The organism is Candidatus Edwardsbacteria bacterium RifOxyA12_full_54_48 (assembly GCA_001777915.1).
In the GTDB taxonomy this organism is placed as follows: Bacteria; Edwardsbacteria; AC1; order AC1; family EtOH8; genus UBA2226.
Genome location: MFFN01000004.1, coordinates 57,672 through 173,014 on the forward strand (window position 1 = coordinate 57,672; position 115,343 = coordinate 173,014).

99 protein-coding genes and 1 pseudogene (2 of these 100 cut by a window edge) are annotated in these 115,343 nt (G+C 56.1%); 26 read left to right on the forward strand and 74 right to left on the reverse strand.

What is annotated here, in order from left to right; translation table 11 throughout:
- A protein-coding gene (locus A2273_01900; protein ID OGF07249.1) for a hypothetical protein crosses the window boundary here: on the reverse strand, positions 1-52 show its start. The gene continues 131 nt to the left of window position 1, outside the view; 52 of the gene's 183 nt are visible here — the first part of the coding sequence; it begins with the start codon at positions 50-52; its stop codon lies beyond the left edge, outside the window.
- On the opposite strand from A2273_01900, the gene A2273_01905 reads away from it, so the two are divergent.
- The 5 genes from A2273_01905 to A2273_01925 all read left to right on the forward strand — a co-directional run bounded on the left by A2273_01905 (position 51) and on the right by A2273_01925 (position 8,981).
- Positions 51-1,337 (forward strand): glutamate dehydrogenase, encoded by a 1,287-nt coding sequence (locus A2273_01905; GenBank protein ID OGF07250.1) that lies wholly within the window; start codon positions 51-53, stop codon positions 1,335-1,337. The genes A2273_01900 and A2273_01905 overlap by 2 nt on opposite strands.
- Positions 1,338-1,736: 399 nt before the next feature.
- Positions 1,737-4,673, forward strand: coding sequence for a hypothetical protein (locus A2273_01910; protein ID OGF07993.1), 2,937 nt, complete (start codon positions 1,737-1,739; stop codon positions 4,671-4,673).
- Between the two features lie 21 nt (positions 4,674-4,694).
- Positions 4,695-6,089: a hypothetical protein gene (locus A2273_01915; GenBank protein ID OGF07251.1), complete on the forward strand. Its 1,395-nt coding sequence runs from the start codon at positions 4,695-4,697 to the stop codon at positions 6,087-6,089.
- A 71-nt stretch (positions 6,090-6,160) separates the two neighbouring features.
- The gene (locus tag A2273_01920; GenBank protein ID OGF07252.1) at positions 6,161-8,461 is read left to right on the forward strand and encodes a hypothetical protein; all 2,301 of its coding nucleotides are present in this window, start codon (positions 6,161-6,163) and stop codon (positions 8,459-8,461) included.
- Between the two features lie 94 nt (positions 8,462-8,555).
- Positions 8,556-8,981, forward strand: coding sequence for a hypothetical protein (locus A2273_01925; protein OGF07253.1), 426 nt, complete (start codon positions 8,556-8,558; stop codon positions 8,979-8,981).
- Positions 8,982-9,299: 318 nt separating this feature from the next.
- Here A2273_01925 and A2273_01930 read toward each other — a convergent pair whose 3' ends face one another.
- The 14 genes from A2273_01930 to A2273_01995 all read right to left on the reverse strand — a co-directional run bounded on the left by A2273_01930 (position 9,300) and on the right by A2273_01995 (position 28,294).
- Positions 9,300-9,857 (reverse strand): hypothetical protein, encoded by a 558-nt coding sequence (locus tag A2273_01930; GenBank protein ID OGF07254.1) that lies wholly within the window; start codon positions 9,855-9,857, stop codon positions 9,300-9,302.
- Positions 9,858-10,307: 450 nt separating this feature from the next.
- Entirely contained in the window at positions 10,308-11,666 is a 1,359-nt protein-coding gene (locus tag A2273_01935) for a glutamate dehydrogenase (protein OGF07255.1), read from the reverse strand.
- A gap of 134 nt (positions 11,667-11,800) precedes the next feature.
- Positions 11,801-13,213, reverse strand: coding sequence for a glutamate synthase (NADPH), homotetrameric (locus A2273_01940; GenBank protein ID OGF07994.1), 1,413 nt, complete (start codon positions 13,211-13,213; stop codon positions 11,801-11,803).
- A gap of 418 nt (positions 13,214-13,631) precedes the next feature.
- Positions 13,632-14,468, reverse strand: coding sequence for a ferredoxin-NADP reductase (locus A2273_01945; protein ID OGF07256.1), 837 nt, complete (start codon positions 14,466-14,468; stop codon positions 13,632-13,634).
- 1 nt (position 14,469) lies between these two features.
- The gene (locus A2273_01950) at positions 14,470-15,333 is read right to left on the reverse strand and encodes a hypothetical protein (GenBank protein ID OGF07257.1); all 864 of its coding nucleotides are present in this window, start codon (positions 15,331-15,333) and stop codon (positions 14,470-14,472) included.
- Positions 15,334-15,513: 180 nt separating this feature from the next.
- Positions 15,514-17,154 (reverse strand): NAD+ synthase, encoded by a 1,641-nt coding sequence (locus A2273_01955; GenBank protein OGF07258.1) that lies wholly within the window; start codon positions 17,152-17,154, stop codon positions 15,514-15,516.
- 185 nt (positions 17,155-17,339) lie between these two features.
- On the reverse strand, positions 17,340-19,229 hold the full coding sequence (locus A2273_01960) for a hypothetical protein (GenBank protein ID OGF07259.1): 1,890 nt from the start codon (positions 19,227-19,229) through the stop codon (positions 17,340-17,342).
- Between the two features lie 148 nt (positions 19,230-19,377).
- Positions 19,378-19,956, reverse strand: a complete 579-nt coding sequence (locus tag A2273_01965; GenBank protein OGF07260.1) for a nitroreductase — start codon at positions 19,954-19,956, stop codon at positions 19,378-19,380.
- 85 nt (positions 19,957-20,041) lie between these two features.
- A complete protein-coding gene (locus A2273_01970; GenBank protein OGF07261.1) occupies positions 20,042-21,250 on the reverse strand; it encodes a hypothetical protein in 1,209 nt (402 codons plus the stop codon).
- Positions 21,251-21,269: 19 nt separating this feature from the next.
- A complete protein-coding gene (locus A2273_01975) occupies positions 21,270-21,818 on the reverse strand; it encodes a hypothetical protein (protein OGF07262.1) in 549 nt (182 codons plus the stop codon).
- A 159-nt stretch (positions 21,819-21,977) separates the two neighbouring features.
- On the reverse strand, positions 21,978-25,481 hold the full coding sequence (locus A2273_01980; GenBank protein ID OGF07263.1) for a hypothetical protein: 3,504 nt from the start codon (positions 25,479-25,481) through the stop codon (positions 21,978-21,980).
- Positions 25,482-25,483: 2 nt separating this feature from the next.
- A complete protein-coding gene (locus tag A2273_01985) occupies positions 25,484-27,244 on the reverse strand; it encodes an NADH dehydrogenase (GenBank protein OGF07995.1) in 1,761 nt (586 codons plus the stop codon).
- Positions 27,245-27,531: 287 nt separating this feature from the next.
- Positions 27,532-28,014, reverse strand: a complete 483-nt coding sequence (locus tag A2273_01990; GenBank protein OGF07264.1) for an NADH dehydrogenase — start codon at positions 28,012-28,014, stop codon at positions 27,532-27,534.
- Positions 28,015-28,078: 64 nt separating this feature from the next.
- On the reverse strand, positions 28,079-28,294 hold the full coding sequence (locus tag A2273_01995) for a hypothetical protein (protein OGF07265.1): 216 nt from the start codon (positions 28,292-28,294) through the stop codon (positions 28,079-28,081).
- A 91-nt stretch (positions 28,295-28,385) separates the two neighbouring features.
- On the opposite strand from A2273_01995, the gene A2273_02000 reads away from it, so the two are divergent.
- Positions 28,386-29,477: a hypothetical protein gene (locus A2273_02000; protein OGF07266.1), complete on the forward strand. Its 1,092-nt coding sequence runs from the start codon at positions 28,386-28,388 to the stop codon at positions 29,475-29,477.
- A 416-nt stretch (positions 29,478-29,893) separates the two neighbouring features.
- A complete protein-coding gene (locus tag A2273_02005) occupies positions 29,894-30,913 on the forward strand; it encodes a glucanase (protein ID OGF07267.1) in 1,020 nt (339 codons plus the stop codon).
- Between the two features lie 271 nt (positions 30,914-31,184).
- On the opposite strand, the gene A2273_02010 is transcribed toward A2273_02005, so the two are convergent.
- Positions 31,185-31,511 carry a hypothetical protein gene (locus A2273_02010; GenBank protein ID OGF07268.1) on the reverse strand — a complete coding sequence of 109 codons (327 nt, stop codon included), beginning with the start codon at positions 31,509-31,511 and terminating at the stop codon, positions 31,185-31,187.
- A gap of 147 nt (positions 31,512-31,658) precedes the next feature.
- Here A2273_02010 and A2273_02015 point away from each other — a divergent pair, with 147 nt between their 5' ends.
- From A2273_02015 to A2273_02040, 6 genes are all read left to right on the forward strand, one after another.
- Entirely contained in the window at positions 31,659-32,039 is a 381-nt protein-coding gene (locus A2273_02015; protein ID OGF07269.1) for a hypothetical protein, read from the forward strand.
- 888 nt (positions 32,040-32,927) lie between these two features.
- Complete coding sequence (locus tag A2273_02020) at positions 32,928-34,484, forward strand: methylmalonyl-CoA carboxyltransferase (protein OGF07270.1); 1,557 nt, start codon at positions 32,928-32,930, stop codon at positions 34,482-34,484.
- A gap of 61 nt (positions 34,485-34,545) precedes the next feature.
- Positions 34,546-34,779 carry a hypothetical protein gene (locus tag A2273_02025; GenBank protein OGF07271.1) on the forward strand — a complete coding sequence of 78 codons (234 nt, stop codon included), beginning with the start codon at positions 34,546-34,548 and terminating at the stop codon, positions 34,777-34,779.
- 121 nt (positions 34,780-34,900) lie between these two features.
- A complete protein-coding gene (locus A2273_02030) occupies positions 34,901-35,296 on the forward strand; it encodes a hypothetical protein (protein OGF07272.1) in 396 nt (131 codons plus the stop codon).
- Between the two features lie 36 nt (positions 35,297-35,332).
- The gene (locus A2273_02035) at positions 35,333-36,850 is read left to right on the forward strand and encodes a hypothetical protein (protein OGF07273.1); all 1,518 of its coding nucleotides are present in this window, start codon (positions 35,333-35,335) and stop codon (positions 36,848-36,850) included.
- 81 nt (positions 36,851-36,931) lie between these two features.
- Entirely contained in the window at positions 36,932-37,294 is a 363-nt protein-coding gene (locus A2273_02040) for a hypothetical protein (GenBank protein OGF07274.1), read from the forward strand.
- A 4-nt stretch (positions 37,295-37,298) separates the two neighbouring features.
- Here A2273_02040 and A2273_02045 read toward each other — a convergent pair whose 3' ends face one another.
- Both A2273_02045 and A2273_02050 read right to left on the reverse strand, forming a co-directional pair.
- Positions 37,299-37,526 carry a hypothetical protein gene (locus A2273_02045; protein OGF07275.1) on the reverse strand — a complete coding sequence of 76 codons (228 nt, stop codon included), beginning with the start codon at positions 37,524-37,526 and terminating at the stop codon, positions 37,299-37,301.
- Between the two features lie 59 nt (positions 37,527-37,585).
- A complete protein-coding gene (locus A2273_02050; GenBank protein ID OGF07276.1) occupies positions 37,586-38,461 on the reverse strand; it encodes a hypothetical protein in 876 nt (291 codons plus the stop codon).
- Between the two features lie 358 nt (positions 38,462-38,819).
- Between A2273_02050 and A2273_02055 the strand changes: the two genes are divergently transcribed.
- From A2273_02055 to A2273_02070, 4 genes are all read left to right on the forward strand, one after another.
- Positions 38,820-39,272 carry a hypothetical protein gene (locus tag A2273_02055; GenBank protein ID OGF07277.1) on the forward strand — a complete coding sequence of 151 codons (453 nt, stop codon included), beginning with the start codon at positions 38,820-38,822 and terminating at the stop codon, positions 39,270-39,272.
- Positions 39,273-39,376: 104 nt separating this feature from the next.
- On the forward strand, positions 39,377-39,682 hold the full coding sequence (locus A2273_02060; protein ID OGF07278.1) for a hypothetical protein: 306 nt from the start codon (positions 39,377-39,379) through the stop codon (positions 39,680-39,682).
- 29 nt (positions 39,683-39,711) lie between these two features.
- Positions 39,712-41,202 carry a hypothetical protein gene (locus tag A2273_02065; protein ID OGF07279.1) on the forward strand — a complete coding sequence of 497 codons (1,491 nt, stop codon included), beginning with the start codon at positions 39,712-39,714 and terminating at the stop codon, positions 41,200-41,202.
- Between the two features lie 28 nt (positions 41,203-41,230).
- On the forward strand, positions 41,231-42,091 hold the full coding sequence (locus A2273_02070; GenBank protein OGF07280.1) for a hypothetical protein: 861 nt from the start codon (positions 41,231-41,233) through the stop codon (positions 42,089-42,091).
- A gap of 78 nt (positions 42,092-42,169) precedes the next feature.
- Here A2273_02070 and A2273_02075 read toward each other — a convergent pair whose 3' ends face one another.
- Entirely contained in the window at positions 42,170-42,775 is a 606-nt protein-coding gene (locus tag A2273_02075) for a hypothetical protein (GenBank protein ID OGF07281.1), read from the reverse strand.
- Positions 42,776-43,013: 238 nt separating this feature from the next.
- Entirely contained in the window at positions 43,014-46,862 is a 3,849-nt protein-coding gene (locus A2273_02080; GenBank protein OGF07282.1) for a hypothetical protein, read from the reverse strand.
- Between the two features lie 213 nt (positions 46,863-47,075).
- Here A2273_02080 and A2273_02085 point away from each other — a divergent pair, with 213 nt between their 5' ends.
- The 4 genes from A2273_02085 to A2273_02100 all read left to right on the forward strand — a co-directional run bounded on the left by A2273_02085 (position 47,076) and on the right by A2273_02100 (position 50,070).
- Entirely contained in the window at positions 47,076-48,059 is a 984-nt protein-coding gene (locus tag A2273_02085) for an AAA family ATPase (protein ID OGF07283.1), read from the forward strand.
- Positions 48,060-48,138: 79 nt separating this feature from the next.
- Positions 48,139-48,537: a hypothetical protein gene (locus tag A2273_02090; protein OGF07284.1), complete on the forward strand. Its 399-nt coding sequence runs from the start codon at positions 48,139-48,141 to the stop codon at positions 48,535-48,537.
- A 207-nt stretch (positions 48,538-48,744) separates the two neighbouring features.
- A complete protein-coding gene (locus A2273_02095; GenBank protein ID OGF07285.1) occupies positions 48,745-49,383 on the forward strand; it encodes a hypothetical protein in 639 nt (212 codons plus the stop codon).
- A 345-nt stretch (positions 49,384-49,728) separates the two neighbouring features.
- Positions 49,729-50,070 (forward strand): hypothetical protein, encoded by a 342-nt coding sequence (locus A2273_02100; protein ID OGF07286.1) that lies wholly within the window; start codon positions 49,729-49,731, stop codon positions 50,068-50,070.
- A gap of 354 nt (positions 50,071-50,424) precedes the next feature.
- Here the strand turns inward: A2273_02100 and A2273_02105 are convergent, their stop codons facing one another.
- The 8 genes from A2273_02105 to A2273_02140 form a co-directional block, all read right to left on the reverse strand.
- On the reverse strand, positions 50,425-51,342 hold the full coding sequence (locus tag A2273_02105) for a hypothetical protein (GenBank protein OGF07287.1): 918 nt from the start codon (positions 51,340-51,342) through the stop codon (positions 50,425-50,427).
- Positions 51,339-52,226: a hypothetical protein gene (locus A2273_02110; GenBank protein OGF07288.1), complete on the reverse strand. Its 888-nt coding sequence runs from the start codon at positions 52,224-52,226 to the stop codon at positions 51,339-51,341. Before A2273_02110 ends, A2273_02105 begins: the two co-directional genes overlap by 4 nt.
- Complete coding sequence (locus A2273_02115; protein OGF07289.1) at positions 52,223-52,804, reverse strand: hypothetical protein; 582 nt, start codon at positions 52,802-52,804, stop codon at positions 52,223-52,225. Before A2273_02115 ends, A2273_02110 begins: the two co-directional genes overlap by 4 nt.
- A gap of 215 nt (positions 52,805-53,019) precedes the next feature.
- The gene (locus tag A2273_02120) at positions 53,020-53,424 is read right to left on the reverse strand and encodes a methylmalonyl-CoA epimerase (GenBank protein OGF07290.1); all 405 of its coding nucleotides are present in this window, start codon (positions 53,422-53,424) and stop codon (positions 53,020-53,022) included.
- A 30-nt stretch (positions 53,425-53,454) separates the two neighbouring features.
- On the reverse strand, positions 53,455-54,510 hold the full coding sequence (locus tag A2273_02125; GenBank protein OGF07291.1) for a mechanosensitive ion channel protein MscS: 1,056 nt from the start codon (positions 54,508-54,510) through the stop codon (positions 53,455-53,457).
- A gap of 81 nt (positions 54,511-54,591) precedes the next feature.
- Positions 54,592-55,581: a hypothetical protein gene (locus A2273_02130; GenBank protein ID OGF07292.1), complete on the reverse strand. Its 990-nt coding sequence runs from the start codon at positions 55,579-55,581 to the stop codon at positions 54,592-54,594.
- Between the two features lie 105 nt (positions 55,582-55,686).
- Positions 55,687-56,076 (reverse strand): methylmalonyl-CoA mutase, encoded by a 390-nt coding sequence (locus A2273_02135; GenBank protein OGF07293.1) that lies wholly within the window; start codon positions 56,074-56,076, stop codon positions 55,687-55,689.
- 74 nt (positions 56,077-56,150) lie between these two features.
- Complete coding sequence (locus A2273_02140) at positions 56,151-57,827, reverse strand: methylmalonyl-CoA mutase (GenBank protein ID OGF07996.1); 1,677 nt, start codon at positions 57,825-57,827, stop codon at positions 56,151-56,153.
- 256 nt (positions 57,828-58,083) lie between these two features.
- Between A2273_02140 and A2273_02145 the strand changes: the two genes are divergently transcribed.
- Together A2273_02145 and A2273_02150 are read left to right on the forward strand one after the other, a co-directional pair.
- A complete protein-coding gene (locus tag A2273_02145) occupies positions 58,084-58,596 on the forward strand; it encodes a hypothetical protein (protein ID OGF07294.1) in 513 nt (170 codons plus the stop codon).
- Positions 58,593-58,970, forward strand: coding sequence for a hypothetical protein (locus A2273_02150; GenBank protein OGF07295.1), 378 nt, complete (start codon positions 58,593-58,595; stop codon positions 58,968-58,970). The genes A2273_02145 and A2273_02150 overlap by 4 nt, the downstream gene beginning before the upstream one ends.
- A 114-nt stretch (positions 58,971-59,084) precedes the next feature.
- Here the strand turns inward: A2273_02150 and A2273_02155 are convergent, their stop codons facing one another.
- From A2273_02155 to A2273_02330, 36 genes and pseudogenes are all read right to left on the reverse strand, one after another.
- The gene (locus A2273_02155; protein OGF07296.1) at positions 59,085-59,339 is read right to left on the reverse strand and encodes a hypothetical protein; all 255 of its coding nucleotides are present in this window, start codon (positions 59,337-59,339) and stop codon (positions 59,085-59,087) included.
- 279 nt (positions 59,340-59,618) lie between these two features.
- Positions 59,619-62,750: a hypothetical protein gene (locus A2273_02160; protein ID OGF07297.1), complete on the reverse strand. Its 3,132-nt coding sequence runs from the start codon at positions 62,748-62,750 to the stop codon at positions 59,619-59,621.
- An 11-nt stretch (positions 62,751-62,761) separates the two neighbouring features.
- Positions 62,762-63,550, reverse strand: coding sequence for a hypothetical protein (locus A2273_02165; GenBank protein OGF07298.1), 789 nt, complete (start codon positions 63,548-63,550; stop codon positions 62,762-62,764).
- The gene (locus A2273_02170; protein OGF07299.1) at positions 63,551-65,527 is read right to left on the reverse strand and encodes a hypothetical protein; all 1,977 of its coding nucleotides are present in this window, start codon (positions 65,525-65,527) and stop codon (positions 63,551-63,553) included.
- A gap of 50 nt (positions 65,528-65,577) precedes the next feature.
- The gene (locus A2273_02175; protein ID OGF07300.1) at positions 65,578-67,011 is read right to left on the reverse strand and encodes an aldehyde dehydrogenase; all 1,434 of its coding nucleotides are present in this window, start codon (positions 67,009-67,011) and stop codon (positions 65,578-65,580) included.
- Between the two features lie 18 nt (positions 67,012-67,029).
- Positions 67,030-67,695, reverse strand: a complete 666-nt coding sequence (locus A2273_02180; protein OGF07301.1) for a hypothetical protein — start codon at positions 67,693-67,695, stop codon at positions 67,030-67,032.
- Between the two features lie 82 nt (positions 67,696-67,777).
- Complete coding sequence (locus tag A2273_02185) at positions 67,778-68,398, reverse strand: hypothetical protein (protein ID OGF07302.1); 621 nt, start codon at positions 68,396-68,398, stop codon at positions 67,778-67,780.
- Positions 68,399-68,445: 47 nt separating this feature from the next.
- A pseudogene (locus A2273_02190) lies at positions 68,446-68,814 on the reverse strand (succinate--CoA ligase subunit alpha).
- Positions 68,815-69,367: 553 nt separating this feature from the next.
- The gene (locus tag A2273_02195) at positions 69,368-69,829 is read right to left on the reverse strand and encodes a hypothetical protein (GenBank protein ID OGF07303.1); all 462 of its coding nucleotides are present in this window, start codon (positions 69,827-69,829) and stop codon (positions 69,368-69,370) included.
- 3 nt (positions 69,830-69,832) lie between these two features.
- Positions 69,833-71,293 (reverse strand): F420-nonreducing hydrogenase, encoded by a 1,461-nt coding sequence (locus A2273_02200; protein OGF07304.1) that lies wholly within the window; start codon positions 71,291-71,293, stop codon positions 69,833-69,835.
- Positions 71,290-72,261 carry an oxidoreductase gene (locus A2273_02205; protein ID OGF07305.1) on the reverse strand — a complete coding sequence of 324 codons (972 nt, stop codon included), beginning with the start codon at positions 72,259-72,261 and terminating at the stop codon, positions 71,290-71,292. The genes A2273_02200 and A2273_02205 overlap by 4 nt, the downstream gene beginning before the upstream one ends.
- 1 nt (position 72,262) lies before the next feature.
- Positions 72,263-72,664 carry a methyl-viologen-reducing hydrogenase subunit delta gene (locus A2273_02210; protein ID OGF07306.1) on the reverse strand — a complete coding sequence of 134 codons (402 nt, stop codon included), beginning with the start codon at positions 72,662-72,664 and terminating at the stop codon, positions 72,263-72,265.
- A complete protein-coding gene (locus A2273_02215; protein OGF07307.1) occupies positions 72,657-74,621 on the reverse strand; it encodes a disulfide reductase in 1,965 nt (654 codons plus the stop codon). The genes A2273_02210 and A2273_02215 overlap by 8 nt, the downstream gene beginning before the upstream one ends.
- A 69-nt stretch (positions 74,622-74,690) precedes the next feature.
- On the reverse strand, positions 74,691-76,361 hold the full coding sequence (locus tag A2273_02220; GenBank protein OGF07308.1) for a fumarate reductase: 1,671 nt from the start codon (positions 76,359-76,361) through the stop codon (positions 74,691-74,693).
- An 11-nt stretch (positions 76,362-76,372) separates the two neighbouring features.
- Entirely contained in the window at positions 76,373-77,101 is a 729-nt protein-coding gene (locus tag A2273_02225; GenBank protein ID OGF07309.1) for a 4Fe-4S ferredoxin, read from the reverse strand.
- Between the two features lie 40 nt (positions 77,102-77,141).
- On the reverse strand, positions 77,142-78,023 hold the full coding sequence (locus A2273_02230) for a heterodisulfide reductase, subunit B (protein ID OGF07310.1): 882 nt from the start codon (positions 78,021-78,023) through the stop codon (positions 77,142-77,144).
- Between the two features lie 56 nt (positions 78,024-78,079).
- On the reverse strand, positions 78,080-78,454 hold the full coding sequence (locus A2273_02235) for a GxxExxY protein (protein ID OGF07311.1): 375 nt from the start codon (positions 78,452-78,454) through the stop codon (positions 78,080-78,082).
- Positions 78,455-78,497: 43 nt separating this feature from the next.
- Positions 78,498-78,899: a heterodisulfide reductase gene (locus tag A2273_02240; protein OGF07997.1), complete on the reverse strand. Its 402-nt coding sequence runs from the start codon at positions 78,897-78,899 to the stop codon at positions 78,498-78,500.
- Positions 78,900-79,134: 235 nt separating this feature from the next.
- Positions 79,135-80,001, reverse strand: coding sequence for a succinate--CoA ligase subunit alpha (locus A2273_02245; protein OGF07312.1), 867 nt, complete (start codon positions 79,999-80,001; stop codon positions 79,135-79,137).
- A complete protein-coding gene (locus A2273_02250) occupies positions 79,985-81,163 on the reverse strand; it encodes a succinate--CoA ligase subunit beta (GenBank protein ID OGF07313.1) in 1,179 nt (392 codons plus the stop codon). The genes A2273_02245 and A2273_02250 overlap by 17 nt, the downstream gene beginning before the upstream one ends.
- 256 nt (positions 81,164-81,419) lie before the next feature.
- Positions 81,420-81,980, reverse strand: a complete 561-nt coding sequence (locus A2273_02255) for a fumarate hydratase (GenBank protein OGF07314.1) — start codon at positions 81,978-81,980, stop codon at positions 81,420-81,422.
- A gap of 12 nt (positions 81,981-81,992) precedes the next feature.
- The gene (locus tag A2273_02260; protein OGF07315.1) at positions 81,993-82,838 is read right to left on the reverse strand and encodes a fumarate hydratase; all 846 of its coding nucleotides are present in this window, start codon (positions 82,836-82,838) and stop codon (positions 81,993-81,995) included.
- A 145-nt stretch (positions 82,839-82,983) separates the two neighbouring features.
- Positions 82,984-84,438 carry a malate dehydrogenase gene (locus A2273_02265; protein OGF07316.1) on the reverse strand — a complete coding sequence of 485 codons (1,455 nt, stop codon included), beginning with the start codon at positions 84,436-84,438 and terminating at the stop codon, positions 82,984-82,986.
- Positions 84,439-85,188: 750 nt separating this feature from the next.
- Positions 85,189-86,151 (reverse strand): hypothetical protein, encoded by a 963-nt coding sequence (locus A2273_02270; GenBank protein OGF07317.1) that lies wholly within the window; start codon positions 86,149-86,151, stop codon positions 85,189-85,191.
- A 130-nt stretch (positions 86,152-86,281) separates the two neighbouring features.
- On the reverse strand, positions 86,282-87,298 hold the full coding sequence (locus tag A2273_02275; protein OGF07318.1) for a hypothetical protein: 1,017 nt from the start codon (positions 87,296-87,298) through the stop codon (positions 86,282-86,284).
- 69 nt (positions 87,299-87,367) lie between these two features.
- Positions 87,368-88,960: a hypothetical protein gene (locus tag A2273_02280; GenBank protein OGF07319.1), complete on the reverse strand. Its 1,593-nt coding sequence runs from the start codon at positions 88,958-88,960 to the stop codon at positions 87,368-87,370.
- Positions 88,961-88,962: 2 nt separating this feature from the next.
- On the reverse strand, positions 88,963-89,217 hold the full coding sequence (locus A2273_02285) for a membrane protein insertion efficiency factor YidD (protein ID OGF07320.1): 255 nt from the start codon (positions 89,215-89,217) through the stop codon (positions 88,963-88,965).
- Positions 89,218-89,220: 3 nt separating this feature from the next.
- On the reverse strand, positions 89,221-89,571 hold the full coding sequence (locus A2273_02290; protein ID OGF07321.1) for a ribonuclease P protein component: 351 nt from the start codon (positions 89,569-89,571) through the stop codon (positions 89,221-89,223).
- Between the two features lie 26 nt (positions 89,572-89,597).
- A complete protein-coding gene (locus A2273_02295) occupies positions 89,598-89,765 on the reverse strand; it encodes a 50S ribosomal protein L34 (GenBank protein ID OGF07322.1) in 168 nt (55 codons plus the stop codon).
- A gap of 176 nt (positions 89,766-89,941) precedes the next feature.
- On the reverse strand, positions 89,942-92,962 hold the full coding sequence (locus A2273_02300; protein OGF07323.1) for a hypothetical protein: 3,021 nt from the start codon (positions 92,960-92,962) through the stop codon (positions 89,942-89,944).
- A 197-nt stretch (positions 92,963-93,159) separates the two neighbouring features.
- Positions 93,160-94,482 carry a guanine permease gene (locus A2273_02305; protein OGF07324.1) on the reverse strand — a complete coding sequence of 441 codons (1,323 nt, stop codon included), beginning with the start codon at positions 94,480-94,482 and terminating at the stop codon, positions 93,160-93,162.
- Positions 94,483-94,497: 15 nt separating this feature from the next.
- Positions 94,498-94,740: a hypothetical protein gene (locus A2273_02310; protein OGF07998.1), complete on the reverse strand. Its 243-nt coding sequence runs from the start codon at positions 94,738-94,740 to the stop codon at positions 94,498-94,500.
- A 106-nt stretch (positions 94,741-94,846) separates the two neighbouring features.
- Positions 94,847-95,299, reverse strand: a complete 453-nt coding sequence (locus A2273_02315) for a hypothetical protein (protein ID OGF07325.1) — start codon at positions 95,297-95,299, stop codon at positions 94,847-94,849.
- 159 nt (positions 95,300-95,458) lie between these two features.
- Positions 95,459-96,487, reverse strand: coding sequence for a threonine aldolase (locus A2273_02320; GenBank protein ID OGF07326.1), 1,029 nt, complete (start codon positions 96,485-96,487; stop codon positions 95,459-95,461).
- Between the two features lie 44 nt (positions 96,488-96,531).
- On the reverse strand, positions 96,532-97,104 hold the full coding sequence (locus tag A2273_02325; protein OGF07327.1) for a hypothetical protein: 573 nt from the start codon (positions 97,102-97,104) through the stop codon (positions 96,532-96,534).
- 45 nt (positions 97,105-97,149) lie between these two features.
- Positions 97,150-98,301 carry a lipid-A-disaccharide synthase gene (locus A2273_02330; GenBank protein ID OGF07328.1) on the reverse strand — a complete coding sequence of 384 codons (1,152 nt, stop codon included), beginning with the start codon at positions 98,299-98,301 and terminating at the stop codon, positions 97,150-97,152.
- A gap of 128 nt (positions 98,302-98,429) precedes the next feature.
- Here A2273_02330 and A2273_02335 point away from each other — a divergent pair, with 128 nt between their 5' ends.
- Positions 98,430-99,341, forward strand: a complete 912-nt coding sequence (locus A2273_02335; protein ID OGF07329.1) for a tellurium resistance protein TerC — start codon at positions 98,430-98,432, stop codon at positions 99,339-99,341.
- Positions 99,342-99,397: 56 nt separating this feature from the next.
- Here the strand turns inward: A2273_02335 and A2273_02340 are convergent, their stop codons facing one another.
- Together A2273_02340 and A2273_02345 are read right to left on the reverse strand one after the other, a co-directional pair.
- A complete protein-coding gene (locus A2273_02340; GenBank protein ID OGF07330.1) occupies positions 99,398-100,285 on the reverse strand; it encodes a hypothetical protein in 888 nt (295 codons plus the stop codon).
- Between the two features lie 24 nt (positions 100,286-100,309).
- Positions 100,310-102,502 carry a hypothetical protein gene (locus A2273_02345; GenBank protein OGF07999.1) on the reverse strand — a complete coding sequence of 731 codons (2,193 nt, stop codon included), beginning with the start codon at positions 102,500-102,502 and terminating at the stop codon, positions 100,310-100,312.
- A gap of 138 nt (positions 102,503-102,640) precedes the next feature.
- Here A2273_02345 and A2273_02350 point away from each other — a divergent pair, with 138 nt between their 5' ends.
- Together A2273_02350 and A2273_02355 are read left to right on the forward strand one after the other, a co-directional pair.
- Positions 102,641-104,638 carry a DNA ligase (NAD(+)) LigA gene (locus tag A2273_02350; GenBank protein ID OGF07331.1) on the forward strand — a complete coding sequence of 666 codons (1,998 nt, stop codon included), beginning with the start codon at positions 102,641-102,643 and terminating at the stop codon, positions 104,636-104,638.
- Positions 104,635-105,900, forward strand: a complete 1,266-nt coding sequence (locus A2273_02355) for a hypothetical protein (GenBank protein OGF07332.1) — start codon at positions 104,635-104,637, stop codon at positions 105,898-105,900. The genes A2273_02350 and A2273_02355 overlap by 4 nt, the downstream gene beginning before the upstream one ends.
- A gap of 69 nt (positions 105,901-105,969) precedes the next feature.
- On the opposite strand, the gene A2273_02360 is transcribed toward A2273_02355, so the two are convergent.
- The 8 genes from A2273_02360 to A2273_02395 all read right to left on the reverse strand — a co-directional run.
- Complete coding sequence (locus A2273_02360) at positions 105,970-106,593, reverse strand: hypothetical protein (protein ID OGF07333.1); 624 nt, start codon at positions 106,591-106,593, stop codon at positions 105,970-105,972.
- Between the two features lie 245 nt (positions 106,594-106,838).
- Positions 106,839-107,474, reverse strand: a complete 636-nt coding sequence (locus A2273_02365) for a hypothetical protein (GenBank protein OGF07334.1) — start codon at positions 107,472-107,474, stop codon at positions 106,839-106,841.
- 15 nt (positions 107,475-107,489) lie between these two features.
- A complete protein-coding gene (locus A2273_02370; GenBank protein OGF07335.1) occupies positions 107,490-109,589 on the reverse strand; it encodes a hypothetical protein in 2,100 nt (699 codons plus the stop codon).
- A gap of 30 nt (positions 109,590-109,619) precedes the next feature.
- On the reverse strand, positions 109,620-110,159 hold the full coding sequence (locus A2273_02375) for a peptidylprolyl isomerase (GenBank protein ID OGF07336.1): 540 nt from the start codon (positions 110,157-110,159) through the stop codon (positions 109,620-109,622).
- A gap of 75 nt (positions 110,160-110,234) precedes the next feature.
- On the reverse strand, positions 110,235-111,983 hold the full coding sequence (locus tag A2273_02380; protein ID OGF07337.1) for a hypothetical protein: 1,749 nt from the start codon (positions 111,981-111,983) through the stop codon (positions 110,235-110,237).
- A 772-nt stretch (positions 111,984-112,755) separates the two neighbouring features.
- Positions 112,756-113,670 (reverse strand): hypothetical protein, encoded by a 915-nt coding sequence (locus tag A2273_02385; protein OGF07338.1) that lies wholly within the window; start codon positions 113,668-113,670, stop codon positions 112,756-112,758.
- Positions 113,671-114,103: 433 nt separating this feature from the next.
- Complete coding sequence (locus A2273_02390; protein ID OGF07339.1) at positions 114,104-114,973, reverse strand: hypothetical protein; 870 nt, start codon at positions 114,971-114,973, stop codon at positions 114,104-114,106.
- Positions 114,970-115,343: the 3' end of a ribosomal RNA small subunit methyltransferase A gene (locus tag A2273_02395; protein ID OGF07340.1), read on the reverse strand. It continues 451 nt past the right edge of the window; only the last 374 of its 825 coding nucleotides appear in the window; its start codon lies off the right edge, out of view — the gene reads right to left on this strand; it ends in the stop codon at positions 114,970-114,972. Before A2273_02395 ends, A2273_02390 begins: the two co-directional genes overlap by 4 nt.

Below are 115,343 nucleotides of genomic sequence, written 5' to 3' on the forward strand. Positions count from 1 at the left end.
TCTGCAGGGGCTTCACATATATTAAATACTCATAAAAGGAGCTGATTCTCATGGCTGACAAATCCTTTAATGCCTTTGAGATGGCCCAAAAGCAGTTCGATGGCGTAGCCGAAAAACTGGGGCTCGATCAGGCAACCCGTGACCTCCTGCGCAACCCCATGCGGGAGTATCACTTCAACATCCCGGTCCGGATGGACGACGGCACCGTCAAGGTGTTTAAGGGCTTCAGGGTCCAACACAACGATGCCCGGGGCCCCGGCAAGGGCGGCATCCGCTTTCACCCCCAGGAAACAGTGGACACCGTAAGAGCCCTGGCCACCTGGATGACCTGGAAGTGTTCGGTGGTGGACATCCCCCTGGGCGGCGGCAAGGGAGGGGTCATCTGCGACCCGCATCATCTTTCGGAGCGCGAACAGGAGGGCATCTGCCGCGGCTGGGTGCGCCAGATCGCCTACAACATCGGGCCCTTACAGGATGTGCCGGCCCCGGACGTGATGACCAACGGCCAGCACATGATCTGGATGATGGATGAATATGAGCGTATCCATAACGGCCGCTATCCCGGCGTCATCACCGGCAAACCGCTGGGGGTGGGCGGCAGCTTGGGCCGCACCGAGGCCACCGGCTACGGCTGTGTCTATGTGATGCGGGAGGCCCTGCGCGAGATGGGCATCGACATCAAGAAGACCCGGGCCGCCTTCCAGGGATTCGGCAACGTCTCCCAGTACGCCGTCAAGCTGTACAAGGAATACGGCGGAACCCCGGTCTGCGTATCCTGTTGGGACCAGGCCGACCAGAAATCGTACACCTTCCTCAAGAAGACCGGCATCGACGCCGACGAGCTTTTAAAGATCACCGACCGCTTCGGCGGCATCAACAAGGAAAAGGCCAAGGCCGCCGGCTACCAGGTGCTGGACGGCGACGCCTGGATCGAGCAGGACGTCGAGATCCTGGTTCCGGCCGCCCTGGAGAACCAGGTCACCAAGGATAACGCCCCCAAGATGGCCAAGAACGTCAAGCTGATCGTGGAGGGCGCCAACGGCCCCACCACCCCCGAGGCCGACGAGATCATCAAGCAGCGCGGCATATTCATGATCCCGGACTTTTTGGCCAACGCCGGCGGGGTCACCTGCAGCTACTTCGAGCAGGTGCAGTGCAACATGAACTACTTCTGGACCAAGGACGAGGTGCTCTCCAAGCTGGACACCAAGATGACCGACGCCTTCCTGAAGGTCTCCGCCCTGGCCCGCGACAAGAAGGTCTACATGCGCGATGCGGCCTACATGATCGCCATTCAGCGGGTGGCCGAGGCTTGCAAACTGAGGGGCTGGGTGTAAATTAGTTACTAGTTGCTAGATTCTAGTATTTAGCAGGCGCAGGAAAATTTCCTGCGCCTTTTTATTTAAAAACGCTGTCACCCTGAGATCAACCCAACGATCGACAAGCTGAATGGGTGACCATTATTCACCCCTCAACCGGTATTGTGTTGGAATCCCCACGGGATGACAATGTCCCTGTCACCCTGAGATCAACCCAACCCTCGACAAGCTGAATGGGTGACCATTATTCATCCCTCAACCGGTATTGCGTTGTAGCCCCCTCGGGATGACAATGCGATTATCATTGCAAATAATCATTGATTTTACCCCACTGCTTGGCATATACTAATGTTTTATAATTCAAAATTGCTTATGCCGTTATCAAATCAAAACCCGCCCGATCGGGAGCTGCTGGCCCTGGACGATTTCTATTCCTCCAAGCTGCAGCGGCTGATGTCCTACCGGGTGCGCCGGGTCCTGCTGGTGGCCAGTTTATACGACTCCTTCATCCTGGAGGAGGAGGGCCGGCTGGCCGACCTGCTGGGCCAGATCTACAAGCAGCGCGATCTGGGCTATGTCCCGGCCATCACCCGGGCTACCGGCGGCCAGGCCGCCCTGAAGGCGCTGGATGCAGAGACCTTCGACCTGGTGGTCACCATCCAGCGGCTGGGGGACATGGACCCCTTCACCTTCGGCCGGACGGTAAAGGAAAAGCACCCCGGCCTGCCGGTGGTGGTGCTGGCCTACAACACCCCGGAGCTGCAGCGCCTGGTGGAGGCCGACGACGGCCGTTCGGTGGACAAGATCTTCGCCTGGCAGGGCGACGGCAAGATAATGGCCGGCATCATCCAGTACATCGAGGACGTCAAGAACTCCGAGCACGACACCGGTCTGGTGGGGGTCCCCAACCTGCTGGTGCTGGAGGACTCGGTCCAGTTCTATTCCTCCTACATCTACCTGATATACGAGGAACTGTGGAACCAGACCAGCCGGCTGCTGGACGAGAACCTGCCCTTCACCCAGAGGGTGCTCAGGCAGAACGGCCGGCCCCAGGTCCACCTGGCCGGCAGCTACGAGCAGGCGGTGGCCATCTACCAAAAGTACCGGGACAGCATGCTGGGCATCTTCAGCGACATCCGCTGTCCGCGCAACGGAAAGCTCGACGACCGGGCCGGGATCGATTTCGTCAGGATGGTAAGGTCCCAGCAGCCGTTTCTGCCGATAATGTTCCAGTCCAGCCAGGAGAACACCCGGCAGGTCGCCCGGGAGCTCAACGCCGCCCACCTGCTGAAGAACAGCCCCACCTTGATAGGCGACTTTCACCAGATCCTGACCGACCATTTCGATTTCGGCGACCTGGTGTTCCGGGACGAAGACCGGAACGAGGTGGCCCGGGTGGCCAATATCGAAGCCTTCCTGTCGGTGGTGGAAAGCCTGCCGCCCGACCTGCTGTCGACCTATTACCGCCATGAAGACCTGAAGCGCTGGCTGCTGGTCCGCACCGAGTTCCAGCTGGCCGAAAAGATCTACCAGCCAGGGATCGCCGGGCAGGCCGACCCCCTGTTGCTGCGCCGAGCCATCAAGGAGGCTTTCCTGGAGCATTATAACGGCATGCACCGGGGTGGCGTTTTTTATTATTCCCGACAGTTCAATCTCAACCAGTGGCATTTCTACCGGATGGGCGGCGGCTCCATGGGCGGCAAGGCCCGGGGCCTGGCCTTCATCGACAAGGTGCTTACCGCCAACCTTAAGGACGGTGATTTTCCGGAGGTCAGGATCTCCATCCCCCGCACCCTGGTGCTGGGCACCGACCTGTTCGACGAGTTCGTCCGCCATAACGATCTTTTCAGCATGGCCCTGCAGGAGAAGTCGGACATCCGGATCGCCAATGCCTTCCTTCATGCCGAACTGCCGGCCACCATCGTGGGCGACCTGCTGGATTTCATCCGGCAATTGAAGGCCCCGCTGGCGGTAAGGTCCTCCAGCCTGCTGGAGGATGCCCTCTACCAGCCATTCGCCGGGATCTACGTCACCAAGATGATCCCCAACAACGAACCGAACCTGGACGCCCGTTTCCTGAGTCTGACCAACGCCATCAAGCTGGTGTGGGCCTCCACCTTCTTCCAGCAGGCCAAGGCCTATATCGAATCCACCAACCACCGGGTGGAGGAGGAGAAGATGGCGGTGGTCATTCAGGAGGTGGTGGGCCAGAGGCGGAACGGCAGCTTCTATCCCGATCTCTCCGGGGTGGCCCGCTCCTACAACTTCTATCCGGTGGGCAGCGCCACCCCCGAGGACGGCGTGGTCAACGTGGCCCTGGGGCTGGGCAAGACGGTGGTGGACGGCGGGGCCACCTTAAGATTCACCCCGGCCTATCCCCGCATCCTGCCGCAGTTCGGCACCACCAAGGAGATGCTCAACAACTCCCAGCGCGAATTCTACGCCATCAACATGCGGCCCCTGGCCACCACCGCCTTTGCCGATGAGGACCAGTACCTGCTTAAGGCCGGACTGGATCAGGCCGAACGGGACGGCACCCTGGGCAACCTGGCCTCCACCTATTCCCCCCAGAACGATCAGTTCTACGACGGCATCAACCAGCCCGGGCCCCGCAGCGTCACCTTTGCCAACATTCTGAAAAATGATGTCTTCCCCCTGGCCGGCATCCTGGAGCGGCTGCTGAAGCTCTCCCGGGAGGCCATGGGATGTCCCATCGAGATGGAGTTCGCGGTCAACCTGGACCCCAGTAGCGTGCTTCCGGCCGAGTTCGGCTTTCTGCAGGTGCGCCCCCTGGTGGTGGGCGACGAGCTGGTCAAGGTGGACCTCAGGGAGAACAATTTCAGTGACGCCCTGTGCTACAGCCATCAGGTGCTGGGCAACGGGGTCAACCAGGAGATGGCCGATATTGTCTACGTCAAACCCGACACCTTCAACGCCGCCAACAGCCAGAGGATAGCCAACGAGATAGAGAAATTCAACGCCCGGCTCAAGGAGGAGGGCCGCAACTATATTCTGATCGGCCCCGGCCGCTGGGGATCCTCCGATCCCTGGCTGGGCATCCCGATCAAATGGAACCAGATCAGCCGGGCCAAGACCATGGTCGAGGTCAGCCTGCCCAATATGAACGTGGATCCCTCACAGGGCTCGCACTTCTTCCAGAACATGACCTCGCTGAGGATCGGCTATTTCACCGTGCCACTGGACCCGGAGCACGGCGGTATGGACTGGAGCCGGCTGGAGCACGGGCCGCTGGTCGGCGAATCGGAGAATGTCCGCCACCTGCGGTTTGCCAAGCCGCTGACAGTGATGATCGACGGACGCACCGGCCACGGAGTGATCCTTGATCCTCAGTAAGCTATCGAGCCTTAAAATATAATGAAGAATGTCTGTAGATTCAATAACCTCTGGCGGGAGAACCCCGGGGCCCGGCCCGTATTCTATCCCCATCAGCTATTGGACCGGAAGGCCTCGGTGCTTGAGGTGGTGGGCAGATGGAACGAGGCCGAAGCGATCTTCCGGGCCAATCTGGAATGGGTCCAGGCAAGCAATGATCCGGAGACGATCGCCTGTGACCAGAACGGGTTGGGCAATATTTTACGGCTGAAGGGTCTTTATCCCCAGGCGCTGGCGCTTTTTGAAGAAGCCTACAGGATCTCGTCCGTCTCGGAGGACAAGCCGGGGGTCTGGAAATCACTCATCAACATGGGCATGGTCTATTTCAACCAGGGCATATACCCAAAGGCCATGGAATGCTACCGGACCAACTTCGGCATTGCCGAGGCCCTGGGGGACGCACCCAAAACCGGCCGAACCTACCTGATGATGGGAAATGTTCATCTGTATCAGGGGGAGTATTCAAGCGCCCTGGACTGTTATCAAAGATCCCTGGCGATACTCACCGAGGCCGATGACCGGCAGAACATCAGCTCGCTTATGAACAATATGGGGCTGATCCACATGGAACAGGGGGATTATCCCCGGGCCCTGGAATTGTACCAAAAGGGGCTGGCCCTTCACCGCAGCCTGGGCAACAAGAAGGGGATCAGCAACGCCATCGGCAACATGGGCCTTCTTTATATGCAGCAGGGCGACTATGCCAGATCCCTGGAATGCTATCACCAGCAGATGGCTATCTCCCAGGAGCTGGGGGACAGGAGGAATCTGGGGATATCGGCCGGCAATATGGGCATTGTCTACATGGATCAGGGAGATTACGCCAAAGCCTTGGAATCATACCGGCAAAGCCTGGACATTGCCCAAGAGCTGAATGATCAGGAAAGCATCGGAATAACCATGGGCTCGCTGGGGGAGCTTTATAACAAGCTGCAGGATCCCCGCCAGGCCGGGCAGCATTATGATCAGGCCATTGCCATTGCCCGACAATTGCAGCTCAAATTCTACCTGTGCAGTTACCTCCATTCCAAGGCCGATCTGCTTTTCACCCAGCAGAAGGTCCCCCAAGCCGAGACCCTGAACGCCGAAGCCCTGCAGATCGCCCAAGAGATAATGGTCCCGGACATTGTTTTCAGCTGCCGGATCCTGCAGGCGGACATCCTGGGCCTGACCCAAAAGGGCCGGGCCCGGCAGCTGCTGGAAAATATGCTGACGGAAGCAACGGACGACCGGCAGCTGGCAGACCTGAATCACCACCTGTATAAAATCACCGGCGTTAACGAGCATCGGACCGAAGCCCTGGGACTGTATCGTGCTTTGCACCAAAAAACTCCCAAGGCCCAGTATCGGGACTGGATCGCCGAATTGGATAGTTGAGCCGTGACGCTGAGACCTTGGCCCGTCAAGCATATCATCCCAGATTGAATAACAGCCATCAAGGAGCCCACATGAACAGCCACAAACCCGAATGGCAGGTGATAGTTGACCTGCTGCGAGACACCAATCCCATCCTGCTCAACCGGATCGGCCGCAAAATGATGAACTATCTCTACAAGCGCAACATCTCCCGGATCGAGGAACTGATGAAGCGCCTGGACTCCACCTCCACCGACTGGGAGTACAGCGAGAACCAGCCCATGCCCCGCCTGAACCAGGTATTGCTGCAGGAGATCATGGACGAGGTGTTCACCATCGCCGCCCAGGAGGTCAACGCCGAGGAGATCTCCCGGATGATCAGCCTGTGGGTCAAGCATGAGCAGGCCCGCTTCCTGGCCATGGCCGCTGAAAAAAGGGACGTCTCCCTGGCCGAGATAACGGAGGCCGTCACCCGCTTCAGCCTGATGCCCGACGCCCAGAAGAGCCTGTCGCCCGAGGAACGCATCGGGGTCAGGGTGGCCCTGATCCGGCGCTTCTTCAGCGAGGACCTGGATTATATCAACACCACCAAGCGATATGTGACGGTGTTCGATTTCGCCCCGGTGCTATCCCGCACCATCGGCCCGGCCATCGGCAATGGCAAGCTGGGCGGCAAGGCGGCCGGCCTGTTCCGGGCCGAGAAGATCCTGCTGGCCGCCAAGAAGAACACTATCGCCCTGCGCAACCTGACCATCCCCAAGACCTGGTATGTCACCTCCGACGGCATCCTGGACTTCCTGCATTTCAACGCCCTGGAGGAGATGCCCACCATCAAGTACCGCGATCCGGTGGAGATCCGCCAGGAGTACCCCTACATCGAGCAGATCTTCAAGAACTCCTCCATGTCGCCGGAGATCATCGCCGGCCTGAGCCTGGCCCTGGACGATTTCGGCGACCGTCCGCTGGTGGTGCGCTCCTCCAGCCTGCTGGAGGACACCCTGGGCTCCTCCTTTGCCGGAAAATACAAGAGCCTGTTCGTGGCCAACCAGGGCACCAAGCGCGAAAAGCTGGAGGCCCTGATCGACGCCATCGAGGAGGTGTACGCCAGCGTCTTTGGGCCGGACCCCATCGAGTACCGCCGGGAGCGGGGCCTGCTGGACTTCAACGAGGAGATGGCCATCGTCATCCAGGAGGTGGTGGGGCAGCGGGTGGGCCGTTATTTCTTTCCGGCCTATGCCGGGGTGGCCTTCAGCTCCAACGAGTTCCGCTGGTCGCCCCGCATCAGGCGGGAGGACGGCATCATCCGTCTGGTGGCCGGGCTGGGCACCCGGGCGGTGGACCGGATGGGCGACGACTATCCGGCCCTGGTCTGTCCCGGCCAGCCCGGCTTGAGGGTGAACGTCAGTCCCGAGGAGATTATGTGGTATTCCCAGAAGAACATCGACGTCATCAACCTGACCACCCGCCGCTTCGAGACCATCAACTTCGAGAAGCTGGTGCAGGAGTTCGGCCAGGAGTATCCGGCCCTGCCCCAGATCATCTCCATCTACCAGGACGGGCAGCTGTCCACCCCGGTGGGCACCATGATAGATTACGACAAGGGGGCCCCGGTGGTCACCTTCTCCAAACTGCTGACCCACGGCCCCTTCATCCCCCAGATCAGGGCCATACTGGAGATCCTCAGCAAGGAGCTGGGCTGGCCGGTGGACATAGAGTTCGCCTGCGACGGTGACATCCACAAGCTGTACCTGCTGCAGTGCCGGCCCCAGAGCCAATCGGGCGGGGTGCACAACATCCCGGTGCCCAAGGATGTGCCCCGGGACGATATTCTATTCACCGCCGACAAGTTCGTCACCACCGCCCAGGTGGAGGACATCGAATACCTGGTCTACGTTGACCCGGCGGAATATGATTCCCTGCCCACCATGGAGGAATTGATCCAGGTGGGACGGACCATCGGTGAGCTGAACAATAAGCTTCCGCGCCAGAAGTTCATTCTGATGGGGCCGGGCCGCTGGGGCAGCCGGGGAGACATCAAGCTGGGGGTGCGGGTGGGCTATTCGGACATCAACAACACCGCCATGCTGATCGAGGTGGCCAAGAAGAAGAAGGATTACGTGCCGGAGGTCTCATTCGGCACCCATTTCTTCCAGGACCTGGTGGAGGCCAGGATCCGCTATCTGCCGCTGTATCCCGACGAGAAGAACATGGTGTTCAACGAGAAGTTCTTCCAAGACGCGCCGAACCTGCTGAAGAGGATACTGCCGGAATTCAAGAAGCTGGAAAAGGTCATCAAGGTGATCAATGTCTCCAAGATGATGGCCGACGCCACCGTCTCGGTGATCATGGACGGCGACAACGACCAGGCGCTGGGGTTCATAAAAAGAAAATAGAGATTTTTAGTAGACGTATAACACAGGGTGGCTTCTTTGTTAACCCATGCAGGGCAAAGTGGAAACTAGGGATAAACGGATAAATAGTTAACAGATGTTAAAGGCTAGTATTATGAGATATATTTATATTCTGTTTTGTATGTGTCTTTCCCTTTTTAGTTGTGCATCACCTCAAAACAAAACTCATATTACATACAAGCATATAAAAGAACATGGAGTAAAAAAACAAAGGGGCGTTATAAAGGGCAAAGTCTATGGATATTACAAATATTATCATGAACACAAAGGTACTAATCAACCTTTGCCAGGTGCTGCCGTAAAGGTGCAAAACACAAATCTAGGTGCGGCTACAACACTTAACGGCACATACGTTATTGATAGCCTTGATTATGGCACTTACTCTATAACAGCATCAATGATGGGTTTTACAACGGAGACAATAAATAATGTAAAAGTATTTCCTGATAAAATTACTTATATCGAAATTTATTTAATGGAAATTCCGGGCATTATATATTAGTAGACATTTTTAACTTACAGGAAAGGTAAAACACACGGTTTGATAAATCCTCTGTTTTATTGATTCTAAATCATATTGTCAGGAAACCTGTCATTCCTGACAATCTTATAACTGAATTCACCTTTCCCGTCGGCTACCATGAATTCCATTCAAAACAACTCTTAAACTTCCAGATTAACCGTCCGTACTCCTTTGGGTATGCCAGATACTAAGATCTGCTGTGCTGCCTATCAACAAGATCAACTCCGAACACAAACAAGAACACACAAAGCCCCCGCTTTTGGCGGGGGCTTTATTAATTTTCGTTATTATTGCCCGTCAGATCTTCCACTCCACCCTATAGCGGCACACCGCGCCGCCGGTGGCCCGGCATTCCTCCTCGATTATTTTTATATCCCTGGCCCCACACATCTTCAGGGCCTCCTTGTACCAGCCCACCACCGTCAGGCAGTCGGGGATGGAATAGGTCTCGGCCTTATGGGTGGTGATCACCCCGGAATTGGGCCCGGTGGCCTGGTAATCCCGGTAGCCGGTGTCGTAATAGAACTTGTAGATAGAGCCGGTCTTCTTCATGAAAGACTGCGGATCGCCCGGCGCCAGGAAGGTCCGGTGTTCCTTGGCCAGGCTCTTCTGGGCCGACTTGGCCCCCAGCTGCTCGAACACCAGGTTGTCGCCCTTGCCCAGCACCTTGACGATGGCCTTGTCGATATGGTCGCCTATCTCGAAGGGATACCACTGGCTGGAGAGGATGGATTCGCCTATCAGCTGCCGGTCCTCCTGGGCCAGGCCGTTGAGCACCTTTTCCCAGGCCCCCTGGCCGAAGTTTTCGTTCACGAATTCCTTGCGGGCGGCTATGATCATGCCCTTGATCTTCATGGCCTCCGTTCTCTGCAATGTTCAAGTGTGATTATAGAGGACCTCGCTTCTAAAGTCAATGGTATCGATATAGCTAGTTGACAGCCAAAGCCCCCGCTTTCAGCGGGGGCTTTGATATTTCCGTGATTGGAATTGCTTACTGGCCGGATCCAGTTTTTTACTTGCCCGCTTTTTTAGCCTTCTTGGCCAACCGTTTTTCCATCAGGGATTTCCCGGCTTTCTTTTTACCGTCCTTTTTAATGTCCTGATCTTTAGCCATGGTCCTTCTCCGCTTTTAAAATTATATTTTGTCCCGGCCTTTAATGAGGCAATTGTATATCCCCGCTTGTTTTTTGTCAACATATTTTTTATGTTCAAATAGCTGTGCTTCAAACAAACCAAAGCCCCCGCTTACAGCGGGGGCTTTTAGGTAAGTCCCTCTCCCACAGGGGGAGGGATTTAGGGTGGGGTCTATACCACGCCCTGGGCCACCATGGCCTTGGCCACTTTGACGAACCCGGCGATGTTGGCGCCCGCCAGATAATCGCCCTTGGTGGCGTAGGTCTCGGAGGCGTCCAGGCACTGCTGGTGGATGGCCTGCATGATCCGCTGCAGCTTCTGGTCCACTTCCTCCCGGTTCCAGTACCAGCGGGAGCTCTGCTGGGCCATCTCTAAGCCCGAGGTGGCCACGCCGCCGGCGTTGGCCGCCTTGGCCGGTCCGTACAGCACGTTGTTGTCCTGGTAGATCTTGATGGCCGCCAGGTCGGAGGGCATGTTGGCGCCTTCGGAGACCAGGAAGCAGCCGTTCTTGACCATGGCCTGGGCATGCTCGGCATTGATCTCGTTCTGGGTGGCCGAGGGGAAGGCGCAGTCGAACTTGATGCCCTGTTCCTTGACCACGTCCCAGACGCTCTTGCCCTCGTAATACTTGGCGCTCTTGTACTTGTCGGCGTATTCCTTGGCCCGGCCGCGCTTGACCTCGGCCAGCTCCATGACGTATTTCAGCTTCTCGGCGCTGATGCCCTCCTCGTCGATGATGGTGCCGCTGGAGTCGGAGATCGACAGGGCCTTGCCGCCCAGCTGGTTGATCTTCTCGATGGTGTACTGGGTGACGTTGCCCTTGCCGGAAACTATGCAGCGCAGGCCCTTGTAATCCTTCTTGCGGGTGGCCAGCATCTCGGCCCCGAAATACACCGACCCGTAGCCGGTGGCCTCGGGCCGGATCAGCGATCCGCCGTACTCCCGGGCCCGGCCGGTCAGCACGCCGGTGAACTCGTTGCGGATCTTTTTATAATATCCGTACAGGTAGCCTATCTCCCGGCCGCCCACTCCGATGTCTCCGGCCGGCACGTCCACGTCGGCTCCGATGTGGCGGAACAATTCGCGCATGAAGGACTGGGTGAACTTCATCACCTCCAGGTCGCTCTTGCCCTTGGGATCAAAATCCGAGCCGCCCTTGCCGCCGCCCATGGCCAGGGTGGTCAGGCTGTTCTTGAATATCTGCTCGAAGCCCAGGAACTTGATGATCCCCAGGTTGACCGAGGGATGGAAGCGCAGGCCACCCTTGTAGGGCCCGATGGCGTTGTTGAACTGGACCCGGAATCCCTTGTTGACCTGGACCTCGCCCTTGTCGTCCACCCAGGGCACCCGGAACATGATCACCCGGTCCGGCTCGCAGATCCGCTCGTAGATCTTCCATTTGACGAACTCGGGGTGCTTGGCTACGGTGGGCTCCAGGGTCTTCATGACCTCCTCTACCGCTTGGTGGAACTCCGGCTCTCCCGGATTCTTGGCCTTGACCTTGGCGATCACGTCGGTGATGTGGGACATTGGCATCTCCTTAAAAGTTAATGGTTAAAAGGGGCATTGTTATAAAATAACATTTGGGGCTCGTTAAACTTTGTATTATATATCCTTAATTTCAAAGTGTCAAGACAAATATAACCGGTTTTTGGGGCTCTCTTTTAGCGCCAGGCGCCCTGTTTCTCTTTCAGATAACCGTGCATATCATCGGCCGCCAGCCGGGCCATGCCCATGGCCGAAATGACGGTGGCCGAGCCGGTGACGATGTCCCCTCCGGCCCAGACCCCCGGCAGGTTGGTGCGGCCCGCAGGCGTCAGCGGTTTGATGTATCCCATCTGGTTCCTCTCGATGTCGGGGAACCCGGAAAAGACCACCGGATTCGGTCCGGCACCCACCGCCACGATCACCAGGTCGGTGTCTATCAAAAAATTCGATCCGGCGATGGGTATCGGCCTGGGGCGGCCCGAGGAATCCGGCTCGCCCAGCTTCATCTGGACGCATTCTATCTGTCGCACCCAGCGCTGATCATCGCCGATGAACCGCACCGGATTGGTCATCAGCCGGAATCTTATGCCCTCCTCCTCGGCATGATGGATCTCCTCCAGCCGGGCCGGCATCTCGCTCCGGGAGCGGCGGTAGACGATGGTGGCCTCCCGGCTTCCCATCCGCAGGGCGGTCCGGGCACAGTCCATGGCCACGTTTCCGGCGCCCACCACCACCACCTGGCGGCCCTTGGGGGCCGGAGTGTCGTAATCCGGAAAGGCATAGGCCTTCATCAGGTTCAGCCGGGTGAGATATTCGTTGGCCGAATAGATGTTGCACAGGTTCTCACCGGGGATGCTCATGAACACCGGAAGACCGGCCCCCACCGCCAGATAGACGGCCCGGTAGCCCATCTCTCGAAGGTCGTTCAGGTCGAACAGGCGGCCGATCAGGGAATTGAGTTCGATCTTGACCCCCATCCGGCGCAGGTAGTTGATCTCGGCCTCCACGATGGCCTTGGGCAGGCGGAATTCGGGAATGCCGTAGACCAGCACCCCTCCAGGCTTGTGCAGCGCCTCGTACAGGGTGACGCTGTAACCCTTGCCCACCATGTCGGCGGCCAGGGTCAGGCCGGCCGGCCCGCTTCCCACCACTGCGATTTTGATTTCGTTGGCCTGAGCCTTTCTGGGGATCACCACCGACTGTGTCTCCCGCTCCATATCGGCCGCAAAACGCTCCAGGCTGCCGATGGCCACCGGGGTCTCCTTCAGGGCCAGGATGCAGTTTTTCTCGCACTGGTCCTCCTGGGGGCAGACTCGTCCGCAGATGGCCGGCAGGGCGTTCTTCTCCTTGATCTTCTGGGCGGCCTCGGCGAATTTCTCCTGCTTGATCAAGCCGATGAACCCGGGAATGTCTATGTCCACCGGGCACCCTACGCGGCACTTGGGATCCTTGCAGTTCAGGCAGCGGTGGGCCTCGATCAGGGCCGTCTCCCTGGTGAACCCGTAGGGCACCTCCTGGAAATTGCGGATCCTCAGGAGCGCATCCTGTTCCGGCACCCTCTGCCGGGCCACCTTGGGTTTGATCCTCAGCTGGTCGGCCCGGGATATCCCGTGCCAGTGGCAGCCGACCTTGGTGCAGATATAGAACGGTATCAGCCGGGAATGGACGGTGATCATTATCTTGGCGGCCGGAGAATCGCATTCCCCGCAGTGGGCCCCGGGCTCTATCAGCGAAGCCTGGCACAGGGGGCAGGACAGATCCTCCATCACCTGGCCCTCGGCCAGCTCCAGTCCGGACCGCTGTTCAAACTCGTCCACCTTGGGGCTTAAAAACAGCTCATCCTTCCGCCCCCCGGAAGTGATATTCAGGCGGAACCAGGTCTTATTGGACTTCGGCTCGTAAAGGTTCAGCCCCTGGTGGCAGTGCGGACAGTAGATGGTGAACTCGGTGCCGGGGGCGATCTTGTCGAGCTGGTCTTTCTTCAATTCTGACATGAGCGGCTCATTATCATTTGGCTCTGATTGAGAACAGGAGCGAGGTCTTCTCGTCCCTGCCATAGGTGTTGTTGCGCTGGATCAGTTCGTCGAAATCCACCTGATGCCCGTCAAAGTGCGGCCCCTCGACGCAGGCGAACCTGGTCTTGCCCTCCACCGACACCCGGCAGGCCCCGCACATTCCGGTGGCGTCCACCATCACCGGGTTCAGGCTGACCAGGGTCTTGATGTTGTACAGCTTGGTCTGCTGGCACACCGCTCGCATCATCACCAGCGGACCCACCGCGATCACCAGGTCGATCGGCTCGGGATCGTCACGCTCCACCAGGGTCTTCAGGGCGTCGGTCACCAGACCGTGCATCCCGTAGCTGCCGTCGTCGGTGACGACGATCAGCTGCTGGCAGAGGTTTTTCATCTCATCCTCCAGGATCAGAAGGTCCCGCTCCCGGGCGCCGATGATGCCCACCAGCTTGTTGCCGGCAGCCCCATAGCCCTGCAGCAGGTGATGCAGCACCGCAATGCCCGAGCCGCCGCCTATGCCGACGACTGTCCCCAGTTTGGTGAACTCCTCGGTGACGCCCAGCGGGCCCACCAGGTCCTTGATGGCGTCGCCCACCTTGAGCGAACCCAGCAGGGCGGTGGATTTCCCGATCACCATGAAGATGATGGTGATGGTGCCGTGCGACAGGTCCTTGTAGGCCACGGTCAGGGGGATCCTCTCGCCGGTCTCGTTGATCCTCAGCACTACGAATTGCCCGGGCTTGATCTTTCGGGCGATCTGGGGGGCCTCCACCGTGATCAGCACCATGTTGCCCTTGGCCAGTTCCTGGCGGTCTATTATCGGATACATCTTACCACTCCTGGCTGTCTTCCAGCATTATCATTTTGGTGTCCTCCCCCGAGATCCCGTGCCAGGTGCAGCCCTTGCGGAGGCAGATGAAGAAGGTGATAAGTTTGTGCATGGCTCCCACCGTGACCTTGGCTATCCGCGATCCGCACCGGTCGCATTTCTTAAGCTTCTCCAGCAGGGAGTGGTCGCAGTGCGGGCACCGCAGGTCCCTGACCTCCTCCCCGTGGGGTATCTCGATGGTCGAGCTGTTGGTGAACACATTAAGATAGGGCGATAGCAGCAACATCCCTTCTTCCCCGCCCCGGCCCACCACCGTAAAGGTCAGCGAGCAGTGATTTATCAAGGTATGCTTGCAATGCGGGCAATAGGACTGCAGAAAGCTGCCGCTGGCCATGATCTCTTTTGCGTCTGGCTCCTCGACTGCCGGCCCTTTCCTGCCTGGCAGGACTTGCTGCCGATCCCCGCCCAGGGCATAGGTGTCGTAGAACTTGGTCAGGGCCTTGTTCAAATCCTCGAACTCCAGGAAGTGTTTCTTGCACCCCTTGCGGGAACAGATGAAGACCTTGCCCCCCTCCTCCAGCATCAGCGGCACCATCGGGGCGCCGCAGACCTCGCACTGGTTGGAGCTCTTCAATGCCGCCTGGCAATGGGGGCATGATATCCTGACCAGGGCATCCTGGGCGATGGGAAACTCGCTTTCCACCTTGTAGCTGCCATAGACCGGCGAGAGCCTCAGCCAGCCTTTCTTTCCCCGGATATCAACCCTCAAGCCGATGGCGGGCTGGCCGTCGACCTTGTGCGCCTTATCCATCAGGCTTTTGCGGCAGGACGGGCACTTTACTTTCAATGCTACCTGAGAAGCCATGCTTTCGCCTCCTTCTTCTGAATTTAGCCGGTCCTTAACTATTTATTACACTACAATACTTTCCCTGAAGACACAATAAGGGATATCCTGATTTCTGGCTTCGAAATACCTTAGCTGCCGAATATCGAATATTTTATGCATCCGGACTAAATTTTCGGACCAAACCATTGTTTCCTATTTTCAGTACTTGGCCGCGATCGGCATCCGGCGGCCGCCGCCGAAGGCCTTGCCGGTGACCTTGATCCCCGGGGCCGACTGCCGGCGCTTGTATTCGTTCTGCCGGACGGTTCTTGCCACCCACTCCACCGTATCCCTGTCCAGCCCCTGGCCAACCAGCTGGTCGACCGACAGATCGTCTTCCAAATACCCCTCCAGTATCCTGTCGAGGATCTCATATGGCGGCAGGGTGTCCTGGTCCTTCTGGCCGGCCCTCAGCTCGGCCGAGGGGGGCTTGGTGATCACGGCCCGGGGAATGATCTCCCGGTCCCGGTTGATGTGTTCGGCCAGCCGGTAGACGGTGGTCTTGGGGACATCCGATATCACCGCCAGCCCGCCGCTCATGTCGCCGTAAAGCGTGCAGTAGCCCACCGCCAGCTCGCTCTTGTTGCCGGTGGTCAGCACCAGGCGGCCGAACTTGTTGGAGAAGGCCATCAGGATGTTGCCCCTTATCCGGGCCTGGATGTTCTCCTCGGCGATGTCCGGCGCCCGGCCCTCGAAATGCGGCTCCAGTATCTCCAGATATTTTTCATAGACCTCGGTGATGGATATCTCCTTGAGCGCGATGCCCAGCTTGTCTGCCAGCTTGCGGGAATCATCCACGCTTCCCTGCGACGAGAAGGGCGAGGGCATGGTGATGCCCAGCACGTTGTCCGGCCCCAGGGCCTGGGCGGCGAGGGCCGCCACCACCGCCGAATCGATCCCTCCGGAAAGCCCCACCACCGCCTGGTTAAAGCCGCATTTGCGGAAATAATCCCGCACCCCCAGTTTCAAGGCTGAATATATCGATCCGATCTCATCCTGAACCGGAGGTTCGACAAATTTGCCCGGCAGGGAACTGTCGATGATCACCACCTCCTCCTGGAATGCCGGCAGCCACCAGGCCATTTGCCCGTTTTTGTCCACCCCGAAGCTCCGGCCGTCGAACACCAGCTCGTCGTTTCCGCCGACCTGGTTGATATAGATGAACGGCAGACCGTGTTTTTTGGCGTGCCGTCCGATCAGCTCGAACCTGGTCCTTTCCTTGCCGGCTTCGAAGGGCGAGGCCGAGATGTTTATCAGCAGGCTGGCCCCCATCTTGGCCAGGTCGGCCACCGGGTCGTAATCGTAAGGCTTGCGCTTGGGCCACAGCTCGGGATGGTTCCAGGCGTCCTCGCAGATGGTAATGCCCAGCTTTTCGCCCTTGAAATCGACCAGCCCCGCCGAATCCGCCGGGTCGAAATACCTGGCCTCGTCGAAGACGTCATAGCTGGGCAGCAGGGTTTTATGGCGGCAGGTGCATTTACCGTCGTGGATGAGAACCGCCGAGTTGAAAAGTCCTTGGCCGGTATCCCGGCCGGCGGCGGTGGGAGCACCGAAGATAAACCCTGTCTCCGGGTGATCCAAGGAAGCCTCCGTCAGGTCCTTGATGGCGGCGGCGCAACGCTGTATGAACCAGGGCTTCTCCAGCAGGTCCCGTGGCGGGTAGCCGGTCAGGAACAGCTCGGGAAAAATTATCAGGTCGGGCCTCTGGGCCCTGGTCTGGGCCAGGATGCCGGTGATCTTCTTGGCATTTCCCTCAATATCGCCCACCAGTGGGTTAAGCTGACAGATGGTTATCTTCAATTTTCAATTCCCTAAAATAATTTAAGCCAGGGTTTATATATACTTTGTGAACTTTGCGTCTTTGCGGTAAAAAACCCTCCTGTCCTGAACATTAAGATACCTGAATTCAAAATCAATGTCAAGCAGGATTTTCTAAACAAAAAGCCGTGGCTTATGTAAGCCACGGCTTGAAATGAATTTGATGGTCAATCCTGCTTCACCGCCAGCTGGCTGGCGGCCTCCACCAGCTTGATGAACTCGGCCCGGTACCCCTCGGTGTCATTCCCCCGGGAATTTCTGGCCAGCTCCAGCACCTGCCTATAGCTGGCCTTTCCCTTGTGCTCCGAATCCCTCAGCAGCAGGCCGAACTCGGCCACCGCCGAGGCGAAGCGCAGGTCCTCGGGAAGCATGGCCAGATCCGCCCCGCCGTCACGGACCGGTTTGGATATCAGCTGGCTGGTCTGCCCGTCGGGGTCCTTGTAGCGCAGTTTAACCGTCATCAGTTCTCCGGAGAAGCTGCCGCTGGGCTTTGCCTCGACCTTCTGATATTTGAGGTCGTCTACCTTGGATATTCTTTCCTTCGACCCGGCCGGCACCAGCTCGTAGAGCGCGGTGACGGTATGGCCCACCCCCAGCTCCCCGGCGTCCTTCTTGTCGTCGTTGAAATCCTCCTTGTTGAGCATCCGGTTCTCGTATCCGATCAGCTTGTAGGCCTTGACCCGGGCCGGGTTGAACTCCACCTGGATCTTGACGTCCTTGGCGATGGTGAACAGGGTCCCGGCCATCTGGTTGACCAGCACCTTTTTGGCCTCGGTGATGTTGTCGATGTAGGCGTAATTGCCGTTGCCCTTGTCGGCCAGCTGTTCCATCCGGGAATCCTTCAGGTTGCCGCTGCCGAAGCCCAGCACCGAAAGATAGATGCCCTCCTCCCGCTTCTGCTCGATCATCCTGATCAGCTCGGAGGTGCTGGAGACCCCCACGTTGAAATCGCCGTCGGTGGCCAGTATCACCCGGTTGTTGCCGCCCTTGATGAAGTTCTCCTTGGCCGTCCGGTAGGCCAGCTGGATCCCGGCCGCGCCGGCGGTGCATCCCCCGGCCTCCAGCTTATCGAGGATGTCCAGTATGGCCTTCTTGTCTTTCCCCGAGGTGGACGGCAGGACCAGGCCCTCGGAGCTGGCGTAGACCGCAATGGCGATGCGGTCGTTGGGGCGGAGCTGATTGACCAGCATCTTGAAGGCCGACTTCAACAGGGGCAGTTTGTCGGGGCTCTGCATGGATCCGGAGACGTCTATCAGGAAGACCAGGTTGCTGGGGGGCAGTTTATCGCGGGATATCTCCCGGCCCTTGATCCCTATCCTCACCATCCGGTGTCCGTTGTTCCAGGGGCAGGGGCCGGCATCGGCTATGATGGAGAAGGGACGGCCGTCGTCCGGCAGGGGATAATTATAATCGAAGTAATTGATCAGCTCCTCTATGCGTACCGCATCCTTGGGAGGCAGCTGGCCGTAGTTGAGAAAGCGGCGGACGTTGGCATAGGAGGCCGGGTCGACGTCGATGGAGAAGGTGGACAGCGGGTTCTGGGTGACCTCCAGAAAGCGGTTCTCGTAGATCCGGGAATATTCCTCGGTGTTGTAGTCCGGCGGAAGATAATAACCGCCGGTTTGGTCGCAGACTGAAGGCGCCATTTCGCAACAGGCGATCTTGGAAGAGCGCGAAGCCGGAAATTTTGCCTCATCCTTGACCAGCCCCAGGTTCTGCAAAAGTGTTTTGCCCTGTTTCTTCAACTTGAATTCCACCTTTACCGTGGAGTTGGTCTTCACCTTGACCTTTTGGGTCTGGCTTTGATAGCCGGCCAGGCTGGCCTCCACCTTGTAACTTCCTTCCGGCAGCCCGGTGAACTGGTAATGTCCGATCTTATCGCAAACCGCAATATAACCGGTGCCGGGTATTGTTACCGTGGCTCCTGACAATAATTTGGAACTGGCATTATCCCTTACCGTACAATCGATAATGCCTGTCCCGGCGGCGCCGATAAGGCTGGCCGAGATCAAGGCCAGCCCCGCGGCTGCGATCAGGGGGGAGATCCTGCTTTTCATCTTCGTTTCTCCGGTTTATGGGTTGATTATTAAGTTGACTGCCCTATATACGCCCTGCCGGAGAAAAATATTCCCAACATTTTATTTTTCTTGGATACAATACGGAAAGCCCCGGTTTCCCGGGGCTTTGGTAAATTATTGATACTATTTAATATTCCTTTATGATCATCTCGCTGAGCGATCTTTTCGGTACATGGTGCGCCTGCTTGTCGTCCCGCCAGTATTTTATGCTTCCGTTGACCGCCACATCGTCGATCACCACCGTCTCAGCCGGTTTGCCCAGGGCTATCACCAGCGGTATCTCGTATTGTTCGTCGATCTCAAGCGCCTTTCTCAACCCCTCCCGGTCCACCGATGCCAGCAGGCAGCCGCCCAAACCCTTCTCCACCGCGCCTAAAAGGATGCTCTGGGCGCAGATCCCGGCATCGTAATGCAATTTGCTGGGGCAGACGGAGGTGTCCCACAACATGATCATATAGGCCGAAGGCCGCTGGCCCTGGGCCGGACCGTTCCAGTCCTTCAGGTATTTGGCCCAGGCCATGAACGGAAATATCTTTTCATTGGTATCGATATTGGAGACCAGTATATATTTCAGCGGCTGAAGATTCCCGGCCGAACCGGACAGCCTGGCCAGTTCCGCCAGTTCCCGCAGGGTAGGCAGATCGATCCTGTGATCCTGGTCGAACCTCCGATAGCTCCGGTTCTTTAGGATAATGTCTTTTAACATGATTTTATCTATTTTTCGGATTCATTCAACTGTAGGGGATGGTTTCAAACCACCCCCTACAGGATATCATGCCATGAATAAAAGGTTATTTCTTCCCCTTAAAAACAAACCTCCCACCCTTGTTGATATACCCCCACACCCCCCCGGTGACGCTGCCCTTGGGGTTCATCTCCCCGCCGATGTTCACCAGAGCCAGCCCGTCTTTAAAATCCCAGGCGAAATCGAATTTATTATCGATGACCATCCGGCCCTTCCGGTCTATGAAGCCCCACCTGCCGCCGGCCACCATGCCGTTCTCGTTCATCTTTCCCCCTTTGTTGACCAGGGCCAGCCCCTCGGAAAAATCCATGGCCCCGTCGTACTGGGGCACGATCACCACTTCACCGGTCCGGTTGATATAGCCCCGCTTGCCGCCCACCCTGACCGCCGCCAGGCCTTCATGAAAATCGGAGCCGGCATCGAAATGCGGAGCGATGGCCAGCGCTCCGGAAGTGTCAATATAGCCCCATTTCTGGCCGCTTTTGACCGAGGCCAGCCCTTCCGAAAAGGCGTTGGCATCCTCGAAGTATAATTGGCTGATCTTGTTGCCGGACCTGTCTATGAACCAGATCTTGTCATCCAGCCGCACCACCGCCCGGCCCTGGGAGAAATTGGAGGCGTAGACGTATTGAGGCTCAATGACCATTTTCCCGGTTTGATCTATATACCCGTATTTGTCATTCTCCCTCACCGGGGCCAAGCCCTCGGAGAAGTTCCGGGCGTCATTGTATCTTATTTCTACGGCGGCCTTGCCCTGCTGGTCTATGTATCCATACCTATCGTTCAGCCGGACCAGGGCCAGTCCCTGGGAAAAACTGCGGGCATCGTCGTACTGCGGTTCGACCACCATCTTGCCCTGGCGGTCGATGTACCCCCGTTTGCCGTCCGACAACAGCCCCAGCTCGTTGACCTTCCCGCCGATATTGACCAGCGCCAGCCCCTGGGAGAAATCCTTGGCGTCATCGAACTGCGGATTGATGACGATCCTGCCCTTGGGTTCTATGTAGCCCCATTTGCCGCCGATCACATAGCCCATCTCGTTCTTGCTGCCGCCGATGTTGACCAGGGCCAGCCCTTCCGAAAAATCGAAGGCCCAGTCGAACTCCGGCTTGATGGTCATCCTGCCCCGGGCGTTGATATAACCGAATTTCCCGGCAGACATGACTGGAAAAAGCTTGACCTGCTCATCGGCCCCGATGGCCAGCGGCCCGGCCATTACGATCAGGCCCGCTAAAATGACAACCACCTTTTTCATCTTACCCTCCGTCAGTGTGTTACTTATCCTCGCAGCCCCCGCAGCAGCTCCCTTGTTCGTGATCGTGGTCATGGTCGTGTCCGCAGTCGCCGTGCCCGCCGCCGCAGCCCCCGCAGCCTTTATGATAGCCCTCCGGCACCTCTCCGGCTTCGATCAGTTTGAGGTCGAAGGTCAGGTCCTTGCCGGCCAGGGGATGGTTGGCGTCCAGGGTGGCGTGGGTCTGGCTTAGGGCGGTGATGGTCACCGGGACCTGCTGGCCATCCTCCATGCTCAAATGGACCCGCTTGCCCAGCTCCGGTTTGGCATTGGGGCCGAACTTGTCCAGTTCCACCTCCACCACCATTTTGGCATGATGCGGACCGTAGGCCTGATCGGCCGGAATGGTCACCTTCTTGCTCTGGTTCAGCTTCATGCCCTCGATGGCCTGGTCGAATCCCGGGATCACCTGGCCCGAGCCCAGAATAAATTCCAACGGATCGCCGCCTTCGGAGGTATCGAATACCGTTCCGTCGCCAAAGGTCCCGGTGTAGTGCACTTTTACCAGATCGCCTGATTTTGCCTGAATCATCTGTTCTTCCTTGTTATCATTGAAATTTCTCTCGCCTTTAGAATAAGGGAGTTTTGCTGTTTTTAAGGATAATCTATTTGCCGTGGTATGTCAATTGATATTTTCAAACAAGTAAACGGCCCAGACATAATGTCTGGGCCGTTGTTTACAGGATTCAAATTACCGGATCAGTCCCTCTTTCTTCTTCAGCTCGGCCGCCTTCTTCTCCATCACATCCGAAGCGAACCCGGCAGCGATGGCCTTGCCCTTCTTCAAAGTGGGCAGGCCGAATTGCTTTTGGCCGGCCTTTCCCTGGGGCAGGTTTGGCAGGGCTGAGCCTCCCAGCTCTATCAGCACCTGCTTGGTGGTCTTCCCTGAAGCCGGCTTGATGCCGGCCTTGAGGTGCTGCAGCCTCCCCTCGCTGTTGACGAAACTGCCGTCGCTCTCGGCCCAGGCTGAGACCGGCAGGACAATGTCGGCCAGCTTGGCGGTCTCGGTCAGGAACAGGTCGCAGACAATGAGCTTTTCCAGCTTGGCCAGAGCGGTCTTGATCTTGTCCCCGTTCTCCAGGCTGCCTGCCGGGTCCTCGTTGAGCAGCACCGCTGCCTTTATCTTGCCCTTCAGTATCCCGGAAACATCGATGTTGACAAAGCGGTCCACCCCGTTGGCGTTGGCCTTGGCCCGCAGGGCGATGAAATTCTCCGGAACATCCATCAGCAGAAGGATGTTGGCAATGGCCTTGATGGTTTCGGGATCCACTGCATCGGCGTTGAATGCCAATATTGAATTCTGGTCTTCCAACAGCAGTTTGGCCAGGCTCTCGATATCGGCCTTCTTCCATCCGCTGTTGGTTGTCACCGCGGCGGCGCTGAGCTTGCCCAGGACCTTGGCCAGTTCCTTGTATCCGGGATATTTGGACCGGCACTTGGCCAGCAGGGCTTTGAGCAGGCCGTTCAGGGCGAAGGACAACCCGCCTTTTTTAATGACCAGTTCCTGTGCGGCGATCTCGCCCAGCTTGGTGGCCTTCTCCTGCAGGGAGTAAACCTTGGATCCTTGTTTGACCGCCTTTCTGATCATCTGGGAGAACACCGGATGCTCGGCATAGGCATCGGACCCGATCAGGAAAATGGTCTTGGCCTCGGACAGCGACTGGTAACCCCTGCCGTTGGCCTTGCCCAAAATATTCTCCATGGCATTCATCAGCCGGCCGTTATCGACGCCGGCAAAGCTGCCGAACTGTTTGACGCCCTTCTTCTCGGCCCAGGAGCGCAGGCCCTCGGCCTCTTCGAGGCTGGTCCGGCCGGAGGCGAATACCGCCACCGAATCCGGCCCGTATTTTTTTACCATGGCGTCTATATCCTGGTTGACCTTGCTTACGGCCTCGGGCCAGGCGATCTTCTGGTGCTTGGCTCCGGCCTTGGCCAGCGGTTCGGCCAGACGCTCCGGACTATGAAGCAGTTCGAACCCGAACTTGCCCTTGAAGCACAGCGAGCCTTTATTGACCGGGCTGTCCTCGTTGCCGGTGACCCGGACCACCTTGTTGTCCATTATATTCAGGTCCAGGCCGCAGCCCACTCCGCAGAAGGTGCACACCGAGGGGATCTTATCCATCTTCCAGGGCGAGGGCTTGATGTGCCGCACCCTTTCGGTCAGCGCCCCCACCGGGCAGGTCTCGATGCAGGCTCCGCAGGACACGCAGGGCGACTCGGGATAGGGCTTCTCCATGGTGGGCGCCACGATGGCGTTGAATCCGCGGTAGACGAAGCCCAAAGCCGCCGCCCCCACCACCTCCAGGCACATCCTGACGCAGCGGCCGCACATCACGCACTTGCTCTGATCGCGCACCAGGAAGGGATGGCTGTGGTCGATGGGATGCTGCTTGACCTCGCCCATGAAGCGCTGGACCATCACGTCGTAGACCGTGGCGTAGTCACGCAGCTTGCACTCCTGCATGTCGGCGCAGCCGCACCCCAGGCATCGCTTGGCCTCCTCGATGGCGGTGATACGGGAGAAGCCCTTCTCCACCTCGTCGAAATTCCTTCTTTGGGAGGGCTCCAGCATCGGCATCTTGGCCTTGGCCTTTTTGGGCTCATCGGCGAACAGCTCCTTGGGCACCTGGTTGATCTTGCCCTTGGTGATGTTGTATTGTTTTGCTTTCTTCTCGGTCTTGTCGTATCTCAGGTATTTGTCGATCGCCAGGGCCGCCTTGCGGGCCCCTCCGATGGCCTCCACCACGGTGGCCGCCCCGGTGGCCATGTCTCCGGCGGCAAATATCTTGGGATCGGCAGTGGCCCCGGTCTCGGGGTCGGTCTCTAGGGTGGTCCAGCGGGTCACTTTCAGATTGTGATTCTCGCCCAATCCGGACAGGTCGGGGCTCTGCCCGATGCAGGAGATGATCAGGTCGGCCTCGATATGGAAATCTGAATTTTGGACCGGCACCGGACGGCGGCGGCCCGAAGCGTCCGGCTCGCCCAGCTCCATCTTCTGGCAGGAGATGGCCCCGTTCTGGTCGTGGGTGCAGGCGATCACCCGGGTGGGGGCGGTCAGGAACTGGAACCTGACCCCCTCGTGCTTGGCCTCCTCGATCTCGAAGGGATTGGCTGGCATCTCCTTTTCCGAACGGCGGTAGACGATGAACACCTCCTCGGCCCCCAGCCGCAGGGAGGTCCGGGCGGCGTCGATGGCGGTGTTGCCGCCGCCGATCACCGCCACCTTCTTCCCCACGTTGAACTTCTCGCCCATGGTCAGGCGCTTCAGAAAATCTATCCCGGCCACCACTCCGCGGTCCTCCTCGTTCTCCACCCCCATCCTGGAGGAGGCGTGGGCCCCCATGCCCAGGAATACCGCGTCATACTGGTCTTTCAGGCCCTCCAGGTCGATATCCTGGCCTAATCTTTGGTTGTATTTTATCTCCACCCCCAGGTCGGTGATGGTCTTGACCTCCTGGTCCAGCACCTCCTTGGGCAGGCGGTACTGCGGAATGCCGTAGCGCAGCCATCCGCCGGACTTGGGCAGGGCCTCGTAGATGGTGACCTGATGGCCCTTCTGGCGCAGGTAATAGGCGGCGGTCAGCCCGGCCGGGCCGGCCCCCACCACCGCCACCTTCTTGCCGCTGTTGGGCGCCACCGGGGGCAGGTACGGCTGGCCGGAGTTGAGGTCAAGATCGGCCGCATGCCGCTTGAGGTAGCATATGGACACCGGCTCCTCCACCAGGTTGCGGCGGCACTCGGTCTCGCAGGGATGCGGGCACACCCGGCCCAAGCTGGCCGGAAGAGGCAGGGTCTCCTTGATCAGCTTGATGGCCTCGGCCTCCATGCCGTTGGCTATCAGCGCGGTGTAGCCCTGGACGTCGCAGCCGGCCGGGCAGGTGTCCACGCAGGGCCCGATGCAGTCGCCGGAGTGGTTGGACAGCAGCAGTCCCAGCGCCATCTGGCGGGCGGCCCTCACCCGGTCGTTGTCGGTCTCCACCACCATCCCGTCCATCACCTTGGTGGCGCAGGCCGGCACGAAGCCCCGGGCGTTCTTGACCTCCACCAGGCACACCCAGCAGGAGCCGTAGGGCTCCAGCTTGCTGTCGTGGCACAGGGTGGGGATGAAAGTTCCCTGGTCCCTGGCCACCTCGACTATGGTCTGATTGGAATCGCAGGCGATCTGTTTGCCGTTGAATGTGATGTTTATCTGCATTTCTACCTCACCTTTATGGCGTCGAATTTACATTTGGTCACGCAATTGCCGCACTTGATGCAGGCCTCCTGGTCTATCACGTGGGGTTTCTTCACCTGTCCCGAGATGGCCGTCACCGGACAGACCCTGGCGCAGGCGGTGCAGCCCACGCATTTCTCGGGTACGACCTCGTACTTCAGCAGTTCCTTGCAGGAATGGGCCGGACACCTCTTCTCCTTGATGTGGGCTTCGTACTCGTCACGGAAATATTTGACGGTGGTCAGCACCGGATTGGGCGCGGTCTGTCCCAGCCCGCACAGCGAAGAGATCTTTATCTTCTCGGCCAGTTCCAGCAGCAGCTCGATGTCGCCCTCTTTGCCCTGTCCCTTGGTGATCCGTTCCAGGGTCTCCAGCATCCGCTTGGTGCCCACCCGGCAGAAGGTGCACTTGCCGCAGGATTCCTTCTGGGTGAAATCCAAAAAGAACCGGGCGATGTCCACCATGCAGGTGGTGTCGTCCATCACCACCATGCCGCCCGAGCCCATGATGGCCCCGGTCTGGCCCACCGAATCGTAGTCCACGATGGTGTTGCCCAGGGCCGCTGGGATGCAGCCGCCCGAGGGGCCGCCCATCTGCACCGCCTTGAAGCTGCGGCCGTCCTTGATGCCGCCGCCCACCTCGTGGATGATCTCGTTGATGGTGATGCCCATCGGCACCTCCACCAGACCGCCCCGGGCGATCTTGCCGGCCAAAGCGAATACTTTTGAGCCCTTGCTCTTCTCGGTGCCCAGCGAGGCGAAGGCCGCCGCCCCGTTGAGGATGATCCAGGGCACGTTGGCGAAGGTCTCCACGTTGTTGATGTTGGTGGGCTTGCCCCACAGGCCGGACACCGCCGGGAAGGGCGGCCTCAGACGGGGCATCCCCCGCTGGCCCTCGATGGATGCCATCAGGGCCGTCTCCTCCCCGCAGACGAAGGCCCCGGCCCCCTCCTTGATCTTCATCTCGAAGCAGAACTTGGTGCCCATGATGTTCTGGCCCAAAAAGCCTTTCTTCTTGGCCTGCCCGATGGCCAGCTTCAGCCGCTCCACCGCCAGGGGATATTCGGCCCGGACGTAGAAATAGCCCTCGTCGGCCCCGATGGCGTATCCGGCGATCAGCATCCCCTCCATCACGTTGTGGGGGTCGCCCTCCAGCACCGAGCGGTCCATGAAGGCCCCGGGGTCGCCCTCGTCGCCGTTGCAGACGATGTATTTCTTGCCGCCCTGGGAGCCCCGGGCGAACTGCCATTTGCGCCCGGTGGGGAAGCCGGCCCCGCCCCGGCCCCTTAAGCCCGAATCCAGCACCTCCTTGATGACCTGGTCGGGCGACATCTTCCTGAGGGCCTTCTCCAGGGCCTGGTACCCGCCGTGGGCCATGTAATCCTCTATCTTCTCGGGATCCATCTGGCCGCAGTTGCGCAGCACGATCCTCTTCTGCTTGGCATAAAAGCTGTCGTCCGGCAGGGCCCGGTCGCTGGCCCTCACCAGCCATTCGGCCACCGGCTGGCCCTGGGTCAGATGCTGGTCGACGAAGCGCGGCATCCTGTCCGGGGTCATGTTGCCGTAGGTGTAGACCTGGCCGTTCTTGTGGTGGACATCCAGCAGTACTTCGCTGTAGCACATGCCCACGCAGCCGGTGTCGGAGACCTGGACCTTGAGCCCGGCTTTTTTGAGATTCTCCATCAGGGCGGCCTTGACCTTGTGGCCGCCGGCCGCAATGCCGCAGCTGCCCAGGCCCACCACTATCCGGAAGTCCGGCGCTGACGGCTTTTTTACGGCCTTCTTTTTGGGAAGGGTTTTGGCTTTAGAGGTCGCTTTTTTCAAGACAGGATCCTCCTTGTATATGAAGTAATTTTACAATCCATGGGCCTCTCTCCGTTGCGGGGAGAGGTTGGAGAGGGGTCAGAACCGGATTCCCGGTTTCTCGGGAATGACACGACAGTAATAAAATTCTGCAATGATCCGTGTTTATCCGTGTCCCATTTCTTAATAACATCCCTCTCCTAATGCTTTAGGGGAGGGTTAGGGTGGGGTCAGTACTCCTTTACCGCCTTGATGGCGCTCTCCGGGGTCAGCCGGCCGAAGGTGTCGTTGTCCACCATCATCACCGGGGCAAGACTGCAGCAGCCCAGGCAGGCCACCGATTCCACCGTGAACTTGCCGTCGGCGGTGGTCTCCCCGTCCCTGACGGTGAGGCCGGCCTCGATGGCCGCGCTGACCTTCTCGGCCCCCCCCACGTGGCAGGCCGTCCCGTGGCACACCCGCACCAGATGCTTCCCTATGGGCTTCAGGCGGAACTGGGTGTAAAAAGTGGCCACCCCGTATATCTGGCTCAGCGGTATCGCCAAACCCTCGGAGATGGCCCTCAAGCTGTCCTGCGACAGGAAACCCAGCGCCACCTGCACCTCCTGCAGCACCGGGATCAGCGCCCCCTTGTTGCCCCGGTATTTGGCCAGGACCCGGTTGATCTTCCCGATATCGGGATTGGTCTTGGTCTTTCCAGCAGCCTTCTTCATATATCTCTCGCATTTTTATGTTGTTTAACATGGAAAGGCATTTTAACATATAGCCTGCCGCAGTTCAAGACAATTTTATATGCGACATTTCCTTTGACTCCACGTTAATGTTTATCGTATAATTTCCCCTGTTGCCAAGCAAGGCAATAACCTTTTCAACATCAACAGCCCTCCCCTTGATCCCCTCCTTGATCAAGGAGGGGACGGGGGGTGGTCTATGGGTTTTACACAATAAGCCCTTAAAACTAGGGTCGCTTAATTTATGAACCAGAGACTTCAACTCAACCCCTCTCCCTCTTCTCTTTAAAAGAGAAGGGGATAAATGGGGATGAGTTTGTATGAAATCAATTATATTTACAATGATACCATAGATGACCTCCCAGATACCAAAACCCTCCCCCCGCCTGCTGCATATCGACTGGGTCCGCGGCCTAGCCGTGCTGTGGATGATCCGGGGCCATGTGATGGACGCCTTTCTGTCGCCGGCCTTCCGGCCGTCCCGGGCCTTCGACATATGGCAGATGCTGGGCGCCTACACCGCCCCGGCCTTTCTTTTTTTGGCCGGGTTGTCGGTGGGCCTGAGCTATGCCAAGATAGACCAGATGGACATCCCTTTCGGCAAAAGGCTGTGGTTCTCCACCCGCCGTGGTTTGGAGATACTGGGCATAGCCTACCTGTTCCGGCTGGAGGAATACCTGCAGTGGGTGCCGTACTCGAAGTGGCGGGACCTCCTGAGGTTCGATATCCTCAACAACATCGGGGTGTCGCTGGTCCTACTGGGACTGCTTTTCGCGGTGATACAAACCAACCGCCAGAGATACTGGGCCCTGGCGCTGACAACGGTGCTGGTGGCCCTGGCCTCCCCGGCGGTCTGGAGCTCCCCGGCCATAAACTCGCTGCCCTGGTTCATAGGAAATTTCTTCAACTCGGCCGTGGAGTACGGGCACTTCCCTGTCTTCCCGTATTTTGTTTTTGTGCCGGCCGGGGCCATGGTGGGCCTGCTGACCAGGCGATTCCGGGGCGACAAATTGAAGCTGATCCTCCTGCACTACGGGCTGATCGCCGCCGGGATGCTGCTGATGCTGGGCGGGATCTGGGCCGCCGTCAGCATCCCCCATTCCCATGGCTGGATATTGTTCTACAACAGTCCGGAATATTCCTTTATCCGGATAGGGATGCAGGCCGTGCTGCTGTCGGGATGTTTCTTCCTGTGCCTGTTGTTCAAAGCGGAGAGCTTCTCCTTCATGCGGCTGATGGGCCGCCACTCGCTGATGGTCTACTGGGTGCACATCGCCCTGGTCTACGGCCGGCTGACCTCCGGCCTGCAGAGAAATTTGGATTGGCCTCAGGCCATATTGGCCCTGGTCCTGACCGTGGCCCTGATGATCCTGCTGGCCTGGACGGTGGAGAATTGGGCCAGGATAAGACCCCGCCTGCCCTTTCCCGCGAAATACACGAAATAATGATTATGACTGTAGGGGCGGGTTTAAAACCCGCCCCTACATAACATGAAAATATCCTGTATAACGTGGGGACATGGCGCGCCATGTCCCTATGCGTTTCCCTCTCCCATCGGGGGAGGGGCAGGGGAGGGGTCAGACGTCGAAAATGATCTCCGCCGTATAACCATCTTTCGTCCTTTCTGCTCTCAATCCGTGGACGGCACTGTCACCCATTCGGCTTGTCAGGCAAGCTGGCCATCTCAGGGTGACAGTGCCGCAAGATGCAGGCAGCCGGACACGCCTGCCTGCACTGCAAAGGAACTTATCCCAAATTTCGTCCCCTGTCAATTTATTTTTGCTATTGGTTGACTCTGCCCCAAAAGTGCTTTATAATTTATTGTACATTCAGCTGACAAACAACAAATCTAAGGAGCATCATGGAGCGCATCGTCGAGATCCTGAGGGACATGGAGGCCATTCACTCTCCTTCCGGATTCACCAATCAGATCATGGGATACATTGAGGTGCTGGCCCAGGGCGCCGGGGTAAGCACCAAACGGACCAATAAGGGCGGCCTGGTGGCCGGAAACCATCCCCACCCCCGGCTGGTGGTGGCCGGGCATGTGGACACCCTGGGGGCCATGGTCAGCGGCATAAACTCCGACGGCAATCTTTCCCTCACCAAGATCGGCGGGCCCATCCTGCCGTCGTTCGAGGGCGAGTATGTCACCATCCGGACCGTCTCCGGACGCGAGTTCCGTGGGACCCTGCTGCTGAACAACCCCGCCGCCCATGTCAACGACGAGGCCGAGAAGACCGTCCGCAAGGCCGAGAACATGCACATCCGGCTGGACGCCGAGGTGGCCAAGAAGGAGCAGACCGAGGCTTTGGGCATCCGGATCGGCGATTTCATCTTCTTCGACCCCCGCTTCGAGTACACCGAGACCGGCTACATCAAATCCCGCTTTCTGGACGACAAGGCCGGCTCGGCCGCCATGCTGGACGCCATGCTGACCCTGGGGGCCGAGAAGCTCAAAGCCATCCCGGTGGCCTTCTTCTTCTCCAATTACGAGGAGGTGGGGCACGGAGCCGCCTCCGGCCTGCCGGAGACCGCGGTGGAGATGCTGGTAACAGATATGGGGGTGGTGGGCGAAAAGGTGGAGGGCGATGAGAGCTCGGTGTCCATCTGCGTAAAGGATTCCACCGGGCCGTATGATTACGGCATCCGCTGCAAGCTGACCGAACTGGCCGAGAAGAACAAGATACCGCACAAGCTGGACGTGTTCCCCCACTACGGTTCGGACGGCTCGATTGCCTTGATAGCCGGGTACGATATCCGGGTGGGGCTGATCGGCCCCGGGGTCTCGGCCAGCCACGGCATGGAGCGGACCCATTTGAAGGGCCTGAACGCCACCCGGGACCTGATGCTGGCGTATATACGGGAGACCCTGGGATAACCATCCCTAATTCTCAGACTGTCACCCTGAGAAAACCAACCTGCCCGGCAAGTTGAATGGGTGAGGGGTGGTCTATTTTGCCCCTTCCCGAAGCGGGAAGGGGTTTCTTATTACCCCCTCCGCATCGGAGGGGGCAGGGGGCGTGCATTGCGAGAATACTGCGTAGCTTTTCTTATGAAGCAATCCACACGACCGTTTTGTCATTCTCGCGCAGGCGGGAATCCAGTAATAATAAAAAAGGGGCGCTAACAGCGCCCCTTTTGCTTTTATATTATTCACAAATTTCTTTTACAACCCGATTTACTAAATCCAGTTTTTCTATACTTTGTTTGGATAATTTATCAGTTATTTCAATTATTATTTTCTTCTTCCGCTCAGGTCCTTCGGAAATATTGAAAATATCAGCGATAGTTACATTTAAAGCATTTGCTATTCTTGAAATTGTTTCTATGGTTGTGTTTATTTCTCCCCTTTCTATCTGTCCGATATATTTTTCATGAATGGATGCCTTCACTGCAAGCTTATCTTGAGTAAAACCGGCATCTTTACGTAGCTTTTTTATTCTCTGTCCAATCAATTTTAAATCTTTATCAGCCATACAATGCTCCTATTTCTTGCACTTATAGTAGCATTAAAGCCGATTATATTTATACCATATTATATCTATACTTTTCTCTTGACAAGTATAGTTTAATAGTGATATTATTTCTAAAATGACATTAATAACTAATGAAAGGATCCAAATATGTTTCACAAAAGACTTTTAACCTTGGCGTTTATATTTGGTTTAGGAATTATTGGCTGCGCCACAACACATATGACAAAAATGGATAGCGAAACTCGGCAACCCACAACTAATGTTGATATCTATACGGATAAAGCAAGCGTTAAAGTACCTTATAAAGAAATCGCTATTCTTAATGCTGAAGGCGGCGCTTATGCTTCCCCAGAAAAGGTTATGAATTCGTTAATTAAAAAAGCTAAAAAAATTGGTGCCAATGCAATTATATATGGTGGTCAGGGGAGTAAGACCAATATGTCCACGTTAGGTGGTGGTTTGTCTGCAAATACGGTCAACACTGCCGCTGCAATTGCAATTGTTTATTTAAATGAAACCCCAAAATAAAAGGCTTTAAACCATTAACTAAATTTAAGGAGAACCCAAGTGAAAAAAATATTGGCTTCCTTACTAATCGTAGCCTTCTGTATTTCAATGATAGGATGCGCTACCATTAAAGTGTCCGGCAATGCACAATTAGCCCCAAACACTTCTGTTGGCGAAAAGATTGCATCCAAGCGTGTATGGTATCTTTTCTGGGGCTTAGTACCATTAAACAACAATTCAACAGATAGCGTAATTCCACCGAATTCTAAGGTTAGAGTTGAAACAAAATATACACCTCTGGATTTTATCTTTAATATCTTTACTAGTGCCTTAACTATCAATTCCTTTACAGCAGAAGTTTACGAAGTAAAATAGATTACTATAATATCTTAAAGAAAAAGGGGCGTTATAAACGCCCCTTTTTGTATTTCCATTTTCTCCTTGAAATCCCCCACCTTTTCATATATAATAAGATTTTATGCGGCAACCGGTATCATGCTTTGCCGCAATACGGAGAAGCAGGATCGCTTCACTTCGAAAGTAGCATAATTTGCCAACCTCAGTGCAGGCTGCAGTCAGGCATTACGCCGCCTGGCAATTACCGTGCTTCCCTAAAGGGCAAAAGACAAGAACGCTAGTGTCGCCTTTGCTCTGCCGCTGGTCTAAGGCGGCCGTTAAGAATTTGCCGCTGTCTGAGCGCAGCGAGTCCGGTAAATTCAGGCCGACGGCCTGGGGCCGCCAAGCAGAGCAACAGCGACGAGCTTTGGTCTTTTTGGTTCTTTTTCTGTTTTGTCGACACAAAAGAGAAAAAGAACGTTGGTACTTTCGGTAGTGGATCCCCGGTCAAGCCGGGGATGACATGCGGATTCGGGGTCAAAACAAACTTTTAATATAAAAAGGTTTACCAAAATGTCTGAAAAGACCATTGAACAGATAATCAAGGCCCTGGAGGACCAAAAGGCGGTCATCTGCGACGCCGACGGCAAGCGGGCCGCCAAACAGCACGACAAGGGCAAGCTCTCGGCCCGGGAGCGCCTGGACCTTCTGCTGGACCCCCAGAGCTTCGTGGAATTCGACGCCTTCGTCAAGCACCGCTGCGACAACTTCGGCATGGACAAGGTGGAGATCCCGGCCGACGGCGTGGTCACCGGCTACGGCACCATCGAGGGCCGCCCGGTGTTCGTCTTCTCCCAGGATTTCACCGTAACCGGCGGTTCTTTGGGCGAGGCCCATGCTTTAAAGATCGTCAAGATGCAGGACATGGCCCTTAAGATGGGCGTCCCGGTCATCGGCATCAACGATTCCGGCGGAGCCCGCATCCAGGAGGGGGTGGATTCCCTGCGGGGCTACGGCATGATCTTCTTCCGCAACACCCGGGCCTCGGGGGTGATACCGCAGATCTCGGTGATACTGGGACCCTGCGCCGGCGGCGCGGTCTATTCCCCGGCCATCACCGATTTCGTGTTCATGGTGGACAAGGTCTCCAACATGTACATCACCGGCCCCCAGGTCATCAAGGCGGTGATGGGCGAGGACGTGGGGCTGGAGGAACTGGGCGGGGCCCAGGCCCACAACGCCGTCTCCGGCAACGGCCATTTCATCTATTCCTCGGAGGAGGACTGCTTCGCCGGGGTCCGCCAGCTGATCACCCTGCTGCCGGCCAACAATCTGGAGGATCCGCCGGTGGTGGAGACCGATAACGGGCCCGCCGGCCCGGACCTGGCGATGCGCGATATAGTCCCGGTCAATCCCAAGATGCCCTACGACGTCAAAGACATCATCGCCCGGGTGGTGGACAACGGGGACTTCCTGGAGGTGCACCAGCTTTACGCCCTCAACATCGTGGTGGGGCTGGGCCGCATCGCCGGGCAGACGGTGGGCATCGTGGCCAACCAGCCGCAGGTCCTGGCCGGCTGTCTGGACATCAACTCGTCCGACAAGGCCGCCCGCTTCATCCGCTTCTGCGACGCCTTCAACATCCCGTTGGTGACCTTCGTGGACTGCCCCGGCTACCTGCCCGGCAAACAGCAGGAGCACGGCGGCATCATCCGCCACGGCGCCAAGATATTGTTCGCCTACTCCGAGGCCACCGTGCCCAAGATCACCGTCACCCTGCGCAAATCCTACGGCGGGGCCCACATCGCAATGTGCAACAAGGACCTGGGCAGTGATCTGATGCTGGCCTGGCCCCAGAGCGAGATCGCGGTGATGGGCGCCTCCGGCGCGGTCAATGTGATCTTCCGCAAGCAGATCGACGCCGCCGGTGACAAGGAGAAGCGCCGCCTGGAGCTGATAGAGGAATACGAGACCATGTTCTCCAACCCCTACGAGGCCGCCAAGCGGGGCTACGTGGACGCGGTGATCCCGCCCGAGGACACCCGGGCAAGGATCGTCTCGGCCCTGGCCATACTCAAGACCAAGCGCGAGCAATCCCCGGCCAAGAAGCACGGAAATATTCCGCTGTAATTCCCTTCCGGGTACTGTTAACCTCCCCCGTCCCCTCCTTGTTCAAGGAGGGGATCAAGGGGTGGTCAAAGAAAATGTAAGCATTATAAAAACCAAACCGGATATGTTGATGCAGAAAAAATCACAGATCCCCCCCGAGGTCCAGACCGCCATCGCCGCCGCGCTGGGGCAGTATCTTAAGGATGACAAACTGGGCTACCACATAGTTTCCATGAAGCCGGTCCAGCAGAACCGGATCAGCCTGTGGGCCCTGACCGGCCGCCAGGAGATCATGACCGGATACCGGAAAAAGTAGGATATAAACCTGATCCACTGACCATCCAAGACAGCAAAGCTTAAAGATTATCTTGTCATTCCTGCGGAAGCAGGAATCCAGCAGAAATCAAAACATTTCAAATAAAAACAATGAGGATGCTATGTCTCGCAAGTATATCGTCAAGGTCAACAACAAGGCTTATGAGGTTGAGGTTGAAGAGGTCGGCAAAAGGTCCGCCCCCCCGGCACTGCCGGTACAGGCCGCTCCCCGGACCGTGATGGTGGCGCCGCCACCCGCCCCCGGCGCCCCGGCCAAGGCCGCCCCGGCGGCCGTGGCCGCCGGACAGAAGGCGGTCCAGGCCCCCATGACCGGCACCGTAATCAAGATACTGTGCCAGGTGGGCCAGGAGGTCAAGGATGGCGACGTCCTGCTGAAACTGGAGGCCATGAAGATGGAGACCTCCATATCCTCCCACCTGGCCGGCAAGGTCTCGGAGATCAGGGTGGCGGAAAGGCAGTCTGTGAGCTCCGGCGAAGTATTGGTGGTGCTGGCCTGATCTGCTGCAATCCTGTAATTTCAAGAGGTAGTCAAGATGTCTAAGAAGCCGGAAACCAGATCCGATATAAAAAAGGGCGGCCCGGAAGAACATATCGTCAATATCACCGAGACCGCCTTCCGGGACGCCCACCAGAGCCTGATCGCCACCCGGATGCGCACCCAGGACATGATCCCCATGATCGAGAAGATGGACCAGGTGGGCTACTGGTCCTTCGAGATGTGGGGCGGCGCCACCTTCGACACCATGCTGCGCTTTCTGGACGAGAATCCCTGGGACCGGATCAGGATATTCAAGAAGCACGCCAAGAAGACCAGGCTCCAGATGCTGCTGCGGGGGCAGAACCTGGTGGGCTACAAGCATTATGCCGACGATATCCTGGAGCATTTCATAAAGAAGGCCGCCGAGCTGGGGATCGATGTCTTCCGGGTGTTCGACGCCCTGAACGACATCCGCAACATGGAGAAGGCCATCGTCACCGCCAAAAAGACCGGGGCCACCGTTCAGGGGGCCATCAGCTACACCCTGAGCCCGGTTCACTCCATAGACGGCTTTGTGAAATTCGCCCGGGAGCTCAAGGAACTGGGCTGCGACATCATCACCATCAAGGACATGGCCGGGCTGATCTCCCCAGCCTCGGCCCGGGAACTGGTGGGCAAGCTGAAAAGCGAGGTGGGATTGCCGGTATGCCTGCACTCCCACTGCACCACCGGAATGGCCCCCACCTCCTACTTTGCCGCCGCCCAGGCCGGGGCCGATATACTGGACTGCGCCATATCCCCCTTCGGCTCCGGCACCAGCCAGCCGCCCACCGAGACCATGGCGGAGATGCTGGACAACAGCGGGTTCGGCCTGAAGCTGGACCGATCGCATTTTCTGGAGATCGCCGAGTATTTCCAGGAGATCAAGGACAGCGCCTACCAGCACCTGATCACCCCGGTGGCCGAGCGGGTGGACGTTCGGGCCCTGGTCTACCAGGTGCCGGGCGGGATGCTGACCAACATGGTATCCCAGCTGGAGAAGCAGAATGCCTCGGACAAGTTCGAGGCGGTGCTCAAGGAGATCCCCAGGGTCCGGGCCGAGCTGGGCTACGTTCCGCTGGTGACCCCCACCTCGCAGATCGTGGGCACCCAGGCCACCTTCAACGTCCTGGGCGGGGAAAGATATAAGATCATCATCCAGGAGGTCAAGGACCTCTGCAAGGGGTTATACGGCAAAACCCCGGCCCCCATCGACCCGCTGGTGATGAAAAAGGCCATCGGCGACGAAAAGCCCATCACCGACCGGCCGGCCGACCATATTGCCCCGGAATGGGATAAATGCAAAAAGGAGATGGCTGGCATCTCCGATAAGGAGGAGGATATCCTGTCCTACGCCCTGTACCCGGCGGTGGCCAAGGAATATTTTGCCGTCCAGCAGGACCCCCTGAAGAAGAAGGCCCGCCAGGAGTCACTTAAGGGCGGGGTGCCCGCTCCCGACGGCCATCCCCAGCGCCGTTTCGTGATGCGGGTCAACGGCGAGGATTACGACGTGGGCATAACCGAGATAGAATAAACCCAGGGTGCTTATGCCGTGCCCTGATAGATAATGTAAGGGTTTGATTAATCAAACCCCAACAAAAAGGAAACAAGATCGATGGATAAGAAAGTAGAGATCGGCGGAGGGCCGCTCAGCACCACCCTGGCCAAGGACACCAAGTGGAACGGAACATTGAAGGCCGAATCCGGGATACGGATCGACGGGGAGTTCGAGGGCCACCTGGAGACCAGCGGGACCCTGGTGGTAGGCAAGGGCGGCCTGGTGAAGGCCGAGATCAAGGTCAAGGATGCCATCATCGGAGGGAAAGTGGAGGGAAACATAACAGCCGCCAGCAAGGTTGAATTGCAAAGCGGCTCGGTCATGATGGGGGACATCAAAAGCCGGGGGATCATAATCGACAATGACGTGTTCTTCGACGGCCTGTCCAAGATGGCCGGCCAGAACGAACCCGGAAAATGATCTTTTAGCCCACCCCGATGAATTTCACATGGCCCTCGCCCAACAGCCTCTTATTGAACAAATTGAGGTTTTGGCGGGGGCCTGATATTTTGTAATCCAGCCGCTGGCACATCAGGGTCATTTGTTTTCCGGTTATCTGGATCTGAAGATCATGCTTGCCGGCCAGTTCCTGCAGCTTTTTTGCCAGATTGACCCAGCTGGGACCGACGATCCATTCTGCTTCGTACACCATTACCTCATTCATATGATGATATTTCTTTCTGGTTGGCCGGGGCTTTTTGGTCCCGGTTATTATTTTGGCAGACTGTCGTTATTGGTCACAATATAAGGCAGGGTCCAGATGCCGGCCGAGTATTCGGCAGTGCTGTCACCGAACAGGCTGGAGCCCAGGAGCACATCGATCGCCGCATGCCGCACCACCGGAGCAGTGATCACATCCAGCTTCCAGCAGAGGCTGAATTCAAACCGGCCCTGCCTCAGCATCGGCGCCCTCAGGTGATCCACCACCCCGTTCTCCAGGACCCTCCGGTGCATAAAAGCCCAGCAGGAATCGGAAGCCTGTTCCAGGCTGGCCCAGACCGTCAGGGTGACCTCCGCCCCCTGGTAGAATATAGGCATCTCCTCCCGCCTCAGCACCTGCCCGAACTCCTGCTGTTTGAACATCACCCTGGTCCGCAAACCCAGGTCACCCTCGATCCGGATGCTGTCTATTAAAACTTTATTGGCCGGATCGGCCGTCTGCACCACCATCGGCGAGGCCCCGTACACCCGCCAGCGGTCATTCCATTTCCTGAACCACACATACCGCAGTCCCCGGTCATCTATCGGCCTGGAGAAGGTGTCGCACACCCCGTTCTGATTGTTATCTATCACCAGGCGCCCGATAAAATCGGTGGTTATCAGGGCCGTGGCAAAGGTGCGGCTGGAGTCATAACTGATGCTGATATAATGCGATCCGTTTTCTATGCGCCGGCGGAAATAGATATCGGATGGAAAACTGTCGCTTTGGGGAGACGGTCCGCTGAAATCGGCCAGGCCGTCGTCGGCGTAATTTGAGTAATCGGCGTAGCCCGAAGAGGAAATAAGCAGATTGATGGCTTCGTCATCGCTGAGCTCGGGAGAGGCCGGATTTGACCTCCCGCATCCCGATTGTACGATAATTGCCAAAGATATGAAAATTAGGGGGCAAATATGCCTTTTCATCGCGTTTTCTCGGTTAATATACTGTCATTAGAGGCATTAAGCTATATATAGGTTTCCAAAAAGTTGCCCTTTCCACAATTACTGATCCAGCCGGATTAAACCTACAACTACTCCCCTATGTCAAATCTTGGGCTAAACAGTAGGTTATTATTCCATATTTTATCATTATGAATTACAATAAGTTACAGCTAATAAAATTTTCATTGTCAAACCACTTGACAATAAGACACTCAAGTGTTATATTATACCAATCAGCAAGCAATATTTGATCCCTGGCTTAAATAATTTCAGGAATAAAATATTATTTTCAAGGAGGTATGATATGAGACATGACCTGAACAAATGGGAGCCGGTGTCCGATATCGTTTCCCTTCAGGATGAGATGAACCGCCTTTTCCTGGACTTCTTCGGGCGGACCCCGGGAAGGCGTCTGGTGGGCGACAGCCTGTGGGCCCCGGTTATGGACATCGAGGAGACCCAGGACGATATCATCGTCAAGGCCGAGATCCCGGGCATGACCAAAGAGGACGTCAAGATCCAGGTCACCGGCGACATCATCACCATCTCCGGAGAGCGCAAGCGGGAGGAGGAGAACAGGGACAAGACCTACCACCGGATAGAGCGCAGCTACGGCCAGTTCCAGCGGATGATCACCCTGCCCGGCGAGGTCCAGTCGGCCAAGGCCAAAGCTTCCTACGAGAACGGGGTGTTGACCATCAAGCTGCCCAAATCCGAGGAGGTCAAGCCCAAGGAGATCTCAATTGACATTAAATGACCACTCAAAAGACGCTTAGGATATCCGCTCCGGCTGAAAATATCGGCCGGAGCTGTCTTGGTATTTATGATGCTGCAATTTTTTTATTAAAAGGCTGACGATCTATGCCCGAACTTCACCCCCAGACCCCCCTGTATTCCATCAGCGTGGCCGCCCGGCTGGTGGGCCTGCATCAGCAGACCTTAAGGATGTATGAGCGCCTGGGGCTGGTCTCCCCGGCCCGGATCAGCGGCCGCATCAGGCTTTACTCCCAGGCGGACATCGAGGAGATCGAGTACATAGTATACCTGGTCAGGGTGAAGCGGGTGAATCTGGCCGGGGTCCGCCTGATCCTGGAGATGGTCGAGGATCCCCGGCAGACCATCGATAATCTGCGGAAGGAACACCAAGCTCCGATAGATGCCGAATGATCTTATTATAATTTATAAGGAGACCTGAAATGTCTGGCAGATCGAGAAAATTTCCCGCCTTTGAGCAGAGGACGGTCATGGCCGGGATCATCGGGCTGATAGCCGGCTTGATACTGTCCTCCGGGCTTAACTGGACCGCCTGTTCCCGGGCGGAGAACCCCAACCCGGCGGTGAATGCCGAATATAAGAGCCCCTTTGTGGCGGTGGCCAAAATGGTCGGACCGGCGGTGGTCAACATCCAGTCCAGGAAATACATCGAGCGGCCCGGCTACAGTTTCCAGGGGCCGTTCGAGGATCTCTTCCGGGAATTCTTCGGCGAGATCCCCCAGCGCGAACCACAGAAACAGAAGGTGGAGGGCCAGGGCTCCGGCTTCATCATCGATAAAAAGGGGCTGATCCTGACCAACAACCATGTGGTGGCCGGGGGCGGCGAGTTGACGGTGAAGCTCTCCGACAGCCGGGAATTCCGGGCCGAGGTGGTGGGCACCGACCCCCGCACCGACGTCGCGGTCATCCGGCTGAAGGGTCTCAAGACCGACCTGCCGGATGCCGAAGTGGCCCTTCTGGGCAACTCCGACGATATCGAGGTGGGCGATTATGCCATTGCCATCGGCAACCCCTTCGGACTGGAGCGCACCGTAACCCAGGGGATCGTCTCCTTCAAGGGGCGCAGCGGCCTGCCCATCGCCGGCGGGGGGCCGCTGTACCAGGACTTCATCCAGACCGACGCCTCCATCAACTTCGGGAATTCCGGAGGTCCGTTGACCGATATCAGGGGGCAGGTCATCGGCATCAATACTGCCATCAACCCGGCCGGCCAGGGGATCGGCTTTGCCATCCCCATCAACCTGGCCAAGAATGTGGCCGACCAGCTGATCTCCACCGGCAGGGTGGTGCGGGGCTACCTGGGAGTGCTGCCCCAGGAGCTGACGGCCGATCTGGCCGAAGGTTTGGGCCTGAAGAGCGCCAGCGGTGTGTTGGTAGCCAAGGTGGAGGACGGCACCCCGGCCGACAAGGCCGGGCTGAAGGACCAGGATGTGATAGTAAGATTCAACGACCAGGAGACCCCCAACGTGGCCAAATTCCGCCAGGTGGTGGCCGATGCTAAAGTGGGAGCCCGGGTCAAGATGGTGATCTTCCGCAATAAAAAGGAAAAGACCATCACCGCACAGATCGGCGAGATGCCCGGCGAGGAGGTGGCCCAGGCCGGCCAGGAGAAGCCGGATAAACCATGGTTGGGGATCAAGGAAGTTATCTCGATTTCATCCGAAGAGGCAAAGGCTGCCGGCATCAAAGACAAGGAGGGCGTGGTTGTCAAAAGCATCGAAAGCGGCTCGGCGGCTGATGCTGCCGGTCTGCGGGCCGGGGACATCATCAAAAAGATCGACGGACAGACGGTAAAGACTGTCGCGGATTATTCTCAGGCCCTGGGTAGCAAGCGCCAGGAAAGCCGTCCAGTGGTATTTTTGATCAAGCGCGGAGAGGCTTTGCGATTTTTTGCCGTCAGGCCGGGAAAATAGCTGTTTTTTTAAGAAAGCGAATTGATATATGAGTTATCGGGAAATTGCCTATAATGACGATCCGTCGCTGGATATCTACCTCAAGGAGATCAGCCGGGTCCCCCTGCTGTCGCCGGACCAGGAGCTGGCCCTGGCCCAGCAGGCCAAGGCGGGCATCAAGGCCGCCATCGACCGGCTGACCGAGAGCAATCTGCGCTTCGTGGTGTCCACCGCCAAGGAATTCCAGGGCCGGGGGCTTTCCCTGGCCGACCTCATCAACGAAGGCAATGTGGGGCTGATGAAGGCGGTCCAGCGGTTCGAGCCGTCCCGGGGATATCGTTTCAACACCTATGCCGTGTGGTGGATCAGGCAGGCCATGCTGAAGGCCATCGCCGAACAGACCCGGACCATCCGGCTGCCCATGAACCGCATTGAGAAGCTGACCCGGCTGAACCGGGCCATCGAGGAGATAAAGAGCGACCCCGGCTACAACGGCGCCCCGCCCACCGTCAAGCAGATATCCAAAAAGGCCAGGATCCCGGTGGAGGAGATCCGCGATCTGCTGGGTTACAGCGCCAACCAGGTCTCCCTGGATGCCCCGTTGTCGGAGGACGGCGAGACCAGTCTTTCGGAGATAGTGGAGCATCCCCGCTTCAGATCACCCGAGGAAACGTTGAAGAGCAAGACCATGGACAGCGACATCAAGCAGGCCTTTTCGGTGCTGACCCCGCGGGAGGTCAGGGTGCTGAAGCTTTATTACGGACTGGACGATAACGACCATGGAACGCTGGACTCCATTGGGCAGAAGATGAACATCTCCCGGGAACGGGTGCGGCAATTGAGGGATCGGGCACTACGGAAGATCAAACTGGCCACCGAGGGCGGCCGGCTGAAGGCCTATCTGAGCTGAATTCAGGCAATGATAAAAGGGGGCGTCGTTTGACGCCCCCTTTTTACTGTCCCAGGATATTTCCGTCTGAAGTTCTTTTTATCCGAAAAGCCTGACCATATAAATTATGATTATCACCAGCAGCACCATGCAGGTGGTCTGGATGCTGCGGCGGTCGGAGCGGAAACCGGCTTTGAAATCACCCCTCTCCGGGTAAGGTTTGGGATAAGGGGTCAGACGGGGCAGCCAGCGGGGCACCGCTTTATAATATTCATCATAGACCTCCCCCAGGCTCCGGCGGATGGTGTCCTCCTCCACCGCCACGATGAAGCCATATTGTAGGGCGAAGGCTATTATGAATACAGGCAGGAGCCAGGGGATGGCGACGGCCTCCGAGATCATCAGGGACCACTTGGACGGCCAGGCCGCCAGGCAGACCCCCAGGCTCAGCAGGAGATTGCCGACATAGAGCGGATTGCGGACATAAGAGAACGGGCCGCCGGTGATCAGATTGCCCACCCCCGGCTCCAGGGTCCGGGTGGCCCCTCCGGCGTAGGACACCGCCCAGATGCGGGTCAGCTCTCCGGCCAGGGCCACCAGTAGGCCCAAAGAGATGGACCATAAGGTCGGCTTGGCCAGGACCAAAGTTGCCAGCAGCAGCGGTATCGGGGTGTAGCTGCGCCATTTGAAGAACAGGTTGCCCAAGGTTGTTTTCACTTTAGGTCTCCGATTTTTAATTATTACTTCGGCAAATAAATAGCGCAATGTGTCATTCTCGCGAATGCGGGAATCCAGGCCTGGATGCCCGTTTTCACGGGCATGACAACAAGGATGTTCAAAAACGGGTAAGGATTATTAATCTATTTAATTGCCAGAGTAATATTATATAAACACCCCTGCCTGTCCTGGCGAGCATGTTTTATCAGATCCTATTTCCAGGGTTTCAGAGGCTGGCCTCCAGCACCGCCCCCCGATGTTCCAACTCCTTCATCACCGCCTTTTCGGCGCACCATTCCAGGCGGTTCCTGACATCCCGGAAATCGGTCTGGTCCATGTAGATATTGCGGTAGGCGGCCACCGCCCCGCCATAATTGCCGAGGGACTCGTAGCACTGTCCCAGCAGGTAACAAACCTCCATCTGGTAACGGCTGTAGGGATGCCCCTCCAGGGGAACCTGCCTCAGCAGTTCCATGGCCGTGACCGCTTCCCGGCGTCCCCAGAAGGCCCTGGCCAGGGTAAGCACCCGGCGGTTGGCCAGCTCTTCGTCCAGCGGTTTGAAATTGAGCAGGTTTATGGCGGCATCGAATTTCTGGATGATTATCAGCTTGTTGGCCAGGTCCAGTTTTCGGAACTGGTCGTCCGGCGCCTCCTGCAGCGCCTGGTAGGATTTATCGATCTCCACCTGCAGGCGGCGGGAGGCAAAGCGACGCAGGGCGCTGAAGACCTCGTTGGCGTCGGACATCATCCCCCGGACCTGGTCCATGGCCTCATCGGCCTTGGCCTCATCCCTCAGGGCCAGATGGGTCTCGGCCAGGAAGAAAAGGATCCTCATCCGGCGTTCGGGATCGGTCATCCTTCCGGAGGCCTGGGATAGCATGTCGCGGGCTTGGATGAATTTGCCCAGCTCAAAATAGATGGTCCCCAGCGCTTCGTAGATCTCCGGCAGCTGGGGATTGGCCGGCAGCATCTTCTCTATCTCCGCCGCCGCGGTGGGCCGGAAGGCATTGTCCAGCTCGCAGGCCCTCATATACCCGGCCACCGCCTCGGGCAGCCGTCCCTGGTCGGCCAGGATCCGGGAGCTCAAAATGACCGCCAGCACCAGGCCGGGATCGAGGGAGACCATCTCCTCCAGCTGGGCTAATATCTTGGCCCGCTCATTTCCATCGGCCTTATATATCGCTTGGTATTCCCGGACCTCGGCCTCGGGCTGGTTATTTTTGCGGTGAAGTTCGGCCAGCAGATATCTGGCCTCCAGCAGATCCGGCTTTTCCGCGATGATGGCCTGCAGCTCATGGCCCACCGCCTCCGCCAGGCTCTGGTCCCCGGCCAGGGCGCTTTTTAGAAGCTCAATGCTCTGCTGATAATTGGCCCGCAGGCGGTATATCCTGGCCAGCAGGACCTGATTGGACAGGTTCCGGGGATCCTTCTCCTGGGATATGCGCAGCAGGCTGATGGCCTGTTCATAAAGATCGGGGTCGGCACTTACCGCCGATTCTATCAGCTGGCCGGCCTGGTCGATATCCCCGTTGACGATGTAGGCCCGGGCCAAGGCCAGGCTGATCCGGAAGTTTTCCGGGTTGGCCGACAGCAATTTTCGGTAAAGCGCCTCGGCCCCGGCAAAATTATCCGGGGCGATGTCCATCAGCTGGCTTAGCGCGGCCAGCGAGGCATCGGTATTCTTCAGGACGATATCCATCCGGGCCTCGGCCAGCAGGGCTTTGGCATTGGCCGGCTCCAGCTTCTGGATGCTTCTGAGGTCGGCGGCGATGTTCTCGGCCAGCCGGGGATCCTTCTCGCCCGCCAGCATCAATTCATCGATGGCCGGGTCGAATATCCGCTGATGCATCAGGACCCTGGCCAGAGCGTAATGCCCGGCCAGGCTGGTGACATCTATCTCCAGCAGGCGTTTCAATGATCCGGCCGCCTCGACCGACAGGGCGCCATCCAGCTCCGAGGCCTTCATCAGGCTGCCGGCCGCCTTGGTCAGTTCGCCCCTTTCCAGGGATATCTGCCCCAGCCGCAGGTATGCCCCGGCTCCGCTTTGGTCCGGCCAGCGAGAGACTATCTGCTCGGCTTTTTGGAAGGCCCGGTCCAGCAGTTTCTCCTGATATAGCAGTTCCAGCTGCAGCATCTGCAATTCGACATTGTCGGGGCTCTTCGCCAGCAGCTGGTTTAATTTTTCGGTGACCTTGGCCACCATGGTCTTGTCGTAGCGGATGGCCGACAGCAGGGCCGAGGCCATGTCCTCCATTTTCCCGTCGTCCTGATAGCTTTCGGCCAGGGCCAGCTGCAGGTGAGCCGCCTGGGGATGTTTCCGGGAGATCTCCTCCAAGGCTTTTTTGGCCGGCCGGGAAGTCCTCTCGTCCCTGGCCAGTTGTAACAGCAACTCGGCCGACCTTTGATGCTGTCCGGCCTCGGCCAGGGCCGCCGCTTTCACAAAATCTATGGCCGGGTGGGATTGTCCCGATCCCTCCAGTTGGGAGCAGATGTCGATCAAGGCGGAATTAAAATCCTGGCCGTCCAGGTAGGAGGCTCTTTCCAGGATGGGCAGATATTCGGCCCAGCTGTCCGGATGGCGCTTGGCCAGCTCCGCTCCGAACAGGGCGCTTTCCTTGAAGCGCGTTCCTTTCACCAGAATATCCAGCAAGGCGATCATTGGTGCCATATCCGAGGGATCCTGGGCCACCATCTTCTGCAGGCCGGCCAGGGCCTTTTCCTGGGGCTCCTTTCCCAGCCCGGCCAGATAGCGGTAGACCGGTATGGCTTTGGCCCGGTCCTGCCGTATCAGGTAGCATTCCGCCAGGTAATTCAGGGCCTCTGGCTGGTCAAGGCCGGATTTCAGGATGGCGTCCAGTTTTTCCAGTGCCAGGTCCACCAGAGAGATGTCCTGGTCGACTATTTCATGTATGGCGCTAATGGCCTGGCCGTTCTGTTTGGCCGATATATAGGCATCGATGATCTTGGTGGCCGCCTCGAAATTTCCGGGGGACCTCTCCATGATCTTCCTATAGCGGCCCAGTATCTCCTCCAGCCGCTGGGGTTCCAGCTCGGCCACCCTGGCATACCCGGCCATGGCCAGATCCAGTTTGTCTGAATCGAGCGACAGGTCCCCCAACAGCATATGGGCTCCGGCCATTCCGGGATCCAGTTTGACGATCTCCCGCAGGGTGTTTATCCAGTTATCGACGTGCTGGCGGTCCAATGAAGCCAGTTTGCTGATCTGGGCAAAGGCTTTGGCGGCGTCCTGCTTTTGAAGATGGAGCCGGAGCGACAGGGACAGCATCTCGATATTGTCGGGATCTTGCTGGGAGAAACCCTCCAGCTTGTCGATCACCCGGTCGGCCGCCCCGCTTTTGGCCGCTTCGACATACAACTCCAATGCCCGTTCCTTCTTGTCCAGCGACAGCAGGATGTCCCCGTGCTTGAGCATGGTATCGGTGTCCCCGGGATGATAGGAGGCCAGCTTGGCCGCCGCGGCCATCACGTTGTTCCCCTCGTCCTGGGATCGGACCAGAATATTCTCCAGGATCTCCATGGCCTGGGATATCTGGCCCCGGCGCTCGGTAAGCAGGGCGGTCCCGTAATAGGTGGTCATTTCGCGGGCCACCGTCCCGGCCGGCTTGGCCGGCCCCTGATAATGATCCAATGATTCCTTCAGCTTGTTGTATCGGGCGTACATCACGTCCACATCGTGGCTGCCCAATTCCTTGACCAGCTTCACCGCTGCATCGAAATTCCTTTTCCCCAGGTTCATCTCGAAGGCCAGATCGCCCATCTCCGGCAGCTGGCCGTCGGAGAAGAAGAACCTCTCGGCCAGCTCCATGATCTCCCCGCTGCGGCTGGGCACCAGGGTCACCGCATTCTTCAGGGCCATCACCGCATCCCGGCCCTTTTTGTCGGCCAGCTGGGCGGAGGCCAGGGCCAGCAGCAGTTCGTAATCCTCGGCGCTGTTCTTCAGGCCCGAAGCCAACAGTTCGGCGGCCTTGGAATGCTTGCCCTCGCTCCTCAGCTTCTCGGATTTCTGCAGGATCTGGTCCTTGGTAAGTAGGAAAAAATCGGCTAATGGGGACATCTCGTGCTCCTTGGGTTTTATGTATCCGCAATAGAAACGATCGCCATAAAAGACCGCCTTAATTTGTAAAATTAACATATCGGGAAAGGGATGTCAAGAAACAAATATCATTGCCAACGATATTCCCCGGCCCCCTGCCCGGCAAAATTTCCGTTGACTTATCCCTCCCCCATTTGTTAGACTAATAGCCAATGATTTTAAGGAGCGCACCCATTGAAAGAGAACCAGAACGACCGGCAGACGATCGAAAAACTGAACCTGGCCCGGCGGGACCTGAAAAAGGAACTGGCCAAGGTGATCATTGGGCAGGAGACAGTGCTGGACCAGCTGCTGACCGCCCTGCTGACCAACGGCCACGTCCTGCTGGTGGGCGTCCCCGGCCTGGCCAAGACCCTGATAATAAACACCCTGGCCCAATGCCTGAACTTAAGCTTCAACCGGGTGCAGTTCACCCCGGACCTGATGCCCTCGGATATCACCGGCACCGACATCATCGAGGAAGAACCCGGCAGCCGCCAGAGATCTTTCAAGTTCATCAAAGGCCCCATCTTTGCCAACGTGGTGCTGGCCGATGAGATCAACCGCACCCCGCCCAAGACCCAGGCCGCCCTGCTGCAGGCCATGCAGGAGCGCAAGGTGACCGCCGGCGGAAACACCTACAAGCTGGACGAGCCGTTCTTCGTACTGGCCACCCAGAACCCCATCGAGCAGGAGGGCACCTATCCCCTGCCCGAGGCACAGCTGGACCGCTTCATGTTCAATGTATTGGTGGATTATCCCTCCCTGGCCGAGGAGATGGAGATCGTCAAGACCACCACCTCGGCCTACCAGGCCGACATCCGGCCGGTATTGAGCGGCCGGCAGATCATCGAGCTGCAGCAGCTGGTGCGGCGGGTGCCGGTGGCCGACCAGGTAATAGAATATGCCGTAGGGCTGGTCCAGAAAAGCCGTCCCAAAAGCGAAACAGCCCCGGAATACGTAAAAGAATACGTCTCCTGGGGGGCCGGTCCCAGGGCCTCGCAGTATCTGATACTGGGAGCCAAGGCCCTGGCCATCATGGACGGGCGGTTGGCCCCGTCGATCGATGACGTCCGGACCCTGGCCCTGCCGGTCCTGCGGCACCGGATAATCACCAATTTCAACGCCGAGGCGGCCGGGGTGGATTCGGTGGAGGTGATCAAACGGCTGGTATCGTAGCAGAAGCTGATTTATCTCGCAAAGACACAAAGGACACAAAGATTCAAATACCGATACTGCAACTCCAAAATTTACCGCTATGGATTCTTTTCAAATCTCCACCGCTTACCGCAGCCAGTTTATTGACATCACCAGCCAGGTGCAGAGGCTGGTCTCCGATATTAAGATCACCGAAGGACGGTGTCACATCTGGGTGCCGCATACCACCGCCGGGCTGACCGTCAACGAGAATGCCGACCCTTCGGTGGTCGAGGATATACTAAGACAGCTGGACCGGATGGTTCCCTGGGAGAACCACTACCGGCACGGCGAGGGCAACTCGGCCGCCCACATCAAATCCAGCCTGCTGGGCTGCCAGCTGACGGTCATGATCAAAGGCGGCCATCTGCAGCTGGGCACCTGGCAGGGCATCTATTTCTGCGAATTCGACGGCCCGCGCCAAAGGCAGGTGTGGGTGGAGATTTGTCCTAAAAGTTGAGATGACAATGGCACACGGATCTGCACGGATAGATTCTTTTGGAAAAGACACATAATTGTTATAATGAACTGCCTAAATCTGCGGGAATCGTCCGGCGCCACAGTCTGCCACAATATAAGACGGCTATGGACGACGGCGTCCGTGTCCCAAAAACATCCCTAAATATTTCTTGACAATGCTATTCACTTATCATATACTATTTCTACTATGAGCAGTTACAAAGTGTTAGTGGCCGATGACGAGCCGAATATCGTTAAGATCATGGAGTTCGAGCTCAAGAAGAGCGGCTACCAGGTGACTACCGCCTTTGACGGACAGGAAGCCCTGGAGCTCATTAAAAACAATCCTCCGGATCTGATCCTGTCGGACATCATGATGCCCAATATGGACGGCTACGAGCTGTGCCGCGAGGTCAAAAAGGACCCCAACTTGCGGGGCATCCCGTTCATTTTCCTGACCGCCAAGACCGGCTTGGAGAACCGCATTCAGGGCTACGTGTTGGGCGCCACCAAGTACATAACCAAGCCCTGCGCCCGGCAGGAACTGCTGAAGACCATAGACATGCGCCTGCGGCTGGCCGAGGAGGCCAAGAAGCTTTTTGAGCAGAAGGCCAGGACCTTCCAGGGAGACCTCTCCATCATCTCGGTGTTCAGCCTGATTGACATGTTCTCCATCGGAGGATGGAGCGGATCTATAGAGATGACCAGCCCGGACGGCAAGAAAGGCCGGATAGACATAACCGATGCCATGCTCACCAAATACACTTTGGAGGGGCAGTCCGGTGATGAGATATTGCCCCTGTTGCTGTCCTGGACCCAGGGAAAATTTACCGCCGAGAGATTTTAAAAACCCGCCGAACCGGCGGGTTTTATATTAAGTAGGCACCGGTTCATTTCAGCCCCAAGACCACCGAAATATATACCCATGTGTCGAAGCAAAGCCTTGGCAAAATAATCAGCCCGTTACAGACTGAAAATAAAGAAAAAATGATTGACTTGCACTTTTTCAAAAGCTATAATTGACTAGGTGCGTTAAGCTAACCACTGGTTGGGGGTATACGCACCTTCTAAAGGCATCCAAAACCAAAAATACACGCACTTTGCAAAGCCAATAGTTAGCGGTGATTATAAAAAAGCCAAGAATACTTTATGGAATTTAATAGACAAATGCATCCTTTAAATGGAAAACAAAATGAAAAAACTAACAGTTGCAATATTGTTTCTTGTGTGCTTCACATTGACTGGATGTTCACAAAAAGAAACAACAGAAAAAGAAATTAATACAGTAAACAAAACTGTGCAAGACACAATTAGTGTGGGATGGCCTAATGATATTAACGGACTAATCGACCATTTAAACACTTGGTATAAAGATGAGTTAGACGCTTATGAACGTCCTAATGCTTATCCCAATCTTGCAACTAGCGGTGAAACCAATGGATGGGTTGAGGAGCATAAAAGGATGCTCAAAGAATTAGGAGCAAACGTTTTTTGGAATAAAGAAAAGAAGCGATACGAATTAGTGAAGAAATAACTACCGCTAACACGGCATCAGAAAAAACGCTGGTGCATTGCGTATTTATACAAAATCACTGTCTTTAAACTTCATTAATGGCGGATAATGAAACGCGGCAAAAACCCGTGCTATTTCTATGCCAAACACGTTAGCAGCCATTAACGGGAATATGCGTTTTATAGCCAACCCAAATAAATAACACCGCCACCATTTTCTATCTGGATTCCCAATCAAGTCGGGAATGACAATATAGCCGTAATGCGCCTATGGAGAGGAATGATCCGCCTACGCTAAAGCTGCGGCGGACAAGCACTCAAACTGAAACGACCATACGGGTGCAAGGATATTTGCCCTGCATGAAGAAGCCCCCGCCTAAGCGGGGGCTTTCTCGTATTCCGGCATTCTGGCCGTGAATTTTCTCACCATCTGCCCGCAGTTGCTGCCGATGAAATTTTCCTCCATGTTGCCCACCGATTCTATCACCTCATATCCCAATTTTACAAACTCACCGGCTTTTCCTTTCACCATTCCGTGAGCCTCATTTGATTCCTCAAGGCATTGCAGTTTGTTGCTGTTGGCCGTGGCCGTGGGATTAAGCGGCGTAAGCTTAATGGCAAATATTTCCGGATCGAAATAATTGGTTATCCGATCTGCTTCCACCGGGATCCCCGGCGATAGGGCGAAATTTAAGGACGGCTTGCGGCTGCCGGGACGGTAAAACCTTCTTCCGAAAGCGGCCATTTGCGGCCAGCTCATTTTGGGATAGGGTATCAGTTTATCCCGCATTTCCAAGTCGGTGGTGTTCATGGAGAACTGCAGTTGCATATCAGAGAACCTCTGCGAGACATTCAATAATGATTCGAACCACTTATCCCGGCCGGCCGGAGCCATGGTGGCAATGCAAGGCATGGCAGCAGGATGGTTATCGGCCAGCCAATGGATGACGTCTATCACCGCATCGTTTAAAGCCGGTTCGCCCATCCGGGCAAACTGTATTTTCAGTTTTTGGCACCTTTGGGGATCCAGATCCCGGTTCTCCGATAACACGTGCTCTATCTGGCTTCTGATCTCGGGCAGCGATAGATTTCCCATGAAATCGCCCCCGGCATCGCACATCAGGCATCCCACCGGACAGCCGAACTGGCTGGAGACCACTATCACCCATTTTTTGTCCCGTCCCACGGCCGCCGGTTCGCACGAATCAACGAACTCGAGCATCCGACCGTTTTCCGACTCGGCCAAATAGACCACCGCCAGGTCCTTTCTTCCGTTCCTCCCCAGTATCTTCATCTGTCCTTCCTTATATATTCATATGCTTCTATTGTCATTTTTATGCCGTCGCCGAAGGCGATGGCCGCCTGCTTTATTTTTGGGTGTGCTGCATCCCCGGCCAGAAAAAGACCGGCGTTCAGATATTGCCGGGCGCTGGGGGTTAAATCAGGAAGATTTCTTATACTGCCGATAGCCGTCAGACAATGATTGAATATCTCATGAACAGCCTGGCCGGACACTGATAGAGTCGCTTCTATCCCGCCCCTGCCATCGGCCAACTTTAGAATTTCCGTTTCGTATTTAACCCGTATCCCCAATTTCACGGCTTCCCCCCGCAGGGAATCGAAAACCCTGTCGGTTTTCGCCCTGATGGCCATGGTGACCTCAAAACCTTTCTCTGCCAGACTGCAGGCCTGGTCGAAGGCCACCTCGCCGCCGCCGATCACCAATACCTTTTCTTTTCGCTTTCCCAGTGGGATATCCGTCCACCGGTAAAATATTTTTTTGCCCTCTAATTCCTGAGGCGCTATTTTCCTGCCGAGTTTTTTGGGCATCAGTCCGGTGGCCAATATTACCGCCCTGGTCTGATATCGCTTTTTACCGGCGTCAACTATAAAGACCCTCCGGTTAATTTCAATTGAAGAAACCAAGCCGGGAATTCTATTGACCCCGCTTTGCCGGGACTGAGCAATCAGCGAACGATACAGCTCGGGCCCTGACTGACCGCCAGCACCGGCCAGGGGGAAATTCTCCACCCTTCGGGCCAACAGCAATCGGCTTTGCGGCTCTTTCCTTTCGATGATCGCATGCTCCATCCCCAAATGCGCCGCCTGGATCCCGGCGCCCAGGCCCGCTGACCCTGCCCCGATGATGAGTAAGTCGTATGTTTTTTTATTTCTCATGGATTCCCGACTCCTCGGGAATGACATTCCTTTTTCTCCAATGATTTGCGAAATTCCTGAAAATTACACGTCCGACAAAAGCCATGCTTTAATGCGAGAAGCGCAGCCCGGTGATATTCTTTGCTCTTGGAACAGCAGGCATCTGTTATTATCGTTGCCCGGTAGCCCAGCATGAAACCGTGTCGCACGGTGGTATCCACGCACAGATGGGTCATCACCCCGCAGATCACCAGATGGGTGATCTTTTCTTTTTTAAGCAGGGCGTCAAGTTTGGTCCTGAAGAAAGCCGAGAAATGTTCTTTTCTTATTTTCACTGCGCCCGGGACGACATCGATCCGGTCAAAATATTCGCTTTCCCATCCCGACGGCAGATGCTCCCAACGTTCGGCCATCAGGTTGCCGGGCTTTATTGGCGCAGTATGACTGGTATAGATGACCGGCCATTTATTCTTCCGGGCTGTTTCTATCAGCAGGTTGATCTTGGGCAGGATCTTTTTGCTGTCCGGCAGATAGGCCGGGGAGGTCTTATCAAAGAAGTAATTCTGACAGTCTATGACCAATAGTGCATATTTATTCATAAAATCTTCCTTTATCAGACGTATTCAACGCCTGTCATTCCCGCGAAGGCGGGAATCCAAGAAGCATCCGGCCAAACAAAAAAACCCAGGCCGCAGATGCGGTCTGGGTGGCTTGAAAAGCCTAGTGCATGACCGAAATTTAAATCATTTTATTCCGACGCCAATTGGCCCTTTGATCTGGATTCCCGCCTTCGCGGGAATGACCCTCTGGTTGATTAATGGCCTTCGGAAAGCTCCAGCAGAACCCCCTTGGTGGACTTGGGATGGACGAATGCGATCCTGTGGCCGCCGGCCCCCACCCGGGGAACCTTGTCTATCAGTTGATAGCCCTTGGCGGTCAGCTCCTCCAGGGCCTTTTCGATGTTATCCACCTTGAGGGCCAGGTGATGGATGCCCTCGCCCTTGGCCTCGATGAACTTGGCGATGTTGCCGTCCGGCGCGGTGGACTCCAGCAATTCCACCCGGCTGTCACCCACCGGGATGAAGGCCACTTTGACCTTCTGGCTCTCCACCGTCTCGATTGCTTCCAGCGCCAGGCCTAAACCCTCGGTGTAAAATTTCTGGGCCTCTTCGAGATTTTTGACGGCGATGCCGATATGATCGATCCCTTTGATATGCATGCGATGCTCCAGTTTTTAATTTTAAATACTTTATTTTTTATTTACAAACAGGGTCTGGGTGGGATAGGCGAATTCGATCTTCTTTTTAGCGAAGGCCTCCATGATGGCCAGGTTGATCTGCTGCTGAGTATCCATGTATTTCAGGTAATCCCCGCCCTCCACATAATAGACGACCTCGAAGTTAAGGCTGAAATCCCCGTAGGAGGCAAAGTGCGCCCGGTCGAAGATGGCACAGGGAATATTTTTAATGATCCCCCCTATGATGCCCGGTATCTCCTTGACCTTTGCCGCCGGAGTGTCGTAGGTAATCCCGATCTTGAACACCACCCGGCGGTTGATCATCCGCTTGTAATTGCGCAGGCGGGAATTGGTCAGGTCGGTATTGGCAAATATCAGTTGTTCGCCGCCCAAGCTGCGGACCCTGGTGCTCTTGATGCCGATGTGCTCCACCGTGCCCTGAAATTCTCCCACTATCACGAAGTCCCCGATCTCGAACGGCCGGTCGAAGAAGATGGAAAAATAGCTGAACAGGTCCCCCAGCACCTTTTGGGCGGCAAAAGCTAATGCCAGACCGCCGATGCCCAACCCGGCCACCAGGGCCGAGACCTTGACTCCGAAGTTGTCCAACAGGATTACCAGGGCCAGGATCCAGACCACCAGCTTGAGGATGGTCAGTATTCCCCGGTAGGCCGTGTTCTGAGAGGAATCCGCCCCACCCCGCTTCTTCCAATAGGCCTCAACGGAATAAACCGCCAGGGACAGAATGAACTTGGCCGCCAAGCATGTCAGAACAATGGCTCCGGCAATGTTGATGGCCCTGTGCGCCATGGGAACGACATTGAGATTCTGAATACTCAGGTACACCGCCCCCAGGTAAAGCAGGGGGACGATCCTTTTATCGATGGCTTCAACCAGGCGGTCATCGAAATGGCTCTCGGTCCGGGCGGTAATTTTCTTCAGCCGGTGGATCACTATGAGATCAGCGATTTTAATTACAACAACTGAGCCGATCAAAATAGCCAGGCTGATCAGATAATCCGCAACCTGATTGTTGAAATAACTCAGTTCTATAAGCTCCCTGATCATCATCCCCCTTTTCTATTGCCAGACATTTTTCCGGAATTTGTCCTGGTCTGGCACACATTCCTAAAACAATAGGGCTTTGGCCTAGCCGCCTCCGTCGGCCCCCTGTCCCCACTTATCCCACATGGTCTCCAGCTCCAGTTCCCTCAATGCCTCCCGGGCGACGGTATGGGGATCTATGAACTTTAAATAGACCTCCTCGATGTTGTCCCTGGTGGTAATATCCTTGGTCATTTTTTCATGAGCCCACTTATCCAGTTGATTCAGGATCAAGGTATGGACCTCGGTGACGGCCCGGTTTCTCCGGCGGATCTCGAACTTGCCGCTGTCGTGAAGATACTTCTTGTGCTGTTCGATGGATTGGGCCAGCTCCCCGATGCCGATATTATCCTTGGCGGTGACTTTTAGGATCGGCGGCACGAAATCGTCCTCATTCATATCCCAGGTCGACAGCAGTTGTTCGATGGCCATAACACTTTTTTCCACCCCGTCACGGTCGGCCTTATTTACCACAAATATATCGGCGATCTCCATGGTGCCGGCCTTCAGCACCTGGATATCATCACCTAGACCCGGCACGGTTACCAGGACCGTGGTGTCCACCTGGCTGGCCACTTCGATCTCGGATTGGCCTATCCCCACCGTCTCGAAGATTATCATATCATAACCGGCCGCATCCAGGATCTTGGCGGAATCGGCCGTGGCCACAGCCAATCCTCCCAGATGCCCCCGGCTGCCCATGGAACGAATGAACACCCCGCTGTCGGTAGCGTGGGCCTGCATTCTTACCCGGTCACCCAAAAGGGCGCCGCCGGTGAAGGTGCTGGAAGGATCTATCCCGATAATGGCCACCTTTAAGCCCAGCTTCCGGTAATAAGCGATCATTCTGTCAACCAGGGTGGATTTCCCCCCACCGGGAGGGCCGGTGATGCCCACTACATAGGCTTGCCCGGTATGGGGATATAAGGATCTCAAAAGTTCGACAGCCTGGTAATCCTCGTTTTCAGCCAAAGTTATCGCTCTGGCTATCGAGCGGATATCCCCGGCTAGTATTTTTTGAACCAAGTTCTTCACACGTTTTTATAAAATTAATTGTTTTAAAAAGTATAAATCTCTTTGCGCCATTTACCAAGTGCGGCCCGATGATGTATATCAATGATTAAAAACACATTCACTGAATCAGTTTGAATTGATATAATCTATCACCGCTTTGGAGGTTGCGCCGGGGGTAAATATCTCCTTAATACCCGCCTCCTTCAATGCCGGTATATCATCGGCTGGGATAACCCCTCCGCCGAACACCTTTATATCTTCCGCCTGCCTCTGTTTCAAGATTTCCACCACTTTGGGAAACAGGGAGTTGTGAGCCCCCGAAAGACAGGACAGTCCCACCCATTGTACATCCTCCTGTATTGCCGCACTGGCAATGGCTTCCGGGGTTTGCCTCAAACCGGTATATATCACTTCGAACCCGGCGTCCCTTAGTGCCCGGGCGATGAACTTAGCCCCCCGATCGTGCCCATCCAAGCCTGGCTTGGCGATCAAAATCCTGATCTTTTTTTCCGACATATATATTATTTCTCCCTATAGATTTCTTTTCTCCGTTCGTCCTGCTCTTGATTTTTAAGTGGGCTGAACGGTCGTTATAGGACCACTGATTCCCGGTATTCGCCGAATTCATCCCTAAGCACCTGGCATATTTCCCCCAGAGTGGCATATTGCTTGACCGCAGTTAAAATGAGCGGCATCAGATTATCCTTGCCTTGAGCGGCCTGGCGAATCTTTTCCAGCGAATTTTGAACCGCCGTATTATCGCGCTGGACCTTTATCTGGTTTATTTTTATTAACTGGGCCTCGGCCACCGCCGGCGACACCTTGAGCAAGTTTTTCATCGGCTCTTCCTGAACGGTGAATTTATTGACCCCCACCACTACCCGTTCTTTACTCTCAACATCCAGTTGATAGCGGTAAGCCGACTCCTGGATCTCACTCTGAATATAGCCTTTCTCCACCGCTCGGACCATGCCGCCCATCTTGTCTATCTTTTTTATATACTCCAGGGCGGACTTCTCGATCTCATTGGTCTTGGCTTCGATAAAATACGACCCGGCCAGAGGATCTATGGTGTCGGCCACTCCTGATTCATAGGCTACGATCTGCTGAGTGCGCAGGGCTATCCTTACCGATTCTTCGGTCGGCAGGGCCAGGGCCTCGTCCTTGGAGTTGGTATGCAGGCTCTGGGTGCCGCCCATAACCGCCGCCAGGGTTTGAATGGTCACCCGGACTATATTATTGTCCGGCTGCTGGGCGGTCATGGTGGACCCGGCCGTTTGCGAGTGGAAACGAAGCATCAGCGAACTGGGCTTTTGGGCGTTGAAGCGCTCCTTCATGATCCTGGCCCACAGTCTCCGGGCCGCCCGGAATTTGGCCACCTCTTCGAACAGGTTGTTGTTGGCGTTGAAGAAGAACGACAGCCGGCTGGCAAAATCGTCCACATTCAATCCGGTATCCAGGGCGGCCTGAACATAGGCGATACCATCGGCCAGGGTGAAGGCCACCTCTTGGGTGGCGCTGGCTCCGGCCTCCCGGATATGATAGCCCGATATGGAGATGGTGTTCCACTTGGGCACTTCTTTGGCACAGTATTCAAAGATATCGGTGATCAGCCGCATGGAAGGCTTGGGGGGGAAAATATAGGTCCCCCTGGCAATGTATTCCTTTAAGATATCGTTCTGGATGGTGCCGTGGATCTGGGAGGGACTCACCCCCTGTTTTTCGGCGACGGCGATATACATGGCCAACAATACCGAGGCCGGGGCATTGATGGTCATGGAGGTGGATACCTTATCCAGGGGGATGCCGTCAAAAAGGATCTCCATATCGGCCAGCGAGTCTATCGCCACCCCGACCTTTCCCACCTCTCCGGTTGACATCGGATGGTCGGAGTCGTAGCCTATCTGAGTCGGCAGGTCGAAGGCGATCGACAGGCCGGTTTGTCCCTGCTGAAGCAAGTACTTGTAGCGGTGATTTGATTCGGCGGCGTCCCCGAAACCGGCGTACTGCCGCATGGTCCAGAACTTGCCCCGATACATGGTTGGCTGGACGCCTCGGGTATAGGGATATTGCCCGGGGAAGCCCAGCTCTTTGGGGTAATCCACCTCCCCTACATCATCCGGGGTATAAAGCCGGTTGACCTCGGCGCCCGAAGTAAGCAAAAATTTCTCTTTTCTTTCGGGATATTTGGCCAGCAGCGGCGTAACGCTGTTTGATTGCCATTCGGCGATCTGCTTTTTTAGATCGTCCGGGGCGTTGGCTTTCATAACTCCGTTCGGTTTGGAAACTTGGGCCCTTTTGCCGGGCCTTTTAAGCGCCGGATGGGGCTTTTTTATTTCCTTTTTCTTGGCTGTTTTTTTCATGGTTTTCATATATTCCCTGCAATATGTTGATTGATCTGTTTCACAACTTATAATCAATTATTATAACACTATGGATATAAAAAAGCAAAATTTTATTTTAATTTATTTATTGACAAAATATCGCCAATCAATTATTCTTAATGTAAAGAGAGTGATAAAAATGATCAGCTATACCAAAATATACTTTACCCGATACAATACGCCCATCGGCCGATTATACCTGGCCGCCACCGACAAGGGTCTGCTTAACATTGCTCCAGAAAAGGGCTCCGAGCTGTCCTTCCTGATAGACCTGCCGATCAGGCATTATGACCTAGTACGCAGCGAAAAACCCTTTCTGCAGATCAAAAAACAATTGGACAGATATTTTAAAGGTCAGCCGGTGGTCTTCAAATTCAGGGCCGATATGAGCCATGGCACCGGCTTCCAGAGAAGCGTCTGGAGGAAACTGTCCGGCCTGCTGCCCGGTCAGATGATGACCTACGGCATTCTGGCCCGGGAGATAGGCCAGCCCAAAGCTTACCGTGCCGTTGGTCAGGCGGTGGGAGCCAACCCCCTGCCGATAATCATCCCCTGCCACCGGGTGATCGCCTCCGACGGCTCGCTGGGCGGCTTTGCCTGGGGAATAAAGGTCAAGAAAAAACTGTTATCCATTGAAGGGATAGGCTTATGAAAAAGACAGCCTCGTCAAAAGAAAGAAGAAAGTTTATACGGTTGCCGGTGGAGATAAGGGTGAAATATAAAGCCCTTAAGGAGATCATTGACACCAGCGGGTTAAAACCGGCCAAGGTGAAAAACCTGAGCTCCGGGGGGATACTTTTTCATTCCGGCAAAAAACTAAGCAAGGACGATACCCTGCAGTTAAAACTTGATTTTGCCCGGGGCAAAAGCAAATACGATTTGGCGGCAATCGGACAGGTGGTGCGCTGCAGCGCATTGAAAAACGGGCAATACACCATCGGGGTGCGGTTTTTGGAGATATACTCGGACGACCTGGATTTGTTGAAGGGCTTTATCGAGAAGAAGGCAACGAGGCCGGGTAAGTGACGGCATTCCTATAAACAGAAAAGGGCGGTTTTACCGCCCTTTTCTGTTTCAGACCCCGAGCCCACAAAACCGATGGTTTCCCCTGCTTTGGTCCGCCAGGCTTATCATAGGCAATTAAAACCTCACCTGGTCGCCGGCCTTGATCCCATTCTGCCCAAACCACCCGGCGTTGGCCTCGATAACATAAAGGGCCGGGGCCAGCGACCGGTAGCGCGGCCCCTCATCCAGCGGCTTCATGGTCAGGATGTTGATGATCACTCCCTGTTCGGAGATGAAGGCGATGTCCAGCGGCAGATAGGTGTTCCTCATCCAGAATGACTGCATCTGGGGATACTCAAAAATGAACAGCATCCCCTCATCCCCCGGCATAGTTTTCCTGAACATCAGTCCCTGCTCCCGGGATCGCGGGTTATCTACCACTTCCACCCATAAAACACTCTGCCCCACTGTAAGTTTGATTCTTCCTGGTCGTTCAGACTGGACCTGATTTGTCTCGCTTGGCCTGTCATTTTCTCCAGTTTTGTGGCGGCATCCTGCCGCTGACAACAGCGACAGGATTATCATCATTATTGTTAAATTGTTCCTCAATCTTCCTCGTGATTCATATGTTCCATATTGGCAATGATGGCCCGATACTGCGTAAAATTCTCACAAAATGCTCTGGAAATGGCTGGGCCGGTTCATGGTGCCGTCCAGCAGTTCCGAACGTTTTCTCTCCTGCTTCACATAATCGACCGATCCCCAGATCTTCAACGAGCCTGATAAACGGGTATCGCTGCCGCAGGTAAGGATCTGGGGTCCCAGGCTCAGGCAGGTCCGGGTCTCTGTCTTATGTCCGGACAGCAGCCAATATTCTGGGGCTTTCCCCTTGGGGTTTATTATCATCAGCGTGCCGTCATTTTTCTTTCCGGCCTTTGACTTGATGCCCACCAGCAGGCGACCGTCAAAACAGGCGCTAAGGCTGGAGACAGTACCGATGCCATCAGTCGTAACGGTCTCCACCTGGCCCGTCCGGTAATCAATGATGGCGATCTCTATGTTTCCCTTAGGCCCTGTGCCGGACCGGCCGACCGCCACCCTTCCTCCCGGATATCGGCAAAGACTTGCCCCGCCGGCCAGCCCGGCATCATACGACAGGGCCGAATTATTCCCGTTTTCCCAGACGATCAACCTGCCATCCGAGTCCAGGGAAAATACTCTTTTGCCCGGACCCATTTCAATCGCCGTAATGCTTCTGGCTGATAGTTTTGCCCCGCCGACCTGACCTTCCCATTGGTTCCAGAGGCGAAGGCTGCCATCCGAATGCCCGGTGGCGATCAACTGGTCGCGGTTTGAGGCAATGGCCGTAATCGGCGGATGGTCATTCTTCCATTTGGTCAGATGCCCTTTACTTAAGGATGTGGTACCCAAGCGGCCGGCGCCGTCAATGGACCATATTTCTTCTCCCAGCACCGTAATTTGCCTTATATCTCCGCCAGGGAGACTGTGGTATTTCAGGCGATCGCCTATTCCATAGAAGGCCCCCACCTGGCCGCCCTTTCCGCCGAAGGCCACCTGCCCGGGGCCCATCAGGGCAACACAATTTACGGAGATACCGGCGGTTTCTATTGTTTCCAGAACGTGCCGGCTGGCTATAGAATTGCCGCTTTCCTTTCTGACGAACTGCTCTTCGCTGGGCTCTATGGCCTGCCTTTCCCCGACAACTGTCTCCTGGGATAGGATATCCACGGTTTCTTCCCGCCGCCCGAATTTCTTGCCGCTGGTCGCCAATCTGCCCGTTGCCCTGCCGAACCGTCCTATCCTTATGAACCTCCCCCAGTTCTCGATCTTCCTATGCCGGAAAAGTTCCTGGATCTCTTCCCTGCCCGGCCGGGCAGGAAGGGAGTTTTCCAGCTGATATATCAGTACTCTCCCGTCACGATGAAACCTGGTCTCCCGGAGGTTCGGTTCTTCAACATATGACAGACAGGTGGTTACGTTTTCCAACAATCCCTCGCGCTCCTCAAGGTTCATCCGCCGGGTGGAGTAGGTGGATCTAAATTTCAAAAGCACATCCAGGCGCTCCTGTTCGTTGAACAGGTTGACCAAATGGTGGAAATAGGCGTCATCCCTCCAGCCGTCCAGGATGATCAATTTTTTATCCCGGTGCTCATTCATGAATTGCTCGAAATATTCCTCCGGATGGTCTTCCTCCTCCGACAGGGGGTAGTTCTGGTAGAATTGGGGCAGGACGCGCTTTTTCAGGAATTTCAAACCCAGCATCCGGTTAAAAATATCATTGTGGTCCGCACTGTCCCGGGCCAGATACAGAATGTCCTTTGATGCCCATCGGCCAAATCCCTCGGTCAGACACTGGCAGAAATAGGTCTTGCCAGTCCCTGAATCTCCGGTGACGGCCATTACCACCGGCGGGTGCTTTCCCATCAAATACCATAATGTCTCCGAAAGTTCATACAATCCCTGTCGACTGGGCTGCAGTGCCAATAAATCATTCCCGGCGGTGTTGTGCATCTGCAGCCGGGCAAACAGGCCCGGCAGATCCAGGTTTTTCAAACCCAACAGGGCCTCTTCCGATACCCGGCACAGCCTGTCCTTTATCAGATCCAGCAAAACCGCAATGATCTCCGGTTCGATATTTCCGACATCACTTAACCGGGCCCGGCCTATTTTTCCCAGGGCCCAGGCCAGGGTGGCCCTTACATCCCTATCCTTGCTGTCCGCTTGGGCGGTAAGGAACGGAATGGCTGAAACCGGCGTTCTCTCCTGCTTGCCCAGAGCCCAGATGGATTCCCGTATTTCCAGGGCCGATGATCTCAGCCGCCCCTCGGCCTCTGGGCCGGACCCGGGCGATCCGGCCTTTAATTTATCCAACAAGACCCCGGCTGTCAAGGGTTCCCCCAGCCGTCCCAGTAGATACAACAGACCGGCGCTGAGATTGTCATGTTTTTGGTCCATCCGTTTCAGGAGATCGGCCGCCGTCTCGTCGCACCTTCGGTCCCGGACCTTTCCCAGGATGCAGGTAGCCTCGTACTGGATTCCGCTGGATATCGGAATGTCGGAATTGCCCAGCAGCCCCAGGCAGGGCCTTACCATGTGCTGCAGCCGGTCAACCGGCCAAGCCACGGCACCGTCGAGCTGTTCCAGGATCAGTTCGTACGCCTCGCTCCTGAGCTTTGGATCGGAGGGACCGGCCAGCAATCCTTCGACCTTACGGTTCAACCGGTCCTCCTCGGCAATCAGGCGGGATATTTTAACGAACATCTCGGAATCCCGCAGCAGATCATCGGCTAGCCGATCAAGGGCCTTGGCCCGAGAATATTCCTGGCCTGCCACTCCCCATCGATTGTAAGCTTCCTGTGTTTTTAAGGCGTACTCTTCGGACAGCCTTCTGCCCTGCTGGTCCCATTCGGCCACCGGCCGGCCGGCGTTATTTTTATAACAGGCGAATTCTATCAACCGGCATAAGGCGTTCAGGAATATTATCAGGGCTGCCTCAGGATTGGAGGCTGCCGGGCCCTGACCGAAGATATCTTTTATGACCTTCCAATCGGACTCCCTGGCCATCAGGGTTGTTGCCAGATTTTCAAGCTCGGCCTGTTGTCTGGCGCCGCTCTGCTCCCATAGCCGGTACCACAGTTCAGCGGAGGCCTTTTCCCATACTTCGCCGGGGTCTTTCTGCCAACGCCCCTGCTCGTCCAGGAACGACATCCTGCCCGGCAGATACTCGGCCAAAAGCCGATTGAAAGCATCCACAATTTTGTTTATGCGGGGTGCCGGCATTTTAGACTTCTTCACGGATTCAGGACCAACAGGCTGTTCAGGTCGTCTTCCAGCTGGGTCGGGCTCACTTTTACCAGCCATCCCCGTCCGTAAGGTTCTCGTTCCAATAAGGACATGTCGTTTTTTATCTCCTTGTTTACCGAGACGATCTGTCCCGATACCGGCATCCACAGGCGGTGAGAATGCTTTTTAGTGTCGCGGATAACAGCATAGGCTTCCCCCTGGATTATTTTATCACCCACCTCCGGAAGCTCGATGGCGGAGGCCGGTCCCAGGCCTTTCAAAAACTTATGATGAATGCCCACCGTTACCAGACCGTCCCGATCGACCTGGACCCAAGAATTATCCGGAATGCAGTACAACTGCGGCTGATGCGTTTTTATCTTCGGGTCGATTTCGACGGTTCGGTCTGTTTTTCGGCTCGCCTTTACCCGCTGGACTATATTGCGCAGGTCCTGGGGGGTGAAGGGTTTGGGAAGATAGTCGAAAGCCCCTGCTTTTATTGATTCCACGGCTGTTTTTATCGTCGGGAATCCGGTGATCATGATGACGGCGGTCCGGGGACGCCTCTTTTTTATTGCCGCCAATACCTCCAGGCCGCTGATTCCGGGCATCATCAGATCGGTTATTATCAGATCATAGCGTTGTTTCAGATCCCTTTTCAGGGCTTCCTCGCCGCTCAAAGCGGTCTCCACCGAGCTATTTCTGTTTTCCAGTACGCTGGCGATACTTTTACAGACCGGCAGCTCATCGTCCACCACTAGTATCTTTAATTTATCGGGCATCGTTTCATCCCCCATTTACTGATTATCACTTATCGGCAGCCTCACCAGCACCCTGACTCCCTTGGTTTTTTGGTTGATGATCTCAATGGCTCCGTTGTGCTGCTGGATGATGCCATAGCTGATGGCCAGCCCCAGACCGGTGCCCTTAATGCCCTTGGTGGTGAAGAACGGATCGAACACCTTGTTGACGATATCCTTGGGGATCCCGATTCCGTTGTCCTGGAAAAATATTTCGGCAAAGCGCAGATCACTCGAGACCCCGGTGCCCACCTTGAGGGTTCCGCCCTGGGGCATGGCATCGATGGCATTGACTAAGATATTGGTAAAGACCTGTTTTATTTTATTGGCATCAACCACCACCTGGGGCAGCCGCTTATCCAGGTTTACTTTTAAATCGATCCGGTTGAACAGCAGCTGGTTCTTGAAAAGTTTTAGCAGCATCAATATCAGGCTGTTGATATCCTCCGGCTTTTTTTCCGGCGGGCTCTGCCGGGAGAATTCCAGCAGCCTTTTGACGATGGAGCTGCAGCGGGAAGTCTCGTCGATTATCAGCTGGAGGCTTTCCTTGGTCTTGGATCGCCCCTTTATCTTTTCCGACATCAGGTGGCTGTTTATCAGGATCGAGGTCAGGGGATTATTGATTTCATGGGCGATCCCGGCTGCCATTTTGCCCAAGGAGGACAGTTTCTCGGTCTGGATTAGCTGATCCTGGGCAGCCTTCAGCTCTTCGGTTTTATCACGTATCTTTTGTTCCAGGGTCAGGGTCAATGCCCGGTATTCCCCGGTGGTCCGCTGCAGTTCGGCGGTCATTTTGTTGAAGGATTCCGACAGCTGTCCGATTTCATCCTTGGATGATATTTGAACCCTGACCGAAAGATCGCCCCCGGCCACCTGGCTGTTGGCCAAGACCAGGTCCTTGAGCGGCCCGACTATCCGGCCGGCCAGGTAATTGGCTGAGAACCATAATAATACCACCGTCAGGCCGGCTATCACCAGGAAAAGGGCCAGGGTCCTGTTTCTGAGGTCGATGTAGGGCGCCTCCAGCATGCCCACATAGAGGATGCCCACGATCTTACCGTTGATGTTCCGGATCGGCTCATAGGCCGTCCGGTACCAGTCATTGACCACGAAAGCCCGGCCTATCCAGGAGAGTCCCCGGTTAAGCACCTGGTCATATACCTCCTGTGAGACCCTGGTCCCCACCGCCCTGGCCCCGGCCGTTCCGCGGACATTGGTCGCTATCCTGAGGTCATTCATAAAGATGGTGGTGGTCCCGATGTCCTTGCCCTTATATTTTTCCCCTTTGTAAACTATGTCTTTGACCTTGTCGACGATCTGATGATTGTTGTTCAGCAGTTTCCCGCCGTACAAGATACCTATGAACTGCCCCCTGGCATCAAACAGCGGGGAGGCGGCCATGATCATCAAACCGGATGTTTCTACCGTGTCTTTTATCTTGCGGGCCTTGGGGGTGGGGATCATATCGACCCGGGCAGCCCGGGCCAGGTCTGCCCCCTCTTTCTCCAGCTCCTGGGCTGGGATGCTTTCGGTGGCGGCAGCCGGAAGCTTATTAAGCAGGACCCAGTCGATCAGTTCATTATAAGGTTTGTCGCCGTAGGAAGCCTGATTCCTTGACCTTATTATTACCCGGCCCTTTAAATCGGTGACGGATAATATATCCAACTGCTCCTTTTCCTTTATCTTCCGAAGCTCCCTTATAAGATCTCTCCTGTTTCCCCGCTTTACCGCGTCTGTCAGATCGTATCTTTGGGCCAACAGGTACATGGTATTATTTACCATTTTTCCTTCCTGCTGGTAGATCTCCCGGGCGGTATTGAGGTCCAGCCGGACCTTGTCCTGGGCCTGCCCGATGACTGTGTTGCCGATAAGCACGATGCCTGCCAGGGCCGAAAGGGAAACCCCCAGCAGTATGATGCTGGAAAAGCTCAGTATCAGTTTGGTCTTTAATGACAGTGCTTTGGGAAACATCATCCTTCTCGTTTGATAATTGCTGTCCGGTTGGACATCCGCCGGCCGCGGCTTTATTTATTAAGGTTGAATATGACCATCCTCAGGGTGGTCATCTCCTCGATGGCAAATTTCGCCCCCTCCCGGCCCAAGCCGCTGTTTTTATTGCCGCCATAGGGCATGTGGTCGATCCGATAGGAGGGAAAATCATTGATCAGTATGCCGCCTACGTTGATCCTTTTGACGGCCGCCAGGGCCCGGTTGATATTGGAGGTGAATATACCGGCCTGCAAGCCGTACTGGCTCTGATCGCATTTGACAATGCCCTCTTCAAAGCTGGATACTTTTTCCACCACCGCCACCGGGCCGAATATTTCGTCCCTGACCGCTTTCATCTCCGGTTTGGTGTTGGTGAGGATGGTGGGATAATATATATTTCCCTCTCTTCTCCCGCCGCAGATGGCCTCGGCCCCCTGGGCCACGGCTTCTTTTACCCATTCCTGGATCCGGCCGGCCTCCGATTCCGCTATCATCGGGCCGATATCGGTATCCTGGTCCAGGGGATTGCCGATCTTAAGTTTTTGGGTTCCGGCGGCGAATTTTTCCATGAATTCCGCATAACGGTTTTGGTGCACATATATCCGCTGCACAGAAATGCAGACCTGGCCCTGATTGTAAAACGCCCCCAGGATACAGCGCTTGACGGCGTAATCCATGCTTTCAATATCTTCATCGATCACCACCGCGCTGTTGGACCCCAATTCCATGGTGAGCCTCTTCAATCCGGCATTTTTGACGATATGCTGGCCCACCTCCCGGCTTCCGGTGAAACTTATCTTGGATATCCGCTGGTCCTTGATCAGCATCTCGCCGACCTCGCCTCCCGGCCCCGGCAATAGGCTTATGGCTTCCCGGGGCAGGCCAGCCTCGATAAAAGCTTTTACCAGCTCTATCCCTGAAAGGGGGGTGGCCGTGGCCGGTTTGAGGATGACCGGACACCCGGCGGCGATGGCCGGCGCCACTTTATGGGCCGCCAGGTTCAGGGGAAAGTTGAAGGGGGTGATGGCCGCCACCACCCCGATGGGATGCCTTTCGTAATATCCCACCCGGCCCTCGCCCGACCGGCCGGCGTCAATCGGCAGGGTCTCGCCATGAATGCGCTTGGCTTCCTCGGAGATGTATTCGAGATTCTCCACGCAGCGCTCGACCTCGGCCTTGGCGTAGCGGTAGGGCTTGCCCGCCTCGCGGGCGATGGTTACCGTAAGCTGGTCCTTCTGCCGGTCGATGATCCCGGCGGCAGAGCGGATGATGGCCGCCCGGCGGTGGGCCGGCAGTTCAGCCATTACTTGCTTTGCCGTTTCCGCGGCCGTTATCGCCTCATCGATTTGAGCGCTCTCGGCAGCGTAAACTTCGGCCATCGTTTCGCCGGTGTATTTGTCCAGCACCTTGAACCGTTTCCCTGAAACTCTTGGGTGCCCGGCGATGTTCAATTTATGAATAGGGTTCATATCATCCAACCGTTTGTTTTACATTGCCGATTTCCTGGCCGCCTTCTGCTTGGCCAGCCCCAGGATCAGCCCCAGCGCTATGGCCAGCAGGGCCGCCGCCACCACCCGAAATTCCGGCGGCAGCATGAAATTCACCGACTGGACCGGGAGCCAGAACCAGATGATCGACCCCCCTACTATCCTGAACATATTGTCCCAGTCTATGTTTCGGTAGGTCTCGATCAGCGGCCATCTGGAGAACAATTTGCCTTTGTCGATCAGGGTGTCGGTGATCCGGTGAAAGGTCATAAAAGGAAAGCCGAACACCGCCTGAAAGAAGAACGATTTCCAAAAGGCGGTCAGCCAGGGAAATCCCCGGCCCGGCAGGTAACCCTGGTCCAGCAGGCCTTCGGTCCCGGATGAGAACAGGGGAAAGGCCAGTGTCATCATCACGCCCAACAGTCCCCAGACCAAGGCCCGCTGCCACAGCCGGATCCCGGCCAGCTGCCATTTGCCGGAGACCACCTTCCGGCTCAACAGTTCGCCCATGGTCCCCAACAGGATGAACTTGGCCATACCCATCAGATAGGGATGGGCCCGGGTGGTCATCACGAACAGTTCTCTGGTGCCGGGGATGATCAGAATGGTCAGCACTCCGCCCAGCAGCAAGGTCCAGATCAAGGAGATGGAAACGTCCACGATCATATTGTTTTATACTTCATTTCGGGATAAAACGTTTGAAATTTATTAAGTTAATCTGCGTGAATCTATGAAACCTGCGGATACGTTATTTTAGGTCCCCGGGCAGATGAATGGCGAACTTGCAGTGCTCGTCCCCGCTGATGATGGCCTCCAGCACTTCCACCCGAATCGGGGTCTTAAAGATCCCTTCGTAGATTCCCTTGTACCAACCGGCGCTGCAATGGCAGTATTCCTTGGAGACAACATTCTTGGTGGCCCGCATCAGGGGGCAGAAACAGGCTGCCATTTGTTTTTCGTAGGGCGTAGCGGCCTTGGCAAAGGCCTCCGGGTCGCGCGGACTGCGGATCTCGTAGATCACGCTGCCCTCCCGGTAGGGCTGGCCGAATTTCCCCTTGTCCGCGCCCATGGCCTCCAGCACCTTATCCACGCTTTTGGTCTCGGCGTACAGCTTGGCCAGGGCATCTATCGGCCCGGTCCCGAATTCCTCGGTGAAGACGCAGGCCCGGCCCTGCATGATCTCCTCCCTGGCCGGCTGTTCCGGAACGGCCGTCTCCAGCCTCTTCATGGCTTGTTCCGACCAGACCGCGTATTCCTCCGGGCGGTCCGGGACCTTGTCATAGCCCGCGATCACGGAGTCTCCCTTACCGGGGGCATGACGGTCTATCTGGGCCGCCCATTTTTTCATCTTATCCGCCAGCCAGGCCATATCATATTCCTTTCAAAAGATGGTGGATCAGATCGCTTGTCCCAAAACTACCGGCCCATGGCCTTCTTCATGGTCTCGCCCATCTCGGCCGGGGTCCTGGCCACTTTGATGCCGCAGGATTTCAGCACCTTCACCTTTTCGGCATAGGTGCCCTTGCCCCCGGAGATGATGGCTCCGGCGTGGCCCATCCGCCGGCCCGGCGGCGCGGTGGCCCCGGCGATGAAGGCCGCCACCGGCTTGGGAAAGTTCTTTTTTATCCAGCGGGCGGTCTCCTCCTCCTGCGACCCGCCGATCTCACCGATCATCAGCACCGCCTTGGTCTGCTTATCGGCCTTGAACAGTTCCAAAGCATCGATGAAGTTGGTGCCGATCACCGGGTCGCCGCCGATGCCTATGCAGGTGCTCTGGCCGATGCCCAGCAGTCCGTCTATGCCGTAGGAAAAAAGCGGCAGGATGACGGCGATCCGCTGATGGAGCCGGATCCCTTTCAGCCGCCAGCGTCCGGTGACCACCTTGGTACCCAGCAGTTCCCCCATGGTCCCCAGCAGGGCGAATTTGACCATTCCCATAATGAGGGGATGGGCTTTGGTGATGATCACGAAGGCTTCCCGGCTGGCGGGAAAGGACAGGCTGCCGGCCACCCCGGCCAGCAGGCCCAGCCAAATCATCGAGATAAGCAGGTCCATATGATGCGGTTCCTTCATTGAACTCTAGGTAAATGTATAGACTATATAATTAGCCACATAATGCACAAAGCACGCAAAGGAATATTATTGGCCTTTGTGATCTTAGTGTTCTTGGTGGCAAAAGATACGGTTTATCAAGGCAGGGTGCTGGTAATAGTATATTTTCAAACCGGAGGCAAAGTCAAGCATTAATTATCGTATTGGCTCCCAAGGTCAGTTTGCCGGCCTGTCAAAAGAAGAGCCTCCCGGCGTTCCGGGAGGCTCTTCTTTCCTGCGGGGGCTGTCACACCATGCCTTTTATCATTTCAATCACCGGATCTATGGCCGCCCTTACCTCAGGAGTGATATCCTCGCTTACCCGGCGGTTCTCCAGGATCTCCACCGCGATGATCTCGATCCGCTCCGGGATCTTCATATTCAGCTTGCGGCCCAGTTTCAGCGAGGTAAAGAAACCTACATCATGGACCCCGGCGCTGCGCTGGGTGCAGTCGAAATCCTCCGGCCGGAACCGGATAATCTCGCCGGGCCGGCGCAGGCCGGTCTTGATGGAATCTATTATTATGGCCGAATGGTAGCCCTGCAGTGACTCCAGGATGGCCAGCCCGCCGCTCTCGATGGTCTCAACATCTATGCCCGTAAATTTTGGGTCCTGTTTGATCTGTTCGGCAATGATCAGGCCGATGGCATCGTCCGAGGCGATGGCGTTCCCCATCCCCAGGATCAGGGTTTTGGCTTTTTCGCTCAATGGCTAATCGCGCCGCCACTGGTCGGCCAGGCTGCCGTCGGCATTATGGAGTTTCACGATCAGGGGCATCTCGCCCGGCAGGGTGTTTGTGGAGCAGGCAAAGCAGGGGTCGTAGGCCCGGAAGGCCATCTCCACCTTGTTCAGTATCCCCTGGGTGACGTGGCCGTCCTTTATCAGCTTCTGGGCGGCGCTCTTGATGTCCAGGCACATGGCGGCGTTGTTGAAGACGGTGGCCACGATCAGGTTGACGTCGGTCAGGATCCCGTTGGCGTCGGTCTTGTAATGGTGGATCAGGGTGCCCCGGGGGGCCTCCAATATCCCCACGCCTTCGCTGGGGGTCTCGGTGGGAATGGTCCTTATATCCGGCGAGGTTATCTCCGGATCCCGGATCAGCTCCAGCTGCCGTTCGGCGGAATACATCAGCTCGATGATCCGGGCCCAGTGCATGGCCAGGGTATGGTGCACCGGCTTGCCGCCCAGGGTCTGGAACATCTTCTGATATTCGGCATCGGCCAGCGGAGTGGCCATTCCCTCGGAGACGTTGAGCCGGGCCAGGGGGGCGGCCCGGACCACGCCGCTTTCCTTCCCATCAACCAGACCCTTCCATCCCACCTTTTTCAGGAAGGGGAATTTTAGGTAGGTCCAGCTCTCGACATGCTCCCGGATATGGTCCAGGTAATCCTGCTGGTCGAACTTGGCAAATTCCTTGCCGTCGGGATCCACGATCCGGATCTGGCCGTGATAGAAATTGGGACGGTTGTTCTCGTCCACCATGCCGATGTAATAGGTCTTCAGTTTGTAGACGTCGCTCAGTATAAGATCGACGTATTCCTGGTTCTTGAGCACAATGTCCTCGAAGGCCTTCAGGGTGAATTTGGCGAACTCGATGGTGGAGATTATCCATTTTTCCATCTCATCCCGTTCCTCTTTTTTCAGGGCTTTGCTCATGCCTCCCGGCAGGGCACAGACCGGATGGGTGGCCTTGCCGCCCAAAATCTCCTGGATCTTCTGGGCATAGGCCCGGTGCTTGATCACCTCGGTCCCCGCCGCCAGCCCCACTTTTTCGATCACCCCCAGGATGTTTCGCTTGGCCGGGTCGGCCTCCGGGCCCACGATGAAATCCGGCGCCCCCAGGGCGTAGAAATGGGCGATGTGGGAATGCACCATGTGGGCGTTGTAGAACAGCTCCCTCAGCTTCTTGGCCGCCGGGGTGGGATCGGCCTTGTAGACATTGTCCACCGCCTTGGCTGAAGCCATATGATGGGCCCCGGGGCAGACCCCGCACAGCCGGGTGGTTATCCGGGGCATCTCCTCCACCGGGCGGCCGATGCAGAACTGCTCGAATCCCCGGAGCTCCGGGATCTGAAAATAGGCGTTCTCCACATTCCCCTGGTCGTTAAGGAAAATATCTATCTTCCCGTGGCCCTCCAGGCGGGTGATGGGATCTATGGTTATTCTCTTCATGGCTTTTCCCCCTTTGATCTGGTGGGACTTAAGATGGCGTTGGCGCCTCCAAATCGATAGAGCGTCCCGGTTGCGTCTACCATGGAGTTGATTATCTTATCGGCTTTTTGTTCGTCCTCAAATTTTACTATGCTGGCCAGGGCCGACAGCATCTTGGCCCCCTGGTCCTTGATGTCCTTAGCCGGCCCGAAACAGCCCCGGCAGGGCATGTTGACCTTGATGCAGGCCGTCCCGCAGCCGCTGCGGGTGGCCGGGCCCATGCAGATCAGCCCCTGTTCCAGCAGGCATTTCTTGCCGTCGGGGATCACCTGGAAGGGCCGCTTGATCTCGGTGATCACCGGTTTCTCCGATTTCTCCAGGGGGCACTCGTCGCACAGGGTCTTCTCGCCGGCGATGGTGCTTCCCGCCGGGGGCAGCTTGCCGGTGACGATGGCCTCCACCGCAATCATCAGCAGGTCGGCCGGCGGCGGGCAGCCCGGAATGGTGTATTCCACCGCTACGATATCGCTCAGCTTGTAGACGTTATTGTAGAACACGGGGATGGTGATCTCCCCCTCCGGCATTTGAGTGGAGGGCTGGGGATACACTCCTTGCGGGTTGTCGGTGGAGACCGTGGTCTGGTAAGCTTTCTCCAGTATTTTTTCCCGGGTGGTGAAATTGGCCAGGGCCGGGATGCCGCCGAAGGCTGCGCAGGCCCCGTAGGCCACCATCACCTTTGATTTTTTCCTCAGCAGCTTGGCCAGGTGCTCGTTCTCCGAGTTCCGGATGGCGCCGTTGAACAGGCAGACATCCAGAAAGCCGTCCTCCATGGCCTCGACATCCTTGTATTTGAAATCCATGGCGATGGGCCAGAAATAGATATCAGCCGCCTCCACGATCTTGAGTAGCCGCTCATGGGTGTCTAATACCGAGACGTCGCAGCCCCCGCAGGTGGCCGCCCAGTATATGCCCAGTTTTAATTTTGCCATATTATTCACTCCTCCTTGGTCCCATCGCTCTCAGGTCTTCGGTAAAGGTGTTGATGACCTTCACCAGCTTGGCCCCCTCGGCGGCCGAGATCCATTCTATCCGGAGCCGGTGGGGATCTATGCCGAAATCGGGCAGAATTTTTTGCAGCATGGTCACCCGGTTATGGGTCAGCTGGTTCCCGGTGACGTAGTGGCAGTCCCCGTAATGACAGCCGCCGATCAACACCCCGTCAGCCCCTTTTTTGAAGGCCTCCAGAACATGTTGGGGATCGATCCGACTGGAGCACATCGTTTTGAGGACCACTCCGTTGGACACATATTTCATCCGGCTGGTCCCGGCCAGGTCGGCCCCGGTGTAAGTGCACCACTTACAATAGAAGCATATCATCTTGGGCTCAAACATTGCTCTCCTCCAATGCGGTGAATATCATCTCGTAATATTGCTGGTCGGAAAAATTGTTCTGCTGGGTGGCACCGGAGGCGCAGGCCGAAACACAGGCACCGCAGCCCTCGCAAAGTACCTCGTTGACCTTGGCCACTTTTTTCTCTTTATCGTACTCCCGGGCGCCGTAGGGGCAGGCCGAAACGCAGATCCGGCATCCCGAGCAGAGGTCCTCGACCACCGTAGCCACGATCGGCTCGTGCTCCAGATATTTTCCGCTGAACAGGGCCGTAACCTTGGCGGCGGTGGCGCTGGCCTGGGCCACGGCCTCCGGAATATCCTTGGGGGCCTGGGCGGCGCCGGCCAGGAAGAATCCCCCGGTGTTGCTCTCCACCGGACGAAGCTTGGGATGGGCCTCGCTGAAGAAGCCGAATTCGTCCACCGCCACCTTCAGCTTCTGGGCCAGTTCCCGGGAGTCGGACTGGGCGGTGATGGCCGAGGCCAGCACCACCAGGTCGGCGGCTATCTCCACCTTCTTGCCCAGCAGGGTGTCCTCGCCGCAGACCATCACCTTGTCGCCGTCCCGGTAGATCCGGGAGACCTTGCCCCGCAGGTAGACCACCTTCTCCTCCTCCATGGCCTGCTGGACGAACTCCTCGTACTTTTTGCCCCCGGCCCGGATATCGATATAGAAGACATAGGGCTGGCCGCCGTGCACCTTATGCTTGTAGAGTTTGGCGTGCTTGGCGGTGTACATGCAGCAGATCTTGGAGCAGTAGGGGAAATATTTCTCCGGGTCCCGCGAGCCGGCGCACTGGATGAAGACCACCTCCTGGGGGGTCTTGCCGTCCGAGGGCCTTTTCACCTCTCCCTCGGTGGGTCCGGAGGCCGACAGCATCCTTTCGAACTGCAAACCATCTATCACATCGGGGATGGTGCCGTAGCCGTACTCGGCGAATTTATTCACCGGGTGGACCTCGTACCCGGTGGCGATCACGATCGAGCCCACCTGTTCCTCGATGATCTCATCCTGCTGCTCGTAATCGATGGCGCCCACCGTGCAGACCTTGGCGCACACCCCGCATTTGCCGGTTTGGAAATAGGTGCAGCTCTCCCGGTCGATCACCGGTTTGTTGGGAACCGCCTGGGGGAAGGGGGTGTAGATGGCCTTCCGGGAGGCCATCCCTCTTTCGAACTCGCTGGAATTGTTCTTGCTGGGGCATTTTTCTGAGCACAGCCCGCAGCCGGTGCATTTTTCCCGGTCCACATAGGCGGCCTTCTTTTTGATCCGGACCTTGAAATTGCCCACATAGCCCGAAACCTCCTCCACCTCGGAATAGGTGTGAAGGGTGATGTTGGGGTGCTTGCTGACGTCGACCATCTTGGGGGTCAAAATGCACTGGGAGCAGTCCAGGGTGGGAAAGGTCTCCGACAGCTGGGCCATGTGGCCGCCGATCGATGGCTGGCGCTCCACCAGAATAACCGGATATCCGCTGTTGGCAATGTCCAGGGCAGCCTGGATCCCGGAGATCCCTCCCCCGATCACCAGGGCTTTCTTGGTGACATCCACCTTGATGGTCTCCAGGGGGCTGTCTCCCCGGACCTTCTCCACCATGGTCCGGACTATCTTGATGGCCTTAGCCGTGGCCAGGGCCTTGTCGTCATGGACCCAGCTGCACTGCTCGCGAATGTTGGCGATCTCCACCTTGTAGGGGTTGAGCCCGGCCCGTTCGGCCGCCTTTCTGAAGGTGGCCTCATGCAGGGTGGGGGAGCAGGCGGCCACCACCACCCCGCTCAGCCCCTTCTCCTTGATGGCCTTGATCACCAGGTTCTGCCCGGGATCCGAGCACATGTATTTATATTCCTCGGCATGGGCCACATCGCGGTAAGTAGAGATGGCCGAAACGACTTTCTTGACATCCACCGTCCCGGCGATATTGAGGCCGCAATGGCAGACAAAAACTCCGATTTTTTCCATCAATGGCTCCTAATTAACAGCTGTGATGTATTTGGACTGGGTTTTGCTTAGATAACGGTTTTCAATCCATCACCTGATGTTCCCCACATAGCAGGTGGTTATCTGGTTCTTCCTGACCTCGGGATTGCTGTAATCCGGCAGCAGCATGGGAGAGACCCTTTCTCCGCCGATGCCGGCGGCCTCCAGCTCCTGGTGATATTTTCTGACATGCTCCAGCCCCAGCTTTCCGTCCTTGGCTGTTGTCTTGATATACTCGGCCGCAAACCGCCCGGCCCGCCGGCCGAACACGCAGACGTCCAGCAGCGAGTTGCCCATCAGCCGGTTCTCACCGTGGATCCCCCCGGCCACCTCGCCGGCGGCGTATAGCCCGGGCAGCGAGGTCTCGGAGCGGGCGTTGATCTTCAGCCCGCCGTTCTGGTAATGCAGGGTGGGGTAGGTCAGCATCGGTTCCTTGGAGATGTCGATGTCGTGCCGTTTGTAGAGTTTCCATTTGCCCACGAATTCCTTCTCCACCGTGCCCTTGCCCTTCAGATCGTCGATCATGGGCGAATCCAGCCAGACCCCGACCTTTCCCGAGGGCGTGGCGATTCCCTTCTGGCGCTCCTCGCATTCGCGGATGAAGGCTGCGGCCTCCACGTCGCGGGGCTCGCGCTCGAACACGAACTGCTCGGCGTCGATGTTCAGGATGTTGGCGCCCATGCCCCGGAACTTCTCGGTCAGCAGCAGGCCCTCGATCTGATCGGGATAGGACACTCCGGTGGGATGAAACTGGACGGTATGCAGAAAATTCAACTCCACTCCGGCCCGGTAGCCCATCACCAGCCCGTCGCCGGTGGCCCCGTAATGGTTGGTGGTCATGAAATTCTGGATGTGGAGCCGGCCCGAGCCGCCGGTGGCCATGATCACCGCCTTGGCTTTGATGGTGAAGTATTCCTCGGTCTCGTGGTTATAGGCCACCACCCCGGCGCACTGGCCCTTATCGTTCAGGATCAGCTCCACCGCCGAGGTGAAGTCGATGACTTTGATGTCTTCGGGGAAGTTGAGGGCCTCGTCCCGCAGGGTCCGCATGATCTCGGCCCCGGTAATGTCGGCCGCGTAATGCATTCGCTTGCGGCAGGTGCCGCCGCCGTGGATGGTCAACAGCCGTCCGTCCGGGTCCTTGGTGAACATGCAGCCCAGGGACTCCAGCCAGGCCAGGGTCTCGGGCGCGTCGCCCACCAGGGCCTCGGCCAGCTCCGGCACGTTCTTGAAATGGCCGCCGCCCAGCACGTCCAGATAGTGATAGTAAGGAGAGTCCTTGTGCAATTTGGAAGCGGACTGGATCCCGCCCTCGGCCATCATGGTGTTGGCGTCGCCCACCCGCAGCTTGGTCAGAATCAGCACCTTGGCCCCGTGTTCCTTGGCCATGATGGCCGCGGCCACGCCGGCCCCGCCCCCGCCCACCACCAGCACGTCGGTGGTAAAGCGCGGGTTCAGGTCGACCTTGTCGGGGTTTACCCGGCTCCTGGCCTCCAGCTGATCCACTATCTCCGGGGAGATGGCGTAGCCCTTGTTGACTCCGACCCCGATGGGACGCTTGGAGGTTTTTTTGCAGTCCGGGTGGAAGGCGTCCAGCACCGCTTGGCGTTCCTCCAGCGACATGGCCGGCATTTCCTTGCCCTCCTTCTTCCGGCGGACCCGCTCCGGCCTGGTGGCCTCGACCTTCTTGATCAACTGTTTCAGTTCAGGGGTATATGGCATCGCTCATCTCCTTATAAATAATCGTTAGATTTCGGAGCCCATTCGTCCGTCGTGTTGTCCGGCTCGGCTTCCCGGGCCTTGTACAGCTCCTTCAGCTTGTTGACGTCAGCCTTTTTCAGCTGGTCCAGCCCTTCATTGAACTTCCCAGCCTTTACTTGCTTAACCTGTTTGGCCAGGTGCTCGGCCCGCGGTGCGATCTGCGAACCATACAGCCGCCGGGCCAGTATGGCCACATTGGCGTGGGATATCTCGGCCGGGCAGCGGGAGGTGCACAGCCCGCACATCACGCAGTCGAAGGAAAGCTCGGCCGCCTGCTCGATATCCCCTCGGATGACGGCGTTGATATAGTCCATCACTTCGATGGACATCGGGCAGGACTTGGTGCAGGTGTTGCAGGACACGCACTTGAACACCTCCGGGTACAGGGCCTTGAAGGTGTCGACGGTGGCCTTGACCTTGTTCAGGTCGTGGATGCCGCGCTTGTTGGGGAAGAAAGGCAGGACGGCCAGGTACATGCCGGGCCGGGCCATGGCCTGGCAGGCCAGACCCACTTCGATCTTGTAGCTGTCGGGCAGGCGGAAGGCTATGCCGCAGGCCCCGCAGATGCCGCCCCGGCAACCGCAGCCCCGGGTCAGCTGATAGCCGGCATACTCCATGGCCTTCATGACGGTTAGGGTGTCCGGCACCATATACTGTTTGCCCATCACGTGGATTGGGATCAGGTTTATTTTGGCTTCCATATATCTTCTCCCTTATTAATTAGAATTCGGATTTCTGATTTTATAACAGATTCTTCTGTTTAAGCAGCGGCCGGGGATCGATATGATGCAGGTCGAATTTGCAGACCTCCGCCCCCAATCCCAATCCCAGGGCCAGCAGCTGGGTGAAATACAGGATGGGGAGATCGTAAGCCTTGCCAGTTTTCTCCTGGATGTTCTTCTGGCGCTCATCCAGGTTGAAGAAGCACAACGGACAGCTGGTGACAATGGCCTCGGCGCCATTCTTTATGGCCGACGATATTATCCGCTCGGCCTTGTCGGCCACCACCTCCTGGTCCATCACGGTGTGATAGGATCCGCAGCATTCGGTGAGACAGGGATCGTACACCGCCTGGGCTCCCAGGGAGGCTATCAGATCGCCCATGACGGTCGGCATCTCCACATCATCGATGGCCGCGGCCTTGGGCCGGGTCAGCAGACAGCCATAATACGGCGCCAGCTTAAGTTCTTTCAGCGGCCGGGAGATCTTTTCCTTGATCTTGCTGAAGCCGATGTCGTTCTTCAATATCTCCAGCAGGTGCAGCACCTCCACCCGGCCCTTGTATTCGGCATCCTTGTCCTTGATGAAGAAATTGATCTTCTCCAGCTTGTCCTTATCTTGCTGCACCATCAGGTTGGACATCTTCAGGGTATGGTAACACATGCTGCACAGGGTGGTCAGCCTGTCCCGTCCCAGCTCCTGGGTATGGACCAGCAGCCTGACCGGAGCCACATGGTTGATCAGGTTGTCGGAGGCCAGGGAATAAACGGTGCCGCAGCAGTTCCATCGGGGCAGCTCATCCAGCTCCCAGCCCAGGGCTTTCATTGATTCCCTGGCCGAAAGGTCGAAATTCTTGGCGGTGTTGGAAAGGGTACAACCGGGATAATAGGATATCTTGTTCATGTTTTCTCCATTTCCATTAAACCTTAACCACAGAGGCCCAAAGACCCAGAGATAATTTATAAGATGACCCTTTTGATGCCCCGTTTCATCATGTCGGTATTAAAGTTCAGCAGCAAACCCAATTTCATTTTCGTCAACTTAAGATATGTCAACACCTGCGCCACATGGACAGGTAAAATCATCTCGACGCATTTTAATTCGACAACCACTGCTTCATTCACCACTAGATCGAGCCTGTATTTCTCGGATAGCACCATACCCTTATACTGTATCGGCAATTCCTTTTGCCGAGTGTACGGCAACCCATCCAGGTCAAATTCCTTGCACAAGCACTCTTCATATATCGACTCAAGAAGACCGGGGCCCAATGTCCTGTGCACTTCAATCGCGCACTTGATGATCCGCTCAGTTATGATATTCTCTGTGTCCAATGATTTCTCCGTGTCTCTGTGTCTCTGTGGTATAAAACAAAAATCAGCCGGACTGCTTGCGCAGGCAACTGATCAATGCGATCTGGGGAACCTCTTCCAATATCTCTTTGGGTATCTTATTGCCGTCCACCCGGTCCAGCCTTTTTCTGACCAGCAGCTGGCGCACCGCCTCCATCACCTTGGCCAGGTCGATGCCCTTGGGGCAGCGCACCCCGCAGGTGAAGCACGACAGGCAGGCCCAGATCGATTCGGAATTCTTCACCTTTTCGTACTCGCCCATCTGCAGCAGTTTCCAGATCTGGTTCGGGGCGATGTCCATCCGGTCGTGCATGGGGCAGCCAGCCGAACAGGATCCGCATTGCATGCAGCGGAAGACCTTCTCCCCGCTGATCTCCTCGATCTTCAAAAAGATCCTGTCGCCGATCCTCTCTCCGCTGAGTTGCAGGGTATCGTTGGTCTCGACCGGGGTGTAATTCAGAGGTGCTTTGGCCATTATTATTCTCCCAATTTGATATTTTTCTAAACAAAAAAGGATCCAAAAAAAGCGTTGACGATCAAAGGTGATATTGAATCCCCTTCTATTGTCCGGAAGCACCTTCCGTGAAAATTCCCTGTTTTTCAAGTTTACCACATAATTTCAAAAAGTCAATAGATAATCTGCCCTTTCAGTTTATGGCCGATCACAGAACGCTCTTCAGCGCCTTGCCCATCTCGGCCGGGCTTTTGGCCACCTTTATTCCGCAGGATTTTAATACCCTGACCTTCTCCTGATAGGTTCCCTTGCCTCCGGAGATGATGGCCCCCGCATGCCCCATCCGCTTTCCCTTGGGAGCGGTGGCCCCGGCGATGAAAGCCGCCACCGGCTTGTCGAAGTTCTTCTTTATCCACCGGGCGGTCTCCTCCTCCATGGACCCGCCGATCTCGCCGATCATCAGCACCGCCTTGGTCTGGCGGTCCTTCTTGAACAGCTCAAAGGCGTCGATGAACGTGGTGCCTATCACCGGGTCCCCGCCGATCCCAAGGCAGGTCGACTGCCCGATCCCCATCTGGGTCAGCTGGTTGACGGCCTCATAGGTCAGGGTTCCGCTGCGGGAGATCACCCCCACCCCGCCCTTCTTGTGGATGGAGGCCGGCATGATGCCGGCCTTGGCCAGGCCGGGGGAGATGACACCGGGACAGTTGGGGCCTATCAGCCGGGTTCTCTTTCCCATCAGGTAGCGCTTGACGAACAGCATGTCGTTGACCGGGACGCCCTCGGTGATGCAGATCACCAGTTCCATTTCGGCGTCTATTGCTTCGATCAGGGCATCCTTGCAGAAATTTGCCGGAACGAATATCATGGAGGTGTTGGCTCCGCCTTTCTCCCGGGCCTGGGCCACGGTGTCGAACACCGGAAAGCCCTCATGAATGGTCCCGCCTTTTCCGGGCACCACCCCGCCCACCACCCTGGTCCCATATTCGGCCGATTTCAGGGTGTGAAAGGTGCCGTGCTTTCCGGTGAACCCCTGGCATACCAGCCGGGTGTTTTGATCAATCAGAATGGCCATAGCCCTCAGCCTCCGCAACAATTTTTTTGGCCGCTTCGTTCAACGAACCGGCCGGGGTTATTTTCAAACCGGACTCAGCCAGTATCTTTTTCCCCTGCTCCACGTTGGTGCCGTCCAGCCGGGCCACTATCGGCACCTTCACCCCCAGGGTCCTGGAGGCCGAGACGATCCCCTCGGCGATCACGTCGCATTTCATGATCCCGCCGAAGATGTTCACCAGGATCCCTTTTACATTGGGGTCGCTTAAGATTATCTTGAAGGCCTCGGTCACCTTTTCGGCGGTGGCGCTGCCGCCCACATCCAGAAAATTAGCCGGGCTGCCGCCGTGGAATTTGACGATGTCCATGGTGGCCATGGCCAGGCCGGCTCCGTTGACCAGGCAACCGATGGTCCCGTCCAGCTTGATGTAGCTCAGGTCGTATTTCGAGGCCTGGACCTCGTTGGGGTCCTCCTCATTTATATCCCGCAGTGCCTGGATCTCCTGGTGGCGGCCCAGGCCGTTGTCGTCAAAGTTGACCTTGGCGTCTATGGCCAGAAGCTTTCCGGCCTTGGTCTTTACCAGCGGATTGATCTCCACCAGAGAGGCGTCCTTCTCTATGAAGAGATTGAATAACCCCCTCATGATGGCGGTCAGCTGCTTGGCCAGGTCCCCGGTGAACCCCAGTTTTCCGGCCATCTCCAGGCCATGAAAGTTCTTGAACCCGCTGAAGGGATCTATGTAAATTTTGACGATGCTGTCGGGCCTTTCCTCGGCCACCTTCTCTATCTCCATCCCGCCCTCGGTGGAGGCCACAAAGACGTATTTGCAGACCGCCCGGTCGATCAGCAGGCTGAGATAATATTCCCGGTCGATGTCCACCGCCTCGGTGATCAGCAACCGGCTGACCAGACGGCCCTGCGGGCCGGTCTGGTTGGTGACCAGGTTCATCCCCAGAATATTCCTGGCCTGCTCCAGGGTTTCCTCTTTGCTTCGGGCCAGCTTCACCCCGCCGCCCTTGCCCCGCCCCCCGGAGTGTATCTGGGCCTTGACCACATAGCCGGGGCCCGGAAGCTCGTTTAGTTTTCTCCCGATCTCTTCGAGCGACTGCACCATGAACCCCCGGTCCACCGGAACGCCGTAGCTTTTCAGCAATTCCTTGGCTTGATATTCGTGGACATTCATCTAACCTGCTCCAAATGTTATACGGATAATTTTTGTCATTTTAAGCCATGCCGAATCTGGGAAAATTCATGCTGAGCTGGGCAGTCTTCGCCCAGCTCAGTATTCTCTTCTGCTATTGAGGCAAAGGCCGAGAACGGCCTAAGATCGGGAGGTAGTCTCTGCCCTTGACCCAGCCCTTAAGGGCTGGGTCAAGAACGCCTGTCGAAAGCAAGCAAGGCTGGTCATGGCCTTCTGCTTGCTTTCACTAATGTATTCGTCAGGCTTTTTTGAATTTCTTGGGCCCTTCCTTGTACAGGTCGTTCCCCTCAGAATCGGTGGCCACGATGGCCGGAAAATCCTCCACCTCGTATTTGCATACCGCCTCGGGGCCCAGCTCCTCGTAAAGGATGGGGGTGGATTTCTTGATGGCCTTGGAGATCAGGGCCGCGGCCCCGCCGATGGCGGCGAAATACACCGCCCCCTTTTCCTTCATGGCCTTGATGACCTCTTCGCTGCGCTCGCCCTTGCCGATCATGCCCCGCAGCCCGGCTTTATGGATCATGGCCGGGGAATAGGCGTCCATCCGGTAGCTGGTGGTGGGGCCGGCGCTTCCGATGGCCTTTCCCGGCTTGGCCGGCGACGGACCTACGTAGTAGATGATCTCTCCCTTCAGTTCCACCGGCAGCTTGCCGTCCTTTTCCAGTGCCTCGCACAGTCTTTTATGGGCGGCATCCCTTCCGGTATAGATGGTTCCGGTGATCAGGACTTCGTCGCCCATCTTGAGGGACCGGGCGGTCTCCTCGGTCAGGGGGGTGGATATCTTTTTTGGATTTGCCATAATGAGATTCTCCTATAATACGCGATGGGCATGCCGGTGGGCATGACAGTTGACATTCACCGCCACCGGCAGCGAGGCCAGATGGCAGGGATGATGCTCGATATGGATGGCAAAGGAGGTGACATTGCCCCCCAGACCCTGGGGGCCGACCCCGGAATTGTTGATCCGGTGAAGGATCCTCTTTTCCAATTGGTCATATCGTTCATCCTGGTTGAGGGCATTCAGCGGCCACATCAGGGCCTTCTTGGCCAGATAGGCCACCTTTTCAAAGGTGCCGCCGATGCCCACCCCCACCACCGTGGGTGGACAGGGGTTTCCCCCGGCCTTGACGATGGTGTCCACCACGAAATCGATCACCCCCTTCTCCCCGGCCGACGGCGGCAGCATGGCCAGCCGGCTCATGTTCTCGGCTCCGCCGCCCTTGGGGGCCATGGTGATGTCCAGCTTGTCCCCGTCAACGATGTCCAGATGAATGATGGCCGGAGTGTTGTCCCCGGTGTTTTTCCGGGCGAACAGGGGGTCGTCCAGGGAAGATTTTCTGAGGTAGCCATCCTTGTACCCCTGCCGCACCCCCTCGTTGACGGCATCCTTGAGCAATCCCCCGTCGATCTTGACATCGGCGCCGATGTTGATGAAGAAAACCGACAGTCCGGTGTCCTGGCAGATGGGCACCCTTTCATCCTTGGCGATCTGGGCATTCTTGAGGCACTGCTCCAGAATGGATTTCCCCAGGGGCGATTCCTCCTGGGCCACGGCCTTCTTAAACCCGTCGATCACATCCTGGGGCAGGTCGTAATTGGCCTCCAGGCACATCTCCTTGACCGTCTCCACTATCTTTTTGTATTCGATGGTCCGCATTATGCGTCTCCTTATATTAATTTATCCTTGCCACAGAAGCACGAAGACACTGAGTTTTTCTTTGATGGTCCCAAATTATTAGACGGCTGGGCACTCGAACAAGTATTCGAATTTTCTCTGCGCCTCGGTGTCTCTGTGGTAAAGGTTATTTTATCTGGGCCACCGCCCTTTTGACCGCCGCCTCCAGCATCTCCACCGGCGGTTTTTTGATCATTCCCAGCTCCATCATCTTGTCGGTTATCTCCCGGGCCTCTTTGATATCCGTTTCGGCCTTGGTGAAGGCCTCCTGGGCGGTCATCTTCACCCGGGCCACTCCGTCCTTGATGGCCTGCATGGCCACGTCGCGGGCCTCGGTGGGAAACACCTCGGCGTCGCTCATCTTGGGGATGATATTGTCCGGCGACAGCGCTTTCTTCTCGGCGTAGTCGGCCAGCGAGTGGGCGGCGGCGATGGCCATGTTGTCGGTGATCTTCTTGGCCCGCACCATCAGCGCCCCTTTCAGGATGCCGGGAAAGCCCAGGGAATTGTTCACCTGGTTGGGAAAGTCGCCCCGGCCGGTGGCCACGATGTAAGCCCCGGCCTCTTTGGCGGCGTAGGGATATATCTCGGGCACCGGGTTGGCGCAGACGAAGACGATGGACTTGGGGGCCATCGACTTGATCCATTCCGGTTTGATGACGTTGGGGCCGGGGGTGGACAGCGAGATCAGCACGTCGGCCCCCTTCATGGCCTCCTCCATGGTCTTGACTCCCTTGGGATTGGTCTTCTGGCAGATCTCCCACTTGCGGTAATGGGCCGGATTGCTCTTGATATCCTCCCGGAATGGGCCCAGGGTGCCCTTGGTGTCGAACATGATCATGTTCTTTGCATCGCCGCCGTCGGTCTCTATCAGGCGGAAGATGGTGGTGTTGGAGGCCCCGGCGCCGTAGAATACGATCTTGACCTCGGACATCTTCTTCCCCACTATCTTCAGGGCGTTGATCAGGCCGGCCAGGGTGACGCAGCCGGTCCCCTGGGCGTCGTCGTGCCACACCGGAATGTTGCATTCCTGGCGCAGGGTGTCCAGAACCTTGTAGCAGTTGGGCTGGGAGATATCCTCCAGGTTGATGGCCCCGAAGCTGGGCTCGGCCATCTTCACGAAATCTATTATCTTCTGGGCATCATGTTCGCCCTTGCTGTTGCGGCTGTCCATGCACAGAGCCACCCCGTCGCAGCCGCCCAGATATTTCATCAAAAAGGCCTTGCCCTCCATCACCCCCAGGCCGCCCGGGGGGGTGCAGTCTCCGTCGCCCAGCACCCGGGTGGAATCCGAGACCACCGCCACCAGGTTGCCACGGTTGGTGAGGTCGAACGAGGCGTCGTTATTGTCCCTGATGGTGGTGGAGATCTTTGATACCCCCGGCGTATACCAGATGTTGAACCAGTTGAAACCATAGACCCCGGCCTTGGGCACGGTGATCATCTTGCCGCCGTAATATTTATGAAGGTCATAAGCCAGCTCTTTAAGCAGAATCGTTTTCCCCTTAGCCAACTGTTCCTGGGTGAACCCATCCGGAAACAATTCTTCCAGATTTTTCAGGGTCAAATCAAAATTCGCCATAGCCCGACTTCCTTTCATTTTTAGTAGCTTCGGTATTTTGGTTATATTATATTAAAACATAAATCGACCAGTCTTGTAAAGAAAAAAAAACCTCTCCATCGGTGTTGGTGAAGAGGTTTGTTAAATCAACATATTTCCGGGACTTTATTGCCGCCTTTGGTTCATTTGATGCCGGACAGGAAAGGTTCTCCGGCTGGACCGGAATCCCGTGGTCGCGCAGCAGCTGGCGGGCTTGGTATTCGTGAATGTTCATGATTTTTATTTAGTATTGTTAAATAAAATAGTGTTTAATGTTTTTATGCTTTGGTTGACAAATATGCAATATAACTCACAAAGCACATAGGCAAAATACTTATGAAAGGTATGAACAAAAAACCTATAACAGACGTTGATGACCCTGGTGAATTTGTATATATTGAATGCCAAATTGAAAAATGACCTGCTATTGTTGCTATAAGTGAACCAACGATCCCCCCTATGCACATGGCGTATGCTTTTCTTATAGATCCTTCTGAAGTGTAATAAAGCAAATATGCTGTTAGAACAAAAAACGGAATTAAGCTTGTTAATTCAATAAAAAATAAATTATGACCTTCTTTAAATTGTGAAACATATATCTCCTGAATTGCTATAAATAATCCGATTTTACCATAAAACACTTTTACATATAATAATACTGCTGGAGCCACAAGAACACCAACAAGCAAAGGCAAAAAAGAGCAGAATAGACGTTGTTTTAAATTCTTCATATCACGCCACCCTATTTGTCTCAATTCCCTTTTCAAAATCCGCAATATTTCTAAACGTCACTTCCAACTTCCTCAACAGCGCCTCCTGCGTCTTATAGCCTAAATGCGGCGTCAGCACTGTATTCTTCGCGGTCAGCAGGGGGTTGTCTTGGGCCGGCGGCTCGCTGCCGAACACGTCCAGCCCGGCGCCGGCCAGTTTTCCATCGTTGAGCGCCTGGGCCAAAGCCGCCTCGTCGATCAGCCCGCCCCGGGCGGTGTTGATCAGATAAGCCGAGGGCTTCATTTTGGCGATCCGCTCCGCGTTCATTATATGCTTGGTCTCGGCGTTAAGCGCCAAGTGCAGGGAAACTATGTCCGCGTTCTTCAGCAGATCATCCATACTGCAGTATGTCCCGCCCAGTTTCTCAAATTCTTCTTTTTTCACCCGGTTGTAACCCAGCACCTTGCAGCCGAAGGCGGCGAACAGTTTTGCCGCGGCCAGCCCGGTGGCCCCGGTGCCTACTATCCCCACGGTCTTGCCCTTGAGCTCGACGCCATCGGGGAAGGCATAGAACTTTTCTCCGGTCTGGCGGGCATGGGCATCGCCCCTGGGAATGCTGCGGAGAAGCGATAACGCCAGGCCCAGCGCCAGCTCGGCCACCGAGTCGGTGGAATACCCCGGGGTGTTGTAGACCGCGATCCCCTTCTCCCGGCAGGCCGCCAGGTTCACGTGGTCGTACCCGGTAAAGGAGATGGAGATCATTGACAGCGCGCAGTTCCGGATGGTCTGGCCGTCTATCGGCAGACTGCCGGTGATCAGGTACTTGGCGCTGCCCATCATCTCGGTCAGCGGTTTGCCCCCGGCCAGCTCCGAACCCTTCCAGACCAGTGCATGTCCGGGCAGGATCTCAGCAAAGCGCTGCTGCACCAGCTCCCGGGGCACGCCCAGCGTCTGGATCAGTATGACCTCTGAAGGTTTGTTCATTGATCGAAAAGTGGAATAATTACTGATTTGGGTGTCTGCATAAATAAAACCTCTTCCTTAAAATAACGAAGAGGTTTTATCAGCCTGTTAATCCACGGCCTTTTTATCTGCTATCCTTGACATTGCTTTTTTATCTTCCGCCTTTGGCCTTTTTGCCGCGGGGAACAAAGGGCTCCGCCGGGCGGCTGGCCATGCCGCTGGCAACGGTGGTGCTTCTTAGGGAATTATCTGTCTTGACCGCCGTCTGCGGCCTGGGCCCCTTGGGACTTTTGCTCCTCGACTTGAAATCATTCACCGGCCGTGGAGCCGGCCTTTCCCTGGCGGGCTGGGGCTTTGGCGGAACGGGCCTGGCCTGAGGCTGCACCTTGCCGGCGGACTGGGGTTTTGGCGGAACGGGCCTGGCCTGAGGCTGCACTTTGCCGGCCGGCCGGGGCTGCGGCCCCCTGCCTTTTGGGGCTCCCCGGAATTTTCCCCGGTCGCCGCCTTCGTGACGGGGGGCGGACGGGGTTCCTCTCTGGCCGGGCTTATCTCCCGGCAAACGCGGGGCGATTATCACCCGGCGGAAATCGGCGTTGCCCACCGCGAAGGTCTTGACGTCGGGGTTGTTCTCCAGGGTCTTGTGGACGATCTTCCTCTGGTGGGGCGGCATCGGTTCCATCTTGTGCTCCTGGCCGCTTTCCTTGACCTTGGCCGCCAGCTGCAAAGCGCGGGTTTTCAGGTCGTCGTTCTGCTTCTCCCTAAAGCCCCCGATATCCAGGCGGACCTCATATTCCGAGTCACGGTAGATCTTGTTGATAAGATATTCCATGGCGGTGATGGCCGCCCCTTGGTTGGCCTGGAGGTATTTTTCGCCCTCGAAAGAATCTATGGTGGCTACCAGAAGGTTTCCCTCCTCGTGGAAGGAACTGACCATGCCCGGGATATCCATCTTTTCCAGGATGCCCTCCACCAGCCGCTTGACCCTGGGCTGGGGAAGCACTTTGAGCCTGACCTTGGCCGGCTTGCCCCCGAATATTCCCAGAAATCCGGCGGAGCCCAAGCTGACTATCTCTATCTCCACGTCCTCCCGGTGGATCCCCATTTGCGCCAGGCCCTTGTCGATGGCCTGTTCAACTGTCTTGGCCTCTTTTTCTATGAATACGCTCATTTGGTTCTCTTTTGATTTGGTTCTTAATTTAAAAGTGATGTCTGTCCCGCCTTGGCAATGAACGGCGGATCAGTCCTCGATGGGTTTGTGGCGGATATGGATGATGTACTGTTCGCCGATGGAAAGGATGTTGTATATCAGCCAGTAGAGGTTAAGCCCGGCCGGCAGGCTGCTGAATATGAACACCATGAACGGCGGCATCATATAGATCATGAATTTCTGCTTGGGGTCCACCGTGGTCATCTTCTGCTGGAAGAACATGGCTATCCCCATCAGGGCCGGCAGCACATAATAGGGATCCTTGATGGCCAGGTCGTTGATCCAGAAGATGAACGGGGCCTGGCGCAGTTCGATGGTGTTGGCCAGCACGCTGTACAGGGCGAAGAACACCGGCATCTGGAGAAGCAGCGGCAGGCAGCCGCCCAGCGGATTGACCCCGTGCTTCTTGTACAGGGCCATGGTCTCCTGGTTCAGTTTGCCGGGATCCTTCTTGTACTGTTCCTGGATCTTCTTCATCTTGGGCTGGAGCTGCTGCATGTGCTTCATGGACTTCATGCCCTTGTAGGACAGCGGGAAGAAGGCCAGCTTGATGATGATCGAGAACAGGATGATCACCAATCCGTAGTTGGGAATGAAGCTGTGCAGGAACAGCAGCAGCCATAATATCCCGCGGGTCACCGGCTGCAGGGGTTTCCACCCGGTATCGGCCACCTTGTCAAGCTGGGGGAAAACCCCGGCCAGTATCTGATGCTGGATGGGACCCAGATATACCACAATGCTGTCGTAGCCGGATGGTTCGGCCTTCAGCGAGAGCCGGCTGGAGACCCGACCGTCATTCAGCCCCTGCTTGACCGCCACTGCTTTCTTGTTGGACGGGATCATGGCCGCCAAAAAATACTTGGTGCGCACCCCGCTGAAAATTATATCTCCAGGAACTTCATCAATATCCGGGTTGGCTAATTTTTTTGCCTTGTCGGTCTCCAGCTTCTGGCCCAGCATCGAGACAGCGGCGTACTCGTTCTCGTCTATCTTCTGGTCCTTCTCGGTAAAATTGAGCCCGCAGTTCCAGAAAAGATTATAGCTCCTGCCCAGGACAACGTTATCCGGCTTTTCCAGATAGATGTTAAGCGCCAAGCCCGAACCATTGTCCAACACGGCATAGCGTTTTTTGACGATCAGCCCGTTGCCCAGTTTGATCTGGTAGGTCACCGATCTGTCGGTCTCCTCAGACACCATGAATGCATACTGCGAAAGATCCACCGGAACGCCGTTGGCGGCAAGGTCCATGGTCAGGGCCCGGCCGTTCTCCGGGATCAACTGGACCGCCTGGCCGTCCGGCAGTTTGTAGCCCTTGAGATCGTACTCCACCAGACAGGCCCCCTGATTGCTGAACACCGCCCTGAGATCGGCGGATTCCAGCGTTGACTGGACCACCGGGATCTGCGGGGCGGTTTCCTGGACCGAAGCCCTGTTTGGGGTTTGAGCAACTATCGTGGCTTCCGGCTGTCCGGCGGTGCTTTCCGCCTCCGGCAGGCCGGCCGCCGGCGATTGTTCCTGCGGCGGCTGGACCGGGGCTTGGCCCTTGGGGCTTAAATACTGGAAAGCCACAAATACCCCCAGGATCAGTATCAGCGCGACAAATGTTCTCTTGTTGGAATCCATTACTAAATATTCTTCCCTTCTTTTGTTTTGAGGCCGGGGACCGGGTCATAACCGCCGGCATGGAACGGATGGCAGCGCAGCACCCGGCGGACAGCCAGCCACGATCCGCGCCACGGCCCGTGAGTCCTGACGGCCCCCAGGGCATAGACCGAGCAGGTGGGGCTGTACCGGCAGGAATCGGGCAACAGCAGGCCCACCGTTATCCGGTAGAATTGGATGACAGATGCCAATATGAATGTCAGCAAGCCTCTCAGCATGTTTTAATTATCCTCCGATACAATCTTTCCCCGTTTGATAAGCTCGGCCATCGCCTCCCGCACCCTGATGTATTCAATAATCTGATTTGCGGAGAATACCAGATCGTAGCCCGGCTTCAGCCGGCATTTGATCCTGCGGTAGGCTTCGCGCATCCTGCGTTTCATCAGGTTTCGGGACACCGCCTTTCCCAGTTTTTTCCTTACGATAAAACCGGCCCTGGTGCCGGGCGCCCCCTTCCTTTGGCTGAAGATCAGGGAGATCCCGTCCTGGCCCAGGCGGGTGCCGGTTTTCAGAGCTTCGGTAATGTCCTGCGACCTCCGCAGCCGTTCATCCTTTTTGAATGTCTGGTCCATTACCGTCAACTGCCGCCCTCCGGCCCTTAGGTGTGCTTCAGGCTGACTTTTTCGTCGGACACCGTCAGCTTATGGCGGCCCTTGGCCCGGCGGCGGGCCAGTATTTTCCGGCCGTCAGCCGTTTCCATCCGATTGCGAAAACCGTGCTTTCTGGCCCTCTTCACCTGGCTTGGCTGGTAGGTTCTCTTGGTCATTTAATCCTCCTGTTTGGTTATCCAATGTTGAAAAGATGTATTTGCAAATTAGCGTATTATGATAGCTTAAAACAGCCCCAAAGTCAAGGTTTTTTAAGCCTTTGGGGGCCGTTTTGAGGTCGTGGCATCGCTAAAAGGGCCGCCCTTTAGGGCGGCCCTTTGTGGACAAAAGATATTTATCTTACTATCATCAGCTTCCTGGTGGAAACAAAGTCTCCTGCCTTAAGCTGGTAGATATAGACCCCGTTGGGCAGGAGATTATTGTTCCAGTTGATCTGGTGGTACCCGGCAGGCTTGGTTCCGATATCGAACCGTTTGACCGCCTGGCCCACCACGTTGTAGACCGTCAGGCTGACCTTCGATTCCCTGGGCAGCTGGTACTTGAAAGTGGTCTGCCCTCTTGAGGGATTGGGGTAGGCGTTGCCCAAGGCATAAACCTTTGGAATCGAGCCGGCCGGCCGGCCGGTTACGCCGGTCAGGTTATACAGCCAAACAGTCCTCGACGAACTTTGATTCCGGTTAAGATCGTGAGCGTGATCCCGGGCGCTGACCGAATAAGCTACGATCAGGCTGTCTCCCGCGGCCAATATCTGGGCCGGGATGTTGGCGGCAAAGGTATCTGCCGTGGCCCTGTTCATGGCCACGCTGTCCCCGTCGTAATGCAGAAAGGCCGTAAAGATGCCGGAAAAATCCCGGATGACCGCTTTCACCGGGTAGGGCCCGTAGCCGCCGATGGAATCCGCGTCATCCGGCAGGCTGTCCCACCAGGCGATGGTGGGCGGAACATTGTCCAGGTAATAGATGGGGTAGGTCAGAAGGTTGCCGGTCATGGCCGTGCCCAGCCCCAGGTTGTTGGTGGTGCCGCTTTGCGACAAGGGAACGATGTTGAGGTAATTCAGGCCCCACAGCAGGGAATCGCCGCCCCAGGCATAGGTCCAGTCCACCGTCTTGCCGGATCCATTCACCGAAGCCTGGTGCCAGGCCTCCTGCCCGGTCATCCATTTATCCAGCACATGGTCCAAAGTGATCCAGTTGGGCGGCCAGTTCACCGAGGCCGTGCCGGTGATATATGGCCGATGGGTATAACTGCGGTGGTTGGTGCTGCTGTCGACGACTGCCGTTATGCCGGTGTCCCACTCCCTAACCGCATCGATCACCGTCACGCTGCTGCCGCCGTTGTTCACCACGTAGATCCTGTTGCTTACCGGGTTCACCGCCAGGTCGCAGGGGGCGGGGCCGGCGGCTATGGCGCAGGTCGTATTGGTGGCCCCGTCGATCACCGTCACGCTGTCGTTGCCGACGTTGGCCACGAAGATCATGTTGCTTACCGGGTTGACCGCCACGTCATAGGGCGATGGTCCGGTGGCCACCGTAGTGGTGTCGTTGGTGGCCCCGTCGATCACCGTGACGCTGGCGCTGCCTTCGTTGGCCACGTAGATCCTGTTGGTCAGCGGATTGACCGCCACCGCCCGGGGTTTGGCGCCCACGGTCACTGTGGCCGTGTCGTTGGTGGCCCCGTCGATCACCGTGACGCTGGAGTCGTTGTAGTTGGCCACGTAGGCCTTGTTGGTCAGCGGGTTGACCGCCACCGCCCGGGGATTGGCGCCCGCCCATACGGTGGCCGTGCCGTTGGTGGCCCCGTCGATCACCGTCACGTTGGCATTGCCGTAGTTGGCCACGTATATCTTGTTGGTGGCCGGATTGACCGCCAGCGCGAAGGGGGCCGACCCGGTGGCCACGGTGGCGGTGTCGTTGGTGACCCCGTCGATCACCGTGACGCTGGAGTTGTTGCCGTTGGCCACGTAGACCTTGTTGGTCACCGGGTTCACCGCCACCGCCCGGGGGGTGGTCCGGGTGGGCACCGTGGTGGTTCCGCCGCTGGCTCCGTCGATCACCGTGACATTGTTGTCGTAGTAGTTCGCCACGTATGCCTTGTTGCTTACCGGGTTCACCGCCACCGCCCAGGGGGTGTCCCCGGCCGCCACCAGCGTGGTGTCGCCGGTGGCCCCGTCGATCACCGTGACATTGTCGCTGTTGGTGTTGGCCACGTAGACTTTATTCGTTACCGGGTTCACCGCCGCATCATAGGGGATGGATCCGGCCGCCACGGTGGTGGTAGCGTAATGGCCGCCGTCGATCACCGTCATATTGTCGCCCATATGGTTGATGCTGTAGATCTTGTTGGTGGCCGGGTTGACCACTATGGCCTGGGGCCAGGTAAAATTCCCGGTGGAGATATTGGTTACGGCATGGGTGGCCCCGTCGATCACCGTCACGCTGTCCCCGGTATCGTTGGCGGTGTAGATCTTATTGGTCGCCGGGTTCACCGCTATGGCCTGGGGAGGCGATCCCAGGGCCACTCTGGTCTTGGCGTGGGTGGCCCCGTCGATCACCGTTACGCTGTTGTCGTTGTAGTTGGCCGCGTAGATCTTGTTGGTCACCGGGTTCACCGCCAGAGCTTGGCCTTCGCCATCCAATAACACGGTGCTGGTGTCGTCATGGCTGTCCCCGACCACCATCACCAACCGGCCGTCGCCCCTGGTGGCATAGACCATGTCGGTGGAGGGGTTCACCGCCACCGCAAAGGCGTAGGTTCCGCTGGGGGCTATGTTGATGGTCTCCACCCAATTATCAATACCGGACAACTCGGTCAGGTAATGGCTGCCGGCGTTGGCCACGTAGATCATGTCGGTCACTGTGTTCACGGCTATGGCGTAGGGCACGTCTCTTCCCGTCACCTTCACTGCGGAATTGTTGGTCCCGTCGATCACGGTGATATTGGCGCTGCCCTCGTTGGCCACGTAGATCTTGTTGGTCATGGGATTCAGCGCCACGGCGCGGGGATGGGTACCGGTCGCCACGGTGACGGTGCCATGGGTGGCCCCGTCTATCACCGTTACGGTGCTGTCGTCATAGTTGGCCACGTAGATCTTGTTGGTGTATGGATTGACCGCCAGGGCTATGGGATACTGGCCCACCCTCACCCTGGTCGCAGACAGGGTGGCTCCGTCTATTATGGTGACGCTGTCGGCGTACCGGTTGGCCACGTAGATCTTGTTGGTGACCGGGTTCACCGCACCGGCCACCGGCCAGGAGCCGGCTTTTATGGTGGCGGTGGCCCAGTCGGCCCGGCAGGTCGCCGCACCGCCCAGAAGCGTTGCCAGCAAGGCTAAAAACGGGATGATTATTTTTTTCATATCTGTTCCTTGTGAATTATGTTTTCAGGGAAAGCGCCACCAGTTTTTGATGATCCATTGTGAACATTTATGTTATCTTAAAACCACCCTAAATGCAAGATGAATTTCATTATGCCAGACAAAAGGGGCCGCCCCTTTGGGGCGGCCCCTTGGCAAAAAAGATATGTTCCCTTGAGGCCTGATGATGAATTTGACCGTCACCTGAACTCCGGGCTGATCAGGAAGAACAGCAGTCCCAGCGCCGCCAGCACGTACATGGCCGGGGCTATGGTCCTGGCCCGGCCGGTCAGGGCCTTGATCAGGACGTAGGATAGGAAGCCCAGGGTGATGCCGTTGGAGATGCTGTAGGTGAAGGGCATGGCGGCGATGGTGATGAAGGCCGGCACCGCCTCGGAGTAGTCGCTGAAATCTATCTTCAGCACCGGCTCCATCATCATGATGCCCACTATGATCAGGGCCGGGGCCACCGCCGCCGCCGGGACCAGGCCCACCAGCGGAGCCGCGGCCATGGCCGCCAAAAACAGCAGGCCGGTGACCACCGCGGTCAGCCCGGTCCTGCCGCCCTCCTCCACCCCGGCCGCGCTCTCGATGAACGAGGTCACGGTGGAGGTTCCGGCCAAAGCTCCCACGACCGGGCCCATGGAATCGGCCAGCAGCACCCGTCCCACCCGGGGGATCTTGCCCTTATCGTCCAGGAACTTCGCCTTGACCGACACCCCGATGATGGTCCCGGCCGTGTCGAAGAAGTCCACGAACAGCAGGGTGAAGATCAGCGCGGCGAACTGCCAGCGCAGGGCGCCCAGGATGTCCAGCTGGAAAAAGGTGGGGCTAAGCGAGGGGGCCAGCAGGCTAAGCCCGGCGCCGTCGGGCCGGAAGGCGGGGATGAGGCTGAGAAGCGTGCCGGCCGCGATCCCGATCAGGATGGCCCCCTTGACCTTCCTGGTCAGCAGGATGGTGGTGATGATGATCCCGACCGAGGCCAGCAGCACCTGGGGCCAGACCTGGGGACTGGCGAAGCGGGAGATGGTGACGAAGGTGGCCGGATGCGGGGCGATGATGCCGGCGTTGGCGAAGCCGATGAAGGTCAGGAACAGGCCGATCCCGGCGCTGATGGCGCATTTCAGGGAAAAGGGGATGGCGTCTATCACGATCTCGCGCAGCCTGGTCATGGTGACCAGCAGGATGATCACCCCCTCGATGAAGAAGAACCCCAGCCCGATCCGCCAGTCGATCCCCATCCCGGCGCAGATGCTGTAGGCGAAGTAGGCGTTGATGCCCATGCCGGGGGCCAGGGCTATCGGGTAGTTGGACAGCAGTCCCATGGCGATGGTGATCAGCCCCGAGGCCAGGCAAGTGGCCAGGGTCACCGCGCCCTTGTCCATCCCGGCGGCCGCCAGGATCATGGGATTGGCGGCGATGATGTAGGACATGGCCATGAAGGTGGTGATCCCGGCCAGGATCTCGGTCCGGACGTTGGTCCGGTTCTCCTTCAGTTTGAAGAGCCGGTCAAGCAAGGTCATCTCCTTGTTCGGGTGTTATTTTTTAAAGGTTTCAAGATAGAGGGCTACCGCCACCATCAGGTAGGCGAGGATCCTGATGGCTATCAACAGGGACTCCAATTGGATCTGCAAATCGAAAAGGGTGGCCAGATGGGTGCCTCCGAACAGGCCGAAGGCCAGGCCGACCATCAAAGCGGTCCGGTTCTTTTTATTCCGGTAGCCCCAGATGCCGAATCCCAGGATGACCAGGCATAAAATAAGGTTGATCAGGTATATCAGTTTGACAGCTTCGATCATGGGACCTCCTCGTTTATTATATTGTGTGGACAAGTTATTGATGCCGCAGAAAACCTTCCCTGCGGCATCGTTATGATGAACTCTTCCCTTAGTCCTTGGAGCTGGCCTTGACGGCGGTCCGTGGCTTGGGCTTGCCGGAGGTCTTTTTAAGCGCCTTCAATACCACCTTGGGCTTGCTTCCGCTTTCCAGATATATTACCTCGATCTGGGTGCCGGAGATGATGTCCCCGAAGCCGTATCCGTCATCGTGCTCGGCGGTGTAGAATTTCTTGCCGTCGCGGGAGATGATCCCGGAGAAGGCCTCGGTGGTATCCACCCCCAGCAGGTTCCAGGCCTTGTAACCGGTGATCATGCGGCCCTTCTGCTCCTCGACGACGAAGGTGTATTGGGATGACTGGACGTGCCCCCGGTCTTTGTGGTGGGAGACGGTCGAACCCTCCCAGGTCCCTACCAGATTGGGCTGGGGGCTTTTCTGGGTCCAGGCGGTCATGGCAAAAGCCAACCCGATAAGAACCACGATGGCTGCCAGTAATTTTTTCATGGGTTTCCTTTCGATAATGATTGTTATTGGTTTATATTTTTAATGGATTTCATTAAATCAACATTTTGTTATGTTATCTTAAAAGAGAAACAAAAGCAAGAAATATTTGGCATTGCAATAAAAAAGCCCATCTGATTGACGGGCTTGGGACTTGTGATATTAAAAAACGGTCTTTAATATTTTGCCGGCCCGGACAATATCCCCATCACTTACATCCAGGTGGGTCACCGCCCGCAGCTTGGTGGTTCCGAACGGTATAACCCACAGGCCCTTTAGGGCCAGCTTCTTCATGGCCTGCTCGGAATTCATGCCGGTCCGTTTGATGTCAAAAACGATTATGTTGGTCTGCACGCTCGTCAGATCGATTTTGATTTTTGATATTTGGGAAATCGTCTGGCCCAGCATCTTGGCCCTCCTATGGTCATCGGCCATCCTTTTGATGTTATGCTTCAGGGCATAAAGACCCGCCCCGGCCAAAATTCCTGATTGGCGCATGCCGCCGCCCAGCATCTTGCGGTTACGGGCCGCCACGGCAATGAACTTTTTTTCTCCGGCCAGCACCGAGCCCACCGGGCAGCCCATCCCCTTGGAGAAGCAGACCATCACCGAATCAAAATATTTGGCGTATTCTTTGAGCGGGATCCCTGTGGCCACCGAGGCGTTCCACAGGCGGGCCCCGTCCAGATGCATTTTGATCCCCTGCTTTTTGCATATGGCCGATATCTTTTTGATCTCATCCAGCGGATAGACCGTTCCGCCCGCCCGGTTGTGGGTGTTCTCCAGGCAGACCAGGGTGGTGGCCGGCTGATGAATATCATTCGGGCGGATGGCATCCTGTACCTGTCTGGCAACCATCACCCCGCCGGGCCCGCTCAGGGTGTTGAACTGCACCCCGGACATCACCGCCGCCCCGGCCACCTCGTAGCGGAAGATGTGCGATTCGTAATCCAGGATCACCTCATCCCCCGGCCGGGTATGGGTCATGATGGCCAGCTGGTTCCCCATGGTGCCGGAGGGCACGAACAGCCCGGCCGGCTTGCCCAGCAGTTTGGCGGTCTCGTTTTGCAGTTTGATGACGGTGGGGTCGTCGCCCAGCACGTCGTCGCCCAGCGGCGCGGCCATCATGGCCTTGATCATGGCCGGGGTGGGCCGGGTGACGGTATCGGAACGCAGGTCTATTATCTTCATCTTGATTTATTGTTTGTGATTTTAGTTTTTCGCGGTTTGAAATGTTACCCGAATTTAGCTGAAAAGATAAACGGAATTTTGGAATCTATGAATCTACGACTGGTGGCGATTTCTAAAGAAAAGGTATATCCGCTCCGAGACATATTGCTTATACCTATTGGGATATAAAAATCATAATTGGTTTTGGGTTCTGGAACATTCCATCCTGCTTTATAAAATACATCGCTACCTGGTAACGGGGGTATTGCCGTTACCAAAACTCCAGTATATAATGTGGTCCTCATATTTCTTTGCCCTCTGAAATGATATTTTGGTCCGGCATAATAACCCCAAATACCGCCGCCTGCTTCAATGTTCAATATGGGCAATATAAAATAATCTAACGACGCCGAAACAAGTATTGTCGGGCCGCCCAAATTCAAACTTAAACCCATAGGCCTTTTAACCCTCGGGTTCTCAACCGCAAAACTTGTTGCTTCTTGCGTATATATGACCGAACTAAACAATAGGGCGATTATAAGGAGTTTGATTTTTTTCATATTTAATTTATCTTCGTTTATGCCATACATGCAGTTTTGGGCGATGAGCTCTTCGCCTCTAAAGTCACACCGCTTCAAACCTTTTCAAACACCGCCTTGCTTTCCACCATATCTTCCCTCTCCTTACGGGGGAGGGATTAAGGGAGGGGTCAAACATTCCAGAATCTCCTCCGCCGCCCGCCGGGCCGCTCCCGGCTCGCCCAGTAACTGCGGGATCCTGGCCAGTTCGTTGATCACCGCCTGGCGCGGAGGACCGTCTTCCAATAGCATCTTGGCCATCAGGAAGATGGCCCCCGGCCGGGCCTCCCATTGCAAAAACTCCGGAACCACCTTCTTGCCCGCCACCAGGTTCACCAGCCCGATGAACGGGAGTTTGACCAGGGACTTGCCGATGATAAATGACAGGGGATTGGTCCTATAGATGATGATCATCGGGGTCCCGGCCAGGCCTGTCTCCAGGGTGGCGGTGCCCGAGGCCACCAGTACCAGGCGGCTGTGGGCCATCAGATCATAGGCCTGGTTTTCTACCAGGGCAACATTGATGTTGCATCTATCCAGCTGCTCTTTTATATATTGCCGGTCGATATGGGGCGCCAGCCCCAGACCGAACTGAATGTTTTGATCTTCGTTATGAAGCAGCTGGCAGGCCTGCAGCATGGCCGGCAGGATCTTCTCCACCTCCTGGCGGCGGCTGCCCGGCAGTATTCCTACCAAAGCTTCATTAAAATTCAATCCATGCTGCCGGCAGAATTCCTCTTTTCCCAGAGAGGGTTTCACGGTATCCCTCAAGGGGTTCCCCACATATTTGGCCGGCACTTTCAGCCTTTGGTAGAATTTCTCCTCGAAGGGCAGGATCACCAGCATCTTCTTTACTAGGCGCCTGATCAACCTGACCCTCCGTTTACCCCAGGCCCACACCTGCGGTGAAATGTAGTAGACGACCTCGATGCCCGCCTTTCTGGCGATCTTGGCGAAACGAAGATTGAACCCGGGGTAATCTATCAGCACCAACAGATCGGGCTGGCGACTGACCAGCAGCTCCTCCAACCTTTTGAAGACCGAACGGATGAACGGCAGATGGGCCAGCACCTCCACAAAGCCCATGAAGGAGAATTCCCTGATGTGGTAGACCAGCTCCATGCCGGCCGCCTGCATGCTCTCCCCGCCGATGCCGTAGATCTCCAGGCCGGGGTCCAGCTTCCTGAGTTCGCGCACCAGCATCCCGCCGTGCAGATCGCCGGAGGTCTCCCCGGCAATGATCATTATTCTGGTCATAACTGTAAATTCTTTGCCGTACGATTTTCAAGTATAGCAGTTATTTGCTTTTCCTGGCAAGCCAAATGTTAAAAAGCCCCTCCGCTTTTTCTTGACTAAAAGATGCCCCAGCGGTTATAATCCCACCCATGCATCAATTATTAATGTGGTCCATATTCTCGGTGATGGTGTCGGGAATGCTTTTTATCGATATCTTTGCCACCAGCCACCGTCATCACTCCATGTCCACCCGCAAGGCCCTGTTGTGGAGCATCGTCTGGATAAGCACCGCCCTGGTGTTCTGCCTGGGCATCTGGTATTTCCAGGGCCGGCTGCGGGCCCTGGAATTCCTGACCGGCTATATAATAGAAAAATCGCTTTCGGTGGACAACCTGTTCGTATTCATCATGATCTTCGCCAGCTTCAAGCTGGGGCCGGAGCGCCAGCCGCTGGTGCTCAAATGGGGCATCCTGGGCGCGGTGATCATGAGGGTGGTGCTGATCCTGTTCGGGGTGGCCCTGATGCAGGCCTTCCACTGGGTGATCTACGTCTTCGGGGCCATTCTGCTGTTCACCGCCTACCGCATGGCCTTCGACGAAGCCCAGGACATCGAGATCGAAAAGCACCTGATGGTCAGGCTGTCGCGCAAATTGTTTCCCGTCAGCTGCGCCGACAATAAGGAAAAATTCTTCGTCCGGGAGGCCGGAAAACTTTGCGCCACCTCGTTATTCGTGGCCCTGCTGGTGGTGGAGGCCTCGGACCTGGTCTTCGCGGTGGATTCCATCCCAGCGGTGCTGGGCATCACCCGGGACCCCTTCATCGCCATCACCTCCAACATCTTCGCCATCTTGGGCCTGCGGGCCCTGTATTTCCTGCTGGCCAACATCGTCATGAAATTCCGCTTCCTTAATTACGGCGTGGCGCTGATCCTGGGCTTTGTGGGGGTCAAGATGATCCTGGCTGATGTCTTCCACATCTCCATCGGCCTGTCGCTGGGGGTGATCATCCTTATCTTGGCCGGTTCGATCGTGGCCTCGCTGCTGCTAAAACCCAAAGAATAGTTGTTTCCGGACGATACCACCTGCGCCCGATAAACCTCCCGGGCGCTTTTTTATTTTTACAATGGGGTGGCCCGCACCGGTTTTTCGGCCACTGTCAGATAGACCCCGGCCAGTATCAGCAACCCGCCGAGAACCTCGAAGGCGGTGGGCATCTGCCTTAAAAAAGCCCAGGCCAGCAGGGCCGAGCCCACCGGCTCGGTGATGATCAGCATGGCGATCTTGGGGGTGGAGAAATATTTCAGCCCCCAGTTGAAGGTGCTGTGGCCGATCAGTTGCGGGCCCAGGGCCAGCAGTACGAAGAACAGCCAGGTCCGGCCGTCGAAACCCCATAGCGGAACCCTGAAAACCAGCGAGGCTGCTAACATTATGACGGCGGTGGTTCCGTAGCACAGGGTGATATAGGGCAGGATCCCCATCCTGTTGCGCAGGTACCGTCCCACCAGCAGATAGCAGGAGGCCATCACCGCCCCGCCCAGAGCCAGCAGGTTGCCGAAATTGGCCGGGCCCGAAAGGTCGGACCGGCCGGCGATCAGCCCGCCCCCCAGCAGCACCAGCATTATGGCCAGAAAGATCCTGATGCCTGGTTTCTCCCGGAACAACAGCCAGCCCAGCAGGCTGACGAACAGCGGATTGGTGGTGACGAATACCACCGAGCTGGCAACCGAGGTGTAGTTCAAGGAATAGATCCACAGGATAAAATGCAGGCTTAAGAAAAGCCCGGACAGGGCCGCCCATAAAATATCGGTCCGGCCAAGATGTTTGAAACCCTTTTTTGCCGCGAAGACCGGCAACAGAAGCAACGAGGCAAATCCCAGCCGGTAAAGAGCGATGGCCAGAGGCGGGGCCTGACAGCTTTTTATAAGCACCGCGGCAAATGATATGGCGGTGATGCCGGCCAGCATCACCGGCCAGAGGTACGGGGGCCGGTTTGGTTGTGGAGACATAAATTTATTGCTCAAGCTGATTCATCATTTCCCCCTGGATAGAATCCGGGAAACATTAGATACGTCTTTTATCCGCGACAGCCCGGCCATCAGGTTCTCCAGTTGTTCCCGGGAGCCTATCTCCACCGTGACCCTGATACTGTGCCGGCTGCTCCTGGTGGAGGACTTGGTGGCCTGGATCCTCAGCTTGGCCTGGTTGATGGCATTGACCACGTCGAACAGCAGGTCCGGACGATCCATGCCCTCGACATTCAGAATGACGGCATAGGACGATCCCGGCTCCTGTTCCACCCAGCTTACCTTGACCACCCGGTCAGGGCTGGAGGCCAGATTGCGATAGTTGGGGCAGTCCCGTCGGTGGACCGAGATGCCCTTTCCCAGGGAGATGTAGCCGAACACCTCGTCCCCGAAGATGGGCGAACAGCAGCGGGCAAAGCGCACCGCCACATTATCCACCCCGGCCATGCCGATCCCCGAAGGACGCTGGTTGATCTTCCTGGCAGGCGGCAGGGAAGCCGCCGGCGTGGCCGGCAGTTCCGGGCTGATCAGGGCCTTGATCTTTTTGACCACCGTCCCGGCGGCCAGCTCGCCGTAGCCCACCGATACGAAAAGATCATCCGGCGAAGCGAATTTATAGTGCTCCAACAGGGAGCGGATTATCTCGGAATTATCCAGGGCGATCTCCAGCCGGTTTTTCCTGGTCTCCACCAGCAGCGCCTCCCGGCCCAAAGCCACATATTCCGGCCTTTTTTCCTTTTTGAACCATTGCCGGATCTTGTTCCTGGCGTGGTGGCTGCGCACCACCTTCAGCCAGCCGGCCGAGGGGCTGCTCTGCTTGGAGGTCAGTATCTCTGCAATGTCGGCGTTGTTGAGCTTGTACTCCAAGGGAACTATCCGGGAGTTGACCTTGGCCCCGATGAAACGGTGGCCCACCTCGGTGTGTATCCGGTAGGCAAAATCCAACGGGGTGGAGCCGGCCGGCAGGTCTATCACCTGGCCCTTGGGGGTGAACACGAACACCTCTTTCTGCAGCAGGTCCAGTTTCAGGTTCTCGATGTACTCCCGGGCATCACGCGACTCCTCTTGCCAGTCCAGCATCCGCCTTATCCAGGGATAGACCTCCCCGGTAAGGTTGATGTCGGTGCCGGATTTTTTCTCCTTGTAGGCCCAGTGGGCAGCAATGCCGTATTCGTCGATCTGGTGCATCTCGCGGGTCCGGATCTGGACCTCCACCGGCTGGTTGCCCGGCCCGTAGATGGTGGTATGCAGCGAGCGGTAATTGTTGGATTTGGGCATGGCGATATAATCCTTGAAACGATCCTGAAAAGGCATCCACAGGCTGTGGATTATCCCCAGCACCTGGTAGCACTCCGGGACGCTGTCCACGATCACCCTTACCGCCAGCAGGTCGTAAATATCGTCGATGTTGCGGCCCTTGTCGTGCATCTTGCGGTAGATCCCGTAAAAATGCTTGGGCCGGCCCTCGATGATGAAATCCTTCATCTCGGCCGAGGCCAGGCTGTTCTTCAGGATGGCCTTCATCTCCGCTATCTGCTTCTCCCTCTCCTGGCGCTTCTGGGTCACCTTTCGGGAGAGCTCCAGATATTCCTCGGGCTCCAGGTAGGAAAGGGCCAGATCCTCCAACTGCCATTTGAAATCCCATATTCCCAGCCGGCTGGCTATGGGAGCGAAAACCTCCAGGGTCTCCCGGGCGATCAGCTCCCGTTTTTCCCGGGGCAGCGAATTCAGGGTTTTCAGGTTATTCAGCCGGTCGGCCAGTTTTATCAGGATCACCCGGATATCCTTGGCCATGGCCAGAAATATCTTCCTCAGGTTCTCCGCCTGATGGTCCACCGCCTGCCTGCCTGGCTTGAGGCCGCGGCTCTGCTCCCGGGGCAGGCTGATGGCCGCCAGCTTGGTGACCCCCTCCACCAGATCGGCCACCGGCTTTCCGAAGCCGTCGGCGATGCCCTGGTAGCCCACCTCGGTATCCTCCAGAACGTCATGCAGAAGGGCCGCAGCAATGGTGGAGACATCCATCCTGATGTCGGCCAGCAACAGGGCCACGGCCAAGGGGTGGACGATAAACTCCTCGCCGGAGGCCCTGGCCTGCCGGTGGTGGGCGGCGCTGGCCATCTGAAAGGCTTTCTCCAGCACGGCCCAATCCGCCGGGTCCTTATCGTACCGATTAAAGCTCTCTTTCAGCTTGCCGAACATCCTGTCCGGCGTGGGATTATTTCCGATATGGGCTTTGGTCATTATTGCTTCTTTTTAAAATATACGGCTTGACGTGGATTATTATAATGTAGTATCCTAATATCGTCAAGGCAAATGTAACCAATAGCAGCGAAAAGCATGGACCAAAGCTCAGCCCAAAAAGAGATAGCCCGGCTCCGCCGGGAGATAAAAAAACACGACCGCCTGTACTATGAACTGGCCCGGCCGGAGATTTCCGATGGGGAATACGACCTCCTGATGCAGCGTTTGATCGAATTGGAAAAACAGCATCCCGGCCTGGTGCTCCCCGACTCTCCCACCCAGCGGGTGGCGGGAAAGCCCCTGCCGGGCTTTACCCAGGTAAAGCATCCGACCCCGATGCTGTCGCTGGACAACACCTATAACGAAGACGATTTAAGGGAGTTCGACCAGCGGGTCTGCAAAGGCCTGACCGGACAGAGCTACCGCTACGTGGTGGAGCTGAAGATCGACGGGGTGGCGGTGGCTCTTTTTTACCGCCAGGGTTTGTTGGAATACGGGGCCACCCGGGGCGACGGAGTCAGGGGCGACGATATCACCGCCAATTTGAAAACCATAAGATCGATCCCCTTAAGCATTGATGCTTCGGAGTCGGAACTGGAGGTCCGGGGCGAGGTCTATCTCTCCAAAAAAGAATTTGCCAGGTTGAATGACATCAAGCAGCAGGAGGGCCAGGCTGTCTTTGCCAATCCCCGCAATGCCGCCGCCGGATCGCTGAAACAGTTGGACCCCCGGGCCGTCGCCCAGCGAAAGCTTTCCATTTTCGTCTACGGCATGGGCCGTCCCCCGGGGAACCTGGATCAGCATTATCAGGCGATGAAATTCATGAAGGACCTGGGGTTCAAGGTGAATCCGAATATAGGGTTGTGTCAGGACATCTCGCAGGTCATAGACTACTGTAACCGATGGGAGCAGAAGCGGGACGACCTGGATTATGAGATAGACGGCATGGTCGTCAAGCTGGATACCTATGCCCAGCAGAGGCAGCTGGGCGCCACCAGCCACAGCCCGCGCTGGGCCATCGCCTACAAATTCCCGGCCCGCCAGGCGGCCACCATTCTGCGTTCGGTGGAGTTCAGCCTGGGCCGGACCGGCGTGGTGACCCCGGTGGCCAACCTGGAGCCGGTGCAGCTTTCCGGCAGCATTGTCTCCCGGGCCACCCTGCATAATGATGATGAGCTTAAAAGAAAGGACCTGCATTACGGCGATACAGTGATCATCGAGAAAGCCGGAGAGATCATCCCCCAGGTGGTAAGGGTTGTGATTGAAAAACGGAATAAGAAGGCCGGACCCGTCGTCATGCCGCAAAATTGCCCGGTCTGCCATGCGCCCCTGAAAAGGCTGGAGGGCGAGGTGGCCTGGCGCTGCGGTAATGTATCCTGTCCGGCCCAGGTCAAGGGCCGGATCGAGCATTTCGCCTCCCGGGGGGCCATGGACATCGACGGGCTGGGTCCGGCGGTGGTGGAGTTGCTGGTCACTCAGGAATTGATAACGGATTTCGGGGATCTCTATGATCTCAGGAAGGCCGATCTGCTGCCGCTGGAAAGGATGGGCGAAAAATCCGCCGATAACCTTATAACAGCTATAGAAAAAAGCAAGGGCAACCCGTTCTGGCGGGTGGTGTATTCTCTGGGGATAATTCATGTGGGAACCCAGGCAGCCCGGGAGCTGGCCAAACGGTTCGAAGACATGGATTCCCTGGCCTCGGCCGGCTGCCAGGAGATATCAAAAATCTACGGCCTGGGTCCGGCGGTGGGGCAAAGCGTGGAGAATTTCTTCCGCAATCCCCACAACCTGAAAGTATTGGAAAAGTTGAAACGGGCCGGAGTCAGAATGAAATCAGATTCTTCCACCGGACACGGCGGGGCATTTTCGGGGATGACCGTGGTGCTGACCGGAGGGCTGGAGAGCTACACCCGGGAGCAGGCCGCCGAACTGATAATCAGCCAGGGGGGGAATATCGGTTCAGCAGTGTCAAAGAAGACCAGCCTGGTGTTGGCTGGCAGCGAGCCGGGTTCCAAATATGACAAGGCCAGAGCGCTGGGAGTAACGGTGATCGATGAAAGGGAATTCATCCGGATGGTAAAAGGTTTATGAACATGAACCATCATGTCGGCCTCAGGGGATCCATATTGAACCCGCTGTCTGTCGACCGCTGTCAGTGGTTGCCAGAGGGGCTTTTGGTATACGATAGGGCCGGCAAAATATTATACTGCGGTCCGAATAAAAAAATACCGGGATTGAAATACAAGCTTCTTGCCCTCGCCGGCAAAAACGTCATCATCCCTGGATTGATAGATTGTCACAGCCATCTGTCGCAGTTCGATGCCATCGGGCAGACCGGCTTCACTTTGTTGGATTGGCTGAAGAACCACATCTATCCGGCCGAAGTCTGTTTGAAAGATAAAAATAACGCCGAAAATACTTCCCAGAGATATTTCCAATCCCTTTTGGCCGATGGCGTGACGTTTTCGGTCCTTTACACCAATTTCAAAACCGGAGTGCTGGCCGCCCGAAGACAAGCTGAAAAATCCGGCATCCGGGCCATCATCGGATATACCCTCATGGACCGGGCAGTTCCGGGATACCTTAAACAAAATCCGGCAAAAACCATAGCGGAGTGCCGGGCCCTATCTGGCCTCTTCAAGAAGAGTGGAAATGGGCGCCTGTATTTTTCCCTTAATCCCAGGTTTGCCCCGGCCTGCACTCCGGGTTACCTTAAGAGGATAGGCCAGTTGGCCCAAAAAGAGGATCTATATATCCAGACCCACCTTTCGGAGAACCTCTTTGAGGTCAGGGCGGTAAAAAAGGCTTTCCCCAAGATCAAGACCTATGCCGAGGTCTATGACCGCTTCGGTCTGCTGACGGGAAAGACCCTGCTGGCCCACTGCATCCACTTGTCAAAAGCCGAACGGGAACTGGTAATGAAAAGAGGCTGCGGGGTGGTCCATTGCCCGTCGTCCAACCTGTTCCTGCATTCCGGCAGGTTTCCCCTGGAACATTGGGAAAATTACCCCAGGCTGGCGCTGGGATCGGATATCGCCGCCGGACCCTCCTTCTCCATGTTGGATGTGATGCGCGACGGATATTATGCCAATATCCAAAAACTCTCCGGGCTTTTCCATATGGCCACCTTGGGCGCGGCCCAAACACTTGGACTGGGAGACAACCTGGGGAATCTGGCCCAGGGCAAGCAGGCCGACTTCGTGGTTCTAAAAGCCGATGATGCCAGGTTCTCGTCCGCCGATGATGTCCTATCCCGGATTATTTTCCGGTCCGGCCAGGTGGAGATTAAAAAAGTCTTGATTGCGGGTCAGGAGGTCTGGCCGCAGCCATATAAAAATGATGGCCAACCTTAAACAGATTACAAGATCAACAAAAATGGCAGGAGAAATTTCTCCTGCCATTTTTGTTGTTTAGACGAGCCTTTACTTTTTTGAGTCAAAGGTATGCTGGATAGCCCAGTTTTCCGACAGCAGGGTGTAGTATCCGCGCGGGCTGACGCCGTCGGCGTAGAAATGCATCCGGCAGAACTCGACCCCTCCGGCCGATACCTTGCCGTCGCCCGAACCATCGGCGATCAGGGTGATCTCGCCGGTAATGGCGGCCATGACATATCCGGTTGTTACCGCCACCGGGTAGGTGCCGGAGTAGACGAAGTGGCCGCTGTGGTCGTTGACCCCGACGTTGTCAAAATTCATGTGCCAGTAGTAGCCATAGTTAACCCCGAGCACATAATAGGGGATGTCATACTTCCACAGGCCGTGCACGGTATTCGGCTTGGTCTGCCAGCCGATGGTATAGTAATAGGTGAAGTTGTAGGCGGTGGTGTCAAGCCACTCGTACTTGAATTCAAGGCTGTCGGGGTTGACGACCAGGGTATCGCTCCAAGGGTCCGGCATCAGGTGGACGCCCCACCGGTACTGGGCGCTGAAAGTCTGCCACCACCAGTGGGTCGCAGTATCATAATGCCAGCTAGTGTCGGGCGGGTTCTTAACGCCGTCATTCTGGGCAGAAGTCAGGGAGAAGCCGCCGCCGCTAAGCATGTCCATGTTACCCTGCACTTGTTCAACACCGGCTAAGGTTTGGGTCGCCGCTAAGTCGCCTACCGTGGCTTCCTGTGCAGCAGGAATCGTGGTAGCGGTGGTGGTCGGAGTTTCGGTAGGAGTATCCTTGCTGCAGCCGAAGCTGATCGTCAGGAGCAATACCGCCGACAGGGACAGGAAGATCTTCAGTGCCTTCATTTTTTCTCCTTTATAATGGTTGATCATTCTTTTTATATTCTGTAAATAGGATATCAGATTATTTTGAAGCTGTCAAGCAGCTTTTTAATCTGCTTTTTATTCATTTTTCTGGCCCCGCCCAGCTGTCCGGCCGCCAGCATTATCCTGGCCAGGTGTTCCACCCTCTCCATCCGGTGCAAAGCTTCGGTGATATCCTGGCCAACGGTCAACACCCCGTGATTGGCCAGCAAAATGGCATTATGCTTTTTGATATATGGCGCTATGGATCTGGGCACCTCATCGGTGGAGGGGGTGGCGTATTTTGCCAGGGGAACCGGCCCCACGGTCAATATTACTTCCGGCAGGACCGGATCGGTCAGGGATATTCCGGCCGTGGCGAAACCGGTGGCCGCCGGGGGATGGGCGTGCACCACCGCTTTTATATCGGGACGCATCCGGTAGGCGTACAGGTGCATCTTTATCTCGGAGGAGGGCCTCCCTCTCCCGGCCAGCGTTTTTCCCTCGAGATTGCATATCAAAAGCTGTGATCCTTTGATCTCGCCCTTGGACAGCATCGACGGGGTGATCATTATTCCGCCGCCATCAAGCCTGGCTGAAACATTACCATCGGTGGCCGCCACAAAACCCAGTTGATCCAACCGTTGACAGCATTTTACCATCTGTTGCCGCAAGCTATTCTGATAGGCCATGTCCTTATACTCCCATTAATTTGGTTCTCCGCCCAGCTGAAGCTGGTATAGACTGTGGTACAGGCCTCGTTTCTTCAAAAGCTCCTGATGGCTGCCGCTCTCCCGGATCTCGCCCTTGTGGATCACATAGATCCTATCCACATGCTTTATGGTGGATAGTCGATGGGCGATAACTATGGAGGTGCGTCCCTGCATCAGCTTGGCCAGGGCATCTTGGATCAGTTTCTCGGTGGGGGTGTCTATGTTGGCGGTGGCCTCGTCCAGCACCAGCACCGGGGGATCGAAGGCCAAAGCCCGGGCAAAGGACAGCAGCTGGCGCTCCCCCACCGACAGGGTCACCCCCCGCTCCTTGACCTCCTCTCCGTATTGGCCGGGAAAACGCTCGATAAAGGTGTCGGCATGGACCTGCCGGGAGATATCGACCACTTCTTGATCGCTCAGCGGTTTGTTCAGGCGGATGTTGCCCTTGATGTCTCCGGAGAACAGGAACACATCCTGCATCACCACCCCCAACGAGGAGCGCAGCTTCTGGATATCCATCTTCCGGATATCCACCCCGTCCAGCAGGATCTGCCCGCTTTTGATGTCGTACAGCCTGGCGATCAGGTTGATGATGGTGGTCTTGCCCGAACCGGTGGCGCCCACAAAGGCTATCCTCTCCCCCGGCGATACCTTAAAGGTAACATTCTTCAGCACCGGCTCGCCGGGGACATACTCAAAAATGACATCTTTGAATTCTATCTCCCCTTTGGGCCGGCCGATATCCACCGGTTTTTCAGCCAAGCTGATCCCTGAAGGTTCGTCCAGCAATTGAAACACTCTCTCCGAGGAGGCCATGGCCGACTGCAGAACGGTATAACTTTCGGTCAGCTCCTGGATGGGCCGGAAGAACATCCGCAGATAGGTGGTGAAGGCCACCAGGGTCCCCAAGGACAGGTTGCTGGCCATCACCTTGCCGCCGCCGTAATAGATTATCAGGGCCAGTCCCACCGCCGATATTATCTCCACCATCGGACGGAAGAACGACATCACCAACACTTCCTGCAGGGAGCTCTTTAGATAGTCGTCGTTGATGTTCCCGAAGCGGCGGATGTTCTCTTTTTCCCTCTGGAATATCTGGATCACCCTAATCCCGCTGAGATTCTCCTGCAGGGTGGCGTTGAGCCGGGCCAGCCGCACCCGGATATTGCGATAGATGTCCCGGGCCTTGATCCTGAAGAAGATGGTCCACACCGCGATCAACGGTATCGTCAGGTAGGCCACCAGCGACAGTTTGACGTCCAGCAGGAGCATCATGGCCATCAGGGCCAGCACCAGCAGGACATCCCGGAACAGCTGGGCGAATACCGAGACGAAGGCCTCGTTGATGGCATCCACATCGTTGGTGGCCCGGGTCACCAGGCGGCCCACCGGATTGCGGTCGAAGAACGACATGTCTATGGATTGCAGCTTGGCGAATATCCTCTCCCTGAGGGAGTGCATGAACCTCTGTCCCACCAGCTGGACCAGTATTATCTGCACAAAATTCAGCCCGAAACTTATCACCAACAGCACCAGGAACAACATCCCGAAATCAAGCACCCCCTTGATGTCCCGCTGGCGCAGAACGGCGATCTTGGCAGGGGAAAGGGTTTTCAACTGGTCATATTTTATAAGGTACAGATCGCCGTATTTCTGGAATAAAGCACCGCTGCCCTTGGCTGCCTCAACGGCTCTTTGTGTCTGATCGCTGCCGTCGGACACCAAGTAATAATAGCTGGCCTTTTCAAGCCGGCCCTGCTTCTCCCAGCTCCCCGCCCGATACTGCTGCTCCCGCCCCAGCCTGGCTACATCCACCAAAACCGTGTCTCCGGCCAGGCGAAAGGTGCCCGGTATCTCCTGGGTGGTCACCATCTTTCTGCCCGAAACCTTTATATAGCGGTCGATGGCCTCTTTGGTGATATAAGGCAGGACCAGCTCGAAGGCGGTCACTACAATCAACACCATGATGGCCAGGGCAATGTGCCACCGGTATGGCCGCATCAGCCACAGAAGGCGCTTCACCAATTTGGCGTCGTAGATATTCCCCAGGGCCGATTCCTCGGCAAACTCGTTATGTTGGTTGTGATCGGACATCAGCAGATCGTTTCAAATGGAAATCAACGATTAGAAATTTCCGATCTCGATATCGGTGATGGTCATCGGCTCAACCGGTTTGTCATTGGCCTTGGTCTTGGCCCCGGCGATGGCGTCCAGCACCTCAAAGCCCTGATACATCTGGCCGAAAACGGTATAGCCCTCGGCCGGCCCTCCGTCCGTTGGGTGGTCCAGGAAAGGAACCCCCTTGGCCGGATGGACGATGAAGAACTGTGACCCGATGCTGTTTGGCAGGCTGGTCTTGGCATAGGACAGGGCCCCCCGGATGTGGCTCAGGTCGGGATGATACTGGTCGCCGATGGTGGTGCCGGGCCCTTTGTGGGAGTGGCCGCCGGTGCCGTTCTTGTTGGTAAAATCCCCGCCCTGGACCATAAAATCCTTGATGATGCGGTGAAATGGCACATCCTTATATCTGCCGGCCCGGGCCAGCTCGGTGAAATTCTTGACCCCCTCGGTTATCAATTTGTCAAACAGGCGAAAATGCATCTCTCCCTGGTTGGTTTTGATGACGGCGATCAGGTCGCCTTTCTGGGGCATCTCTTTCTGCATTTATATCTCCTTAAATTTATAGTGATCTGTTTCAAGGTGACCAGCACATTAGTGGTAATTATATGATTATACTTTTTATTTCGTTGCCAGCTCCCGTTCCAACTGCTGTAGCTTGTACATCTCGTAATATTTTCCTTTAAGGGCCAACAACTCCTGGTGATTCCCCTGCTCGGCTATCTGGCCCTGTTCCAGCACTATTACAAAATCGGCATCCTGGATGGCAAAGATGCGATGTGAGATGACGATGGCCGTGCGTTTTGAGAACTCCGCTGATAGCTGATTCAATATCCGTCGTTCGGTATCGGCGTCCACTGCCGACAGGGCGTCGTCCAATATCAATATCGGCCGGTCCATCAGCAGGGCCCGGGCCAGGGCCACCCTTTGTTTCTGCCCTCCGGATAGGGTCACCCCCCGCTCGCCCACCACCGTTTGGTAGCCCCTGGGAAAGGAACTGATCTCCTCGTGAATCGCCGCGATCCGGGCCGCTTTTTCCAACTCGGGGGAATCCTTCATCTCCGGGCGGCCGAAAGAGATGTTCTCCCTGATGGTGTCGGAGAATAAAAAACTGTCCTGGGGAACAAAGGCCACCTGGCCCCGCAATGATTCCATGGAATAATCGGAGATGTTCCGTCCATCCAAAAATATCTTCCCGCTTTGGTGCTGGTACAATCTCAGAATTAAATTAACTATGGTGGATTTTCCCGAACCAATGGCGCCGGTTATGCCTATCAATTGTTGCGGCTCTATTTTCAGGGATATCTCCTTCAGGGCCGGCCGGGACTTCCCGTTATGAAAAAAGCTGACGTTCTTAAATTCCAGCCGGCCCTGGGCTCTTTCAAGCCTTTGACATCCCGGCTGGTCGGCGATCTCGGTCCTGGTGGCAAAGATCCGGTTGAGCCTCCCCTGCGAGGCGGCCCCGCGTTGGAACACGTTGATGGCCTGTCCGATGGCGATCATCGGCCAGATAAGTATTCCCAGATAGGCCGAGAAGGCCACGAACTCGCCCAGAGAAACACTGCCGAATATCACCAGGTTCCCCCCGGCCAGGAATGTTATTCCCTGGGAGAGCGAGGCGATGAACATTATGATCGGAAAAAAAGCGCCCCATACTTTGACCAGCTTCATGTTCTTGGCATAATAATCCCGGCTGGATTCCCGAAACTGCTGTTTCTCCGGCTCCTCCTGCACGAAGAACTTTACCACCCGGATGCCGGAGATATTTTCCCGCACCCTTTCGGTAAGCTCCGAGAAGGAGGCCTGTACCTGCTCAAAACGTTTCCTGATCATCTGCCCGAAAAAGGCCACCACCAGGCTTAAGAAAGGAAGTGGGATCAGGGCGTACAGCGACAGCCGGGGGGAGATATGGAACATCATATAGAGGGAGGCTATGCCCAGCACCACGATGTCGGTCAGTATCACCATTCCGAAGCCCAGGGCCATCCGAACGGCGTTGATATCATTGGTGGCGTGGGCCATCAGGTCGCCGGTCTTGTGTTCGTCAAAGAATGAAAAATCCAGGAACGCCAGGTGTGAAAAAAAATCCTGGCGCAGTTCCCGCTCTATGCGGCGGGCCGAACCGATGATGAAGTATCTCCAGAAGAAGCGCCCCGCACCCATCCCCAGGGCAATGGCAATTACCCACCAGCCATATGTCATTATCAATGACAGCGTGGCGGTGCCGCCGGCCAGGGCATCGATGGTCAGCTTCAGCACCTGTGGAATGAATAACTGCAGGATGTCAACCAAGATCAGGGCCAGCAGACCGGCCATGATCTTCCACTTGTGGCGGCCGACGTATTTTTTGAGTTTTATCAGTTCTTTCATTTACAACGACCTGAAGATAAAGGCATGAATTGACATTATAAGTTATATCAAATTGCAAAGTCAAGCGGACATCCGCCCGGGACCGGAGGCAGTAACGAAAACAACAAAGCGCCCCGGCATAACCGGGGCGCTTGAGCACACCTGATTTTTCAATCAGTTATTTTTTCTTCTTCTTGACGACCTTCTTGGTGGCTTTCTTGACGGCTTTCTTCTTTACTGGCATGTTGATTCTCCCTTTAATGTTATTTATGGTTTTGAAGCACTCATGCTAGTCACGCAATTATTTTTTCTTCTTAGCAACCTTCTTTACCGCCTTCTTGACTACCTTCTTAGCAGCTTTCTTTGCACAAGCCATTATTTTCACCTCCTTTTTTTTAGGAGCCGGTTTTTGATCGGCACCCAAAATAATAAAACCTTTTTTATAATCTTGTGTTATTTGTTTATAAATATACAACATATTGTATTTTTGTCAAGAATATTTTTTGCAAAAATTTATTTATTTTTGATTAGATTTTAATGAATTCTTACTAAGCTTGAAAAATCCTTTAAAATCAATGCTTTACAAGCTCTATGATTGTTTATAGCTGATTATAGATAAAATAATATCCACAACACAATATATTGTGTTGTGGATATTAAAATCCTGTTTTTATAAGATTTTTTTTTAAATAGTTGCCAAACCCTTTAATACCAATATGTTCAATGTCTTTAGATTTTAAAATAAGTTCGCAAGTATTGTAAATACTGCATCTTACGGGTTTGGGGAAATTTATCATTCAAACTTCTTTGGGGATGAGCGAAACAATTTTATTATGTTTTGCACAACTATTGTTCCCCCGGCACAAAAATTTACCATCCGACACCACAGGTCCTGCAGCCAAAAAAACCGTCCTTCCTGGAATATTTTATTCCGATAATTCCACATCATATCGGTGATATAAATCGCACTGCGACGCAGGGCCATAAAATTTATCTGGTTGTTTTTCATTTGGGGAGAAAGACTGCAGGCCGCCTCATAGCCGTATTCGCCAGCAGCCTCCATCACCCGTTGATCATAACGGCCGAAGGGATAGGACAACGTCCCGATTTTTTGCCCCAGATATTTTTCCAAAATATTTTTTGCCCCAGCCAGTTCTTCCCTCAGCTCTTCATCGTCAAGTCGGCGAAGGTCCTGATGGGTGCGGGTGTGGGACCCGAATTCGATGCCGGCTTCCGACATCTCAATGATCTGCTTCCATCCCAGATGCCTGAATTTACGGCCTCCCCAGTTGACATCCCAGTCGTTCTCCCTTCCCACATAATCAGTGACCACAAAAATGGTGGCTAAAAATCCATGCTTTTGCAGAATGGGCCAGGCATAATTATACAATCCCTCATAGGCATCATCGAAGGTAAGGCAGATATGTTTTTTATTTCTGCCCTCGCCGCTCTTCATCAACTCCACCGCCCGGGAAAGCGTTACCGGAGTTATGCCCTTGGCCTTGAGATAGTCCATATGTTTTTGGAATTGCTCTGGTGTGGTCCAGGTCCCGCCCAGTTCGAATTTTTTATCAACCTTATGATAGGTCAGAATGGGAATATAATTCCCGGCCGGCCGGCCGAACCTTGCCCGCCAGACAATATATCCCAGAAAAAGCAAGCTGCATGATATAATCACCACAAGGATTATAAATATAACTATATACATAATGTATATTAATGATTTTTAGATTAAAATTCAAATGCTAAAAAGACAGTCAAAGAAATTTTATTTCTAAACACTTGTCCTGCTTGATGTTGGGTATGCAAAATAAAACTTGACAAAACGCTTAAAATGTTGTATATTTTAAGTCTAAATTAAAAGCAACATATACTCTTACTTGCTTTCATTATTGAGAATCGGAGGTGATTTAATACGAAGGTAACCGTTGAAAGCAATGATTCATTCGATAAAGCTTTAAGAACCTTTAAGCGCAAGTGTATCAAGGAAGGTTTACTGGCCGATATTCGCAAAGGCGAGTATTTTATGAAACCCAGCGTTCGCAAGAGACTGAAGTCAGCCAAGGCCAGAACCAGAAAAGCCAAGATCGGAATTTAAACATCATTGAAATCGTAGGCTCCCTGACAACAGGGAGCCTTTTTCATAGGTAGATTATCATCCATACCGCCAGAACATATGCCACCACGCTGGATAACAGCCAGCGGTCGTTCAAAAGCACCATCTCCGGCTGCTCCCCCTGATCTTTCCGGTAGATAAGATAAAGATATCTGAATATACCATACAGCACAATGGGTATGCTGTATTTCAAATTACTGCTACCGAATTTTTCCACCGTCTCCGGCCACATGGTGTAAAGGCTGTAGCTGACGGCCACCGCCGCAGTGACCACCGCGATCATCTGATCCAGCAGTTTATCGCTGTAATCGGAAAGAGCTTGGCGGTAAGCGGCAGCGCCATTTTCCAGGGTTTTCATCTCCTGCCTTCTTTTGGCCAGGGCCAGGAACAGCGACAATAGTATCACGCAGATCAGCAGCCAGTCGGAGATAGGCACGTCGACTGCCTCGGCCCCGGCCGCCGCCCGGAGGACGAATCCCGCCGCGATCACAAATACATCAATTATCACCAAGCGTTTGAGCCACAGGCTGTAGCCCAGCATCAACAGCAGGTAGGAGAGCGCCACAGCCCCGAACGGCAGATTTATCAGGAACGAGAGAGCGCTGCCGGCAAAACCCAGTATCACCGCTGCTGCCAAGGCGGCTGGCCGGGGCAGGGCGCCGCTGGCAATGGGCCTCTGCTTTTTTACCGGATGCAATTGATCGAAACTGTAGTCCAGTAGATCATTGATAATATAGACCGCGCCGGAAATGGCGCAGAACAATATAAAGGCAATGATGGTCTTTGCCAGCAGCAGCGGATGGCCTAAGTTCTGGGAAAATATCAGGCCGGCGAATATTATCAGATTTTTCGTCCACTGTCTGGGCCGCATTGAAATGAAAAGGCTCTTTATCATCGCTGGTCCGCCTTAAAAATGTTATATAGCTTGACGAATTCACTCAGGTTCATCGTCTCAGCTCTCCGGGTAAGATCGACCTCGTCCGATATTCGATTGCCGATCACCTCCCATTTATTATGCTGTTTAAGCACCGAGCGCAGCATCTTTCTCCTCTGGGAAAAACATAATCTCACAAAATTGAAAAAGTCAGCTTCCCCCTCCAGTGTCACCGGCGGATTTTTATGCGGTGTTAATTTTATCACCGATGATGTTATCTTGGGCTTGGGGAAAAAGGAGCCGGGCAATACGTTGAATAATTTTTCTACCTTCAGATGATATTGAACGAATACCGATAGCGAGCCGTAATCCTTGCTGCCGGGTTTGGCTG

Coding starts and splice junctions, on each gene's coding strand:
- A2273_01905 (OGF07250.1), top strand. CDS start 51: ATGGCTGACAAATCCTTTAATGCCTTTGAGATGGCCCAAAAGCAGTTC.
- A2273_01915 (OGF07251.1), top strand. CDS start 4,695: ATGAAGAATGTCTGTAGATTCAATAACCTCTGGCGGGAGAACCCCGGG.
- A2273_01920 (OGF07252.1), top strand. CDS start 6,161: ATGAACAGCCACAAACCCGAATGGCAGGTGATAGTTGACCTGCTGCGA.
- A2273_01925 (OGF07253.1), top strand. CDS start 8,556: ATGTTAAAGGCTAGTATTATGAGATATATTTATATTCTGTTTTGTATG.
- A2273_01930 (OGF07254.1), bottom strand. CDS start 9,857: ATGAAGATCAAGGGCATGATCATAGCCGCCCGCAAGGAATTCGTGAAC.
- A2273_01935 (OGF07255.1), bottom strand. CDS start 11,666: ATGTCCCACATCACCGACGTGATCGCCAAGGTCAAGGCCAAGAATCCG.
- A2273_01945 (OGF07256.1), bottom strand. CDS start 14,468: ATGTATCCGATAATAGACCGCCAGGAACTGGCCAAGGGCAACATGGTG.
- A2273_01950 (OGF07257.1), bottom strand. CDS start 15,333: ATGGCTTCTCAGGTAGCATTGAAAGTAAAGTGCCCGTCCTGCCGCAAA.
- A2273_01960 (OGF07259.1), bottom strand. CDS start 19,229: ATGAAAAGCAGGATCTCCCCCCTGATCGCAGCCGCGGGGCTGGCCTTG.
- A2273_01965 (OGF07260.1), bottom strand. CDS start 19,956: ATGTTAAAAGACATTATCCTAAAGAACCGGAGCTATCGGAGGTTCGAC.
- A2273_01970 (OGF07261.1), bottom strand. CDS start 21,250: ATGAAAAAGGTGGTTGTCATTTTAGCGGGCCTGATCGTAATGGCCGGG.
- A2273_01975 (OGF07262.1), bottom strand. CDS start 21,818: ATGATTCAGGCAAAATCAGGCGATCTGGTAAAAGTGCACTACACCGGG.
- A2273_01980 (OGF07263.1), bottom strand. CDS start 25,481: ATGCAGATAAACATCACATTCAACGGCAAACAGATCGCCTGCGATTCC.
- A2273_01990 (OGF07264.1), bottom strand. CDS start 28,014: ATGAAGAAGGCTGCTGGAAAGACCAAGACCAATCCCGATATCGGGAAG.
- A2273_02000 (OGF07266.1), top strand. CDS start 28,386: ATGACCTCCCAGATACCAAAACCCTCCCCCCGCCTGCTGCATATCGAC.
- A2273_02005 (OGF07267.1), top strand. CDS start 29,894: ATGGAGCGCATCGTCGAGATCCTGAGGGACATGGAGGCCATTCACTCT.
- A2273_02010 (OGF07268.1), bottom strand. CDS start 31,511: ATGGCTGATAAAGATTTAAAATTGATTGGACAGAGAATAAAAAAGCTA.
- A2273_02015 (OGF07269.1), top strand. CDS start 31,659: ATGTTTCACAAAAGACTTTTAACCTTGGCGTTTATATTTGGTTTAGGA.
- A2273_02020 (OGF07270.1), top strand. CDS start 32,928: ATGTCTGAAAAGACCATTGAACAGATAATCAAGGCCCTGGAGGACCAA.
- A2273_02030 (OGF07272.1), top strand. CDS start 34,901: ATGTCTCGCAAGTATATCGTCAAGGTCAACAACAAGGCTTATGAGGTT.
- A2273_02035 (OGF07273.1), top strand. CDS start 35,333: ATGTCTAAGAAGCCGGAAACCAGATCCGATATAAAAAAGGGCGGCCCG.
- A2273_02040 (OGF07274.1), top strand. CDS start 36,932: ATGGATAAGAAAGTAGAGATCGGCGGAGGGCCGCTCAGCACCACCCTG.
- A2273_02045 (OGF07275.1), bottom strand. CDS start 37,526: ATGGTGTACGAAGCAGAATGGATCGTCGGTCCCAGCTGGGTCAATCTG.
- A2273_02055 (OGF07277.1), top strand. CDS start 38,820: ATGAGACATGACCTGAACAAATGGGAGCCGGTGTCCGATATCGTTTCC.
- A2273_02060 (OGF07278.1), top strand. CDS start 39,377: ATGCCCGAACTTCACCCCCAGACCCCCCTGTATTCCATCAGCGTGGCC.
- A2273_02065 (OGF07279.1), top strand. CDS start 39,712: ATGTCTGGCAGATCGAGAAAATTTCCCGCCTTTGAGCAGAGGACGGTC.
- A2273_02070 (OGF07280.1), top strand. CDS start 41,231: ATGAGTTATCGGGAAATTGCCTATAATGACGATCCGTCGCTGGATATC.
- A2273_02080 (OGF07282.1), bottom strand. CDS start 46,862: ATGTCCCCATTAGCCGATTTTTTCCTACTTACCAAGGACCAGATCCTG.
- A2273_02090 (OGF07284.1), top strand. CDS start 48,139: ATGGATTCTTTTCAAATCTCCACCGCTTACCGCAGCCAGTTTATTGAC.
- A2273_02095 (OGF07285.1), top strand. CDS start 48,745: ATGAGCAGTTACAAAGTGTTAGTGGCCGATGACGAGCCGAATATCGTT.
- A2273_02100 (OGF07286.1), top strand. CDS start 49,729: ATGAAAAAACTAACAGTTGCAATATTGTTTCTTGTGTGCTTCACATTG.
- A2273_02105 (OGF07287.1), bottom strand. CDS start 51,342: ATGAAGATACTGGGGAGGAACGGAAGAAAGGACCTGGCGGTGGTCTAT.
- A2273_02110 (OGF07288.1), bottom strand. CDS start 52,226: ATGAGAAATAAAAAAACATACGACTTACTCATCATCGGGGCAGGGTCA.
- A2273_02115 (OGF07289.1), bottom strand. CDS start 52,804: ATGAATAAATATGCACTATTGGTCATAGACTGTCAGAATTACTTCTTT.
- A2273_02120 (OGF07290.1), bottom strand. CDS start 53,424: ATGCATATCAAAGGGATCGATCATATCGGCATCGCCGTCAAAAATCTC.
- A2273_02125 (OGF07291.1), bottom strand. CDS start 54,510: ATGATCAGGGAGCTTATAGAACTGAGTTATTTCAACAATCAGGTTGCG.
- A2273_02135 (OGF07293.1), bottom strand. CDS start 56,076: ATGTCGGAAAAAAAGATCAGGATTTTGATCGCCAAGCCAGGCTTGGAT.
- A2273_02140 (OGF07996.1), bottom strand. CDS start 57,827: ATGAAAGCCAACGCCCCGGACGATCTAAAAAAGCAGATCGCCGAATGG.
- A2273_02145 (OGF07294.1), top strand. CDS start 58,084: ATGATCAGCTATACCAAAATATACTTTACCCGATACAATACGCCCATC.
- A2273_02150 (OGF07295.1), top strand. CDS start 58,593: ATGAAAAAGACAGCCTCGTCAAAAGAAAGAAGAAAGTTTATACGGTTG.
- A2273_02155 (OGF07296.1), bottom strand. CDS start 59,339: ATGCCGGGGGATGAGGGGATGCTGTTCATTTTTGAGTATCCCCAGATG.
- A2273_02160 (OGF07297.1), bottom strand. CDS start 62,750: ATGCCGGCACCCCGCATAAACAAAATTGTGGATGCTTTCAATCGGCTT.
- A2273_02165 (OGF07298.1), bottom strand. CDS start 63,550: ATGGGGGATGAAACGATGCCCGATAAATTAAAGATACTAGTGGTGGAC.
- A2273_02170 (OGF07299.1), bottom strand. CDS start 65,527: ATGATGTTTCCCAAAGCACTGTCATTAAAGACCAAACTGATACTGAGC.
- A2273_02175 (OGF07300.1), bottom strand. CDS start 67,011: ATGAACCCTATTCATAAATTGAACATCGCCGGGCACCCAAGAGTTTCA.
- A2273_02180 (OGF07301.1), bottom strand. CDS start 67,695: ATGATCGTGGACGTTTCCATCTCCTTGATCTGGACCTTGCTGCTGGGC.
- A2273_02185 (OGF07302.1), bottom strand. CDS start 68,398: ATGGCCTGGCTGGCGGATAAGATGAAAAAATGGGCGGCCCAGATAGAC.
- A2273_02200 (OGF07304.1), bottom strand. CDS start 71,293: ATGAAGAGAATAACCATAGATCCCATCACCCGCCTGGAGGGCCACGGG.
- A2273_02205 (OGF07305.1), bottom strand. CDS start 72,261: ATGGCAAAATTAAAACTGGGCATATACTGGGCGGCCACCTGCGGGGGC.
- A2273_02210 (OGF07306.1), bottom strand. CDS start 72,664: ATGTTTGAGCCCAAGATGATATGCTTCTATTGTAAGTGGTGCACTTAC.
- A2273_02215 (OGF07307.1), bottom strand. CDS start 74,621: ATGGAAAAAATCGGAGTTTTTGTCTGCCATTGCGGCCTCAATATCGCC.
- A2273_02220 (OGF07308.1), bottom strand. CDS start 76,361: ATGCCATATACCCCTGAACTGAAACAGTTGATCAAGAAGGTCGAGGCC.
- A2273_02225 (OGF07309.1), bottom strand. CDS start 77,101: ATGGAAGCCAAAATAAACCTGATCCCAATCCACGTGATGGGCAAACAG.
- A2273_02230 (OGF07310.1), bottom strand. CDS start 78,023: ATGAACAAGATATCCTATTATCCCGGTTGTACCCTTTCCAACACCGCC.
- A2273_02245 (OGF07312.1), bottom strand. CDS start 80,001: ATGGCCATTCTGATTGATCAAAACACCCGGCTGGTATGCCAGGGGTTC.
- A2273_02250 (OGF07313.1), bottom strand. CDS start 81,163: ATGAATGTCCACGAATATCAAGCCAAGGAATTGCTGAAAAGCTACGGC.
- A2273_02255 (OGF07314.1), bottom strand. CDS start 81,980: ATGGCAAATCCAAAAAAGATATCCACCCCCCTGACCGAGGAGACCGCC.
- A2273_02260 (OGF07315.1), bottom strand. CDS start 82,838: ATGCGGACCATCGAATACAAAAAGATAGTGGAGACGGTCAAGGAGATG.
- A2273_02265 (OGF07316.1), bottom strand. CDS start 84,438: ATGGCGAATTTTGATTTGACCCTGAAAAATCTGGAAGAATTGTTTCCG.
- A2273_02270 (OGF07317.1), bottom strand. CDS start 86,151: ATGAACAAACCTTCAGAGGTCATACTGATCCAGACGCTGGGCGTGCCC.
- A2273_02275 (OGF07318.1), bottom strand. CDS start 87,298: ATGAGCGTATTCATAGAAAAAGAGGCCAAGACAGTTGAACAGGCCATC.
- A2273_02280 (OGF07319.1), bottom strand. CDS start 88,960: ATGGATTCCAACAAGAGAACATTTGTCGCGCTGATACTGATCCTGGGG.
- A2273_02285 (OGF07320.1), bottom strand. CDS start 89,217: ATGCTGAGAGGCTTGCTGACATTCATATTGGCATCTGTCATCCAATTC.
- A2273_02290 (OGF07321.1), bottom strand. CDS start 89,571: ATGGACCAGACATTCAAAAAGGATGAACGGCTGCGGAGGTCGCAGGAC.
- A2273_02295 (OGF07322.1), bottom strand. CDS start 89,765: ATGACCAAGAGAACCTACCAGCCAAGCCAGGTGAAGAGGGCCAGAAAG.
- A2273_02300 (OGF07323.1), bottom strand. CDS start 92,962: ATGAAAAAAATAATCATCCCGTTTTTAGCCTTGCTGGCAACGCTTCTG.
- A2273_02305 (OGF07324.1), bottom strand. CDS start 94,482: ATGACCTTGCTTGACCGGCTCTTCAAACTGAAGGAGAACCGGACCAAC.
- A2273_02315 (OGF07325.1), bottom strand. CDS start 95,299: ATGAAAAAATTACTGGCAGCCATCGTGGTTCTTATCGGGTTGGCTTTT.
- A2273_02320 (OGF07326.1), bottom strand. CDS start 96,487: ATGAAGATAATAGACCTGCGTTCCGATACCGTCACCCGGCCCACCCCG.
- A2273_02330 (OGF07328.1), bottom strand. CDS start 98,301: ATGACCAGAATAATGATCATTGCCGGGGAGACCTCCGGCGATCTGCAC.
- A2273_02335 (OGF07329.1), top strand. CDS start 98,430: ATGCATCAATTATTAATGTGGTCCATATTCTCGGTGATGGTGTCGGGA.
- A2273_02340 (OGF07330.1), bottom strand. CDS start 100,285: ATGTCTCCACAACCAAACCGGCCCCCGTACCTCTGGCCGGTGATGCTG.
- A2273_02345 (OGF07999.1), bottom strand. CDS start 102,502: ATGTTCGGCAAGCTGAAAGAGAGCTTTAATCGGTACGATAAGGACCCG.
- A2273_02350 (OGF07331.1), top strand. CDS start 102,641: ATGGACCAAAGCTCAGCCCAAAAAGAGATAGCCCGGCTCCGCCGGGAG.
- A2273_02355 (OGF07332.1), top strand. CDS start 104,635: ATGAACATGAACCATCATGTCGGCCTCAGGGGATCCATATTGAACCCG.
- A2273_02360 (OGF07333.1), bottom strand. CDS start 106,593: ATGGACATGCTTAGCGGCGGCGGCTTCTCCCTGACTTCTGCCCAGAAT.
- A2273_02365 (OGF07334.1), bottom strand. CDS start 107,474: ATGGCCTATCAGAATAGCTTGCGGCAACAGATGGTAAAATGCTGTCAA.
- A2273_02370 (OGF07335.1), bottom strand. CDS start 109,589: ATGTCCGATCACAACCAACATAACGAGTTTGCCGAGGAATCGGCCCTG.
- A2273_02375 (OGF07336.1), bottom strand. CDS start 110,159: ATGCAGAAAGAGATGCCCCAGAAAGGCGACCTGATCGCCGTCATCAAA.
- A2273_02380 (OGF07337.1), bottom strand. CDS start 111,983: ATGAAAGAACTGATAAAACTCAAAAAATACGTCGGCCGCCACAAGTGG.
- A2273_02385 (OGF07338.1), bottom strand. CDS start 113,670: ATGTATATAGTTATATTTATAATCCTTGTGGTGATTATATCATGCAGC.
- A2273_02390 (OGF07339.1), bottom strand. CDS start 114,973: ATGATAAAGAGCCTTTTCATTTCAATGCGGCCCAGACAGTGGACGAAA.